This window comes from Salmonella sp. SG203, assembly GCF_013350575.1.
GTDB lineage: Bacteria > Pseudomonadota > Gammaproteobacteria > Enterobacterales > Enterobacteriaceae > Salmonella > Salmonella enterica.
In genome coordinates, this window is the sequence record NZ_SNMT01000008.1 from 114,447 (window position 1) to 221,106 (window position 106,660).

General features: G+C 50.1%; 79 protein-coding genes, 1 tRNA gene and 7 pseudogenes. 29 read left to right on the top strand and 58 right to left on the bottom strand.

The window, feature by feature from the left end; genetic code table 11:
- Positions 1-104 precede the first annotated feature (104 nt).
- From ansB to trmB, 4 genes are all read right to left on the bottom strand, one after another.
- The gene (ansB, locus tag HV477_RS13680) at positions 105-1,151 is read right to left on the bottom strand and encodes an L-asparaginase 2 (protein ID WP_000394189.1); all 1,047 of its coding nucleotides are present in this window, start codon (positions 1,149-1,151) and stop codon (positions 105-107) included.
- Positions 1,152-1,339: 188 nt separating this feature from the next.
- Positions 1,340-2,059, bottom strand: a complete 720-nt coding sequence (locus tag HV477_RS13685) for a DUF2884 domain-containing protein (protein ID WP_000984827.1) — start codon at positions 2,057-2,059, stop codon at positions 1,340-1,342.
- Positions 2,060-2,108: 49 nt separating this feature from the next.
- Entirely contained in the window at positions 2,109-2,435 is a 327-nt protein-coding gene (locus HV477_RS13690; RefSeq protein WP_001107574.1) for a YggL family protein, read from the bottom strand.
- Positions 2,435-3,154: a tRNA (guanosine(46)-N7)-methyltransferase TrmB gene (gene trmB / locus HV477_RS13695; protein WP_000786893.1), complete on the bottom strand. Its 720-nt coding sequence runs from the start codon at positions 3,152-3,154 to the stop codon at positions 2,435-2,437. The genes HV477_RS13690 and trmB overlap by 1 nt, the downstream gene beginning before the upstream one ends.
- A 154-nt stretch (positions 3,155-3,308) precedes the next feature.
- Here trmB and mutY point away from each other — a divergent pair, with 154 nt between their 5' ends.
- From mutY to HV477_RS13715, 4 genes are all read left to right on the top strand, one after another.
- Positions 3,309-4,361 carry an A/G-specific adenine glycosylase gene (mutY, locus tag HV477_RS13700; protein WP_001148950.1) on the top strand — a complete coding sequence of 351 codons (1,053 nt, stop codon included), beginning with the start codon at positions 3,309-3,311 and terminating at the stop codon, positions 4,359-4,361.
- A 27-nt stretch (positions 4,362-4,388) separates the two neighbouring features.
- On the top strand, positions 4,389-4,664 hold the full coding sequence (locus HV477_RS13705; RefSeq protein WP_000091706.1) for an oxidative damage protection protein: 276 nt from the start codon (positions 4,389-4,391) through the stop codon (positions 4,662-4,664).
- Between the two features lie 112 nt (positions 4,665-4,776).
- A complete protein-coding gene (mltC, locus tag HV477_RS13710) occupies positions 4,777-5,862 on the top strand; it encodes a membrane-bound lytic murein transglycosylase MltC (RefSeq protein WP_000976289.1) in 1,086 nt (361 codons plus the stop codon).
- 216 nt (positions 5,863-6,078) lie between these two features.
- Entirely contained in the window at positions 6,079-7,335 is a 1,257-nt protein-coding gene (locus tag HV477_RS13715) for a nucleoside permease (RefSeq protein WP_001049804.1), read from the top strand.
- 61 nt (positions 7,336-7,396) lie between these two features.
- Here the strand turns inward: HV477_RS13715 and HV477_RS13720 are convergent, their stop codons facing one another.
- Positions 7,397-9,532, bottom strand: coding sequence for an ornithine decarboxylase (locus HV477_RS13720; RefSeq protein ID WP_000839728.1), 2,136 nt, complete (start codon positions 9,530-9,532; stop codon positions 7,397-7,399).
- Positions 9,533-9,956: 424 nt separating this feature from the next.
- Between HV477_RS13720 and HV477_RS13725 the strand changes: the two genes are divergently transcribed.
- Both HV477_RS13725 and HV477_RS13730 read left to right on the top strand, forming a co-directional pair.
- Positions 9,957-10,664: a DUF554 domain-containing protein gene (locus HV477_RS13725; protein WP_000234466.1), complete on the top strand. Its 708-nt coding sequence runs from the start codon at positions 9,957-9,959 to the stop codon at positions 10,662-10,664.
- Positions 10,665-10,769: 105 nt separating this feature from the next.
- Positions 10,770-10,845 (top strand) — tRNA-Phe (locus HV477_RS13730).
- Between the two features lie 192 nt (positions 10,846-11,037).
- Here the strand turns inward: HV477_RS13730 and HV477_RS13735 are convergent.
- The 4 genes from HV477_RS13735 to HV477_RS13750 all read right to left on the bottom strand — a co-directional run bounded on the left by HV477_RS13735 (position 11,038) and on the right by HV477_RS13750 (position 16,011).
- Complete coding sequence (locus HV477_RS13735) at positions 11,038-12,039, bottom strand: site-specific integrase (RefSeq protein WP_175065077.1); 1,002 nt, start codon at positions 12,037-12,039, stop codon at positions 11,038-11,040.
- A gap of 157 nt (positions 12,040-12,196) precedes the next feature.
- Positions 12,197-13,774 carry a TraI domain-containing protein gene (locus HV477_RS13740; RefSeq protein WP_175065078.1) on the bottom strand — a complete coding sequence of 526 codons (1,578 nt, stop codon included), beginning with the start codon at positions 13,772-13,774 and terminating at the stop codon, positions 12,197-12,199.
- Entirely contained in the window at positions 13,701-15,227 is a 1,527-nt protein-coding gene (locus HV477_RS13745) for a UvrD-helicase domain-containing protein (RefSeq protein WP_175065079.1), read from the bottom strand. The genes HV477_RS13740 and HV477_RS13745 overlap by 74 nt, the downstream gene beginning before the upstream one ends.
- Before the next feature lie 265 nt (positions 15,228-15,492).
- Entirely contained in the window at positions 15,493-16,011 is a 519-nt protein-coding gene (locus HV477_RS13750; protein ID WP_175065080.1) for a hypothetical protein, read from the bottom strand.
- Between the two features lie 567 nt (positions 16,012-16,578).
- Between HV477_RS13750 and HV477_RS28420 the strand changes: the two are divergent.
- The 5 genes and pseudogenes from HV477_RS28420 (at position 16,579) to HV477_RS13780 (ending at position 21,972) form a co-directional block, all read left to right on the top strand.
- Positions 16,579-17,052, top strand: a pseudogene (locus tag HV477_RS28420) (CaiF/GrlA family transcriptional regulator).
- Between the two features lie 345 nt (positions 17,053-17,397).
- A complete protein-coding gene (locus HV477_RS13765; RefSeq protein WP_175065082.1) occupies positions 17,398-19,548 on the top strand; it encodes a TonB-dependent siderophore receptor in 2,151 nt (716 codons plus the stop codon).
- 56 nt (positions 19,549-19,604) lie between these two features.
- Positions 19,605-20,405 (top strand): class I SAM-dependent methyltransferase, encoded by an 801-nt coding sequence (locus HV477_RS13770; RefSeq protein WP_175065083.1) that lies wholly within the window; start codon positions 19,605-19,607, stop codon positions 20,403-20,405.
- A 35-nt stretch (positions 20,406-20,440) separates the two neighbouring features.
- On the top strand, positions 20,441-21,121 hold the full coding sequence (locus HV477_RS13775) for an isoprenylcysteine carboxylmethyltransferase family protein (protein WP_175065084.1): 681 nt from the start codon (positions 20,441-20,443) through the stop codon (positions 21,119-21,121).
- Between the two features lie 20 nt (positions 21,122-21,141).
- Positions 21,142-21,972: a methyltransferase domain-containing protein gene (locus HV477_RS13780; protein WP_175065085.1), complete on the top strand. Its 831-nt coding sequence runs from the start codon at positions 21,142-21,144 to the stop codon at positions 21,970-21,972.
- Positions 21,973-22,391: 419 nt separating this feature from the next.
- Here HV477_RS13780 and HV477_RS13785 read toward each other — a convergent pair whose 3' ends face one another.
- The 15 genes from HV477_RS13785 to HV477_RS13855 form a co-directional block, all read right to left on the bottom strand.
- Positions 22,392-23,216, bottom strand: a complete 825-nt coding sequence (locus HV477_RS13785) for a helix-turn-helix transcriptional regulator (protein WP_175065086.1) — start codon at positions 23,214-23,216, stop codon at positions 22,392-22,394.
- A gap of 19 nt (positions 23,217-23,235) precedes the next feature.
- Positions 23,236-23,985, bottom strand: a complete 750-nt coding sequence (locus HV477_RS13790) for a thioesterase II family protein (RefSeq protein WP_175065087.1) — start codon at positions 23,983-23,985, stop codon at positions 23,236-23,238.
- Positions 23,986-24,067: 82 nt separating this feature from the next.
- The gene (locus tag HV477_RS13795; RefSeq protein WP_175065088.1) at positions 24,068-25,786 is read right to left on the bottom strand and encodes an ABC transporter ATP-binding protein; all 1,719 of its coding nucleotides are present in this window, start codon (positions 25,784-25,786) and stop codon (positions 24,068-24,070) included.
- Positions 25,773-27,560 (bottom strand): ABC transporter ATP-binding protein, encoded by a 1,788-nt coding sequence (locus HV477_RS13800; protein WP_175065089.1) that lies wholly within the window; start codon positions 27,558-27,560, stop codon positions 25,773-25,775. The genes HV477_RS13795 and HV477_RS13800 overlap by 14 nt, the downstream gene beginning before the upstream one ends.
- Positions 27,547-27,741, bottom strand: coding sequence for a hypothetical protein (locus tag HV477_RS13805; protein WP_175065090.1), 195 nt, complete (start codon positions 27,739-27,741; stop codon positions 27,547-27,549). The genes HV477_RS13800 and HV477_RS13805 overlap by 14 nt, the downstream gene beginning before the upstream one ends.
- A gap of 54 nt (positions 27,742-27,795) precedes the next feature.
- Positions 27,796-28,548, bottom strand: coding sequence for a thioesterase II family protein (locus tag HV477_RS13810; RefSeq protein WP_175065091.1), 753 nt, complete (start codon positions 28,546-28,548; stop codon positions 27,796-27,798).
- Positions 28,549-28,756: 208 nt separating this feature from the next.
- Positions 28,757-32,596, bottom strand: a complete 3,840-nt coding sequence (locus HV477_RS13815; protein WP_175065092.1) for a non-ribosomal peptide synthetase — start codon at positions 32,594-32,596, stop codon at positions 28,757-28,759.
- A gap of 10 nt (positions 32,597-32,606) precedes the next feature.
- Positions 32,607-34,856: a bifunctional Gfo/Idh/MocA family oxidoreductase/class I SAM-dependent methyltransferase gene (locus HV477_RS28900; RefSeq protein WP_175065093.1), complete on the bottom strand. Its 2,250-nt coding sequence runs from the start codon at positions 34,854-34,856 to the stop codon at positions 32,607-32,609.
- The gene (locus tag HV477_RS13825) at positions 34,853-35,899 is read right to left on the bottom strand and encodes a hypothetical protein (RefSeq protein ID WP_175065094.1); all 1,047 of its coding nucleotides are present in this window, start codon (positions 35,897-35,899) and stop codon (positions 34,853-34,855) included. The genes HV477_RS28900 and HV477_RS13825 overlap by 4 nt, the downstream gene beginning before the upstream one ends.
- Positions 35,896-43,437: a non-ribosomal peptide synthetase gene (locus tag HV477_RS13830; protein ID WP_175065095.1), complete on the bottom strand. Its 7,542-nt coding sequence runs from the start codon at positions 43,435-43,437 to the stop codon at positions 35,896-35,898. Before HV477_RS13830 ends, HV477_RS13825 begins: the two co-directional genes overlap by 4 nt.
- A 24-nt stretch (positions 43,438-43,461) precedes the next feature.
- A complete protein-coding gene (locus HV477_RS13835; protein ID WP_175065096.1) occupies positions 43,462-44,202 on the bottom strand; it encodes a thioesterase II family protein in 741 nt (246 codons plus the stop codon).
- A gap of 212 nt (positions 44,203-44,414) precedes the next feature.
- Positions 44,415-44,792 carry a hypothetical protein gene (locus tag HV477_RS13840; RefSeq protein WP_175065097.1) on the bottom strand — a complete coding sequence of 126 codons (378 nt, stop codon included), beginning with the start codon at positions 44,790-44,792 and terminating at the stop codon, positions 44,415-44,417.
- On the bottom strand, positions 44,789-47,149 hold the full coding sequence (locus HV477_RS13845) for an ATP-binding cassette domain-containing protein (RefSeq protein WP_175065098.1): 2,361 nt from the start codon (positions 47,147-47,149) through the stop codon (positions 44,789-44,791). The genes HV477_RS13840 and HV477_RS13845 overlap by 4 nt, the downstream gene beginning before the upstream one ends.
- Complete coding sequence (locus HV477_RS13850; RefSeq protein ID WP_175065099.1) at positions 47,146-48,090, bottom strand: ABC transporter permease; 945 nt, start codon at positions 48,088-48,090, stop codon at positions 47,146-47,148. The genes HV477_RS13845 and HV477_RS13850 overlap by 4 nt, the downstream gene beginning before the upstream one ends.
- A 1-nt stretch (position 48,091) precedes the next feature.
- Positions 48,092-49,618 (bottom strand): ABC transporter substrate-binding protein, encoded by a 1,527-nt coding sequence (locus HV477_RS13855; protein ID WP_175065100.1) that lies wholly within the window; start codon positions 49,616-49,618, stop codon positions 48,092-48,094.
- A gap of 224 nt (positions 49,619-49,842) precedes the next feature.
- Here HV477_RS13855 and HV477_RS13860 point away from each other — a divergent pair, with 224 nt between their 5' ends.
- Together HV477_RS13860 and HV477_RS13865 are read left to right on the top strand one after the other, a co-directional pair.
- Positions 49,843-52,818 carry a salicylate synthase gene (locus HV477_RS13860; protein ID WP_175065101.1) on the top strand — a complete coding sequence of 992 codons (2,976 nt, stop codon included), beginning with the start codon at positions 49,843-49,845 and terminating at the stop codon, positions 52,816-52,818.
- 4 nt (positions 52,819-52,822) lie between these two features.
- The gene (locus HV477_RS13865) at positions 52,823-53,278 is read left to right on the top strand and encodes a methyl-accepting chemotaxis protein (protein ID WP_175065102.1); all 456 of its coding nucleotides are present in this window, start codon (positions 52,823-52,825) and stop codon (positions 53,276-53,278) included.
- Between the two features lie 63 nt (positions 53,279-53,341).
- Here the strand turns inward: HV477_RS13865 and HV477_RS13870 are convergent, their stop codons facing one another.
- The gene (locus HV477_RS13870; protein ID WP_175065103.1) at positions 53,342-53,698 is read right to left on the bottom strand and encodes a hypothetical protein; all 357 of its coding nucleotides are present in this window, start codon (positions 53,696-53,698) and stop codon (positions 53,342-53,344) included.
- Between the two features lie 121 nt (positions 53,699-53,819).
- Here HV477_RS13870 and HV477_RS13875 point away from each other — a divergent pair, with 121 nt between their 5' ends.
- The 4 genes and pseudogenes from HV477_RS13875 (at position 53,820) to HV477_RS13890 (ending at position 55,895) form a co-directional block, all read left to right on the top strand.
- Positions 53,820-54,230 carry a transposase gene (locus HV477_RS13875; RefSeq protein ID WP_175065141.1) on the top strand — a complete coding sequence of 137 codons (411 nt, stop codon included), beginning with the start codon at positions 53,820-53,822 and terminating at the stop codon, positions 54,228-54,230.
- Positions 54,227-54,578, top strand: a pseudogene (gene tnpB / locus HV477_RS13880) (IS66 family insertion sequence element accessory protein TnpB). The gene HV477_RS13875 and the pseudogene tnpB overlap by 4 nt, the downstream one beginning before the upstream one ends.
- A 30-nt stretch (positions 54,579-54,608) precedes the next feature.
- Positions 54,609-55,148, top strand: a pseudogene (locus HV477_RS13885) (IS66 family transposase zinc-finger binding domain-containing protein); the annotation flags it as partial.
- Between the two features lie 120 nt (positions 55,149-55,268).
- The gene (locus tag HV477_RS13890) at positions 55,269-55,895 is read left to right on the top strand and encodes a LysE family translocator (protein WP_175065104.1); all 627 of its coding nucleotides are present in this window, start codon (positions 55,269-55,271) and stop codon (positions 55,893-55,895) included.
- Positions 55,896-55,912: 17 nt separating this feature from the next.
- On the opposite strand, the pseudogene HV477_RS13895 reads toward HV477_RS13890, so the two are convergent.
- The 5 genes and pseudogenes from HV477_RS13895 to HV477_RS13915 form a co-directional block, all read right to left on the bottom strand.
- Positions 55,913-57,141, bottom strand: a pseudogene (locus HV477_RS13895) (IS3 family transposase).
- Positions 57,142-57,185: 44 nt separating this feature from the next.
- A complete protein-coding gene (locus HV477_RS13900; RefSeq protein WP_175065105.1) occupies positions 57,186-57,545 on the bottom strand; it encodes a hypothetical protein in 360 nt (119 codons plus the stop codon).
- Entirely contained in the window at positions 57,542-58,072 is a 531-nt protein-coding gene (locus HV477_RS13905) for a hypothetical protein (protein ID WP_175065106.1), read from the bottom strand. The genes HV477_RS13900 and HV477_RS13905 overlap by 4 nt, the downstream gene beginning before the upstream one ends.
- The gene (locus HV477_RS13910; RefSeq protein ID WP_175065107.1) at positions 58,065-58,250 is read right to left on the bottom strand and encodes a hypothetical protein; all 186 of its coding nucleotides are present in this window, start codon (positions 58,248-58,250) and stop codon (positions 58,065-58,067) included. The genes HV477_RS13905 and HV477_RS13910 overlap by 8 nt, the downstream gene beginning before the upstream one ends.
- Positions 58,247-58,606, bottom strand: coding sequence for a hypothetical protein (locus HV477_RS13915; RefSeq protein ID WP_175065108.1), 360 nt, complete (start codon positions 58,604-58,606; stop codon positions 58,247-58,249). The genes HV477_RS13910 and HV477_RS13915 overlap by 4 nt, the downstream gene beginning before the upstream one ends.
- A 135-nt stretch (positions 58,607-58,741) precedes the next feature.
- Between HV477_RS13915 and HV477_RS13920 the strand changes: the two genes are divergently transcribed.
- The 3 genes and pseudogenes from HV477_RS13920 (at position 58,742) to HV477_RS28430 (ending at position 60,638) form a co-directional block, all read left to right on the top strand.
- The gene (locus HV477_RS13920) at positions 58,742-59,095 is read left to right on the top strand and encodes a hypothetical protein (protein WP_175065109.1); all 354 of its coding nucleotides are present in this window, start codon (positions 58,742-58,744) and stop codon (positions 59,093-59,095) included.
- Positions 59,096-59,396: 301 nt separating this feature from the next.
- Positions 59,397-59,887, top strand: a pseudogene (locus HV477_RS29015) (ISAs1 family transposase).
- A pseudogene (locus HV477_RS28430) lies at positions 59,871-60,638 on the top strand (ISAs1 family transposase). The pseudogenes HV477_RS29015 and HV477_RS28430 overlap by 17 nt, the downstream one beginning before the upstream one ends.
- Before the next feature lie 61 nt (positions 60,639-60,699).
- On the opposite strand, the gene HV477_RS13930 reads toward HV477_RS28430, so the two are convergent.
- The 23 genes from HV477_RS13930 to HV477_RS14035 all read right to left on the bottom strand — a co-directional run bounded on the left by HV477_RS13930 (position 60,700) and on the right by HV477_RS14035 (position 77,727).
- Complete coding sequence (locus tag HV477_RS13930; RefSeq protein WP_175065110.1) at positions 60,700-61,095, bottom strand: hypothetical protein; 396 nt, start codon at positions 61,093-61,095, stop codon at positions 60,700-60,702.
- 369 nt (positions 61,096-61,464) lie between these two features.
- The gene (gene ompC, locus HV477_RS13935) at positions 61,465-62,580 is read right to left on the bottom strand and encodes a porin OmpC (protein WP_175065111.1); all 1,116 of its coding nucleotides are present in this window, start codon (positions 62,578-62,580) and stop codon (positions 61,465-61,467) included.
- A 153-nt stretch (positions 62,581-62,733) separates the two neighbouring features.
- Positions 62,734-62,895, bottom strand: a complete 162-nt coding sequence (locus tag HV477_RS13940; protein ID WP_175065112.1) for a hypothetical protein — start codon at positions 62,893-62,895, stop codon at positions 62,734-62,736.
- A 35-nt stretch (positions 62,896-62,930) separates the two neighbouring features.
- Positions 62,931-63,113, bottom strand: a complete 183-nt coding sequence (locus HV477_RS13945) for an ANR family transcriptional regulator (RefSeq protein WP_254621669.1) — start codon at positions 63,111-63,113, stop codon at positions 62,931-62,933.
- A gap of 297 nt (positions 63,114-63,410) precedes the next feature.
- Positions 63,411-64,310, bottom strand: a complete 900-nt coding sequence (locus HV477_RS13950; RefSeq protein WP_175065114.1) for a hypothetical protein — start codon at positions 64,308-64,310, stop codon at positions 63,411-63,413.
- A 115-nt stretch (positions 64,311-64,425) separates the two neighbouring features.
- Complete coding sequence (locus HV477_RS13955; RefSeq protein ID WP_175065115.1) at positions 64,426-65,337, bottom strand: hypothetical protein; 912 nt, start codon at positions 65,335-65,337, stop codon at positions 64,426-64,428.
- A gap of 85 nt (positions 65,338-65,422) precedes the next feature.
- Positions 65,423-67,393: an ArdC-like ssDNA-binding domain-containing protein gene (locus HV477_RS13960; protein ID WP_175065116.1), complete on the bottom strand. Its 1,971-nt coding sequence runs from the start codon at positions 67,391-67,393 to the stop codon at positions 65,423-65,425.
- Positions 67,394-67,492: 99 nt separating this feature from the next.
- The gene (locus HV477_RS13965) at positions 67,493-67,978 is read right to left on the bottom strand and encodes a hypothetical protein (protein ID WP_217487789.1); all 486 of its coding nucleotides are present in this window, start codon (positions 67,976-67,978) and stop codon (positions 67,493-67,495) included.
- A 78-nt stretch (positions 67,979-68,056) separates the two neighbouring features.
- The gene (locus HV477_RS13970) at positions 68,057-68,344 is read right to left on the bottom strand and encodes a hypothetical protein (RefSeq protein WP_175065143.1); all 288 of its coding nucleotides are present in this window, start codon (positions 68,342-68,344) and stop codon (positions 68,057-68,059) included.
- A complete protein-coding gene (locus HV477_RS13975) occupies positions 68,344-68,796 on the bottom strand; it encodes a hypothetical protein (RefSeq protein ID WP_254621661.1) in 453 nt (150 codons plus the stop codon). Before HV477_RS13975 ends, HV477_RS13970 begins: the two co-directional genes overlap by 1 nt.
- A 21-nt stretch (positions 68,797-68,817) precedes the next feature.
- Complete coding sequence (locus HV477_RS13980) at positions 68,818-69,174, bottom strand: hypothetical protein (RefSeq protein WP_254621662.1); 357 nt, start codon at positions 69,172-69,174, stop codon at positions 68,818-68,820.
- Positions 69,175-69,235: 61 nt separating this feature from the next.
- Positions 69,236-70,153, bottom strand: a complete 918-nt coding sequence (locus tag HV477_RS13985; protein WP_217487792.1) for an ArdC family protein — start codon at positions 70,151-70,153, stop codon at positions 69,236-69,238.
- Positions 70,154-70,352: 199 nt separating this feature from the next.
- Positions 70,353-70,670 carry a hypothetical protein gene (locus HV477_RS13990; RefSeq protein WP_175065118.1) on the bottom strand — a complete coding sequence of 106 codons (318 nt, stop codon included), beginning with the start codon at positions 70,668-70,670 and terminating at the stop codon, positions 70,353-70,355.
- A 68-nt stretch (positions 70,671-70,738) separates the two neighbouring features.
- Positions 70,739-70,861 (bottom strand): hypothetical protein, encoded by a 123-nt coding sequence (locus tag HV477_RS28820; protein ID WP_302675411.1) that lies wholly within the window; start codon positions 70,859-70,861, stop codon positions 70,739-70,741.
- Positions 70,862-70,975: 114 nt separating this feature from the next.
- Complete coding sequence (locus tag HV477_RS13995; protein ID WP_175065119.1) at positions 70,976-71,113, bottom strand: hypothetical protein; 138 nt, start codon at positions 71,111-71,113, stop codon at positions 70,976-70,978.
- Between the two features lie 44 nt (positions 71,114-71,157).
- A complete protein-coding gene (locus HV477_RS14000; RefSeq protein ID WP_175065120.1) occupies positions 71,158-71,472 on the bottom strand; it encodes a hypothetical protein in 315 nt (104 codons plus the stop codon).
- A gap of 143 nt (positions 71,473-71,615) precedes the next feature.
- Positions 71,616-71,993 (bottom strand): hypothetical protein, encoded by a 378-nt coding sequence (locus HV477_RS14005; RefSeq protein WP_254621663.1) that lies wholly within the window; start codon positions 71,991-71,993, stop codon positions 71,616-71,618.
- 136 nt (positions 71,994-72,129) lie between these two features.
- Positions 72,130-72,522, bottom strand: a complete 393-nt coding sequence (locus HV477_RS14010; protein ID WP_175065121.1) for a hypothetical protein — start codon at positions 72,520-72,522, stop codon at positions 72,130-72,132.
- A gap of 91 nt (positions 72,523-72,613) precedes the next feature.
- Complete coding sequence (locus HV477_RS14015) at positions 72,614-72,916, bottom strand: hypothetical protein (protein ID WP_175065122.1); 303 nt, start codon at positions 72,914-72,916, stop codon at positions 72,614-72,616.
- An 805-nt stretch (positions 72,917-73,721) separates the two neighbouring features.
- Complete coding sequence (locus tag HV477_RS14020) at positions 73,722-74,150, bottom strand: hypothetical protein (protein ID WP_175065123.1); 429 nt, start codon at positions 74,148-74,150, stop codon at positions 73,722-73,724.
- A gap of 25 nt (positions 74,151-74,175) precedes the next feature.
- Positions 74,176-75,099, bottom strand: a complete 924-nt coding sequence (locus HV477_RS14025) for an integrase domain-containing protein (protein WP_175065124.1) — start codon at positions 75,097-75,099, stop codon at positions 74,176-74,178.
- Between the two features lie 1,260 nt (positions 75,100-76,359).
- Positions 76,360-76,974, bottom strand: coding sequence for a DUF2913 family protein (locus HV477_RS14030; RefSeq protein WP_175065125.1), 615 nt, complete (start codon positions 76,972-76,974; stop codon positions 76,360-76,362).
- Positions 76,975-77,433: 459 nt separating this feature from the next.
- Entirely contained in the window at positions 77,434-77,727 is a 294-nt protein-coding gene (locus tag HV477_RS14035) for a hypothetical protein (RefSeq protein ID WP_175065126.1), read from the bottom strand.
- Positions 77,728-77,983: 256 nt separating this feature from the next.
- On the opposite strand from HV477_RS14035, the gene HV477_RS14040 reads away from it, so the two are divergent.
- From HV477_RS14040 to HV477_RS14050, 3 genes are all read left to right on the top strand, one after another.
- On the top strand, positions 77,984-78,265 hold the full coding sequence (locus HV477_RS14040; RefSeq protein WP_175065127.1) for a PerC family transcriptional regulator: 282 nt from the start codon (positions 77,984-77,986) through the stop codon (positions 78,263-78,265).
- 411 nt (positions 78,266-78,676) lie between these two features.
- A complete protein-coding gene (locus HV477_RS14045) occupies positions 78,677-81,514 on the top strand; it encodes a UvrD-helicase domain-containing protein (RefSeq protein ID WP_175065128.1) in 2,838 nt (945 codons plus the stop codon).
- Positions 81,515-81,744: 230 nt separating this feature from the next.
- Positions 81,745-82,317, top strand: coding sequence for a DNA-binding protein (locus HV477_RS14050; protein WP_175065129.1), 573 nt, complete (start codon positions 81,745-81,747; stop codon positions 82,315-82,317).
- A 32-nt stretch (positions 82,318-82,349) separates the two neighbouring features.
- On the opposite strand, the gene HV477_RS14055 is transcribed toward HV477_RS14050, so the two are convergent.
- Positions 82,350-82,670, bottom strand: coding sequence for a hypothetical protein (locus HV477_RS14055; RefSeq protein WP_175065130.1), 321 nt, complete (start codon positions 82,668-82,670; stop codon positions 82,350-82,352).
- Positions 82,671-82,981: 311 nt separating this feature from the next.
- Here HV477_RS14055 and HV477_RS14060 point away from each other — a divergent pair, with 311 nt between their 5' ends.
- Both HV477_RS14060 and HV477_RS14065 read left to right on the top strand, forming a co-directional pair.
- Positions 82,982-84,004: a TQO small subunit DoxD gene (locus HV477_RS14060; protein ID WP_254621664.1), complete on the top strand. Its 1,023-nt coding sequence runs from the start codon at positions 82,982-82,984 to the stop codon at positions 84,002-84,004.
- A gap of 409 nt (positions 84,005-84,413) precedes the next feature.
- A complete protein-coding gene (locus tag HV477_RS14065) occupies positions 84,414-84,563 on the top strand; it encodes a hypothetical protein (protein WP_175065131.1) in 150 nt (49 codons plus the stop codon).
- 297 nt (positions 84,564-84,860) lie between these two features.
- Here the strand turns inward: HV477_RS14065 and malI are convergent, their stop codons facing one another.
- Positions 84,861-85,877, bottom strand: a complete 1,017-nt coding sequence (gene malI / locus HV477_RS14070; protein WP_175065132.1) for a Mal regulon transcriptional regulator MalI — start codon at positions 85,875-85,877, stop codon at positions 84,861-84,863.
- 80 nt (positions 85,878-85,957) lie between these two features.
- Positions 85,958-87,457: a PTS transporter subunit EIIC gene (locus HV477_RS14075; protein ID WP_175065133.1), complete on the bottom strand. Its 1,500-nt coding sequence runs from the start codon at positions 87,455-87,457 to the stop codon at positions 85,958-85,960.
- Between the two features lie 573 nt (positions 87,458-88,030).
- Between HV477_RS14075 and HV477_RS14080 the strand changes: the two genes are divergently transcribed.
- The gene (locus HV477_RS14080) at positions 88,031-90,346 is read left to right on the top strand and encodes an FAD/NAD(P)-binding protein (protein WP_175065134.1); all 2,316 of its coding nucleotides are present in this window, start codon (positions 88,031-88,033) and stop codon (positions 90,344-90,346) included.
- Positions 90,347-90,554: 208 nt separating this feature from the next.
- Here the strand turns inward: HV477_RS14080 and mutL are convergent, their stop codons facing one another.
- Together mutL and HV477_RS14090 are read right to left on the bottom strand one after the other, a co-directional pair.
- Positions 90,555-92,405 (bottom strand): DNA mismatch repair endonuclease MutL, encoded by a 1,851-nt coding sequence (mutL, locus tag HV477_RS14085; RefSeq protein ID WP_175065135.1) that lies wholly within the window; start codon positions 92,403-92,405, stop codon positions 90,555-90,557.
- Between the two features lie 181 nt (positions 92,406-92,586).
- Positions 92,587-92,834 (bottom strand): annotated as a pseudogene (locus tag HV477_RS14090) (ATP-binding protein); the annotation flags it as partial.
- 226 nt (positions 92,835-93,060) lie between these two features.
- Here HV477_RS14090 and HV477_RS14095 point away from each other — a divergent pair.
- The 3 genes from HV477_RS14095 (at position 93,061) to HV477_RS14105 (ending at position 106,509) form a co-directional block, all read left to right on the top strand.
- On the top strand, positions 93,061-94,707 hold the full coding sequence (locus HV477_RS14095) for a ShlB/FhaC/HecB family hemolysin secretion/activation protein (protein WP_175065136.1): 1,647 nt from the start codon (positions 93,061-93,063) through the stop codon (positions 94,705-94,707).
- Between the two features lie 62 nt (positions 94,708-94,769).
- Positions 94,770-94,931 (top strand): hypothetical protein, encoded by a 162-nt coding sequence (locus HV477_RS29020; protein ID WP_375372875.1) that lies wholly within the window; start codon positions 94,770-94,772, stop codon positions 94,929-94,931.
- Positions 94,879-106,509, top strand: a complete 11,631-nt coding sequence (locus tag HV477_RS14105; protein ID WP_175065138.1) for a hemagglutinin repeat-containing protein — start codon at positions 94,879-94,881, stop codon at positions 106,507-106,509. The genes HV477_RS29020 and HV477_RS14105 overlap by 53 nt, the downstream gene beginning before the upstream one ends.
- The last annotated feature ends 151 nt before the right edge of the window (positions 106,510-106,660 follow it).

Sequence of the window (106,660 nt, forward strand, 5' to 3'; positions counted from 1 at the left end):
GCCCACAATTATCATAACCAGGATGATAATTAGCAAGATAATAGTTTTGGTTGTGCGAGAGGTCTTCCAAAGATGGCCCCGGCCTTCCGACCGGGGCATTATCTTTAATACTGATTGAACATCGTCTGGATCTGTTTTGGATCTTTAGTCTGGGTTAACGCCAGTTGCAGTAAGACACGCGCTTTTTGCGGGTTCAGCGTGCCGGAAGCGACAAAGCCGTATTTTGCATCGTCAACTTCCGCATCCTGCGTGGTTGCGCCAGTCGGCACACGTGAAGAACGCACCACTACCGTACCGTTGTGCGCGGCGGTCGCCAGGGTATCAAAGACCGTTTTATACAGGTTGCCGTTACCCACGCCTGCGCTCACGATCCCGTCATAACCCGCGTCTACCAGCGCTTTTGCCGGCAGATCGGACGCATTCGCATAGTTATAAACGATACCGACTTTCGGCAACGCGGTCAGCTTCGACACGTCGAACGGGGTGGAGGTGGTATGTTTACGCTCTGGCGTACGCTGGTAGTCAATTTTACCGTTGTGGATATAACCCAGCGGGCCGTAGTTAACCGCTTTAAACGTCGCCACGTCAGTCGTATTGGTCTTAGTGACGTCGCGTCCGTCCATGACGGTATCATTCATTACCACCAGCACGCCGCGGTTGGCAGACTGTTTATCAGCCGCTGTTACTACCGCATTATAGAGGTTGAACGGGCCATCTGCGCTCATTGACGTGGAGGGACGCATCGCGCCGACCAGTACCACCGGTTTATTGCATTTCACGGTCAGATCGAGGAAATAAGCGGTCTCTTCCATCGTATCAGTACCGTGGGTGATCACGAAACCGTCGGTGCTGTCGCACTCGGTATTGATTTTTTTCGCCAGCGTGAGCCAGACTTCATCGTTCATATCCTGCGAGCCAATGTTAACGACCTGCTCGCCTTTCACTACCGCAATGTCCTTCAATTGAGGAACGGCATCCACCAGATTTTCGACGCCGACTTTACCTGCCGTATAATTTGATTTTGTTGCTGAATCACCACCGCCAGCGATCGTTCCGCCGGTCGCTAAGATGGTGATATTCGGTAAAGCGAACGCTGCGCCGCTGAAACCCATTACCAGAGCAGCTAATGCCGTTTTCCTGAAAAACTCCATGTTATATCTCCAGTTATGTCAACTGGTCGCATTATCTCTATATTGCAGACGAATAATGTGACGCCATACGATTAACCAGCGATATATATCCGACAGAGAGTATTTTTTAGAGATGGATAACAAAATGCAGGAAAAAACAGAATAAAAAGGCGCAGATACGATCTGCGCCATTGTTTAAAAAGGAAAGATTACTTCAGGCTGCCAACCAGCGCTTTGCGGCTATCTTCTAAGGTCACTACGCGGCTACAGACATCTTTGCCAAACTGCTGGAAATCTTTCTCCTGGTTTTTCCATTCGTTCTGGATAGCGGTTTGCAAACCACCGAGACTGCCCATCACGCCCTGTAAAGGATTGCCGCCGCCTTTAAGCACCGCTTTGGCGCCCATTTCGTTAATGCTGTCCTGCAAAATACCGCCCATCGCCTGATTCACCAACTGCTGACCGTCGGCACGCACCTGGTCGATAGCCTTATAGTGGAACGTCAGGCCGTCCGTACGATGTTCGATAATGCGGTTCATTTGCGCTTTTAATTGCGCATCAAGCTTCGTCAGGCGGCTGCGCATGTTGCTGCTTTCGCCCACCTCTTTAGCGATGATTTTATCCAGCGCCACGCGGCCTTTTTCGACGCGCGATCGGGCGCCCTCATCAATCCACGGCAGCGCGCTTCGCAGTTCCGCCTGGTAATCTTTCGCCTGCTCGCGCTGCGCGGCGCTAAGGGTGTACTGCTTACCGTTGTACATCACATTGCCGTCCGGCGTGATCACCAGGTTGCCGTTTTCACCTTTCACCTGCACCGTCTGTGGACTCAGGATCACATCGTCACGCGGCGTGACGCTGCATTTGTAATCTGCATGAGCGGCCATCGCCGTAAACGTTAGCACTGCCGCCAGCAGCGTTTTGCGCATCATAACTTTCCCTCAAGACAAAGCGGGCCGGCATTTGCCGACCCTGTACTTATTAGTCCCACCAAACGTCGAAAAGTTCGCTGGTTCGGACTTCTTCAAGGTTGCGCGCTTCCAGCCACTTACGCACAATCGCCTGATGTTCTTCGGTACATTTACCGATTTCCTGCATACAAATCAGCCCTTCCCAGGCCAGGTAGCCGCTGCCGTCAAACGCCAGTTTATTAGGCTCAATAACGTCATTAATAAAGTCATCGACAGTCTTATCGACCTGCTCTTCAGATGTACCTTCCGGAAAACGCCATGCCACCGAAAATCCTAATTCCTGGAATTCGTCAATGTGCATTTTTTTACGCAGACGACGACTACGGTTCTTTGCCATTATTTCACCCTCTCGAACATTAAGTCCCATACGCCATGACCAAGACGATGGCCACGTTGTTCAAATTTCGTTACCGGGCGCGATTCCGGGCGCGGTACATAATCATTGCTCTCTGACAGATTTTTGTACCCGTCGATAGAAGACATGACTTCAAGCATGTGTTCCGCATACGCTTCCCAGTCGGTCGCCATATGGAAAACGCCGCCCAATTTCAGCTTGCTCAATACCAGTTCAGCAAACGGCACCTGAACGATACGGCGTTTATTATGACGCGCTTTATGCCACGGGTCAGGGAAAAAGAGCTGAACCATCGATAAAGAATTGTCAGGAATCATTGTATGCAACACTTCTACCGCGTCGTGGCACATGACGCGCAGGTTTTCAACGCCCTCTTCATGAGCGGACGCCAGACACGCGCCGACACCGGGTGAATGCACTTCAATGCCGAGGAAATTCTGCTCCGGGCGCGCTTTCGCCATCGCCACGAGAGACGCCCCCATGCCAAAACCAATCTCCAGCGTCACCGGCGCTTCGCGACCAAACAACGTGGCGAAATCTACCGGCGCTTCGCTGAACTCGACGCCCATCACCGGCCAGTAGTTTTCCAGCGCGTGTTCTTGCCCCTTTGTCAGTCGCCCCTGGCGACGAACAAAACTACGAATACGGCGCAGCGGGCGACCGTTTTCATCAAATTCCGGTGAAATGACGTCGTTTTTCATAAAAGTGTAGTCTGCTGTGTTTGAGTTCTGAAAACGGGCATTATCCAAAGTTAGTTGCCGGATGCAAGCATGAAGCGCACTGCGGAAAGTTCCGGTTTACACCCTGCGGCCTCTGTGCTGCAATCTTGCCCCCGGCAATAATGAATGAGTTTCCATGCAAGCGTCTCAATTTTCAGCCCAGGTTCTGGACTGGTACGACAAATACGGGCGGAAAACGCTGCCCTGGCAAATTAACAAGACGCCTTACAAAGTATGGCTCTCGGAAGTCATGTTGCAACAAACGCAGGTGACGACGGTGATTCCTTACTTTGAGCGATTTATGGCGCGCTTTCCGACGGTAACGGATTTAGCGAATGCGCCGCTGGATGAAGTACTCCATTTATGGACCGGGCTCGGCTATTACGCCCGCGCACGTAATTTGCATAAAGCGGCGCAACAGGTGGCGACGCTTCACGGTGGAGAATTCCCGCAAACTTTTGCCGAAATCGCCGCGCTCCCCGGCGTCGGACGTTCAACCGCCGGCGCAATTCTCTCCCTCGCGTTAGGTAAACATTATCCGATTCTTGATGGAAACGTTAAACGTGTGCTGGCTCGCTGTTATGCTGTTAGCGGCTGGCCTGGAAAAAAAGAGGTGGAGAATACGCTGTGGACGCTGAGCGAGCAAGTGACGCCCGCACACGGCGTGGAGCGTTTTAATCAGGCGATGATGGATCTGGGCGCGATGGTTTGTACGCGTTCAAAGCCAAAGTGCACCCTGTGTCCGCTGCAAAACGGTTGTATCGCCGCTGCGCATGAAAGCTGGTCACGCTATCCGGGCAAGAAACCGAAACAGACGTTGCCGGAGCGGACGGGTTACTTTTTATTGTTACAGCATAATCAGGAGATTTTCCTGGCGCAGCGCCCTCCCAGCGGTTTATGGGGCGGACTCTACTGCTTCCCGCAGTTCGCCAGCGAAGATGAATTACGTGAATGGCTGGCGCAACGGCATGTTAACGCTGATAATTTGACCCAGCTTAACGCGTTTCGCCACACATTTAGCCATTTCCACCTGGATATTGTGCCTATGTGGCTTCCCGTGTCGTCACTGGACGCCTGCATGGATGAAGGCAGCGCGCTCTGGTATAACTTAGCGCAACCGCCGTCAGTCGGACTGGCGGCCCCCGTGGAGCGCTTGTTACAGCAGTTACGTACCGGAGCGCCAGTTTAACGCCCCGGTCGATGAAGAGGATGACTTATGAGCAGAACGATTTTTTGTACTTACCTGCAACGCGACGCTGAAGGGCAAGATTTTCAGCTCTACCCTGGCGAACTGGGAAAACGTATCTATAACGAGATCTCTAAGGACGCGTGGGCGCAGTGGCAGCATAAGCAGACCATGTTGATTAACGAGAAAAAGCTCAACATGATGAACGCCGAGCACCGTAAGCTGCTGGAACAGGAGATGGTGAGCTTCCTGTTCGAAGGCAAAGACGTTCATATCGAAGGTTATACGCCGGAAGATAAAAAATAGGCCCGTTGCTGAATGACGCTGCGCTTATTCGGCCTGTGAGTTATGCCGGATAAGCCCTTAGCGCCGCTGCCCGGCAACATGGCATAACGACAACACAACATGCACTCCCGGAATGATGAAAAAATTACTCGCGCTTGCTGTTATTGCGCCGTTGCTCATCTCCTGCTCCAGTTCGACCAAAAAAGGCGAGACGTATAATGAAGCCTGGGTCAAGGATACCAACGGCTTTGATATTTTGATGGGGCAATTTGCCAACAATATTGAAAATCTGTGGGGATATAAGGAAGTCCTGATCGCCGGGCCGAAAGACTACGTCAAATATACCGATCAGTTCCAGACCCGTAGCCACATCAACTTTGATGATGGGACCATTACCGTTGAAACCATCGCCGGGACGGAACCTACCGCACATCTGCGCCGAGCTATTATTAAAACGTTGCTCATGGGTGACGACCCAACCTCCGTCGATCTTTACTCCGATGTCGATGACATAAAAATTTCTAAAGAACCCTTCCTGTATGGTCAGGTCCTCGACAATACCGGCCAGCCTATTCGCTGGGAAGGCCGCGCCACGACATTCGCGGATTACTTGCTGAAAACGCGGCTCAAAAGCCGCAGTAACGGCCTGCGTATTATTTACAGCGTCACCATTAATCTGGTGCCGAACCACCTTGATAAACGCGCGCATAAATACATTGGCATGGTACGCCAGGCCTCCCGTAAATACGGCGTTGACGAGTCGCTGATTCTGGCGATTATGCAAACGGAGTCCTCGTTTAACCCGTATGCGGTCAGCCACGCGGATGCGCTGGGCCTGATGCAGGTAGTGCAACACAGCGCCGGGAAAGATGTTTTCCGTTCTCAGGGTAAGTCCGGCACGCCAAGCCGTAACTTCCTGTTCGACCCCGCCAGCAATATCGATACCGGCACAGCGTATCTGGCGATGTTGAATAATGTCTATCTGAGCGGTATCGAAAATCCGACGTCGCGGCGCTATGCGGTCATTACCGCCTACAATGGCGGCGCAGGCAGCGTATTACGCGTATTCTCGAACGATAAGATTCAGGCCGCGAATATGATTAACCGCATGTCGCCGGGGGATGTGTACCAGATATTAACCACCCGACATCCATCTGCGGAGTCGCGCCGCTATCTGTATAAGGTGAATTCCGCCCAGCGATCGTATCGCCGCCGATAAACCATCGCATCCCGCCTCTGGTTGGCAAATGACAGAGGCGGGAAAGGTAAAAGTGTTAACTCCGTCACCCTTTTGCTTTGCAATCAGAAATTGTTTGCAAATATTTGTCACAGGTAACAAAAAAAGCCCGCCTCTCATTGATAGAATCACACCAAATCACAACGGCAAATGTGCCTTTTAAAACATTCATCCGCTCTCAGGTGTGAGGAAATTAACATGAATCTTAAGCTGCAGCTTAAAATACTCTCTTTTCTGCAGTTCTGTCTGTGGGGAAGCTGGCTCACTACCCTGGGCTCGTATATGTTCGTCACCTTAAAATTTGACGGCGCATCTATTGGCGCAGTTTATAGTTCACTGGGGATTGCCGCCGTCTTTATGCCGACCTTGCTAGGCATTGTGGCTGACAAATGGCTGAGCGCGAAATGGGTCTATGCCCTGTGTCATGTTGTCGGCGCCATCACGCTATTCATGGCCGCGGAAGTCACTACGCCTGGGGCGATGTTCTTTGTGATCCTGCTTAACTCGTTGGCCTATATGCCGACGTTGGGCTTGATCAATACCATATCGTATTACCGCCTGCAGTCTGCCGGCATGGATATTGTGACTGACTTTCCGCCTATCCGTATCTGGGGCACCATTGGCTTTATTCTGGCGATGTGGGGCGTGAGTTTCTCCGGTTTCGAGCTGAGCCATATGCAGCTTTATATCGGCGCGACGCTTTCCGTTCTGCTGGTACTGTTTACCTTTACCCTGCCGCACATTCCGGTGGCGAACCAACAGAAAAACCAGAGCTGGACATCAATGCTGGGCCTTGACGCTTTTGCGCTGTTTAAAAATAAGCGGATGGCGATTTTCTTCATCTTCTCCATGATGCTGGGCGCGGAACTGCAGATCACTAACATGTTTGGCAACACCTTCCTGCATAGCTTTGATAAAGATCCGCTATTCGCCAGTAGCTTTATCGTGCAGCACGCCTCGGTGATGATGTCGATTTCGCAGATTTCTGAAACGTTATTCATCCTGACCATTCCGTTCTTCCTGAGCCGCTATGGTATTAAGAACGTTATGCTTATCAGTATTGTGGCGTGGATGCTGCGTTTCGGCCTGTTCGCTTATGGCGACCCGACGCCGTTCGGTACCGTTCTGCTGGTATTGTCGATGATTGTGTACGGCTGCGCCTTCGACTTCTTCAACATTTCTGGCTCGGTGTTTGTCGAAAAAGAAGTACGCCCGGAAATCCGCGCCAGCGCGCAGGGGATGTTCCTGATGATGACCAATGGCTTCGGCTGTATCCTGGGCGGCATTGTGAGCGGTAAAGTGGTGGAGTATTACACTCAAAACGGCATTACCGACTGGCAGACCGTGTGGCTCATCTTCGCAGGCTACTCGCTGGTGCTGGCCTTCGCGTTCGTAGCCTTGTTCAAATACAAACACGTTCGCGTTCCGGCAAGTTCGCAACCCGTTGCACATTAATCCTTGCCCTGTTTCGCAGGCCGGATAAGGTGTAAATGCCTTATCCGGCCTGCAGGCAACGTTACTTTAAAACATATCCGTACAAACGTTGAATTCCATCGGCATCGGTCTCGCTATATACCCCCTGCAATTCCGGCGAAAAACCAGGCAACAGATTGATGCCCTCTTCCAGCGCCAAAAAATAACGCTGCGCCGCGCCGCCCCAAATCTCCCCCGGCACCACGCACAGTACGCCCGGCGGGTATGGCAATGCCCCCTCGGCAGCAATACGCCCGCCCGCCTCGCTGATACGCACCAGCTCTACATCGCCGCGAATAAAGGCGCTGTTGGCATCCTGTGGGTTCATCGCCACATGCGGCAGGCTTTCTTTGCGGAACATCGCTTTTTGCAGATCCTTAACGTCAAAGCTAACGTACAGATTGTGCATCTCCTGACATAGCTCACGCAGGGTGTAGTCGCGGTAGCGCACCGGGTATTTCTGAAAAACCGTCGGCAATACATCCGCAAGCGGCGTATCGTCTTCAATGTGCCGTTCAAATTGCGCCAGCATCGCGACCAGTCGCGCCAGCTTCTCTTCGCTCTCGGCGGGTGTCAGCAAGAACAGAATCGAGTTGAGATCGCACTTCTCAGGCACAATACCGTTCTCACGCAGATAGTGGGCGAGAATGGTCGCCGGGATGCCGAATTCGGTGTATCGCCCACTATCGGCATCAATACCTGGCGTGGTCAGTAACAGTTTACAGGGGTCGACAAAATACTGGTCATCCGCATAGCCCTCAAAGCCATGCCATTTCGCCCCGGGTTCAAAACTGAAGAAACGACGATTGCTGGCAATGGTCTCCGTCGGATATGTCTGCCACGGCTTGCCGTCAACCACCAGTGGGATAAAGGGCTGAAGCAGTTTGCAGCGGGCGAGAATGGCTTTACGCGCGTCAATGCCCAGCGCAACGCACTCCGCCCACAGGCGGCGACCGCTCTCCCCTTCGTGGATTTTGGCATTGATATCCAGCGCCGCAAACAGCGGGTAGAACGGGCTGGTCGAGGCGTGCAACATGAAGGCGTTGTTCAGGCGTTTGTGCGGACAAAAACGCGCCTGGCCGCGAATATGGTTATCTTTTTTGTGGATCTGCGAGGTTTGTGAGAACCCCGCCTGTTGCTTATGTACCGATTGGGTCACAAAGATCCCTGGGTCGTTTTCATTAAGCTCCAGCCGCAACGGCGAGGTATCCGCCATCATATTGATAAACTGCTCATAGCCTACCCACGCGGAGTCAAACAGAATGTAATCGCAGAGATGTCCGATTTTATCCACCACCTGACGGGCGTTGTAAATAGTGCCGTCATAGGTACCCAGCTGAATGATCGCCAGACGGAACGGACGCAGCGCATCGGCGCTTTCCGGCATCACGTCACGAATCTGGTCGCGCAGGTACGTTTCATCAAAACAGTGCGCATCAATGCCACCGATAAAACCAAACGGGTTACGCGCCGCTTCAAGATAGACTGGCGTCGCCCCGGCCTGAATCAGGGCGCCGTGGTGGTTGGATTTGTGATTATTACGATCAAACAGCACCAGATCGCCGCGCGTCAGCAGGGCGTTGGTGACCACTTTATTCGCCGCCGAAGTTCCATTCAGCACAAAATAGGTTTTATCCGCATTAAACACTTTTGCCGCAAATTTCTGCGCGTGTTTGGCAGAACCTTCATGTATTAGCAGATCGCCAAGTTTCACATCGGCGTTACACATATCCGCACGAAACAGGTTTTCACCAAAAAAGTCATAAAAATGGCGGCCTGCGGGATGTTTTCTAAAAAACTCGCCATGCTGGTGCCCCGGGCAAGCAAAGGTACTATTCCCCATGTCGACATACTGGGTCAGGGTGCCATAAAAGGGCGGCAGAAGCTCCGCTTCGTAGCGACAGGCAGCGTTTTCCAGCTCCAGCCATTCCTGCGCGTTCCCGCCTATTACCGCCGTAACGCCGACAGGCGCGCTGACGGGTTCATCCGCAAGCATAAACACCGGCAGGTGAAAACCGGTGCGTTTAAGCAACGCCAGAATACCGCTACGGCTGTCGGCAGTGGTAATGACGACTGCGGCCACATCGGTAAAGTCGGTACTGTCCAGCGCCACTACGTTTCGGTGGGTGGAGAGACGGGGGATGAGTTCACCGCTGGCGGCAATATTCATTGATTTCATAAGCGCAAATACCCGTTTCGGGAGTAGAGTAACCCCGGACAAGGCCCGATGCCTTGCCCAACGAGATGCCGGGTCAAACTGGATACCAGCTCCGACCGCCAGACATCAGTAAAAACAGACTGTTTCTGATTTTACTGTTGTCCTGCAGTGAGCGTGCGCTGCCCTCACCGCATAGCGGGGATGACAAAAAAAGGAAAGAAAGGGGCAAACCTCGCGCAGTCAGGCGACAGTGAAGACAATATAAAGGCGCTATGTTCATCCCGGCGAGCCCCATGCTGGCAGGAGAAATTTCGCGCAATCATGGCACCTTTCACCAGGCGGCGCAAGGTAAAATCAGCGCTCTATACGTCACAGATAATCAAGCTATTAACAGCTTAATCGCGTGATAATAAGGCAATTTGAAAGACAAATAACAGGAGTCATTGTGGTAATTGGACCTTTTATTAACGCTGGCGCAATTTTATTCGGCGGCGTTATTGGCGCGCTGTTAAGTCAGCGTCTGCCAGAACGGATTCGCGTCTCAATGACGTCTATTTTTGGTCTGTGCTCTCTAGGAATTGGTATTCTGCTGGTGATGAAGTGCGCTAATCTTCCGGTGATGGTGCTGGCGACGCTGGTCGGCGCGCTCATCGGCGAGTTTTGTTTGCTGGAAAAAGGCATTAATGGCGCAGTCGCGAAAATCCAACAATTATTTATGGCATCGGGTAAGAAACCGACACACGACTCATTTATTCAAAGTTACGTCGCTATCATTGTACTTTTTTGCGCCAGCGGCACCGGTATTTTCGGCGCGATGCATGAAGGGATGACCGGCGATCCAAACATTTTGATCGCTAAATCTTTTCTGGATTTTTTCACTGCCATAATTTTCGCCTGTTCGCTTGGCATCGCCGTTTCGGCGATTTGCGCACCGATGTTGATTATCCAGTTAACGCTTGCCGCCTGCGCCACCCTCATTCTTCCACTGACTACGCCGGCAATGATGGGCGACTTTAGCGCCGTGGGCGGACTGCTGCTGGTGGCGACCGGCTTGCGTGTATGTGGAATCAAAATGTTTCCGGTAGTGAATATGCTCCCGGCGCTGTTGCTGGCGATGCCGATCTCCGCCGCATGGGCGATGTTTTTTGCCTGATTCTGCGTGCAATAACAACAAAGTGGTGATAGATTGTGCAGTCTACGTTGATTTGAAGAAATTTCGTTGACGAAGCGAGGCGATTACGGTTTAATGCGCCTCGTTGCCCGGATAGCTCAGTCGGTAGAGCAGGGGATTGAAAATCCCCGTGTCGGTGGTTCGATTCCGCCTCCGGGCACCATCTCTTATCAAAGTACGTCGGTCAGGGCTTGAGATCCCTCACGGGCGTCAGATGGAACCCGGAATTGTAATCGGTGTAGCCTGTTCAGATATAACATCGATATGGATTTCAGGTTTCTCAAGTGAGGGAACCTGTTCCAGCAGGTTCCCTCTTCTCGATCGTCAAACATCGTTACAGATGGTAAATCTTTTGTCAACCATCCTCATTCTCGTGCTCAATAACCTTGTGTTTTTTCAGCACCGCAAACTGTTTCTCCAGTACCCTCCTTTCAGCATCAAGATCCCGTTCAACATATTCCAGCGTCGATTTCATGCTCGAATGCCCCAGCACATTCCGTGTTATATACAGGTTCTGCTCCGGGAGCTTCATCATCTCCGTCGCCAGCGTATGTCTGAACCGGTGTGACGTCATCGTAAAACCACATTCCCGCGATAAACGCCGGAAAAAGGAACGGACCGGAGGCGATCCCATATCTTCCGTGATATTTTCATCCTTACCCGTGAATACCGGAATATTAAACAGCAGATCATTTTTCTTCAGTCCCCTCTCAGCGGCTTTTTGCAGAATAAACGCCAGACGGGGTTTCAGATAACTGACAACAGACAGAAAATGTTCCTGATGATTTTTACTGCCTTTATTCCTCAGTCTGATAATATTCTCATCCAGAAATATGTCCCCGACCCGTAAATGTAAAAGCTGGTTCTGCCGCATTCCCGTATAATAAAGTGTGTCCATCATTGTCAGCCAGAACCAGGCCGGAAATAACGCATTCCGGGAAGCCAGGATCCCCAGGCGACGTTCTTCCTCCTCATGAGCCTCCATCACCCGGTAGGCATGTGAGATCTGGGCCTGCCGCATTGTCTTCTTTTTCTTTTTACCGGCCTTTACCTTTGTTTCAGCAAAAGGGTTTTCATCAATTTCAAACAGTCTCCTCTTGATGGCATAATTAAATAACGCATTCATATGCGACGCTTTATTATTCCATGTTGTTTCCTGTCTCTTCTCCACTTTCAGCACCCGTCTGCGCCATAATAATGCATGCCTGCGGGTTACGTCCTCAGGAAAAACAAAAGGGCCAAGATGTTCAGCAAAGCAGGAACTGACTTTGCGATAACTCCATTCTGAAGCTGTGCGTAATTCGTGCTCCAGAATGTATTCTTCAACAAACTCAGTCCAGGTGATCTTTTCTTTCATATATATCCTGCATCAACGATTGATACCATATTTCATACGAAGCATTCTCGCTCAGGAATATTATTTCTGAATGCAGATGATCAGACACAAGCGCAAAAATGTTTCATAAAATGTAAAATTGACGTATTTTATTACACTTTAAATTATCATGTTGTAATCACTGCATTCCTCTGGAAAACTTCAGAAACATACTGTCTTCGGGATACTGTTCTCTGGGATAAACCAGCGACAGCTGGATAAGATATCCTGAAAATTTTTTATACCCACCTGTTCCATCCGGTTTTTCATACAGGCAACACTGCCAGCAGCGTTGGTTATTAACATTTTTGTGCATGCCGAGACGTTCGAAAGCGGCCTGTATCTGTTCCCGGGGTTTCTCTTCCACGCCAGGCACTGATTTAATGAACTGGTAAAAAATTGCAGGAACGCTGATAAAAACAAATCCGCAGATAATATGAACAGCAGAACCTGGAGAGTTCACGGATATTTCACCGTTAATCAGACCTTCGCGTAGCCACTGCCAGAACTGTCTGCCACTGTTGTCTTCAGGTTTCGGCAGATTATCCGGCTGACCAGAAATTACTGTTTCCGCTGGTACTTCGTCATGTTCAGTTTCCCTCTCAACTGTCTCTCTGTTCAGGATCACATCCCCCGAAACCGTGCAGGGAACTTCCTGTGGCTCCGTAGTACTGAACCCCATCAGCGCCAGTACATCACCGGTTGTCTGATCTGCCTGTTCTTCAGGTACCGGAGCGGGCTGCAGAGAAGCGGATACAACCGTATTTTCGGCTCCGGCAACCAGGGCCGACCCCAGAACCATCCCTGCCCCCGGTGCCACAACAACAGTATGTTCCTGTCCCGTCGACGGCGTCGCCGTTCCCTGCGGTGCGACTGACGCGACCGTGACCGGGGCTGGTACCACAGGAGCAGAAACAATCGGCTGAGGCGTCTTCCGGGCTTCAGCCGGCTGACCACCTGCCAGTTCAGCCGCCTCGCTGATTATTTTTGACACCACACATCCGGGGCTGTCCTCCCCCCTGATAATACGCAGCAGCGTGTCCAGCGCCGCCGGCGTCCTGCCCAGCCAGACAACCACGTTCTCCGGCAGCAACCGCATCCCCAGCAATACCGCCAGTGCCTTCGCCCTCTCCTCCCGGTCCTTACAGAAACGCAGCCGGTAGGGCTGTGACGGCACAACCAGCCCCGGGCGCCAGAGAGTGCTGTCAGCCAGTTCCCCTTCCAGCAGGCCAAACACCGTCAGCGACCGGCACAGCGCGGCATAAAAAATCACCGCGTTCCAGGTCGCCGCCTGCGCTGACTGCTCCTCAGCCCCGGCACCCTGCGGCAGCATGTATCCCCGGGATAAACGCAGCGCGTAAGCCACCGTCGTCAGCGTGAAATCCACCAGGCCGCCCACCACCGCATGATGGTCCTTCTCCGTGACCGGCAACAGCTGCATCAGATTCACGCAGTGGCGCAGCGGCTGCAGGTAATACTGCTCTGTCCCTTCCTTTGTCATCAGGCTGTTATCGCGTATCTGTTTCAGCAGCCCCTGACGGTTTTCCGTGTCAAGTATCTCCTCCGCCGTCAGAGGCCGCAGATATCCGCGCGCTTCCGGCGTCGATTCCTTTCCCTTATCAACAGCACTGAGCCCGAAAAGTTTACGCCACATCCCTCGCCTCCCCTTCAGCATCGTCACCGGCGATGCCACCATCGTTATCAGAAGCGCTGTCACTGTCTTCCCCGCTATCCGGACGGGACAGAATGTCTTCTGCCGGGGGCTGCACCAGCACCTCGAGTATCACCGGGTCGGGGACCAGCGTCCGCCGGGCGCGCGTGGCGGCGACATACAGCAGGTTAAGTTCATCGTCCCGTTTGTCCGACGGCATCTCCGGGTCCAGAATATCGGCAAAGTCGTCATACAGTTTCACCGTGTCCCATTCCAGCCCCTTACTGCGGTGCGCCGTACACACCGTCACATCCGCTTCCCGCTCATCTTCCACCCGCTGCTGCCACAGCGTTTTCAGCCTCTCCGGCAGCGGGAAAAACTGGTCGAGGATATTCATCGACTGCTTCATTTCCGGGTCCCCCGTCTCTTCCGCCACTTCGCAGTATTCCGCGTAGTCCCGGTAATTCTGCGTCAGGGTGTCCTTCTTCATCCGTTCCGGTAAGTCCACCGACAGCCAGTACAGGTCCAGCAGGTCCTCCACCCTGTAGCTTTCCATTCCTCCCACCCAGTACACCTTCTTTCCGGCCAGAGAGTAATGCAGCGCCGTACCGATGACGCCACACACCGTCCTGTGCAGCACGGCACGGTGACCGCATGTCCGGGGGAGCGTTTCCACCACCCTGTCCGGCCCACCTTTCCCGGTAACCTTACGCGTCTCCCCCTTCAGCGCCAGCAGCCGGTTGGCCACGTTCGCCACCTCCGGACCAAAGCGAAAGCTGTGCGTCAGCCACAGACGGTCAGCCCCGTCAAGAGCCGGGGCATTCATCGCGTTATCCGCACCACGAAAACGGTAAATCTGCTGATGCGGGTCGCCAACCAGTACCACCCGGCAGGACTGGTTCAGCACAATGGCGCTGGTCACCGGGTTAGCATCCTGGGCTTCGTCAAAGAGAATGGTGGAATAACGGGATGACAGATTCGGCCTGCTGAGCTGATAAAGCTTGAGGTAGGTGTCATGGGTGACGGGGAAATCGCCCCGGCGGGCGGTCATCATCAGCCAGACCTTTTGCGCGGCGGCCAGCGTCTGCGCCAGCTCCGCGCCGGACAACTCCTCCTCATCCGGCGTATGCATCGCCATGATTTGCTCATCCGCGCTGCTCATAAAATGGTTCAGCGTGACCAGCACATTACCGGCCAGACGCCAGTTTTTGCTGTTCAGGGCGCGGGCTATATCGGTCACCTTCAGGTTGCCGGCAATCCGTGTGGTGAAATATTTTCCCGTCGCGGCAAACGCCAGCTGATGCGATGTCCTGCAGGTCACATTGTACGGAAACTTCTGCTGAGCCTCATCGCGTATGGCGCGGTTGTAGGCCACATACAGCATCCGTTCATCAGGGTTCTGCTCTGCAAAACGCCGCAGGGTGGTGGTCTTGCCTGTGCCGGCAAAGGCGCCAACCACCAGACGCGTTCCCTGCCAGTCAATGACGGCAGACTGTTCGGGTGTATCAGAATAAGACATAACCGGGACCTCCTCATTAACAGTAACCCGGCCATAGTGGGAACAATACGCGCACGCCGCCAGCGTAAATTGTATTCCCGGAAATGAAATTTTATTGTTGGCAAAGAAGCCACTTCAGGGGCTGAAGCCGGGCCCGTTTTATCAACGTGCGAGGAGTGAATACGACATAACAGGTCATACCGATGTTCGCTATCGGGGGAAAGGACAAACCCCGACGTAAATTAACGTTAATCACAGGTCACTGGTACGCATATTTGCTATTCTGTCATGCCCTGTGACGTCTGTCGTCCCCGGACATTATCCGCTCAGCGAAAGAAACGTTTTTCCCCTTATAATGCGTACCATCCAGAAGCCAGATATCATGCGGCCCCTGTCCGCCAGTCAGCGATTCTGTACGGGTACGGTGAGCATCCACCAGTTCAGCCTGAACGAAGAGCCTCACGCCTTCTTCCGTTTCAAACTCAATGAATCTCACCCGGTGGTACTGCGGCCGGGTTTTCCGGTTAGAAGCGTACAGAATGTAACTGACGACACCGTGCGCCAGCCCCGTCAGTCTGCTGATTTCCCGGATGGAAATATCGCCCTGTGACGCATACAGTTCGCGTACCGCTTCCACCTGTTCGTGGGTATATCCGGGTACCCGGAGGCTCAGTTTAAGCCTGACCGCCATGTTGCGTACCGCTGTAATATCTGTACCCAGAGCATCCGCAATTTCCCGGGCTTTCAGTTTCCCGGCATTCTCCCGCAGGTAATTAATCCGCTCTTCCGTCCAGGAAAAGGCCATCGGTATTTCCCTATCAAATAAACATAATAATAATGGTTAAGTTATGCTTAACACCTGCTGGCGGTAATGTTCAAATGATTACGTAAATTAAATAAAGTAACCACGAGTTAAATATCAAATAGCAATCATTCAATACTCATTTTAAATAACGTTTCAAAATAGTAGGTCACTTTTCCGGAAGCCTTGTACATCAAGGGGTATGCCCAGAATGTAGCCACCTAGCCAGAACACCCGATAGGCACAGCACCTATGCTTTAATGAACCATTCCGCTCAAAAATCGAGCTAAAAACTCAAGTGGAGCACTAATTTGAAACGTTATTTAATAAACAAACACTAAACAAGATGATGATTCGCTCATCATAAACGCCGTATTTTACTTTTTTACGGAACTTCTCAGTTAAAATCATTAACAGATGCCCGACAAACTATAACAGGCATCCCTTATGACAAATCATTATGCCTTTGTGTATTTTTTCTTATTAGTAATAAAAGGGTGAATTTATATCGCTCATTATTATAAATAAAAGCATGTGAGTTTTATTTCTACTTGTTCAGGAATAAACATTATGGAAACCACACCGCAAAATTACGTACCGGAACTAGCCTGTGGCAGGAAAAAAACCGCCCAGAGTAACCATGACACGTTCGTTATCTCCCCTTCGTTACAGCAGTATGCTGACGAACCACTCTACATTCTGATTGCCCTGTGGGCGCAGCAACAGAACGACTGAGTCAGTCGTACAGACATTTCCGAAACCTTTGGTATCAATGACCGTCGCGCGTCTTTCCAGGTCTCCTATATCTCCCGGCGGAACCAGCGCGTCACCTGCGAAGTTCGTGCTGTCCGTAACGAAGGTTCATCAGCCCCCCACAATCAAATCAGGATGACCGCCGTGGTACTGACCCGGGACACGGAAAAAGCTGTACCGGTTGCACCAAAAAACAGACCGCTGAAACGCAGTCATGTTGGCAATGCCTCACCAGAACTGCGCAGCCTGTTTCACTCCCTGATGGGTTCGCGAAGAATCTGTGGTAACTGACCCCTTTATACGGCCCCGGAGACGGGGTCGTATGTATCATTATGGGAGACTGTTGTCTTACTCTCCCGGCGTGTAAGAGCGAAGAATACGATGCATTTCATCCTTCAGATGTAATTTATTCATCAGACGGATACTGCCCATCGCTGATGGGCTTCTTCCCTAGATACTTCATGGTCCAGTTCATTATGTCACGGAAACGACTTCGAAAAGTTGAGTCTTCATTTTTGAATCAATATGTCCGGCAATCGATACAAAAAGACTCAATAACGGAAGACATTTCCACCCGCAATGAATGATACTGATTCTCATTTCATAATTTTAATCATTAGGGAATTGCAAAAAACTATGAATAAATATTCAAACTCTTTTAGTATTGCATTGATTACTATGTTTATTTTAGGGGCATCTTCAAACGCACTGGCTAGTGATGTAGTTCATAAAAATAAAAGCGTTAAAGAACCGAAAACCAAAGATAACTCAGATGTAATTATAGTAACTGCAACACCATACTCTGCGGAAAATGCGGAGTGGAATCAAACAACACTATCTAAATTACCATTAACTCTCAGAGAAATTCCTCAGTCTGTCAGCATGGTAGATAAAGATCGCATCGAACAGCAAAATTTTCAGTCACTGGACGATGCCCTTGCTAATTCAACAGGTTTTACAATTGTACCTGCAATGCAATACACAAATGCATGGTATGTTCGCGGCGTGCGTGTCAACTCTGTTGAACTAGATGGAGTTCCTCAGCTACTTGGTGCTGCAGCAGGAATGCCAGAAGATTTAGCGGCATATGATAAAATTGAATTGTTGAGAGGATCTAATGGACTTTTACACGGTACAGGTAACCCCTCAGCAACTATCAACCTAATACGAAAACGGGCACCAAAAGACCCTTTATTAAACGTTAAATTACAGGCTGGTAGCTGGCAATATTACCGGGAGCAAGTGGATGTTGGGGGACCTCTAAACGATGATGGTACTTTAAGAGGTCTGGCGGTACTTGCATGGTCAGATAAACACCAATTTTACGATCGTGCGAAAGAACATTCTCGCCTAGCTTATGGGACTGTTGAAAGTGATTTAACACCCTCAACATTATTACGTTTAGGTGCCGAATATCAGCAAAATACAGGCAATCCAAGAATTGGTGGATTACCAATGGCCAGTAACGGTGATGACCTCCAATTGTCTCGTAACACTAATCTTGATGCACCATGGTCTTCCTACAATTTTTATACCACCAGATTGTTTATGGAAGTAAATCAAAAAATAAATGATTTATGGCAAGGTAAGTTTAATATCGATTATCAACATGCGACAAGTAATGTTCACTATGGTGTTTTCTATGGAAGTGTAAATAAAAACACAGGAGATGGCGGAGGTATCCTCTTTGGAGGAGCAGATTATTTTAACAATAATCAACTAAGTTTTGATACTAACTTAACAGGAAAAATAGATGCTTTTGGTTTGGAACATCAATTAGTTTTTGGAGCAAGTTATACTAATGCACATATTGATAGGCGGGGGGCAGGGTATAAAGAAAAATATTATGTTCCAATAAATGTTTATCATTTTGATATATCTCATCTCAGCGAACCATCTTTAAGTGAGCCTTCAACTATAGTACACACCAGAGAAATCAATAAAGGGTTATATGGATTAGCCAGAATTAAATTAGCAACACCTCTCTCATTGATTATTGGCGGAAGAGAGAACTGGTATCAACAAAGTTCGTTAAAATCCGCATCTGAAACAAGTGGTCATTTTACACCTTATGGTGGCTTAATATGGGATTTTGCTCCCAACTGGTCATGGTATGCGAGTTATGCTGACGTCTATCAACCTCAAAACTATCAAACTTATGATGGGAAATTAGTTGATCCATTACTTGGGAAAACTTATGAAACTGGATTTAAAAATTCAATTTTAAATGACACATTGAATACATCAATAGCTATTTTCAGAATGGACATGGAAAATACTGCGCTTATAGATCCACTGCATAGCAAGGGAAGAATGTCATATTATATGAATGGTGGACAGGCAACTACTAAGGGTATCGAGTTAGAAGCCAATGGATATTTAACACCGTACTGGACATTATATGCTGGTTATACTTATAGTAAAACAACGACAGGTAAAACTACAGGAGGTGGTAATGTTTCCACATATAATAGCGCTGCTCCAAGAAATATTTTCAGACTTTGGACAAACTACGATTTACCATGGGATCAACGTCGCTGGAGTATAGGAGGTGGTATTCAAGCTCAGAGTCATTACACTAGTGTCTATGGTAAAAATGTACGTCAGGGAGGATTCACTTTGTTTAATGCTCGTTTGAGCTATATGATTTCTGATAATTGGAAGGCTTCACTTAATATTGATAATATATTTGATCGTCACTATTATAGTGCATTATTCTCGCCTGAATGGAGTAACTATTATGGTACTCCACGAAATGTTGCATTGACAATAGAAGGCAGTTTGTAAAAACTTTTATTTATATATATTGCAGGGTTTCCCTGCAATATAAAAAGGAGAGTAAAATGAATTTTAAAAATGAACTAGCAAACACTCTTTTTATACCATTAACCATGAAAGCTCTTGAAAACCGCAAGAAAAATGGTTTATTTAAAGATCAACAAGCAGATGATATAGTAACTAAATTAGGAATCCCTTTTCCAGATATGGAATTGATACAAAAGGGGACACAAATCGGTACCGCAGTAAGAGTTAAAACACTAGATCAGCAAGTGGATAATTTTTTACAAAAAAATCCTAATGGAGTTCTTATCACACTAGGTTGTGGTTTAGATAACAGACTACTAAGATTGAAAAAAACGTTAATTCACGCACTAAATATCGATCTGCCAGAAGTAATAGAGATTCGAAAGAAATATGTAAAAGAAACTAGCGATACAGTTATAAATAAAGGCTTTTCGATTCTTGAATCACAATGCTTCGAATACATAAAGGAAGCATATTATGATAGGCCAAAAATATATATAGCAGAAGGTATACTTCTGTATTTTAATGAAGACCAAGTATTCAAAATCTTCAATTCAATTTTGAATGTAAGTAATAAAAATATTTCTAACAACGAAATTTGGTTCGACTCTCATACCAAAGAAGTAAATGATTTTATGAATACCAGAGAAGATTTTAAAAAAATAGGTGTGACTTTTAATTGGTGGTTAAATAGCCCAACGGACCTTAAAATAAAAAATATGAAATTAATTAAAAGAATGTCATTTATGGAACAATATCCCGAAGCATGGGGAGATCTAATCGACTCGGCTCCCGATATATTTCGTAATGGAGTACATGTAAATGGTTATAAATTTTAAAATCCATCATGTTTAATCTAATTAAAGGATACAGAATGGAATTCTTCAACTTCATAAAATTAAATAATGAAATGTTATACCAAACTATATTCATCATTTTGTCGATTGTCGGATTAATTAGCTATTATATAGGTTACGTCTTGGCAATTAAACATAAAGATGAAAAAACTTTCACTAAAGCTGGATATTTTTGTTTTGTGGGAGGTTTTACATCTTTATTTTGGATTATTATGCCTTTCTTTCCTCAACCCAGAATAGGTTTTTGGACTGATAATAATATAACAACTCCAGCTATATTTATGCATACGTATGGATTAATATTATTTATATGGTTTCTTAATTTTACAGTACGAGCCACAAAATCCAATCTGACAGCAACTTCCAAATATTTTTTCTCTCCTACACACTTGATTACAGACGGACAATATCGTGTTTTAAGACATCCAATGTTAATGGGCGATTTTTTTGCTCATTTAGGTTTAAGTCTGATGTTGGGAGCTATTTATACGACTTTACTCCTTCCTTTATACTATATAATAAATGAAACCTTCATTGAAATTCAAGAGCGTAAAGTACTTAGAGTTAAATTCAAAGAAGAATACATTTTATATGCTAAAAATACGCCAAGATCCTGGAACCTAAAATTTTTCATTCTATTTATTTTATCTGTTTTGTTTTTTTTATGGGCAATGATGACAAACAACGTCAATTTATAATCTTATCATAGGAGTTTAAAATGAAAAGTGGGAATATAGATAAAACAAATGATAATAATTTAAATAAAGAATCTGTAGATGAATTAATTACCGCCCTACCAGGTAATTGGCGCTTTGACCATGAAGTTGTGCAAGCATTTGACGAACACGTCCGTCGTAGTGTACCTTTCTATGATCAAGTCCAGACAATGATTTCTGATATAAGCGAATGGTTTGTACGTGATGGTACAACTATTTATGATTTAGGCACATCAACAGGTGAAACCATATATCGACTTAAAGATAAACACAAATCAAAGAAAAATATAAGATATATTGGAATCGATAATAGTCTTCCTATGCTTGAAAAAGCACGAATTAAATGTGGCGATGAAAATATACAATTCCTACATCAAAATATAATTTCAGTAACTGAATTCCCTGCAGCTGGTTTAATAACTGCAATTTACTCACTACAATTTTTACCTCTTTCTGAACGCAGAATTGTAGTAGAACGTGTATCGCGAGATTTATATGAAGGTGGCGCATTTATCATCGTAGAAAAAGTACGAGCTGAATCTTCGTACTTTGAAGATATATGGCTTGAGCTTTATTGGGATATGAAACAATCATCTGGATTAAACTCTGAACAAGTTTTATCAAAAGCCAAAAGTCTCAGAGGTATTTTGATGCCTTTGACGTTATCAGAAAACATAAAGATACTTGAAGATTCGGGTTTCGTTGTAATCGATATATTTATGAAATGGTATAATTTTGTAGGAATAGTTGCAGTTAAAACTAAAATAATGCAATCCATATTACCCATCGATGATAAAATGTCATTTCAAAACCATCCTGACCTTATTGTTTAACTAGTATTTAAAAAATTCAAATCTTCCTTTAGAGAAGGAGGTATTAATTATACAAAAACCTTGGGAGTGTGAAAAAATATCAATGTAAATATCCGTCTGTTCTTGGGTACTAAAATTATGATACTAAGGCAGGGAGCCAAACCATGTTGATGGCCACATCCGCAGAATGTGGCCATCATTTCGCAAAAAATATTTATGCCCGCATTTCGTGTAAATGTGCAAAGAGCAGATACTCAGGATATTTTCAGTTCTAAGAATGAAAACTTAGTGTTAATTTTCAGAATTGAATTCACTGTGTATTCTGCCAAAGATGAACAGTGAGAATAACTGGTCACGCCACGTAAGAATACACATTTGTTATATTATATAGCAGCAAAAAACTCTAAGCTATAGATTAAATCCATATATTAAATATAATTTCAACCAGTATTTTTTAAGTCACCAGGAGATATACCATACTTCCTCTTGAATACTGAACAAAAATGCGAAGTTGTATAACCTATCTCAGATGCAACTTTAGATATATTCCCAAAGTTACAACAGATTAAGCAATATGCCATCTGTAGCCTGTACTCCTGTAGCCACTCATAGATGCTTTTCCCATTCTGCTCTCTGAATTTCTTCGTTAGTTTTTTTGTGTTAATGCCAATTCGATTAGCAAGTTCATTCAGGTCAGGAGGATCCTGATATTCCTCCATCAGAATTTCCTTCACTTTTTTTATTTTATTATCATGTCTAAACGCATTTTCCTCAAAGTAGTCATTAAAGCCGCAAATTTGATAAGTTATTAAAGATATTATTTCCATCGCTTTCCCCAGAATAAATAGTTCCCTTGAAATACTTTTACATGGCAAATAGAGACTCTGTAAAATCAACACCCTTAAAAGCTTCCCAATTTTTAGAATCATATATTCACCTCCACTCACTTTTAATCTGACATTTTTATTCATTATTTCTTCACAAAAACCATAGTAAACAAATTCTAGATGATCTTTTACTGGTTTAATTTCTAAGCTCTTATCACATAATTGATTAAACCATACCAAATTATCCTTAGAGTATTTGATGTTACGATCATCATAGGAAATATACCCTTCGCCTTCTAATATCATAATGATATTTATACCTTTATATAATTTCATAGTCAGTCCAGAACTACATTTATTACTATATCTTTTTATTTTAAAATCACCCATTAAAGAAAAACTAAATTGATTATATTCTGATAATAGATTGTTTTTCATAATTAACTCCGCAATTGCATTAATTTTTTTCCGAAATATATTTTAGAAGTATGTTATTTATAATATCTAAAATTCCTTCCTTATTCTTGTTTAAATAAAAATGACCACCATCAAACCAATAAAATGTCGCATCTGACGTTGTACCTATCCGCCACTCATCAACATGTTCACTAGCGATCAATTTATCATCTTTAGCACCAAATACATAAACGGGTATATTAATTTTCACATCATAAGAACATGATACATGTGATTCGCATAACATAATATCCTTACGAATCATATTAATAAATGACTCTTTGATTTCTGAATCTAGATAATCAATATTGTCCATACCTCCTGAATCTTTTAAAAAAGTATATAATTCCTTATTATCTACTTTAGATACATCAGCATATGGATAAATTGAATAGGGAGACTGCTGGCCACTAACAATCAAACATAATGGTGGATTTCCATTGCATTCTCCCTCAAGAGCTAAAGACCAGCTTAACCATGCTCCAAGGCTATGTCCAAATATGGCATAAACACAACCTTCCAGTTGAGGAAGGATATCCTTTATCATTCTGGTTACCATAACGTCATAATTAAGTTCCCTTAGAGTATCATGGCCTATATCCCTACCTGATAAAGCGACCGGACAAACCCTTACCTTTTCAGATAGTAATTTCTGCCATTGCATATATGTTGAACTATAACCACCTGCATAAGGAAAGCAAATCAAATTAATTCGTTCATCAGGTTCCGGTTTGATAATAAATTTATTCATGTGCAACTCCCTTTATTCAAAGTCATTTTTATTGAAAAATGAACTATAAAAAATAATGAATTAGCTTTTATTTTAAAATTAGCTATACCACATTGTCCCTCATCTGTGATTCCCACATTTCATAGTAACGACCTCGGGCATCCAATAATTGCAGATGGGTACCTTGTTCAGAAATAATTCCATTTTCAATGAGAATAATTTTGTCAGCCCCAATCAAAGTATGCAATCTATGCGCTACCATTATGACTGTATTTCCTTCAACCAGAGTCTCCAGAGCGCGCTGAACTTCATATTCTGACTCGGAGTCAAGTGATGCTGTCGGTTCATCAAGAATAATAATCGGGGCGTTTTTCAGAATTGCTCTTGCAATTGAGATTCGCTGCCGTTCTCCTCCCGATAGAGCTCCCCCGAGTTCTCCGACTTTAGTTTCAAAACCTGATGGTAAGTTATTTATAAAGTCATAAATATTCGCTGCTTTAGCTGATGCGATAAGTTCTGCTTCACTGGCACCAGGATACCCCATCAGGATGTTCTCACGAATTGTATCGTTAAAAAGCCAGACATCCTGATAAACAACTGAAATCTGTGCTATAAGATCCTGCGATGTCATAGTACGAATATCAACATCTCCTAACATGATTCTACCTTCATCAGGATCTGCCATACGGGTAATTAATTGAGTTAATGTTGTTTTCCCCCCTCCGGATGGCCCCACTATCCCGGTGAACGTACCCGGTTCTAGAATCAATGATACATCCTGTATTGTGTTATCCCCCTTGCTATAACAGAAACTAACGTTTTCAAATTTAATACCGTTATCCTTGGGCAAATGTCTCGTTGGAAGTTGTACTAATGGCTCCACCTCCATCAAAGTATCAATTCGTTCAATTGCTGATTCTGACATCTCAAAAACTTTACTCAAAATAGCAATAATACCTAATGGTTCAATTATATGTGTTGCTATCACAACCAGACTACATAGTATAATTGCTGACATCTGATTGTTCGTTACCAGAATACCTCCAACAGCAATAAATAATACCAGAGTCATTTGTGAAATAAGCTGCCCCAAAAAAATAACACTTGAGACAGATCGCTTTCCTTCATGCTGTGCAGATTGTTGTGCTATAAACGCTTTATTTAACCTTGAAGAATATCTTCCTGCCTGGCCAGTAGCTCGGAATACAGATAATCCTTGTACATACTCGACTATCCTTGCGGCGCTTGTCGCATCACTCTGATCCACATGACGAGTATCCTTTTGATATTGGTGTGTGATGTACTTCAATAATGGCAACAGAATAGCTAATGCAATCAGAAAAACAAGTCCACTACGCCAGTCAATTATCAGCATTGTAGCGATTAACATTAAAGGTAGCGTTACCATTTGAATGAAAAGTGTTCCCAGTGATGACAGCGATCTGGCCGCCACATTAACACCGCCGCCAATAACCTCCGCTAAATCTCCTGCCTCCCATTGTCTTAACTTCAACAAAGGCATTCTATATAGTGCCTCCCCCAAACGTAGCCGGATTTCACCAATAACTTTATGCCAATTATTCCATGTGAAATTCATCGCTTTAAGACTAAAAATGACTTCCGCAACAACCAGACAAGAATATAATCCAGTCCAAAACCATACCCCCCCCATTTCCGGCTGGTTTAATGTTATAAAAAAAGGAACCAGAACAGCCCATGAAGCCGTTTGTAAAATCACTGCAATCAAAGTCAAAATAATTGTTCGTTTAAACGCAGAGGAATGATCCCCTGCTATTTTCATCATCAGATTATATATTCTCATTATTATCCACCTTTCGAGCCTGCATTAAATGCCAGTTATGTGTCGCCTGATAACTTTGCCAAAGTTTTGTATAACGATCACAAGAAATCATCAACTCTTCATGTCGTCCAGTTCCAATTACTTCTCCCTTCTCAAGTACCACTATCTGATCAGCATGCGTAATTGTCGTTAATCGATGTGCAATAATTATAATTGTTCTTTCCTGAGAAAGTTCATCAATTGCCTTTTGAATTGCTTCCTCACTTTCTGGATCAACCCATGCCGTGGGTTCATCTAAAATAACAACTTTTGCGTGGGATATCAGCGCTCGCGCGAGAGTAATACGCTGCCTCTGTCCTCCAGAAAGACGAGACCCGCGTTCTCCCACCTCTGTTTCATAACCCTGCTCAAGAGCGCTTATGAAATCATGAGCACACGCACGATGGGCTGCTTCTATAATTTCATCATCGGTAGCATCCGGACGTGCAAGGCGAATATTCTCTGCAATAGTCCCTGAGATAAGGAAAGGTTCCTGAAACACGAAAGCCACTTGTTGAAGCAAAGCGCGACTGTCAATATTACGTATATCTATCCCACCAAGCCGTATCATCCCAGCAGAAACGTCCCAGAAACGAGGAATCAATCGAGCCAAAGTTGATTTCCCGGAACCTGAAGCCCCCACTACCGCACAAAAATTTTTAGATGGTATCTTTAGATTAATTAACTTTAGTGCCTGAGTTGTATTACTATCTGTAACATATGAAAATGAAACGTTTTCAAACTCAATATCTCCATCAACTGGATTCTGTGGATACACAGGCTCAGCTAATGGTGTCATGGCGAGGATATCGCATATCCGATGAGCTGCTGCTCTTGCATCATTGAGCATATTAGAGAGATACATTAGTGGCCTTATCGCCTGAACAGGCATAGTACCAACCATTAATCCTAATACCAGATCCCGGAGTGAAATCCAACCAACACTCAACATAGCGGGAGAACACAATATAATAATCAAAAGTGTTGGTAATGGACTAATCACTATACTGTTAGCTTTGCTGGCATTCTTAGTCGAACCAATCCATTTTTCTAATGCCTCAGTAAATGCATCTACTTTCTGAGTAAAGCGACGAAAGGCAACTCGTTCACTGTCAAATGTTCTTACAACCGGCATACCTTGAACGAATTCTATAACCGCTGCATTTATTTGTTCATTTGCCTGATTGTATCGTTGTCTTTGCTCTTTATGATCTCGAGTCATCCATGCCATACATAACCAAATAAATGGAAACATCAAACACACCAATAAAAAAAGTTTCCACTGAACGAATAATAATATCAATAATGCTGCCAGAGGCTGGCTCACCCCCACTCCAACGAAAGGAGAAGCATCTGCAACTGCTGCATGTAATCCTTTTACGTCATCATGCATTATTTTTTTTATACGCCCAGCGCCTAAAATTTGAACGTCACCTAACGGTAATTTAGCCAGTACATCAGCAAGATGCTGACGTAAAGTAACCTCCAAATCAAAAGATGCTTCATGCGTAATAAGGTCAGCCCTGTTTCTCGCTAAATATCCGAAAATAAGACCAATCCCTCCAACTATTAACCATATCCAAAAAGCAGTATTTATCGATGAATTTATTATCTCAGTAACAGCGAACGCACAGCAACTTAACCCCATAACAGTTAAAACGCCAGCAACTGCTCCAAGGTACATCCCAAAACGGATTTGATATTTTACTTTAGGAGACAGTGAAACTAATTCTTCAATTTTTTCAAACCCTTTCATGAAAGTCTCCCTGAGCATCTGTGAAATTAATAACAATTTGTTTTAAAAAAAGCTTATGCCTTAGTAGTGATATATATGCTCCGCCGCGCCCTAAATATCTTTCACTTAAATATGAAAAGACTTCATCATCATCTACAGATAACAGAAGGTTAAGACTTCCCGTATGTACAATTGAATCCATTGTGTCTTTACCTTTTAACAGGTCAATTTGTGAGATAGCAATGATAGTTCTCCTTTATAGCACTCGATTAATTTTAGAAAGTAGCAATTCACATAATGTACTTACAACAGCTTCACGATGATGATTAAGGTAAAAATGCCCGCCACTGAAACTTCGTTGATGGACCTCCCCCTTACTCCAGACTTTCCACCCACTCACAGCTTCCTCAGTTAACTCCCAGTCTTCCGTTCCCCAAAATACAGCCAGTGGGCAACTTAAAATATCAGTTGGTATCGAACGATAATTTTCAATCAAACGATAATCTGCACGTATTGCAGGCAATATAAGCTTACGAATCTCAGGGTGGGAAAGAATATTCGCATTACTTTCATCAAGCCGAATGAGTTCCTGGCATAGTTCTTCATCACTCAGCTGATGTAACGTACCCATCTTATGAAATTGAGGTGCCCCGCACCCAGATATAGCAAGTAAACTAGGCTGAGGTACTCCCCTTCGAAATAGTTCCAGTACTAATTCATGTGCAACAGCCCCCCCCATACTGTGACCAAAAATAGCCCACGGACGGTTAATGACTGCCCCCATTTCATCTGCCAGTTCGTGGATAATTGAGGAAAAATTCTTCGGAATAATTTGTTGAAAGCGGTCCAACCGTTTATTAAAACAGCAAAAATAAATAGAAATATCAGATGGCATAAATTCAACCCAGGGATGAAAAAGAGATGCATCCCCTCCAGCATGCGGAAAACAAAACAGCTGCATTTTTGATTCCGTCATCCCTGGAAAGAATTGAAACCAAGAATAATCCATATACTTTTTCTCCTAAAATTTTTAGTCCGAAAAAATGTGATTTACGATAAGGTTCCATCTAATTGAATAAATCATTACTTTTTGGTATTAAACTCGGTCATGACCTCGCATCGACAGAATAGTCTGAAAACAACAGACGAAGACACGGACAGGGTAACGACCATACAAACCAATGCCACCCAACGCCCAATGAGAAAGCGATATTTGCTCAACGTCTTTCATTTAATGCCACCGATAAACTCCGCAATTGCCTGGCAAAAGATGAGTTGAACTCTGGACTGTTACAGGCTGGCAGAGAAATTGACTCAATTTTCCCCAGGCATCGATCGCGCCAGCCTGAATCCCCTTCTTCTTCTCCCTCCGGTATCAGTAACTGGACATCCCCCATAAAAATCCCTTCCATATCAGCACCAACCGTCACTGGGGCGATAATTAGCATTGACACACTGGCTTGTCCTGCCAGTTCCAGAACCTGAGCCAGAGCCAGTAAAGGAGCCACGTTCCGAAAACCAACAAGCTGAATGGCTGTCGAGCTCCTGCCCAGCAACACCTCACACTGTGCTGTATAGTCCTCGGGCTCAATGATGTCACTCAGCACCAGTACAGTGGATGAAGGAACCGCCTCCAACGTTTCTTTCAGTACAGACGGAAACTCACCCACAAGTACCCACAATGCACCGTTAGTCTGGCTGTTGGTCGGTGTTGGCTCCGCGTTTAATATTTCAGGAGGTGGTACCGGAGAAGCATGAGCCGCTTCGTGAAGGAGGAACTCCTCCAGCGCAGCGATTTCCGGCTGGTTTAATAACTGTCGCAGCAGTCGATCAAACGGCACTGATTTGGCTTCCGCTACCTGCTCACGCAACTTGCCTGCCATCGAAGCCATAATCAACGAGTCCACACCCATCTGGTAGAAGTTATCCGTGGGAGAGAGCGTTTCAACACCAAGCGCCTGACACCACAACGCACTGAGCTGTTGCCGTAACGCACTATCCGATGACGAGACCGACTGGTTTTCAGACTGACAGCGCATATCCAGCGCCTGGATATCAACTTTACCGTTTGTAGTCAGGGGTAACGCAGCCAACGTCAGCAGCATTGCAGGCACCATATAACCAGGAAGCCGTTCACTCAGCCAATGACGCAATTGATGACCGGTAACCTGCAAATCTGATTTCAGCACGACAGCCGCCAACAACGTACTTCCCCCTGCCCGCTGACGAATAAAAACGGTCGCCTCTGTTACCGCAGGATGTTGACGTAGGGTATATTCAATTTCACCCGTTTCGATACGGTGACCGTTTACTTTCACCTGATTATCGGTACGGCCAAGAAACTCCATTTCCCCCTCTGCACGCCAGCGCCCTTTATCGCCAGTTCGGTAGAGACGTTCTCCACTATCGGCATGAATGATAAAACGTTCCGCGGTTGTAGCTTTATCATTCAGATACCCCTCAGCCAATCCTGCGCCACCTATGTACAGTTCGCCGGGAACATCAATCGGGCAGGGCCGCAGGTGACGATCCAATACATAAAAATGCTGATTACTGAGCGGGAGCCCATAAGGCACTGAGCGCCACTCCGGTTTGCGCTGACGACAGATATGAAAATTCGACCAGATCGCTGCTTCAGTAGCACCGCCCAATGCCACCACCTGTAACTCCGGCCTTTTTACCCGCAAGGCATCAGGCAATGTAAGTGGCACCCAGTCACCTGATAGTAATGCGAGTCTCAAGGAAGCTGTCAGTGGCTGTCTTTCAACTGTAAGGTAGCATTCCAGCATTTGCATCAATGCAGGGGCGCTATTCCAGATCGTTATTTGATGTACAGAGAGAAGTTCAGCCCAATGCGAGGGATCGGTCTGGCGTGGAAGTTCGGGAAAAACCAGACTTCCCCCCACAGAGAGCAGACCAAAAATATCGTATACCGACAGATCAAAACTAAGTTGAGACAGCGCCAGCACACGATCCTGGCATCCCACGCAGAACCGCCTATTAATGTCCTGAATCGTATTGCTTGCTGCACGGTGAGATACCATCACGCCTTTAGGCGTTCCGGTAGACCCGGAAGTAAAGATAACGTATGCAGCTTCTTGTACCGAACGTATCACTGGTGTGAAACTGGCCGGGACAACCGTATTGATATTGATTGTTGTAACACTAGCAGGTAGTCCCTCCGGCGATTCACAACATAATAACCAGCGAACTTCTGCAGCATGAAGCAAAGTATTACGGCGTGTTGCTGGCAGGGTGGTTGCTACAGGCAAATAGACCGCACCACAGAGCAGTATGCCCAGTACAGCTTCCACTTGTCCGCGCCCTTTTTCCAGTATAACCGCCACTTTTTCGCCTGGTTCACACCCCCGACGAAGTAACGTTGCCGCGACAGAACATGCCCGTTGCCATAATTCACCGTAAGACTGTTCACCCAGGGCATCAATGATAGCAACTGTCTCTGGTTGTTCTACGACTCGTGCCGCGACAGGTTGCCACAATAGTGTTGGTTCAATATCTGCCGATGTACGGTTGACCCGATCCAACAGAACTATTTGTTCTGGCGGTAACGCCAGGGACTGGGCCCGTTGCCAGCTATCTGCATCAGTTGCCAGTTCGGTGAGTTGCTGTGTAAAACACTCCATCATCGCAGGAATCATCCCTGGGGGAAAAATCCCTTCCCGTACGTCCCAGTTCACTCGCAGACCATGTGCATCATCCATCGCCTGGCAGTCAATAAATACCTGTGGTGTTTGAGTTATACCATCAGGAACGATCTCACCACGTAATGATGCACTACCGAGGTTACTTTCCACGCCTATTGCGCTGGTAAATACATATGGCATCAACGCACCTTCACGCCCCCGCTCACGTGCCAGATCCCGTATTACCTCAACACCAGAGTAGAGACGGTGGTCCAAATCACTGAACAGTTGTTGGCTCAATTCCTCGGCCTGACGAATAAAACTCTTTGTATCCGTAAGACTGACTGCCAGCAAACTGACCGAGGTAAAATCACCTACAATTTTGTTGATCTCAGGATGAAGCGGCAATCGGTTCAGAATGGTGAGATTGAGAGTAAAGTCACTTTGTTGACTCCAGCGTTCCAGTGTACGTGCCCAGACAGTCATAACAACAACGGTTGGGGTCAAATTATGACGCGCTGCCGTTTGCTTGAGCGATCGCCATTGGGCGACATTCAGTTGCATTTCTGTCCGACTGAATTTTACCGATGCGGTAGCCTTTGACACCATTAAGACTGGTAAATCTGGTGCTGAAGGAAGATTCGCCAGACGATCGCGCCACCAATTCCGATCTCGTAACCATTCGGCCCGTTCCCGCAGACGGTACTCAGCCAGTACATAGTCGCGGAACGAGATTGTTACTGAAGGTAGCACTTGCTCCGGCGTAAAATATTGTTGCTCAAATTCGCTCAGCAACAACCGCACGCTGGCCCAGTCAGCAATCAGGAAATCAAGCGATAAATGGAGATACGCGCCCTGCGTGTTCTGCGATACCGCGAGGTCGAAAAGCGGCCAACGGTCAGTCTGATATACCCGATGCCCCATGATTTCTTTGACATCAATGTCTGGCGAATAGCACGTCACCACCACATCTGGTACTTCCGCCAATACACGCTGTTTTCCACCATTGTCGATAATCATACGCAACATATCATGCCGCGTGATCAGTGTTTTCCACACCTCCGCCACTCGATATACATCCAGATCCGGATAACGAAGCACAAGGTAAAGATGACAAGCCACCCCTCCATAACCAAACCCGTCGTGTCGTCCCAACAGATAAGCAGACTGAACATCGGTAAGTGGAAACGGTTCGTAGCGCTCATTGGGACAAGACTGAAACAGCGGCTCTGCTTGTTGATCCTGAAGCAGCGCAATTAACGCGATCTTATGCTCTTTCATCTCACTTAATAATTCTGGAGTGACGACGCCTCTTGGTGCGCTGTAATTTAGCCTTCCCTGTTCCTGCCATATTTGTACACCCAGGGTGGAAAGCTTCTCAAACAATGCAGCGGCAACTTTTTGATCGATCATACTATTTTCCTTAATCCTGGGGAGAATGAGACGAATCAGGGATAGCAGCAACAAACAGTCGTTGCCCAAGCGGTGTCAACGGATGGTCTTCCTCTGGCAAAACCCATACAGATCCGAAACCGGCGCGCCACAGAGCATCCCGCCATTGGACGATCGAGAAGAAACGCTCACGCGTACGCTGTCGATCATCACGAGGCTCAGGCATAATGAAAGCTTGTGATGTGAGGAACTCGTAGTGCTCACGCGTCGCTCCACTAAACAACAACCAGCCGCCGGGAACCAATAACCCACGCAGTTCACGCAACACTCTCAGGGTTTCCTTTACACTGTTCAGCACTCCTGAACAAATCACCACGTCATGACTCGCCGCAGGTATACCCTGTTCCGCAAATGAACAATTGATGTCCACAAGAGAGAATTGCATCGCGTGATGACAATAACGCTCACGAGCTTTCTCAATGAAGAATGTAGACAAATCGCTAAAATGGTAATTCACCTGTACATCCTCAGCGTGGCACTGAGCGAGTACAACGTCCGTCGTTACACCGTTGCCGGCACCTACTTCCAGCACACGAAGCCCTTGCTGGTTATGAGCCCGCTGGCATACCAGGCTGGCAATCAGCGTATTCATGTAACGGGAAATAATATTTTCACAATATATGGTATCTGTGATTGCCATACTTCCCTTTGGGAGCAGCGAGCTAATCGCTTGCTGTTCATCGCGCATCAACGGTAACAACCGTTCCGCATTACTACGCAGGTAATGAATGAAACTCTCCGCTCCCAGACCCAGCCAGCTTTCCGAAGCAAGCCTCCAGCATTCCTGCCAGTCAGCTTCCTGTACTCGAGTCAGGCAACGCCATCGCCCACCTTCTACACTGAGGTAACGCCGTTGATAGAGAATTTCCACCCAGCGGGCGATTAGTTCCTGATGCCGGGACGCAACTCCCAGACCAGCCAACAACGCGGGCGTATCCAGCGACCGCCTAGTCCCGTCCAGTCCTCCAGCGGATTGCAACGCACGCAACATAGAAAGCAGCACTGCATGATCAAGTTGACGCACGAATTGTTGCGTTTGCGACAACGTAATTGCCTGGGTAATAGGACGGGCGACCTCTACTGCAACAAGTAATTCAGCGGGTAACGACTGCGGGGTTACAGTTAGTGTCGGTTCAATATTCACGCTTTCCACAGCCGTTTTCAGTACGGTCAGCGGTAGATAGTGATAATGCTGTCCGGATTTAATCATGGGATAACCTAGCGCCGTGGTGGCCTGTTGCCAACGTTGACAGCTCAGCAACAATTGCTGACTGCGCTGTCTGGAGACCGTTTCATCGTCGGCCAACATCAGAAAATGCCCGACTTCACGGGCTATAGCCGCTGGCCAGTGCTGCATTAGCTGATCGCGAATAGAGATTGTCGGTGCCGAAAGGTTGAGCACCGAGTCCTCTATCAGAGACATTGCGGCAGGAGCACCAAAATCAAACGCCTGTCGTACCTCTTTTGGGATGTACAATCGTGGTAACCATCCCAGTTCGCCATGCGTGTCCTGCAACATTAATGTCCCCCCCGCAACACCTAAAGTGAGTTGTTGCAAAAGTGGCAAATGATTATCCGGGTCATCAGGATCCACCTGATTCCAGACGCGCAACGTTAGAGGAACATTACCCAGATACCCCTGAAGGATTTGTAGTGGCTGGGCAGGATCCTTGCTGATACAGCTAACCCGCCAGGCCGCAGAAGGAGGAGAGATTTCGCCAAGCATATGCAACAACGGAAACAGCACCTGATTGGCACATGCAGCATCAATCCACTGTCCCGGTTGTTCATTCAGGACGCTACGGGCAGCGCTAACAAAACGGCGTACGTTATCGAGTTGCAAATAGTGATCCACTACATGAAAACGCACACCATGCTGCCGCGCACAGCGCAGACATTCTGTCACTTCCTGTTGATGTAATGGTTGCTCCTGAAGCACGGAGATACCAAGTGCAAGCAATTGTTTTGTCAGCGTAGTTCCATTACCACCTAAAACTCCGGCCCGTAGTACCACGCAGGCAAGGTCAATATCAGAAGGAATATCTGCCACTGCGCGGAATAATGGTAGTTGGTGACGCTTTGCTAACTGCTTTGAGCGATCACTGCCGCGAGCCAAAATGCCCACCAGTTGGTAGCGTGTTGGCTGTGCCAGTAACGCTGTAATATAGAACTGGGCAAATGTAGATCCGCAAATTAAAACCCTGACAGGTTGACAGATCACAGACTACCTCCTTCCGTTTCCATCAGTTGCGCCACACTGACAGGGAAGCGCTGATAACGTACACCACTGTCAGGCGAAAACAGATGCCTGATCAATTGCGGTAACAGGGGAACTTGTGCAGCATGGAAGTTGTGGCGGCAGAAACTGTCGGGACTGGTTATCACCCCAGCAGCCAACGTCGCAATAAATGTGCCGCAAACCTGTGCAACACCTTCCCCCTGAATTAGCGCGCTTTCTGTCTGATTCCCCCCAGCTTGCTCACCAGTCACTTCCAATAGATACCGCACGTAAGGTCTGAAACTCTGGACGTCCTGCGCGGAAGCGTTAACCAGAGCCGTGCAGGCCTGCGAAGATGTCATAAAGGCTAATTCTCTCATCACAGCAGGTAAGGCCTGGCCATCACTCACACTGAACCATCTGCTATTACCCACACCCAGAGAATTTGAAACCCACTGTGTCTCATTATCTTGCCAGGGCATCACCTGTACCGGGCGGGGGAAAAATGGCAAGCTCTGCTGTGCCAAAGGGTCTGCGGATCGCTGGTACCTACCGATTGGCACACCCGCGAGAAAATCTTCCGCGCCTGAAGGTGTGAAACGATCCAGGATACCCTGCCAGACTTGCAGGCTATCTACACGGGAAAAGTCCTGCGCCAGCCAGCGAGGCAACCAGCCTGACAACCCAGGCACAGCACCAGCATCCAACAACACAATGTTCTCTCTCCACTGAGGCATATTCAGGTTCTTACAGGATGCCCCTCCGGCATCAATCAGGTGCGCAGATGCACGCAACGCCGCTGACAAAACACGTGGCGTAGTTATATGTGAAGGCCCAGCACAGTTGATGACCAGTTCACAACCCGCAACAAATCGTTGTAACGAATCAGGATCGGCAATATCTACCGTTTGCCAGCTCACACAGGAAGGCAGGTCGGCGGGGGGCATCCTGCGGCTGCCACCACGAACAGGGGAGCCCCCCCACTGAGTTAGCAACCTGACAACCTGTCGCCCCATACTGCTTTGCATTCCAAGGATACCAATCACAGCGCTCCCTCCTCGCGTTGTGCCTGGTCCGCGATCAATTGATCGATACGTTGTGCCAGTAAATACAATTGAGACGTGCTGAACAACTCGCGCATGGGCAAAGTAACTCCCAGAGTCTGCGTAATCCATGCCAGGAAACGAGTTGCCATAAGGCTGTCTCCACCTAACTCAAAGAAACCCTGTTCACGATGGATATTTTCCAGAGACAGCAGTTCGCGCCAGACAGCCGCGATGGCATTCTCCGTTTTACCTTGAGGCTCCTCGCCGCCTATGTGGTGTTCTGGTCGTAAAAATAACCGTGTCAAAAACCACTTTTTCCTTCCGTCTTTCTTATTCGCAGGTAATTGTGGTACCACTTCAATCTGTTCCGGGATCATATACGCAGGGAGCTTAGTGGATAGCTGTCTACGTATCTGTGTACTGTCGGGCTCAAAAGCCTGATCTAAACGACGCCCCTCCAGCAAGAACAACGGACTACCGGTCAACTGCTGAGCCCGAATGATTTCAAGCCCTGCCTGTTGTAACAGGTGGCACCAGCCTGGCATCGACAGTAGTGGAGAACCGCATTGTGCATCATGCCTGGTATAACCACGTTCGAGTACGACCGCCGTCATTAACGCCAGCGGCGTTAATTCACTACTTTCAACCAGCCAGAGACATCCACCGCGTACAGCCAGTTGGCAGGCCAGCGCAATTCCCTGAACATGATCATCAAAGCGATGCAGTGAATTAGCGCAAAGCACTACATCAAACTGATAACGCAACGTTTCAGGCAGCCAGTCATTACTGCAAGTCTCTGCAGAAAATCTGGCGTCACCCGCCAGGCGCTGTTGCGCTATGTTAACCAAAGTGGGAGATGTATCCAGCATCGTATAGCGGACATCTGGGGAAAGCAGGGGTAGCAAAAATGACGCCAGTTGACCACTACGTCCCCCCAGTTCGACTACTCGTAGTGGATGATCAAGACTACCGGCATGGGCGTTCAATGAGGATGCCCATTGCGTCACCAGCGTCCGGAAATGGCCGTCCTGTATCAACAGGCTCTCAGGCGAGAGCACAGGATGTTCCAGTAACAAAAGCGGCTCTTGCTGATCTTGCAATATGGCTCGATAAACGTCGTACTGTTGACGTAGTGCCGTGAACACCTGCGTCAACGCCTGTTGGTAGCTGTTCATCGCCGGATTACACGCATCCACTAGTGCCGACACGACGTCAAAACGATTGCCTGCCAAGAGATAGTCCTGGTGTTGCACGACCAGTTGACGCACCTGAAGAATATCTAGCCAACGCGCGAATAATGGTTGCCATGCTGCCGCGACCGGAGTGGCGCAGTGTAACATCTGACCGCCATCACTCCGGCTCAATCGCAATATCGCCAGCATAGCGCGCTCAACCCCCTGAGCTTCAAACTCATCATCCTCAATATCACGGCGCACTATCGGAATGTCATGGTAGGAAACAGGATGGTTTACGACGATATTATTCGGTGATACTGCTGCAACCAGACGGGCTCTTTCCCCTTCATCAATCACCGTCACCCAGGCTTTGCCAATACCCGGCAAAGTCTGCAGTACTGTTTCAATTTCACCTGTATCAATGTTCCTGCCATGGAGTAAAACATACTGTTTAATACGTCCGGACGAGATCAACACGCCATCAGGCTGGTAGTAAACACTGTCGCCCGTGCGATACCAGCGTATCCCCCGGTACCATACGAAAGCCTCTGATGTCGTATTTGGCTCCCCTTGGTAACCAATGGCCAGGCTCATTCCGGCAACCCACAATTCACCGCTTACATAGTCAGGACAGTCACGACCAAAAGCATCAACGACACGACAATACTGATTAACCAGCGGGTAGCCCGCAGGAAAAATATTCCCATCATAATTTGTGTCGTTCGCGATAAAGATGTTTGACCAGATAGCAGTACCGGTTGACTCTCGCAGCACCAGCAACGAGCTATCCGGTACCACTGTATGCAATTTTTCGAACAATAAGAGTGGAACATTATCGCCTGATACAAGCACTTTGCGCAGACTGGGTAAGGTTATTCCCTCAGGTACAGCGCTTAACATTCTCTCAAGATAAAGCCAGTCAGAATTCCACAACGAGACACGGTGTTGCTGAACCTGTAACCAACTGTTTTCAGCATCACTCTGTTCTGTACGTGTCAGTAATACCAGTGACGCGCCTGATGAAAGCGCCGAAAAGAGATCATAGAGCCTCAGTGCAGTACCTGCCGACGAGAGCGCCAACAGACAATCATTAGGGGTCATTTCTGCATACTGATTGACCCCATGTAAGGTATTCACAATTGCACCGTGGCTGAGCACCACTCCTTTTTGGTCTCCATCAGCACTGGAGGTCAGGATAACGCAGGCCGGGTACTTATCCTCAATAGGTACGAGTTCGGACAATGGCGCATAATCTGTAGCATCCTCAATGTGCAAAATTTGCAATTCAGGATCCACAATCTGTAACGATCCGTTATCCATCAGCAGCCAACGGATGCTCATATTACGGTACATTCCAGCCTGTTGAGCTGCGGGGTATTCACGGTCTGCCCAGATCCAACAGGCCCCCGCGGCTAACACGCCCAATACGGCGGTAATCTGTTCGGGCCCTTCCGGTATAGTTATTGCCACCAGATCTTGTGGTTGTACGCCGTGCGCCAACAACAGTGCGGCAATCTGCTTAGCCTGTTGCGCCAGTACGCCATAGCCAATGCTTTTCCCCTGCCACCACAACGCCGTGCGTTCGGGTTGCTCTGATGCCTGAAGGAAGAAGGCATCGTGCAACAACACGGGCTCAATGGTAGCTGATGTAGCATTAACCCGATCTCGACAGAGTTGCTGCATAACCGGCAACGGATCTTGCAGAGACTTTTCACCATCGTATTGCGGCAGGTCTGTCAGTAACTGACAAAATTCTTCAAACATATTATCCAGTACACCTGAGGGGAAAAGCGCTTCCACGGCATCCCAGGTCAGATTGACCTCGTTGTCATTCCCTGTTATCTGAAAATCCAGCCATACTTGTGGTGTTTGTGAAATTCCCCAACAGAAGTTGTCAAACAGATTGTTGTCTCTACTGGTCTCCACATTTAATCCCAGAGCGCTGGTGAAAACTATCGGCATGGTCATATCGGGCTGATGGTTAAGCCGCGCGAGTTCGCGTAATACCTTGATGCCACTAACTTCCTTATGATCCAACGCCTGCCAAAGCGCTTGCTGGGTGCGTTTCACACTAGCGTGCCAACCTTCTTGTTCTTCCGGTAACCACGGCACCAGAACCAGTGACGTAAAGTCACCGACCAGATGCGGAATATCCTCATGAAGGTTTTCACGATCAAATAAGGTAAGATTGAGTGTAAATGCCTGGTTGTCGCACCAACGACCCAGCGTATGGCTAAATGCTGCCAGCAACAGCGCTGATGGGGTATAGCCGTGTTGTTGGCATTGTGCTAAAAGCGGCTGCCACACTGCGCTATCCAACATCTTCTGTCGTCGCGTAAATTTCACCTCCTTTAAGGTAGCCGGATCGACAGCAATTGGAAGGTTAGGAGGAGGAGGCAATGTCGGCATTATTTCCTGCCACCACTGCCAGGCTCGCTCATAAGCGCCATCATTGATATTGTGGTTATGCAGATAGTCTCGGAATGTCGCCGTCAGCGGCGGAAGACCACGCGAAGGATGGTTATACAACGCATTCAGCTCATCGTAAATGATCATAACGCTAAGTGCATCCGCCACCAGATTGTCTATTCCCACCCCCAGTCGCCACACACCGCTCTCTTGTGCCAGCGACAGGTTTAAAAGCGGCCATTGTCGGGGATCAAACACCTGATGTGAGCAGCAGGCTCGCAATTTCGCAAACGCCCCCGGCCCTTCGGCCAGCACCGGAATTTTCAACCATGGTACTTCTGTCAGAACCCGCTGCTGATTGTCATCATCAAAGACCGCACGCAACATATCATGACGTCCGATCAACTGGTTCAACGCCTGCTCAAGACGTTCATGGTTCAGATCTTCCAGTGTATATTCGCGGTAAAAGTGGCAACCGATTCCGCCGAGTGTGAATTGCGGTCGTCGGCCGATACAATATGCCTGCTGTACATCCGTCATCGCGAAGGGCTCGTACCTCTTTTCAGGAGCGGCCTGCCATGCCTGAATATCAACAGCATTGCCTGTTGATGCAGCTAAGCCCGAACAGAAGGCGTCAAACTGTGGTGAGGCGAACAGCAATGCCAGTGAGGCATCTTTAAAACCCGCCTGATGTAATTCAGCTATGACCCGGGTGGCCTGAAGCGAATCACCGCCAAGATTGAAGAAGTTATCCTGCATGTTGAGCGTTTCCAGACTCAACACTTTGCGCCATACATCGGCAATTTGTGTTTGATGAGCACCCAAACGCTCTGGCTCATTGGCCTGTTGGGGTTTCAGCCGTTCTTCTGCCCACTGCAGTAATACCTTGCGATCAACTTTTCCATTGCTACTGAGAGGTAATGTATCTAACCAGATGATTTGCTCCGGCAACATCTCGCGAGCCAGTAATTTAGCAAGACGGCCTTTCCACTCATCTTCAGTCAGAGGTTCTCCCACAGCAGCCGCCAGCAACTTGCCACTTTGCGAAACCAGCGCGACACTCTGCTGTATACCCGGCAACTGTTTTATCGCGGTTTCCACTTCACCGAGTTCGATGCGGTGACCACGTACCTTGACTTGATAATCCATACGCCCCAGAAATTCAAGAGTCCCATCAGGCCAGTAACGCCCGGCATCACCTGTGCGATACCAACGTTCACCCTGCGCATACACAAATCTGGCTGCCGTTTTTTCTTCATCCTGCCGGTAACCCAATGCCACACCCTGTCCACCTATCCACAGTTCACCTGCGACCCAGTCAGGACAGTCGCGCCCGAGGGCATCAACAACCCGATAGCGTTGGTTAGTTAATGGCCTGCCATAGGGGATGGAGCGCCAATCAGGATCTACTTCCTCTACTTCAAAAAGATTCGACCAGATAGCTGCTTCCGTTGCCCCCCCCATCGCCAGTAAACGACTTGTGGGGGCGGCGGAACGAAGTCGCACAGGAAGTTCGAGGGGGATCCAGTCTCCGGAAAGCATGACGCAACGCAGAGGTAACGGAGTGGTGTCAATTCTTCCGGCAAGCAACATTTCCAACAGAACAGGAACTGAGTTCCAAAAGGTGATATGGTGCTGCCGAATATTATCAAGCCAACACGCTGCATCTCGACGTTCATCTTCATCAATCAACACCAGCGCTGCACCGACAGAAAGTGGGCCGAATATGTCATAGACCGACAGATCGAAATCGAGTGCCGACACCGCCAGCAAACGGTCATCTGCACAAATTCCACTTCGCTGATTAATATCTGCGATGGTATTATGAGCAGCTCCATGAGCTATCTCGACGCCCTTCGGTTCACCAGTGGAACCAGAGGTATAAATGATGTATGCGAGATCGCCTGGAGACTGAGTAACACATGGATGTATTGGTAAGAAATTATCCGCTTCGTCTGGAAACATCACGGTAACAGCCTGGTTACCCTCAAACGGTTGCTGTGCGATGGCCCAACGGACGCAACCACTGCGCATGATCCGATCTCGACGAGCTACAGGTTGATGCACTCCCACAGGGAGCCATACCGCGCCTGCGGCCAGTACGGCAAGTACAGCGATGATCTGTTGTGGTCCCTTCTCTAAAGTAATCGCCACTGGTTCGCCATGCCTGACACCATTCTCAACCAGCAGCGCCGCCAGTTTCAGCGACCGTTCTGCCAATTCACCATAAGTAATGATCTGTTGATGATAAAGCAGTGCTGTCGCATCAGGCTGTGTTACCGCCTGTCTGAAAAAATCATGATGCAGAGGTTGCGGTATTATCTCATGACCAGTAGAGTTAACCTGTTGTCTGATAGCTTCACTGGTAACGCTGAGCATAGCTGGCACTGGCTGATCCCAGAGTTTTCCTCCGACGAGGTCTGTGAGATAACGAATACAAGCGTCGAACATGGCATCAAGCATCCCCGCCGGGAATGCCGCTTCGCGCGCATCCCAGTTAAGCATGTAACCGCCATTAAATTCGGTTAATTGCACATCCAGCCAAACCTGTGGCCCTTGTGACACAATCCACACAGGTTCACCGAAAGTATCCCGCACAGCTTCACTGAACAGTTCGCCCAGTCCTAACGCACTGGTGAACACGACCGGAGCATAGACGGGATGACCGCGATCACGGGAAAGGTCTCGCAAAACCTCCACGCCGGAATAGTCTGCCGCTGCTACATCCTGGTGAAAACGTGTTTGTAAACGGTGGGCACGCTCCACGAAAGATCCCGCTTTACTTCCCTCCCATGTCAGTAAAATTGAGGACGTGAAATCACCTACCAGCAAATCAACCTGATTGTGCAACGGCTGGCGGTTGAACAGAGGCATATTTAACAAAAAATCAGGAGCTGTACTCCATGCCGTTAACACTTCAGCATATGTTGCTGCAAACACCATTGCTGGTGTAAGCATGTGCTGCCGCGCCTGTCGATCAAACGCCTTTCGTGCCTCACGACTAAAGATATAATGGCGACGGGAAACTGAACTATTATCCATGCCGACATTAATCTGTATCGGCAATTGTGGGGACTCTGGTAGAAACGGTAACCGTTTTTGCCAATAGTCACGTGCTATCAGGGGAGGATTTTGCGCGACTTGCTTCTTACGGGCATGGATATAATCAGCAAATCGCCAACTGAGAGAAGGCAACGCTTTTTCGCGTGCATGGTAAATATTAGCCAAATCATCCAGTAAAATTCGGAGACTCATAGCATCGGCTGCAATCATATCGAGATTCAGGTGCAGCCGGCTACGGTTATTGGGAAGCAAGGTAAGTTGCACATCAAACACTTCACCATTGCTGACGTCCATACGGCGACAGGAAAACTGCTCACGCCGCGCAGCCAATATGCGTTTCCGCTCAGTCTCATCAGTTGTACGCAAATCTAAGCAAACAATTCCCGGCCAGTTCAATTCCTCTATGCACTGCACCCCCTCCTCATCAACACGTACACGCAGCATCGGGTGGCGGATCATCAGATGACGTACTGCCTGTTCAAGCCGGACTGGATCCAATGCCTTACCATCAAATTCATGATAAAAATGGGCATTCACTCCTCCCAGTGGTTGATCTGGACGTCGGCCAATCCAGTAAGCATGTTGCATCAAAGCAAGATCAAACGGCGCATTATCCGGGAGAATCTCCGGTGTGTTTACAGGTGCTGGTACAACTTTTTGTTGGCTGGAGATCAGCGCTCGCCAGCAGCCCAGTTGTGGTGCTGATATCAACTGAGCGAAACTGATTGGCAACCCTTGCTTTCTCAAGCGTGCGGCCATTCGCATCATGCTAAGTGAATCAATCCCAAGGGCAATTAAATTGTCATCGTCTGTCACAGCAGAGAGTGATACCTGGGTGCAGGTGCGAAATAATTCCTCAATTACCTGTTCAATATCGATAGGCGTTGTCATCGTGGTTCTCCTGCTGCCATCGTGTCAATATGTAGAGGGCAATAAGTCGCATAATGCGCGAACCACTGCCTGGCGATGATGATTAAGATAGAAATGCCCGCCTCGAAAACAACGTTGATGAAAAGCACCTTCGCTCCAGATCCTCCAACCGGATGTTGTCATCTCGCTCAGTTCTTCATCGTCTGTTCCCCAGAAAATCGCCAGAGGGCAACCCAGTACACCACATGGGGTAGCACGATAGGTTTCAATCAGACGATAATCCGCGCGAATAGCGGGCAGGATAAATTCACGCATTTCAGCGTGTTCTAATGCGCGGACGTTATCACTGTCGAGCCGGATCAACTCACGGCATAACGCCTCATCGCTCTGTTGGTGAAGGGTACCCGCCTGATGGAACTGCGGTGCCTCCCGCCCCGAGATAGCCAACAATTCGGGTTCGGGTACGCCACGGCGAGACAATTCCAGCACCAACTCATGTGCCACCGCACCACCCATACTATGACCGAAAATAGCCCAGGGACCGTCGATGACAGGCTGAATCTCATCCGCCAGAATCCTGATCAACGCCGGGAAACTATCCGGCATCGGTTGCCCAAAACGTTCGAGACGGGCGGGAAGGCAGACCTGGCATAAAGTCACCGTGGAGGGTAACAACGGTAGCCAGGACTGATATAAGGACGCATTTCCCCCCGCGTGAGGTAGGCAAAATAGTTTGATTCGTGCCGTCGATAAGACAGGTGCATGCCGCAACCAGGCGGAATTCATTATAATTCTCCTGAAGTCACCATATTTTTAGCGGTTAATCACTAACCCGATTAATTGCCATATATAAAATGAAAGCAAACTGCCATTTTCATATGAGTATTACCACAACCTCGTCAGCATTCTTACTCACGAAATAAGTAAAAAATTAATGCATTGCTTTTCTTTATCTTTTGCATCAAGAAATGAAAAGGGCCAGGAAAACAATAATAACCTTATTCTTCATAAGAGTATAAAAATCGGGGAATAGCATTACTCCACACATTTATATTTAATTTTTCTCTAAGAAATTGAGGATGAATATATTCATCCTTTTGTTCATACTTCAGAAATGTTCGCTGAGATAACAGATTCGCGTTCCAGACGTTACCAGTACAACCATCCAGATATCGAATTAACGTAGAGATCGGTAATATCTGAAAACGATCTCCCTCAGGCAAACCAATGTAACTCAAGACAGGTACTAAAATGAGGATAAACGATAGCCATAACCAACTGACGAAGACAGCACCACAGCTGATAACCAATACGATAACTGCAAACATTGTAAAAGCCAGGCGTCGAGTTCTATTTTGACAGAGTGTTTTACTCACTTCTGACTCCTTAAAGCCAACATTGGCATCTGAAATCCGGCAGGAATGATCTGCGCTAATGCGCTGCCCAATTGTAAAATGTCGCCCCCCAACTCAGCAGGCATCGCACGGTCATGCGTGACCATAATCAACGTCATTTGCTCGCGCTCACGCAATGTATTCAACAGCCGTAGCAAAGCTTGACGATTTTCACTGTCCAGCGCGCTGGTAACTTCATCGCAAATCAGCAACTGTGGGCGAGCCAGCAACGCGCGGGCAAGCGCAACTCGCTGGCGCTGGCCACCGGATAGCTGACGCACTCGCCGGGATAACAGATCCGGAGAAAGTCCAACCTTGTTCATCATCGCCAGCAGCACTTCTTCACACTCCAAACCTCGCAGGTTCGGCTGAAATATTATCAATTGCCGTAATAACAAATGCCGAACCAACCAGAAAGGATTCAATGAATCATAAGGATTCTGCGGGACATACTGCATGAGCTGTCGTTGACCGCGTGACCGATCTTTAAGCCGTAGTGAAAGAGATTGCTGCTGCCAGTAAATCGTGCCCTCCGCTGCAGGCTGAAGACCTAATATTCCACGGAGAAGCGTGGTTTTACCACATCCGGAAGGGCCGACAATACTTAAACAACCGCCGACCGGAAGTGAGAAAGTAATATCACGATGCAATACCTGACGCGAAGGTAACTGCAACTGTAACCCCCGAACTTGCAGACCAGACTGAGTATCTTTTGTATTCTGTATAGGTGGCTGGCACGGCACACTAGCGGCAAGAAGGCGTTTACCCGCTTCGCTACGCGGCTGACGGAAGAAACTCTGACAATCGGTCGACTCCTGACATTCCCCATGTGCCATAACTACCACACGGTCAGCGGTTTGACGAATGGCATCCAGCCCGTGCGCAACCATCAAGACAGCGATTTTTTTTTCCTGGGCCAGCAGCCTAATCAGTCTATAAAGTAAAGCCGTATTCTCTGCGTCAAGGGCACTGGTTGGCTCATCCAACAACAGTAATTGTGGATCACCGCAGAGCGCAAGTGCCAGCAACACTCGCTGCCTTTGTCCACCCGAAAGTTGATGCGGATAACGCAATAAAAATGCACGATGACTTGGCAAGCCAACACGAGTTAACTGACCGGGAAGACTGCGGGAGATTTCTGTGCTGGAAAAACCCAGCGACCGGGCCCGATGGGTAAGGGTACGCCCAATCCGCTGATGTGCAGGCAATGCCACACGCGGATCCTGTGCCATGTATCCAATGTAGCGGCGACGCATTTTACGGCTGTCGAGAGTAGAAAGCCCCAACATGGTCTGTCCGGCAATCCAGACTTGTCCGCTCACCCGGTGGCAGCCACGGGGTAAATCGTTCAGCAGACTATGTAACAGTGTAGTTTTACCACTGCCTGAGGCTCCTGAAAGAGTTACGATCTCTCCAATTTTTACTGTCAGATTCACAGCGTGTAATAACGTCATTGTGCCGATACTGAGGCTCAAATCTTGTACTATTAACAGCGCATGATCTGTAGGCGGTGTATTACCCATTACCGTCGGCCGATTTTTGTTTTTTTGCAAGGAGGGGGTTAACAGACTGTCAAGCAGGATATTTACCGGTAGCAAGAGCAGCAACAGTGCGATAACGGGGGCTATAACCGCCAACGGCTGCAATGTCAGCCCCTGACGATTCTCCATGATCATTAATCCCCAGTCAGCCTGTGGAGACTGGGCACCCAATCCAAGAAAACTGGCGGTCGCCACAATAAACAAAGCATTAACAAAACGAACCCCGAGATCGGCAGTAACCAACGGTACAAGTGCAGGAGAGGCCTCATAACGCACCATCCATGCCAGCGATTCCCCACGCAACCTGGCTATATCTATATAATCATGCTGCATCACCTGTAAAGTGGCTGCGCGTGCAAGTCGCAGAATATCAATGCCCGATATAAGCACCGCGGCAATTGCCGCGCTTGCATAACCGGGACCAAGTACCACAACAACCAACATTAGTAAAAGCATGCCGGGAAGGCTTTGTAACATATCAGCCATCTGACGCAATATGCGATCCCAGACACCGCCACGCAGTGTCGCGAACATCGCCAGTGAACCAGCAATCAGCCAACTCCCCACCACCACCAAAGAGGCAACCAGTACCAGCATGGCCCCCCCCTGCAACAAGCGCTTTAATACATCTTCACCCAAATAATCGGTACCGAGCCAGTGCTGTCCCGAAACTGGCTCAAATGGCAAACCCGGTTCATTGTTTGCGTTCAATGTCGCCAAAAGCGGCCCGGCAAGTGTCAGCAACAGCATAATGCCGATCATCACTCCCCCCACCCGCTGTAAAGGAGAAAAAATCATGCCTCCTCCCTATTCATGCTCAGATAATCGACCGCCAAATCAGCCAGCATATTCAGGCTAACGGTCAACAGGCAAACCAGCATGGCAATAGCCATGACCACCGGAGTATCACGATTCTGCGTTGCGTCTAGCAATGCGCTGGCCAAGCCGGGCCATGCAAATAATGTTTCGGCGATTAGCGCACCACTCAGTAAGGTTGCAATATATCGGGCTAACAGAGGCAAAAAGTTAATCAGTGCGACTGGCATGATCCAGAACAGAACAATTCGCCACTCCTGGATGCCGTTGAGACGAGCCATTTGCGTCGCTTCACTCTCTGAGGCACTAATCACACCAGCACGAAGCACACGCACCATTTGCGCCAGACATACACTAAGCAAAGTCAACGTCGGCAAAATCATGGCCTGCGCCCATTGAGATATGCCAGCATTTTCTGACAACAGCGACAACGCGGGTAACCAGTGCAACATAAAAGAAAAGATCAGTACCAGCAGTGTCCCTGTGACAAAAGAGGGAACGGTCAGCAATGTCAACGTAAGCGTTCCTATTAAACGGTCGCTACGTTTGCCAGCATGTAGTCCGCTCCAGCCCCCCAGGAACAGCGTCAGTGGAACCATCAGTACCAATGTCCCCCCCCCCAGCAGTAACGAAGCCGCACCTTTTTCGCCAATAATCTGACTGACAGCCAGATTGCTCACCCGGCTGTGGCCGAAATCTCCGTGTATAGCCGCCATTACCCAACTGACATACCGGATAACAAAAGGGCGATCCAGCCCCATCTCATGGCGCAAAGTTGAGATCTGCGAAGCACTACCCTGTCCTGCTAGCCGCATACTGGCAGCATCGCCTTTGACCAGTTCAAGAGTAGCGAACACCAACAGTGAAAGCGCTAACAACGAGAACAACATCCACCCCAGTTTGCCTATGATTTTCCAGCCCATTTTATGACTCCAGCCAGGCGCCTCGCAGTAACGGATATTCAAACGCGCCGCCGCTACGAATACCTCGGACATCCTTTGTAGCCAGTGCAACCGACGGCAGACGAGCAAAAATGGCATCGCCGCCATGCTGATACAGGTAATGCTGTACATCGTGAATCGCCTGCGTCATAGCGTCCCCACGTGCCGCCTGAAGAACCTGCATTAACACATCCAGCTGTGGCGATGCCGGCCCTGTAAACGAATACGGCGCATTACTGCCATAATAGAAAGGCAGTACAACTGGCAGTGGCATGGCCGGAAATGTGCTGGTTTTTAGCGGTGCGTTTATCAACTCAGCAATATCACTGTAAAAATCGGCAACGGGTAGTTTATTTACAGTCAAAGAAAAGCCTGCTGACACAGACTGGCGCAATAGCAGAGTGGCACTCTCCGCAAACCCCCAAGTAAAATTGCTGGTTCGAATACTGGTGCGAGGAACGATCCCTGCTTTTTGCAACAAGCCCTTTGCTTTTTCAGGATCGTAATGGCGCTTTGGCAAATCAGGCGCGTACCAGTACTGTCCAGTGCCTAATGCATCGTTTGCGCTTTGTCCAAAGCCGAAACCCAGTATGCGAGCCATCTCCTCTCTGTTAATTGCCAGTTTTAGCGCTTCAACTACCTCAGGATGGTTGAACGGCTCAGCGCTAAGATTCATTGAAAACGCCAAACATCTCCACTCATCTTCAGGAGCAACGAGCACTTGTACTTGTGAATTACGTTGTTCACTATGTGCATTGACGAGGCCAATCTCTGCTACATAATTGAATTGTCCTGCTTTCAAACCATTCATCCGGGCATTCATATCATCAACTGCATACAGTTCGATACGATCCAACCATGGACCACTTGCAGCGTCCCAATAATCATGGCGTGGCAACAGTTTAGTCACCGTCGAATTCTGTTCTCCCAGTATCCAGGCACCACTACCAGGTGCCTGCCGCCCGGACTTACTGTCCTCTGGAAAAACCATCATTCCCTGCGCCAGTCTCCAGTCAAACGCCCCCACAGGCTGCTTCAGTTGTAGCGTCAGGGTCTGCGCATCCTGTACACGCGAAGCTGACACGTCCAGAGGAGCCAGCCAACCACTCTGGGCTCCTGGGGTATTCGCAAGTTGTCGCAGGCTGTACAGCACATCTCTGGCGGACAGCGTTCTGCCATCACTAAAAGTGATGCCCGAACGAATTTTCAGCGTCCAGCGCATTGCAGATGAATCTGGCTCGGCTGATTCCATTAATCGGTATTCAATTTTTCCGTTCTGAGTGTCAGCTAATGTGTCCCAAAGCAGTCGGGCCCGGACGTATCCCAAAGGTGTATGCGTTGCGGTAAGCATATTCGCCGGGCCACTATTACTACCTGTAAAGGCTGCACGTAACACTCCTCCCTTACTTGGAGTTTTATCCATTGAATACAAGCCATTAGAAAATAAGGCACTGCCAGCCAGCAGTCCCATATTTTTGATTAATGAACGTCGACTTATCCCCTGAAACATCGTTTTCCTCTCCACCTGCATGAGATAGTCAAAATATGTTGCGCTTTGGTTTAGTTATGTTGTTTTATAGCATGGCATCAATGATAGTAATAATCATTATCATTTTTAGCGTAGAACTAGCAACCCTGACGGCATTTATATTTCTCTTAAATCGTTTTTGGAGTTAAATTCTGACAGCACAATAAAAACCAGTATATTTCTCTATTGAAAACAGGAAAATTCATATGAATAAGTTGCTAAAAAAAGCCATTGCACGCGAAAAGCCCGTTAACTGGCCTGATATAACCCTTGGCTCTTTACTCTCCCACCTCGCAGAGCAATTTACAGGACGACCTGCGGTATGCTGTGGCCCGGACCAAATGACCTATCTCGAATTGGCGGATAAGTCTGATCGTTTCGCCAATTACCTTCATCAGGCAGGAGTGCGTAAAGGTGACAATGTCCTACTTCAACTCCCCAATTCCATCGGATTTCTGGTGGCGTTATTCGCTCTGTTCAGACTGGGTGTGAGACCAGTACTGGCCATGCCAACACAAGGGGAAAACGATTTAGAAACATTGTGCCAGATCGCACATCCACGCATGTGGATACATCCAGATCACTATCTGGCACATGATTTTCAACCACTGGCCACACGCATTGCTGAATGCCTCCCCACCCTACAACAGGTGGTCGTATATCAAGCGGATGATCCTGACTGTACGTTAAGATCTTTCTGTCAGTGTGCTCCACTCAATCAACAAGATGCCCCCACTGTGGATATGGAGGATATCGCCCTGCTACTGCTTTCAGGAGGGAGTACGGGAACACCTAAGCTGATCCCTCGTACGCATGCTGATTATCTGTACAATGTAAGCATAATGGCTGAGATATGCAGAACGAACACCGACACGGTATATCTTGTTACACTCTCCGCCGCTCATAACTTCACACTTTCCTGTCCGGGTATTCTTGGTGTACTTCAATCGGGAGGAAAAATTGTGATGGCGAGAACCCCCTCCTGCGATGAAGTTTTCCCGCTTGTTGAACAGCACCGGGTTACCATGACATCACTTGTTCCACCGTTATTAGCACTCTGGCTGGAGTACCGGACGTGGGATGAAAGCGATTTAAGTTCTTTAAGGTTATTACAAGTGGGTGGGGCCAAACTGGAAAGCACGCTGGCAGCTCGCGTAAAACCAGAATTAGGGTGCCAACTTCAGCAAGTATTTGGTATGGCAGAAGGTCTTATCTGCTGTACCCGCCTGGATGATGCTCCAGAAGTGATAATGCATACACAAGGACGTCCAGCTTCTCAATGGGATCGGTTGCGCGTTGTCAACGCAGATAACCATGAAGTGGGTATAGGTGAAACAGGTGAGTTATTAACACAAGGTCCCTATACCATCACAGGCTACTACTGTGCACCGCAGCAAAATCTCACTAGCTTTACCCAAACGGGCGAATACCGATCCGGAGATTTAGTCCGACTGACTGCGGAGGGGAATGTCATTGTTGAAGGCCGTATCAAAGAACTAATTAATCGCGCAGGTGAAAAAGTAAGTTGTACGGAACTAGAACAATGTATAGCCCGACATCCAGATATTGAAGACTGTGTTGTCGTGGGTGTGAAGGACTCAGACCTGGTAGAACGAATCTGCGTCTGCCTTTCTGAGCGTCATCGTATTTCACTGGCTGAGTTACGCATTTTCCTACAGCAACAAGGATTGAGTAATTTTAAACTCCCAGATCAGTTATTGTCCGTCGCCAACTGGCCTGTTACTCCAGTGGGTAAAATTGATCGCCGTCAATTGGCCGTGATGGCTCGACAGCAAACCGATAATGCTGACCTGCACCTGTTTCAATCGATGAGTGACTACAGACCTCTCCCTGTATTAGCTGAGGAAATGCCGTTGCATGCCTCTCCCCTTGATGTTGTCTGTAATTTTCTGGCTCTTCGTCCGGAAAAATGTCTGGCATATGAAAAAGATGCATGTTGGCACATTGGATTCGATGCTTTAGCGGAGATACACCTCTACAAAGACCGCTGTGAATTGCTAATGCCGGGGAAATGTCAGCGCTTTAGCCATCAACATGATTATCTGCACAGCTTGCAACAGGCACTGAATGCGCTGCCTTTTTCACGCTGGCGTGCCCTGGGTGTCGGTGATTTCGAATTGTCATATCTGTTTCATGATTTACCAGCGCAAGTTCCTACCAAACGACCACTGCTTCAACTATTAATACCGCGTTTTGAACTGATGTTGACCGAAGGCAAGGCACATTTAAAAGCCACAAATAGCACAGAGATCGCACTGCTTCGTGAGCAGTTGATGGCAGCCGATCACATCTATACACCGGTTGAATTAGAGCCGGGACGTCATCTTGATGTGCGTGAAAGGTTGAGTCAGGATGATTCTGAGACCTATAAGCAGCAGGTAAAAGAGGCCATTGAAGATATACAGCACGGAAAGTACCAAAAAGTGATCCTCTCACGTCGGATATTCCTTGATGAATCGCTGGATCTGGTCGCCAGCTACCACTTCGGCCGGCGCCATAACACCCCGGCCCGTTCGTTCCTGGTCAATTATAACCAACATCAATTCATGGGATTTAGTCCAGAGACCATTGTAGAAAGCACTGCGCAAGGGATTCTTTCCACACAACCACTAGCAGGAACTCGCGCGCTTAAAGCAGACGAGCAAGAGAATACCCGACTGCGTGAAGAATTGATTAGCGATACGAAAGAAATCGCTGAACATGCTGTCTCTGTAAAGTTAGCTTTTGACGAATTACGACAGGTTTGTGTTCCGAACAGCGTGAGTGTACAAAAATTTATGCAGGTTTTGCCTCGTGGAACAGTACAGCATCTGGCATCACAACTCCAGGGCACACTGGCCGAAGGACGCAGTTGTTGGGATGGACTGAAAGCACTGTTCCCGGCAGTGACTGCATCTGGCATTCCGAAACGTGCAGCACTGGAAGCCATCGCGACTCGAGAAGTTGAACCTCGAGGGGCTTACAGTGGTACCGTATTAATGCTGGATAGTGACGGCGCACTGGATGCCGCGTTGGTATTGCGCTCACTCTATCATTTAGAAGACGGTTTCGCTCTTCAGGCCGGAGCAGGTATTGTCGAACAATCTCAGCCAGTAAGGGAGTATACGGAAACGCTGGAGAAGTTACAGAGTATTGGTCTATATCTGATTACAGAACGATAAAGAGATGCGCGCCGCTGTCGGAGATAACGCCTCAGTGGAAGCCGCCAGAGCCGGAGAGCAGGGACGCGGCCTTGCCGTGGTGGCCAGCGAAGTCAGGATCCTTGCCCTGCGTTGTGCGGAGTCCGCAAAAGATATCGCCGCGCTCATCACCTCCGCCACCACCCTGATACAGGAGGGGGTGGCTCTGGCGGAGAATGCTGAAGTATCCATGAGTACAATGAATGATTCCATCAGCAACGTCTCGCACGTTATCGGGGAAATCGCCATCAGTTCTGAAGAACAGAACAGGGGAATACAGCAGGCCCGCATGGCCGAGAATGAAGTTGACCGGATAACTCAGCAGAATAACCGGATGGCAGAACAGTCCACCTCCCTGGTGAGCGCTCTGCAGCAACTGACTGAACAGTTAAACCACGAAGTTGATTTATTCAGGCTGCCGGACAACACACTGCTGCACTGATACCTGCTGCGGGGAACGGGCATTCCGCTTCCCCGCCAGACGTTATGGTCAGACATTCCGCAGTTAACCCGGAGCGGTAACGTTCTGCCACCCTCTCCGGTTTCTGGCGTCCGCTGACGTTATCCGTTCGGTAAAATAAATATTCCTTGCCGTAAAATGCGTACCGTCCAGCAGCCAGATATCCTGCGTACACGGCTCGCTGGTCAGCCTTTCCAGGCAGGTACGGCGGGCGTCAACCAGTTCCGCCTGTATACCAAACCTTACGCGCTCCTCTGTCTCAAACTCAATAAATCTTACCCAGGTGTACAGTTGCCTTGTTTTCCGGCTGGCGGCGTACAGGATGTAACTGACGGCACCGTACGAAGGTCCCGTTTTCCCCGCAATCTCCTGGACCGAAATATCTCCTCGGGATGCATACAACTCATGTATTAGGCGACAATAACTCAGTCCGGGTAAGCGTAAACTGACCGCCGTATGTAGCCTTTAAGCCAGTGCTGGTAACTTAGACGTCCACCTGTACAGACGGACATCTAAGTATGGAATCTCAATCCTGGCGAAAGAACCCCGTAAAATTTACTCGAACGACTTCAAACTTCGTATAGTTGAACTTGCTTCCCGCCCTGATGCCTGCATTGCGCAGATTGCCCGTGAAAACGGCATCAACGACAACGTTATCTTCAAATGGCTACGACTCTGGCAGAAGGAAGGTCGCGTATCACGTCGTCTTCCCGCAACCATAAACACTTCAACATCACCGACGTTGCTTCCTGTTGAGGTGATATCTGACACGACACCATCAGGCGAATTAAAAACAGAGCCGGAGCTGTTACCTGTGCTGAATGCAGCTTCCTGCTGCGTGGAGTTCCGTTACGGTAAAATGACGCTGGAAAAACCGTCATCAGAACTACTGGCAGTACTGCTCCGCGAACTGACCGGGAGGACAGAAAAGTGATGAATCTGCCATCAGAATGTCGTATCTGGCTGGTTGCCGGTGTGACGGATATGCGTAAATCCTTCAACGGACTGGGGGAGCAGGTACAGTCTGTACTGAATGACCCCCCCCCACTCCGGCCATATCTTTATCTTCCGGGGCCGGAAAGGCGATATGGTAAAGGTGCTCTGGGCCGATAACGACGGCATGAACCTGTATGTAAAACGACTTGAGGAAGGGCACTTCATCTGGCCTGCTGCCAGAGATGGAAAGATCGTCCTGACCCGCTCACAACTCACCCTGCTGCTTGACAAGCTGGACTGGCGTCAGCCAAAAACTTCCCGCCGCAATATCCTGAAAATGTTGTAATTTACAGGCTGAAAATATTATAAGGCGGGAATGAATAAACCACTTCCCGCCCGTCTTGCTGAACTTGAGAGACTGCTCATCCAGCAGGCTGAGGAGCTACGTCAGAAAGATACTCAGCTCCGTCTTATCGAAGAGACGGAGGCCTTCCTGCGCACAGCGCTCGCCCGTGCCGAAGAAAAAGTTGAAGAAGGTGAACGCGAAATCGAGCGTCTTCGTGCCCAGTTGGAAAAACTGCGCCGGATGTTGTTCGGTACCCGTTCAGAAAAACTTCGCCGACAGGTTGAAAAAGCCGAAGCCCTGCTTAAACAACAGGAGAGCGAAAGCGACCGTAAGAGCGGGCGGGAAACAGATCCACAGGTTCCCCGCCAGCTAAGGCAATCACGGCATCGTCGCCCGTTCCCGGAACACCTTCCCCGCGAGATAAACCGGCTGGAGCCTGCCGAAACCTGCTGCCCGGAGTGCGGTGGAGAGCTGGACTTCCTGGGTGAGGTCAGCGCGGAACAACTGGAGCTGGTCACCAGCGCCCTGAAGGTTATCCGCACAGTGCGGGTAAAAAAGGTCTGTACAAAATGGATAACGGGCAGTAACTGCCGTACCAGACGGAGGTAAATAATGGTATAACGGGTTTTTTAACAATGATCAGACCTGTATTTCTGCTGGTATATTGTAATTTTTGGCGAGGTTCACTCTATGTCCCTGACTGCACTTATGGCTTTTGCTCTAATTATGTCAGCCGGTATCGTAACACCGGGCCCGACTGTTCTGTTGTCCCTCAATAATGCTGCCCGCTTTGGTATCAAACGGGCTGTATGGGGAATATCTGGCGCGGTAGTTGCAGATATACTTCTGGTTGCCCTTGTCTGGCTGGGGCTTGGTGTGGTACTCACTGCATCAGAAACGCTTTTTGTGACTCTGAAATGGATCGGGACTCTATGGCTTGCCTTTATTGGCTTACAAATGTTGCTTTCTTCCGATTCTTCTCTACCTGGTAACAGGGGAGATGTAGCTCCTGCACCACAGGCGCTTTTCCTGAAAAGCTTTTTTGTTGCCATGAGTAACCCCAAATATTATATATTCATGACAGCATTACTCCCGCAGTTCGTAAATATGACACAACCTGCTTTACCACAGTATGCCAGTCTGGCGGCCGTTATTGTTTCAATCGACGTGACGGTGATGCTGAGCTATGCCACATTGGGTAAAAAGTCTGTCAGGATCTGGAAAGCTAATGGCATCAAATGGATGAACCGTATCAGTGGGACATTTCTGCTTATCCTCGCGGGTTCCGTCGCCCTGTACCGGAAAAGCAGTACATAATATCAGTGGATTGGCCCCTATATTTCCATACACTTTTTATCACTTAACCCATTACTGGTTCGCCGCCGCAGATATTCCCGTGGCGAACGATATCCCAGTGCACTATGCGGATGCCATTCGTTGTAATGTTCGAAGGCCTCCGCAAGGTTCTTTACCGCTGTTAACCCGTCGGGCTTCGGCATGATGCTGATGTAATCGCGCTTCATCGTTTTCACGAAGCTCTCCGCCATCCCGTTGCTTTCCGGACTGCGTACCGCCGTATGTTTAGGCTCCAGTCCTACCATTCTGGCGAACTGACGCGTCTGATGAGAACGGTAGGCTGAACCGTTGTCTGTCAGCCACTCAACGGGGGATGCTGGCAGACTGTTACCGAAGCGACGCTACACTGCATCCAGCATGACGTCCTGCACGGTTTCACTGTCATATCCACCGGTACTGGCTGCCCAGTGCAGTGCCTCGCGATCGCAACAGTCCAGCGCGAACGTGACCCACAGTTTTTCACCGTTATCACAGCTGAACTCGAAGCCGTCAGAGCACCACCGATGGTTACTTTCTCCAACGGCTACTTTCCCTCTATGCGCCCGCTTCGAGGCCGGTATTGCTGGTTTACGCTCAAGCAACAGCGCATTCTGACGCATGATTCGGTATACGCGTTTGGCATTCAGCACCGCCATGTCGTCAGTTTCTGATTGTCTGCGCAGCAGTGCCCATACCCGACGATAACCATAGGTGGGCAGATCGCCGATAACGGTATGGATACAGGCCAGCGCTTCAGTATCATCAGGTTTGCGCTTGCACCGACAATCCTGCCAGTCCTTTGACCGTCGGGCCATGGCATGCAGTTGCGCACGTGATACCCGGAGGCAACGACTGACAAGACTTATTCGCCATCCTCCGGCAACAAGGGCACATGCGCTATCCACTTTTTTTGTCGGCCATATTCAACGGCTTCTTTCAGCAGCTCGTTTTCCATGGTTTTTTTGCCCAACAGGCGCTGCAGCTCTTTAATTTGCTTCATCTCAGATACCAGTTCCGACGCGGGCACAACCTGTTCTCCTGCGGCAACGGCTGTGAGGCTACCTTCCTGATACTACTTACGCCACAGGAACAGCTGACTGGCAGCAACGCCATGCTGACGGGCGACCAGCGATACGGTCATTCCGGGCTCAAAGCTCTGCTGAACAATGGCGATTTTTTCCTGAACACTGCGCCGTCTGCGTTTCTCTGGGCCTAAAACATTAATCATCCGGACTCCAACGACTAGTCTAAAAACTAGTATTAAAACTATCACTAATTTAAGTGATACCAACTGTCTGGAGATTCAGGGGGCCAGTCTAGGCGGTCTCGGATTAGTTGCGCTGTATTTTCTATCAGTATCCGAATATTAAAAAGATACACGGCCATCTCCTGAAAACTTTTAGCCTCGCCTATCTGCATTAGCCTTGTCTGTATCTGAATTTCAAGTAACGCATGAATGATTTTATTTTCATCTAAATAAGGATGTTTAAGATTACTGCGTATGTTTTTTACATCTTCGTTTAATAGATTTACATATTCAATAAGTGAAGTTATTTTATCGCTCTTACTTTTTCCTGGTCTGGTTCTGTTGATATCCATAAGTAAGAAATGAATTTTATTCAGTCTTGTCATTTGAAATATTTCCCATGCTTCCCGCCCGCTGGTGATGTGATTATTCTTTGCAGTGGTCTTGATAGTTCTGATATGGAATAACTGAAAGGCTCCACGTCTTCCAGTTCGTCTATATAGATGGCTGTAGACTCGCGAACATAAACCGCAAAAAACTCTTTCCCTCTGTCTGACAGTATACCCTTGTGCTTGTAGTCAAAATAGAAACTAGCACACGCGCCAACTATGAAGCGAAAGCGATCGCGATTCACGTCGGGAAGTAATAACGAAAGGTCTACAGGTTCGTATCTGTTTTTTTCTGGCAGTAAATCCGATCGGTAATCCCACCAGACACTAACCCTGAATTCATCATGTCCGGTATCACACCAGTTTATTACTGTAGGCTTGCCGCATACGGTTATATTTGCGTACCCCTCGGCTGTCATTCTCCTGTATCTGAACATCAAAGGAAGAACGCCAGCTCTTATCGCTTCATTGATGGCGTGGATCATTAGCTTTCTTATTCGTTTTTTGTGTTCTGCCTTACTCATTACCTGATAGCTCCTTACCACTTTCAGCCTCCGCAATTCGTAGAAGGATATTTAACGATCTGGCTGCTTCTTCAATCCATGTTCTGCCCACATCAACCCGTCCCGTTTTGATATGTTCAATCCCTTTTTTCAGTTGCGCCGATACGCTATACAGCCTTTCCAGTTCATCCGGTTTCATCGGCTCACCCTCCCTGCGTCGCGGTTCTCTATATGGAGTATCCACCAGCCAACAAGTCCGATAAGATCCGTTAGCTTGTCGCTTAGTCGCTCGTCGGGTTTTTCTCCCTTACTCAATTTTTCGCTCATCAATGTATTAATCTCATCAAGCGCCGGAAGAATATAACCAGCCTCAATATCTGTTAGTTTGTGTCGCCGCTGGCGCTCCTTCATCACGGCGGTTACGTGCTCCACATAGCCAATAAGTGCCGTTATCTGGTCGCTGATAATCTGCCCGTGATGAAAATACGGTTTTTGTAATTCGATAAGGTCATCTATTACATCAAGGCGATTGTATATGTCAGTGAGTATTGTCATGTTGCTGCCCTGCATCGTGTTTAGTGTTAAATGAGAAGCATTAACAAAACATCACACTTTCAGCACCACAATTGCAACACTTCAGAAAATTCTTATTGTAGGATGGTACTGTCATACAATAAGGAATCCCCCACCATGAGACTGACCAACAACAAGAAAACGATACTGAGTTACTTTGAACCGGATAACCACGAATGGGTGACACTTGAGATTGGCTCGCCTCCATTTGATGTGTCCGGTGTGACGTTCCTGCTTTATGGTTCATATCACAACCGTCACAACCTCGAATCCGCAAGACGAACACTTGAAGCAATGGTAAAAGACGGGCTGCTGGAAAGAATCAGGATAAGGGAAACGCGGAATACTCTTCACGGTGAAACTACAGCAACCGTAATCCGCTACGGCCTGCCCGGTCAGTGTGCTGTAGTTCGTGATAGTGACGGGGAAAAAGACGCTATTGATGGTGAGTGTATTCGGCTGCCTGAGTAGCGGTATTGGTTGCGCCGTTCGTAGCCATACAGCCAGTTAGTTCCCCTTGACAACTACGCACTGCCAGCACGATTTTTTAACTATCCGGGTTGTTTAGCACTGTGTGTTTCGTTGACGAGGGGGGGTCATGATAAAAGTACCTAAATGGTTAACACATTACTCAAGCGTTGAAATATTTATAGTTTGTTTTACATCTGCGGCTTTATCTCCTCACCTGTGTCAGTGGCTGAATGTTTGCCAGTACTCGTGGATTGTATGGCAGGGCAATCGCACCTAAATCAGCTTGACTGAATGAGTCTGCATGTGTTCTGTTGTAATTTTTACTGGGTCACCAACTCAGCCATTATTGCAGCATTTTTCTCACCTTAAAGACCCCAGATTTAAACGAACACAGCTTCATCCGCTGGAAAACATCCTCACTATAGCTATATGTGCGGTCATGTGTGGTGCGGAAAACTGGACTGAAATTGAAGATTTTGCTTATGCCAAAGAAGATTCTTTAGCCAGATAATCGATCTGAGTAATGGTATTCCTTCACATGATACTTTTGGCAGAGTTTTCGCTGCTCTTGACCCTCGTGCTTTTGCGGAAGGATTTACGGCATGGGTACAGACACTGGTTTCTGACTGGAGCGACGACATTGTTGCCATTGATGGTAAAACGATGCGTCGTTCTCTCGATAAAGCGAATGGTAAAGCTGCATACGCGCATCGATGCCGATCACGATTTCGCACCGTTGCCGATCGGAGTTGGATGCGAATCAGTGATCGATCTCATGCGAATATGCAGTAAAGCCGCAGTCCATCTTGTCAGTGCATTTTCTGCCCACAACCGCCTGGTACTCGGCCAGGTTAAAGTCGGTACCAAATCAAATGAAATAACCGCTATTCCTGAGTTGTTGAAACGCCTCACATTATCCGGCTGTCTGGTGACACTGGATGCTATGGGCTGCCAAAAGAAAATCACATCGAATATCAGGGAAGCCGGAGCAGATTAAGTGCTGAGTCTGAAAGGTAATCAGCGGGAACTGTTTGATGATACCCAACGTTATTTTGACTGGTGCGAGAGTCATCCTGAGAAAAAATATCGGCATGATGATACCGATGCAGGCCATGGTCGGATTGAACGTCGCGTGGTTGAAACTGTTGATGTCGAATGGCTTACCAGTCGCGCGTTATGGACTGACCTGCAAAGTCTGGTACGAGTACAAAGTGAACGACATACGGGTGAGAAAATCAGCTACGAAACGCGCTATTTTCTCAGCTCATTACCAGCCAGTGAGGTGGAACGCATCGCTCATGCCGTCCGGGCGCACTGGCAGGTTGAGAACGGACTGCACTGGTGTCTCGACATAGCCTTCTCAGAAGATCAACAACGTATGCGGGAAGGTAATGCCACTTCAAATATGGCGTTGTTGAGTAAAATCGCCCTCAATCTGCTCAAACACACAAAATCTAAAGTAGGAGTCAAAAGCCGCCGGAAGCGTGCTGGCTGGGATAATGCCTTCCTGCTTCATGCGCTGGGGAAAGCTTCATCTATTTAGATGCGATTGCCCTGAGTACACATAAGCAATCGGTGCTGATTTCTCTATGATGCCCGGAATATCATAATTTTCTTGTTTCCTTAAGACTGTTACGTCTGTGGGGATGTTCAATCCATCTGATGGTGATATCAGGGTGTTTTTGATATAAAACGTCAGCGATTTTATTTGCACAGTAAGCCAGAGAGTCAAAAGCATCTTCGCCGCCTGAATGCATGTATAAAGAAACAGCATTTTCATTAATCGTGTAATGAAGCCATACTCCACCACAGTACCAGCATGTGACGTTTTTTCCATCAACACAGGTGCATCCTTTCTCCTGTTCATCCAGCCATCGAAGAAGGGTATTTTCTGTCTGTATAGTTATAGCTGAAGTAATAACCGCTTCCAGAAGAACATCATCACATGGTTTCCGTTTTTTACATTCCCATCTGTAATTTATTTTATAAAATCTTTGCATGGTTACCTCCGGAGTAACAAATCTCTCCACAACTGTACCAGATCCGGGAAGTCACTGTCAGCATCACGACTGCGCTGGCGTCTTACACCAGTAATCCCCGTAATAACGGGTAGTGCATATCTTTCCTGTTGCATATTATACCGCTTATACATACTGCAACGTATAAAACAGCAGAACATTATAAGTACTCTGAAGCTAATTTTATTCCCCAACGCGGGGATCACAGGAAAACGGTTAACCTGTTGATATACCAGGTATTAAAAAAGGGACACCATGCAGTGTCCCTGAGTGTCCGAAAAATGAACAAAATAACAGCAGGCATACAGATCGAGGGTTAATGATCTGCGTCCTTCCCCCGGGTATCAGTTCTCAGAACTCATACACCAGACCGGTCGCCACCAGGTTATCAGTACCCAGACCCGCCGGGTTATTGTCTTTCAGCAGGTTGATTTTATAGTCAATATAGGCGGACATGTTTTTGTTGAAGTTATAGGTGGCACCTACATCAACATATTTCACAAGATCGAAGTCACCATAACTCGTATCTTTTGCCTTAGACTGAAGGTAAGCAATGGACGGCTGAAGCCCGAAATCAAGCATATACTGTGCGACAATTTCGTAGCTGTCAGTTTTATGAGCAAAGAGATCCGTCGCTCCAAAATCCATGGCCATCTGGCTGTTCTTGTCAGCTTCAAACCACTGTGTATTGACGGCATGAGCATAGGTGGCTGCCAGATAAATATTATTGGCGTCGTATTTCAGACCCGCAGTCCAGACTTCTGCCCGTTTAGCAACAGCGCTATTTTGTTCATATGTGCGACGGGAATTACTGTATGCCGTCCCCACGCCAAATCCGGCATCGCCTTCCCAGGTCACGGACATACCGTAACCGTCACCATTCTGGTGTTTTGCTTCACGGTCCTTGCCGTTATTACTTTCTCCCTCTCCCCCGTTTTTACCCTGGTACTGCAGACTGAAATTCAGCCCGTCAACCAGACCAAAGAAATCCGTGTTATGGTACGTCAGGAGACCGTTTGCACGCCCGGTCATAAACCTGTCTGCCTCTTCATAGGTGTCATTACCAAATTCAGGCAGCACGTCGGTCCAGGCACCAATGTCATAAATAACACCATTATTACGGCCATAATCAATGGAGCCAAAATTAGCAAATTTCAGACCGGCAAACGCCAGGCGGGTGGCATTTCCTTCTGTGCTGCCTTCATCATGATTAGCCTGAATATTATATTCCCACTGACCGTACCCCGTCAGTTGGTCATTAATCTGCGTTTCGCCCTTAAAACCAAAACGGGCATAGGACTGGTCGCCATCGTCGCCTTTATCTTTGGAAAAATAGTGCAGACCATCAACTTTTCCGTAAAGGTCAAGTTTATTTCCGTCTTTGTTGTAAACCTCTGCCGCATCGGCCATTCCTGCCATCATGACCGTCACTGCCACTGCTGATAATGCCACTGTTAACTTTTTCATTATTTTTTCCTCTTCAGAGTGAACTGTCAGAAGATTTTGTTGTCTGCTGACACGATGAAGCTACGTATTGCAGGCAGAATGCGTACAGGGCATATTTGTAAGTTTTTATTTCATAAACAGAATGAAGGCAGCGTAATAACAGACCAGAGAGCCTTATATATCTCCGTCTGTCTGTATTTTATCTTTCGTCCGCACTCCGTAGAGCAGACTCCAGAACTGGCGGGCCAGCTTACAGCTCGCATAATCCCTGGCATAAATGTCCCCCGCCGTCATCATGCTTTTATTTTTAACCGGACGTTCCTCTTTTACTGTCATAATATCCCCTCACTGAGTGTTGTTTATTACTGACGTTAATACTGAGCATGCCGTGTAAACATACTGCTCAGGCAGAAGTCAGCCCTGAGACGACAATATTCCGCGTTAGTGTCATTTCTTGCCACGAACAGTGCCTGTTTCCATAACTCACCGGCCTGTTTAAACGCTCTCTGACGCTCCATATCTGCTGCCTGCCGGGTCATCTCCATAAATTTCATATTCACGTGGGGTTATCTCCTGTCATATTGTATTATCAGCATCGTTAACCGTCACAGCCCGGAAAATGACGCAATTAATGATTCTTAAATAAAATCATAATGAATAATGCTACCCGTGTTATTATCCCTTCCCGGTAACGCTGACGTTAAATACCCGTGCATTCAGTACACCGGATACCACTGAAAATGCTACTGCCTGCAGAAGCGAAAAATCAATTCCCTCTGGTGCCTGTGGCCGGGAAATAAAAAACCTGGCAGGGCAGCCCACCAGGTTTTGTTTTACACTGTCATACCGGATTATGCGGCCAGACGCGGTAGTTGTGCTACGGGTCGGCTGGCTGCAACGGGTTCATCAAACTGCTCACGCACCCACTCAACCGCCTGCCCCACCACGTCAACGTAGTCTTTTGCCGTCAGGTGGTCGATATCCTCCACCTCCGTGTCTCCCCGGAACGACGCCATCTGCACGCCGTTCCTGTAGAACACATTCGCCACAAACTGCACCGGCGTGAACGCGCCGTCCGCCACTTTATCCACCCAGGACACAATGTAATCCGGATCGAACTCCAGCACATCTATGGCCCCGATATCCTGTGGCATGACGCCAACTTTGATGACCCCATATTCTCCCCTGTACTCCCGGAGTACACGCGGTTCGAAGTTACAGTTCTCCACAAACCGGCTCAGCTGCCGGAAGCAGCGTTCCGTTGTCTCCCGCAACTGGCGTCCCAGCCAGGCCTCAAACCGCTGCCAGTATTTCTCCGTGGCATTAAAGGTCTTCTGCGGTATTCGCTGGTTTTCCGGTAAATCCGTCTGGCCGGTCAGGCGAAGATAGTCCTCCTCGCTGCACTGCTGTAGCGGCCGGATATCACCGTTCAGCAACTGGTCAGCCTGCCCGCTGCTGTGGGGGTGAACCCGCGGCAGCATCTCTGTAGTATTTCGCTCACGGGCCAGCGTATCCAGTCCGGTTATCCACAGCGTCAGTACCTGCCGGCAGCGTGTCACCGTGGCCTCGTCACTTTCCAGTGAACCCAGCATGGCTTCCATCACCGTCAGCATCTTCTCACGCTCAAACAGCATATACGTGTTAACGTGGTCGGACGCGACGCCCCTGAACTGCCAGGTGAAATCTTCATCCTCCAGCTCAATACCTGTCGCAGCCTGCATCTGCTGCTGTATATACCAGTCATAAATCATCGGGAAACTCCTCCTGTTCAGGAATAAAAAAAGAGGAGACTCCCGCAGGGGAAGGCTCCCCTGGTCGGGTTTACTGCTGTTTCAGTGCCTGCGTACCGGTACGGTTTACCGGCTGTCAGGCCGCCAGTTTCAGTACCGGTCTGCGCGGCACGCTCTGAACCAGCGATGTGCGCTCCCGGCGTATCCAGTCAAGCGCCTCAGTGACAGGCTCCCGCCAGTCACTGACGTGCGGATGGTCAGTATCAATAACGTCAGCATTCCGTCTGAAGACACATACCTCCGCGTCATTGCGGTAAATCACCCTGGCCTCCATACGAACCGGCGTCAGTCTGCCGGCCATAACCTCCTCCAGGTAATCCGCCACCGAAACATCGTCATACTCCATAAGATGTCCGCAGTCGCTCATATCCCGCGGCTGCATATGCAGCTCCAGCCGGCCAAACGGCAGCGTAAAGCACCGCAGTAGTCCGGGCTCCGTGTTCAGATTCCGGTACAGTCTGCTCAGTTGCAGCAGGCTGTAATCACACGCAGCAGCAAGCCGGGCGGATATCCGCATCACGAAACGGTCCCAGTACGGCAGGGTCGCCTCCAGATTCTGCCGGCTCATCTGCTCACCGGACATCAGATGCCCCTGTGCAGTCAGGCGTAAAAACGCCTCATCCGGCAGGGACAGCAGCGCCTGAGGGTCACCGGGTAATAACCGGTCCACCCGCCCGCTGAACTCTGATACCGTCCGGGGCAGAATGGTCATATCGCTCATTGACTGCGCCAGCGCGTCCAGCCCCCGTATCCACAGTGTCAGAACCTGTTCGGCATGGCGGCACTTCTCCCGCTGCTGCGGGTTCTGTGCCGTCACCTCATCAAGTAAAAACTGCATCACCGCCAGCAGGCGGTCACGGTGCAGCACCATGTCAGTGTTAACGTAATCGGTGTCCCGGTCGTCCACGCGGAAGAAGATTTCCTCCGCCTGTACATCCAGTCCCAGAAACGTCATAAACTGCCGCTGAATATAAATACTTTCCGGCATGTTCATTACTCCTGGTTAAGGACAGGAGTTCCCCGCAGGGAAAACCCCTGTCGGGTGAGTGAAAAAATAACGTTACCCTGCGCTGTCACGCCGCATGCTGTCTGCTTTCGCGTTCAGTCTGCTGCCGGTGCAGCTTCAGGTCCCACAGGCCCAGCCGGTATGCCGGCGTCGCCATCTCCCGCGTAATCTCCATTGTCAGGCTGTTACCGATGGAGACCACTGCGGGAATATGCATCAGCGTGAGCTGGATGTAACACAGCATCGCCGCCAGCGGGTCAATATCCGTACAGTAAGCAAGCATCTGCTTCTGCGGGTTATAACCTGCCTCCAGCATGGCTTCCGCTGTCGCCACAATCATGCCTCCCGCGCCGCAGGCCGGGTCGCAGACCGTAATATATTCCCTGCTGCCGTTCTTCAGCTCCGGCAGCCTGTCCGCCATGTTCAGTCTGGCCATCGTGTAGCTCAGGCTGTAAGGCGTGAAATACTGTCCGAGATACTGATTTCCCAGTTCCAGCGTCATCAGCAACTGACCCAGAAAATCCGTCGGGCTGAATTCCAGCCCGTCAGTAACGGCAGCCAGCAGACCGGACATCCGGACCGCGTCCTCTTTCGAATAGCGTTTAACCCGGCGCAGGTAGTCCGCCTCAACCGTGGGGTCACGGTGGACAGCGTTATACAACGCAGCCGCCGCCATGTGCGCAAAATCACTGAACACCTGCCAGCGGTTTTCATGCGGAGCAATACTGTTAAACAGACTGACAAACTCCTGTATATGCGGGTTTGTCTTCCCCCGGCGGGCAGCCCAGGGCAGCGCCACCACATTGTCATCCGGTTCGTCCGGACCGTCATCGTTGGCTGCTTCCCCGCCCTCTTCCGCCACCGGTGGTGGCAGAAGAGGCAGTGCGGCCGTTGACGACCTGCTGGTTGTTTCTGCATCACTGTTTTCCCCGTACCGGCGAAGGCAGCACAGCAGCTCAGGCCGGGTCTCCGCCAGCGCCAGCAGTTCACTGTCCGGACTGAGTTCTTCCGCAAACAGCGCCCGCTGGGCCAGGTCAGTCCGTTCCCACCGGTATATTCTGGCCAGCGCGTTGACCGCCATCAGCGGCGTGATGCCGCTGTCGATATGCCGTTGCGCCAGCACCCGGCTGGTCAGCAAAGTCTCTTCCGGCGCCAGGCCGTAGTGATGTGAGAGAAGAAACGCGGCCATCTTCAGCCAGGTGTCCACCTCACTCATCACGGGTCTTCGCGCCAGAAGCCATTCTGCTGCCCTGCGGGCATCATCCGCGGCACGGAACAGCTGCCAGGGGTCAGCCTGCAGAGCGTCACCGTCAGGTTGTCCGCAATGCGATGTTTCCCGGTTGTCCGGCAGTCCCAGACGGGCAGCAAGGAACGCCGTCCCGATATCCGTGACCAGTGCTTCATACACACTGTCGGTACGTTCGTCGACCGTCAGTCCGTACCGGCTCAGCCGTTGCGGGTGACCGGATGCCTGCACCAGAAGACGAAGCATCTCATTCCCGTATGTCATGCTGCTTTCTGTACCATATGACCTGCCGTCATACTGCACCGGAGCCAGCTCAATACGGTCATGCAGCGGCCGGTACACCGGCTCAGCGCCCTCACGGAACACCACCGGTACGCCGCTGGCGGTCACCAGTCGCGAAATGACGCCATGGTTCGCCGCCGGTTGTGGAGGTAAGGGCCAGCCCGCCTGCAGTGCGTCGGGGAGTCCCTCGCACTGAGCCAGGTTAATCACCTTCATCAGGGACAGTGCCGGCCGGTAACGCACCAGCGTCACGGGCTTCTGCCCCGGCATCACCGTCCCGCCCGTCAGGCGGAGGTCATCACCGGTGAGCCACCGGTTACAGTTCAGCGAATACCGCTGCATCGCCTGCCATAACAGCAGGACATTAATCCCCGTGAACGGTTGTCCGGTAACGGCATGTTCCGGGACAGTTGCCGGATGCCCCTGCCAGGGCAGACCAGCGGTATCATGGTTATTCAGAAGCCGTCCGGTAATAAACCGGGCGATATCATCAGGGGTGTGTTTCTGCATCGCACTCTCCTTAAGGTAATAAAAAGGGAGAGCGCCCCCGCAGGGAAGACTCTCCCTGCGGGAACTGAACGGCCGGATATCAGCCGCCAGTCAGTATTGTCAGTTCATCAGTCTGCCGGCCAGTGCCGCCAGTTTTCCCGGCAGCGCCAGCAGTTCATGGCCGGCCTGCAGCGCCTGTTCCGGATGAAAATACCCGTACAGCACCACGCCCGTCACCACACCGGTCACGGCCATCGCGGCCAGCAACCGGTTACGTACCCGGCGGAAATACGCCTCCTTCTGCTGTACCTGCAGATGCAGGTACAGCCCCAGGGTCTGCAGCTCCGCGAAACGGTTAAACTCTTCCCGGCGCATGGCCTCACAGGCAATGTCGTAACGCTCCAGCTCTGCCGGATGGTTACGGGCAAGGAAGCTCCGGTAACCGCCGTTACGCATGGTGTGATAGTGGTTATCAAACTGCTCCTGCAGCCAGCGGTTAAACTCGCTGCGGGTACGCTGAAACACTTCCGGCTCGCTCACCTGTTTCGTTACCGGCACAGGGACAACAGAAGCCACAGTTTTTGTTTCAGGGCGTGTGTTACTCATTCAGAACTCCTTGCAGTAAAAAAGTGGCGGAGTTCCCCTGCGGGTTTCCCCGCCAGGGTGAGTGAAAAAAGTTAAGGGTTAACGCGCCATTGATACCGTTATCCGGTCCGGTTCGCGCGTCACCTGCAGGTCACGCCACAGCGGCGTGTCCGGACTGCCGTCCGGTGGCAGACAGAAGTAACCGAAGGTCACCACGCTGTCGCACTTACGGGCCTGTGTCAGGGCTTTCGCCGCATGGTAAACCAGCCGCTGCAGCCGCTCCGTCTCGCAGACCGGCGCCGGTGAATAACGCACCATCTGTTGCCAGACATCGTCGCCAATCACCACCGCAGGCAGCGGGTTCGTCAGCAGCGCTTCGGCGTTCATCACGCCGCCTCCCGGCCTGAGCCGGAAGCCTGCGCGCCGTTCACCACGACCGGCAGCGGCACTGCCGGCGACGGGTTACGGTTGTGACGCCGGCGGTAACGCCCGCCCAGAAAGCGCAGCAGCATCTGCTCCGCCGACCGGGAGGCCTCGCTGTGGTCAGTAAAGTAACGCTCTCCGTAATACGGGTCAGCGCTTTCCTCGCCGAAGTACAGCAGTTCCACGCCGGGGCGAAGGTTCTCCCCCTGTTTCACCACCACGGCCCGCCCGCAGAACTGCGGGTCGTCCGCCAGCAGCCAGCGCCCGGCATACACCGTTCGCGGCCGCAGTACGGTCATCTTCGTCTGTCTTCGCCGGTACAGCGCCGACAGTCCGTGGTACATCGCCAGCCCCAGCCAGCGAACCAGATACCACAGGTTCCTCAGTATGAACTTCAGGACTTTCAGGTACATCATTCTCTCCTCAGTCAGTTCCGCCTACAGAAACCGGAACGCCAGCAGCAGAAGGCCCAGCATGACGGTGCCGGCCAGTTTCAGCAGCAGCGTCATGGCGGTCAGCTTTATCAGCGCTTCACGGTCACGGAAGTAACATTCCTCCCGGACCAGCTGGCGGATACGGTCTTCCTGTTGCGGGGTTAGTGGATCACCGACACGGACGTCCTCGCAGATATCCGTACGGGTGGCGTGACGGCCACGGTGTCGTCCCCGGGCCGGAAAAGGGTGAATACCGGACATGGTTCTCCTGTCTGAAAAAACGGGAGCCTGCCCCTGACGGGGCATCGCCCCGTGAAGTGAATAACAGCCCGGCAGGATACCGGGCAGACGTGTATACAATCCTCCCTGCAGATAATGTGCGGGAGCCCCGGCGGGCTTCCCCGCACGGGTTAACGTTACATCATGCCGCCGAACGGATGTTCAGCGGCGCCAGCAGATATTCCGCAGCCTCTCTTGCCTTACTGCAGGCACGGAACAGCGCTTTTTTGTCGGCCTTCAGCACCCGCAGCCAGCCATCAATATAGCTGTCATGCTGCACCTCACCGTATATACCCAGTTGCGCGCACAGAAATGCGCTGCCGGTCTCGGCAATCAGCTCTTCCAGGGCATACGCATCATCCCCTTTCTTATGGGGAGCGCTGATACCCTCCCGGTCAAGCCGTTTACGGTGCCCGGTACTGTGTACCATTTCGTGTAACAGCGTGGACCAGTAGTCCGCCTCTGAGTCAAACTGCGACGTCAGGGGCATGACTATCCGGTCCGCCGCCGGGGTGTAGTACGCCCGGTCCTGGAAACGGGGCTCCAGTTGTACACCGGTCGCCTCCAGCATCGTCTGAACATCCGCCAGACGTTCGGGGGAAACCACGGCGTAATCTTCACCCGGTCGTCCGGTACCGTCATCCGGCTGCATATGTGCAGGCAGACCGTCACACTGCGCCACGTTAAAAAGATTAAGCTGGCGCAGCATGGGGACGGTCTCCCTCAGCGGATTACCACCGGCATCGTACAGCCTGTTACCGTGTTCATCCTCTGCCGGTTTTGTCCAGTCCTTATAGATAACCGCGAGACTGCCGGTTTCACCCTTACGGACCTGACCTCCGGCTTCCTGCGCCTGACGGTACGTCAGCCAGAGGTTGCCGGCATAACCGCCGTCAACGGCGGCCATCCACAGCAGCAGCACATTCACTCCGCTGTAGCAGCGCCCCGTCAGGGCATTCGACGGTAAGCCCCCCGTACAGACCTGTCCCGTACTCTGCCACGGCCTGCGCCAGGGTGCAGTCCCCTGCTCAAGCGCGGCAACAATACGGTCAGTCACCATCTGATAAACATCAGCATGCGCCGTCTTTCCGGATGAACCTTTTTTATGTTTTTTCACGGGGAACTCCTCATACTAAAGGCGCACCCCGGCTGTGACGCGGCAGGGTAACGCCACGTCACGATGGTTCCGGTACCGCCGCCAGGCGACAGTCCGGAATATAAGGTTAAAATTCACCGGCAATCACTTACCGGAACCAGGGTCAGTCTGCCGTTACCGGCGCTTCAACACTGAGGCGACGGTAAATCAGCTCACCCTCCGGAGTTCTCGTCACAGACAGGTCCGGTTTATATGTGCCGGGCGTGTTATCTTCCGGCGCGATCCGTTCAATATACTGACCACCAGGCTCCATAAGCTCTGCGGCGGTCACCACTTTGTTCCGGTCGGTGATATTCCAGAAATCACTGACCAGACGGGTGGTCTCGTCCTGACTGAAGTCAGCGGGAACTGCCACCACTTCTGAAAATTCAACCCGCACAATCTGATGCACAATAATCAGTCTGGTATTATGTTCACTCATCCTGGTCTCTCCGTATGGTTCAACCGGGATACCCTGCCGGGGCTTATCCCGGTCAGGGTATGGTTATGTTATGCAGCCCGGCGCGCAGCATTGCGCAACGCCTGGCGTAACGGACGGTACTGCCATCCGCGGTTCGTATGGTATTTCACCATCCAGCAACTGCCGTCATACAGGTAGTCATACCCGATCATTCTGTCAGACTCCCCCTCCGAAGCCTCCGCGTCCGGATACACCCGCGCAGCGGTCTCATCAGCAGGGCAGCCGGCATCACGCGTCAGTACACCGTCACGCCCTCAAAACCGGCATCAGACTTCCAGCCGGTTCTCATGGTAAATCTGTCTGCGCTCGCCCGGAGAGTGCCGGGCTTCAGCAAACAGTTCCTTCAGCTCATGGCGGATGCCGGAGAACGCACGTCTCAGCGTCTCCGCTGAGCGGAAGAACATGTCACAGTAACATGCGTCGTTCTCTGTCAGCGTCACGCTGATTTTTATACGCCACAGGTAAAACCCGTTGTCAGCGTTGCTGAATCAAACCCCTGGCTGGCAGGGAGTCTGATGCTGTAGTTAACGCCCCCGGTCGGATGCATACGATGCCTGAAGAAATGGAAATACCCTTTCCGGAACCCGAACATCCGGACTTCGCGTGTCTCCATGTACTGCCATGCCTCGCCAAAATGCTCAGCGACGGTTGGCTGTGATAATGTCCGGTTCGCTTTATGCTCCCCGAGCGCATTCCACATCAGATGCCATTCATTGCAGTCCCGGTGGACAAGTGTGATGGCGTTAAATGAGTTTGTAGTCATACGAGGGTTCCTCTCCTGAAAAAATATAAAGAAGGAGATAACCATCCCCTGTGAGGGAGGTTTCTCCCGTCACGGGTTGTTAAACAGCAACGTGCGATACACGCGCATGTAAAACCAGGTTCAGGCTGCCAGCCGGATGTCGGTCAGTTGTATATCCAGCCATCCGCGCCGGCTTCATAAATGGTCCGGTCAGCCCGCGAATCATACAGCCCCTGCTTCACTGCCTGCTCCCAGACCGGGGCGCATAACGCTCGTCCCATCCGGTTCAGCGTGTCCAGCAGTTCCTCTCCGGCTGCTGTCAGGGGCGCGATGGTGCCCGCCTCCAGACCGTCCAGAAATTCACCGCAGGCCATGCCACTGTTGTAAACTGAGCATTCAAAAACCGGTTCTTCATCAGCCCCATCGTACGGCGGATAAAGACCGGCGCTCTGAAACGCCCGGATACTCAGCAGCTCACTCTCAAGCAGACATAACCAGCAAAAGGCGTCTGTCGCGGTATTCAGTGTCGTCATCATCAGCATGTTATCTCTCTGAAAATGTGGAGAGATAACACCCCCGGGGAGTGTTATCCCTCCGGGATGGTTAAAAAGTGTAATGCCTGTCCTGCCAGGAAGAAATTCTCCCCAGGGTTCATTCATCGCCGACGGTTACGCCAGCTCATATGTCATAATCGCAGGCATCCCGGTAACCGTTGCCACGGCTTTCGCACCAGAATCCTTCCCCAGTACAGGAGCCCCGACGCTCCAGTTCGTGAGTCATCCACGCCGGCCAGCGGGACGGCAGACCATGGGAAATCGCGCATCCCAGACGGTACGCAGCATTACGCAGGATACGTTCTGCTGTCTGTTCCGCTGCGGAAATACCGTCACCGGTATAACGCGATTTAAGCCTGAAAAGTTCACCTGCCAGCCGGATATCGGCGGCAACATGCTCCATCAGAAGCGCATCTTCCGCCATCTGACGCAGCCAGATTTTGAATGCACTCTGCGATGGCAGAAGCACCATCAACATATGTAAAATCCGAAAAATCACATTAAACAGAAAAGTCATGGGTTTTCTCCTTCATCTGAAATCAAACGGAGAAAACCTTCTCCCGTGACGGAAGCGTTTTCTCCCGCAGGGACAATAGTGATGTGAACAGTCAGGCCATTTCCCAGGCATAGCGCAGATGCGCCAGCTGGCAGGCCTGATGGTGCGCCACGCTCATGGCGTGACGGAAGGTGTCGTACGTACCGCAGTTCATCGCCTTTTCATAAGAAAAGGTCAGAACGGTGTATCCCGTACGTTTACAAACGTGTGCACGGAATCTGCCATTTTCATCTTCGCGCACCACAGCCCGGAAGCTGAGGTAACCCGTATGATTGGCAATCCAGTCACCCGATGTACAGGTATCATGAGGCAGCAGCCGATATAAGACTCTGCTCAGTACAGTGATGAGTCGCATGGTTTTCTCCGAAAAAAAGACGGAGAAAACCTTCACCGGTTGCGGGGGAAGTTTTCCCCGCAAGGGCTGGTATATAAAGATTACAGTCTGAAAACACCGGAACCGTAACACGGCAACGCTGTGCCGGATGTAAGAAGATATCTTAATCGCAGTAAACTTCACTGCGACAGCCGTTTCCAAAGATTAAAGGGCTGTACCGTCCGAAGACGCCACCTCTCAGGCTACGGTGGCATTGGTGTGCGGTTACCCGAAGGCGTCTCTCTCAAACCGCTGAAACATTGGTGTGCGATCACCCGAAGGCGTTTCTCTCAGACCGCTAAAACATTGGTGTGCGATCACCCGAAGGCGTTCCTCTCAGATCACAGGAACATTGGTGCGTTGCATAAGCAACGTAGTAACATTCTGATGATAACCAGACAGCAGGCAAAAATTCAAGACGTACAGTGATGTTTTTTTGTGCGATCCAGAAATCGCCGCAGCCCCGTATCATTACCGTAAACTATCGTCACCGTTTTCTGCTTTACCGGATACGGGGCTGCGGGGACGAACGGGAATAAAACAACCGCGCCCCGGACTGCCGGATCCAGACTATCAACCCCAAAATCGCTGCAGCGTCGTATGCCCGTTTCCTGACAGATCGTTATTTTATAACCCCGTGGCATACGACGCTGCAGGGTCATCCGGATTATTTACCCGCCACTGACTGTCCCTATTTTATAAACAAAAAACCGCTGCTGTACTCCTGATATGAGTACAGCAGCGGGTGTAATACGTACCATCAATTTTTCAACAGTCCGGTAAATCATTATTTATGTACAATCAGTTCCCCTTTCCCGTCAAATAAATCACCGAACTGTCTTTCCACTATTTTCTTAACATTAGCTGAACCATAATCCGGATCATATTCACCGGTATCAAGTTCACTGACCAGTTCCGGAATCACCGGTATTATACACTCTCCTGTTTTCAGTTCAGGAACATTAACGGGTGGTATCACGCTTATAATACCGCCCATTTCCGACACTTTGCCTTTACGGATAAAGAAATCGTCGTTATTCTCATTAAAAAACACATCACCAAAATAACGATATATCATTTCACACGTATCCAGTTCAGTCAGCGGCGTTTCACAGACGAATTTTAAAAGAACCTCATCGTATCCGTTTTCAGGTAAATCAGCGCTCTCACGGATGTATTCCAGTGATTCAATATTCATTAAAATGCAATGCGCCATATAACACTCCTTATTTTAAATAAAATCATTCATCATCAGTATCTGTATTTCTGAAATAAACCTGTTTCACATATCGTCCCCTCCCGTCACCATGACCTAAATCCATTGACACCTGCGCATATATTTCACGCTCCGTATATCCTTTATTTTCATAAAAACTTCTGGCTTCCTGTGAAAAATGATAGCGCATACTGTGAGGGGCTTTTTCTCCCGTCAGGCCGGCACGACGTAAGTAATAACGGTACGTGTCGATCGCCTTTCTGATATCCGGACGGTCAATCAGTTTCCCGTTATTTTTCTTCATGACGTTTTCAGCATAGCTGATTGCCCGCCCTACGGCATCCCTGTCCACAATAACGGTATTACGGGGCCGGCCGCCTTTCGTACCGAAAACAACCCGTAAAGAATTCTGACCTGTTTCTATTGCACGTTTCCACGTTATTACGGATTTACATGACTCCACCGCTTCCTTATTTCTTAATCCCAGCGTATAAGAAAGCAGCATGGCTGCCGCCACGCCCCGATTATTTTTTTCAACTTCCTTAAATGCTTTATGAAACTCTTCCGGACTTAACGGTAATTTTGTCCCCGCCCTGCTGCTTTCTTCCAGTCCGAGCGCTTTATTACTCAGCAACGGATTATCCGGGTCAGCCAGTTTATAACGACCTGCCTTATTTAAAGCGCCCCGGATGGCCGAACGTTCATTCTGGATCGTCCGCACGGAAATACCCTGTTCTTTCCTGAATTGAAGATACCCGACGATATGACGGGTTTTTATACTGTCCGTATGACGCAGTTTAATCCCGTTTTCACGAAGGTAATTCAGAAAGTATCCGGCAATACGCATACTGTCAGCTGCCGTGGCGTAGCTTCTGCCCGCATCCCGGGCCAGTGTGATAAAATCCCGCCTGAACTGTTCAACTTTTGAACGTGCTGATTTATTCTTCATACTCCATCCTGCCTGAGTTCTGCTGAAAAAAAGACACACCTGCCCGTCAGCGCATTCCGTCCGGTCTGAACACCTTTTCGTGCTCCTGATGGAATGAACTGTCATAACGCATTAAAAATGTTAGTTTTTCGTCGTCACAGACGTTCCCTGCGTGTCGGTGCGTTCGCCTTCCTGGCTCGTCTGATATTGTGTAGCAGGGTAACGCTATGTTGAGTTTTTACAGGAGTTCAACCAGTACGCAGTACGGTGAATTTAACTCCCCGTCAGTTATGACCGACGCCTCAATATCATGACGAAATAAATCCTCCATTAATCATTACGTTAAGTTTCATTTCCGGAACCTTAACTGGCGGTTAAATAATGGCCCTGAGCGGCCGTCCGTGATAAACGGACGCGACGGGCGTGGTAAAAGACGTTCCTGCAAAGTATTTCGCTGACTGCTCTCCACGAGTTAATGTCCGTTTTTGACAGGCCGTGAAATCAGGAAATACGTATTACAGACGTTTGCCGCTTCGCGGCGTCACTTGGTACTCGTTTCACTCGTACGCAAGTGACGCCGCGCATGCTCAGACTGGTCGTTGCATGGTCCGGAAGATGCCCCAAATGTTGTGACGCTCGTCAACGTTTTCAGACGTTGAACGAAGCTCACGCCAGATGTGGCATACCCGTACATGCAGGAGTTTGTCTGAGCAGGCAGCTCAAAAAGTAAAAAGTCAGGAAACACGGACGTAATCCGTTCCTGATTAAGAATGGACACTAACCTTCGGTAAAACAGTATGTTAACCATTCGCCGAAAAGACAGTGCTCTGTCGTGTATCTGAAGCTGAAAACCTCAGTACAGCATCCCCGTTGCGCCCGGGGAAAGATTCGTTCTCTTCTCCCGTACATCGTAACAGGAGACTGGCGTAACACCCGCAGGTGATTCTTTACGCAAAAGTTTAAGATATCTTAACCGCAGTAAATCTCACTGCGACAGCCGTTTCCAAAGATTAAAGGGCTGTACCGTCCGAAGACGCCACCTCTCAGGCTACGGTGGCATTGGTGTGCGGTTACCCGAAGGCGTCTCTCTCAAACCGCTGAAACATTGGTGCGCAGTCACCCGAAGGCGTCTCTCTCAGACTGCTGAAACATTGGTGTGCGATCACCCGAAGGCGTTCCTCTCAGATCACAGGAACATTGGTGAGAAGCATCAGCTTCTGTAAAACAGGGTAATGTTAGATCAACCCTTCTGTTCAGATCAACTCCGATCATCAAAAAATTTTATCGCGCTCCCGTTCCGGTAACTGGCTCCGGCTGCAGATAAAAATAATATCGCCCCTCACCCTGACATCCTGTTCTGACCGGAAGATAATTATCCTCAAATATCTTCGCCGCCATTTTTATATCGCCGCAGACCCGCATTTTCAGCGCACGAATCAGCCGGCCATTAAGGTCAAAACTGATTTTTACTGCACTCTCATCCATGAAGATTAAATTCTCATCATCACCGAAAATTTCACGCTTCAGTATCTTCCATTTCGCCGGCGTCAGCAGATATCCCTTCCAGTCCGCGTTCTTCAGTATTTCCATTACCCGGGTAAAACGAAAATAATCAGCCTGGCCGCTGATATCTTTCTGACAGGTGGAATAAATATACTCCAGCTTTATCCTCAGTCCTGAATGATGTCCTTTCAGTCTGCCGTCATTTATCAGCCAGTCCATTTCTGATGAAACCGTACGTGGGAAAATTTTCCTTTTTTTAGCCGTTGCCAGCCAGTTCATAATAAAAAGATGCTCAGACAGTTCAGACGTTATTCTTCCGTCACGCCGGGCCATTTTTATGGCAACCAGTGCGCTCCATGAAAAAGATCCTAAAATTTCAGTTCTGTCTTTCATTTTTCACCCCGGCTCATTAACCAGAATAAAACAGGTCTCAGTCATTGATAATGTAACTGGTTAAAAATTGATGTTACACATCTCAACGAGTTATTTATTTTCATCCCCGGACTGCCTCCACTTTCTTCTCACTTCTTTTCCCGGCATTCGCCCGAAACTGTATTCACTAAACGTATCTTCATCCCTGAAATATCCATACCCGCGTTTAATAAACACACCCCGATGCAATTTCAGACAGGATATCACATCACTTAAGTCAGACTCAGGAATTATCATATTAAGTCGCTTATGCACCATTCTGAGAAGCTCATGTTTAAATATTCCCGGATTTTCACATATCAGGGACCAGACCAGGTCGGATAAACCAGGAACCACTGTTCTGCTCATAAACACCTCAGTTATTTTTACCAGGTATGACTATTTCAGTGCCGGAAAACCGTATCTGATTACCGGTCATTATCATCGGTGCTTCTCAGTTTTACTGCCCTTCGGCTGATATTCCTCCGGAAGATGAATCACCGAAAAATACTTCACCTGCCTCGCCCCCTTCGCGGTATGCTCATATTTTCCGAGCAGTTCGCAGCGTATTCCGTCTGTCCTTCTCATTATTCCGTGAATAACAAGACGCGCCGTGTGAATATGCAGCCTGAAGCGTTTCGCCACTTCTTTTGCCGTCACGCCCCTGCCCTGTTCATACACCCAGCGGGCCGTCTTCCTTTCCAGTATTTCCTGTTCAGCCTGGTTTAACGCCAAATCTTATTCCCCCTTTTTTATGGCTTTCTGTCATATGCAGCCGGGAATAATCAAGCAGAGTATTGCATTTATCTTTCTGAGAGTGACAGCATTTCTCTGTTGCGGTGCCTTCCTTCTCCCGTTCATCTGACCACCGGTCGGGGTATATACGGGCAGAAGCACATTTGTTCGTGTGTGGTTCGGTACCGCAACATCTTCCTTTGTTACCGGTTATGATGCAGTACACCGCCGGGTAAACGCCCCGGGGAAAATGGCAATGATTCACGACGAAAAAGCAGAAGAACTGGAACAGGCCGGGTTATACCGTCGCGCAGCTGCACGCTGGCTCACCGTTCTGGACGGATGCCGTGACGAAGACTCCCGTGAATGGGCTGCCCGGCAACGACTGCGGTGTCTTCAGCAGGCTGAAACTCCGCGTCCCGTCACCGATACCTTCGGCGATGTCCGCCAGGCCGCCACCGCACTGCAGAAAAAAATGGGACTCTGGCAGCCTGAAGGGAATGCCTTCAGAGCCGTCAAAAAACCCCCGCCACGCTGACCGTCCGGAAAAACCTGAATGCGTGAAAAATAAACTTGCACTTTTCAGGCTGCATTGCACAGAATTTTACCGTTGCGTCTGAGTGGTCAGGCTGTTTTTCGTCCATTATATACTCCTTTGTCCGATGGTTATTGTGCCAGGTTCGTGTGTGCCGGGCTTTTTTTTGAGCCCGGTATCCTGCCTGCCGGCATCACAACCGACCTGTCGGTGAGTGCTGGTCTTATCTTTTGTAGCATGTTGTAGTGGTATTATTGACAATACTACATACAAAACCCACTGAACAGATGATGAAAGCCACCGACGCCCCTGCATCCCTGCTGCACTGAAAAAAACACGTCGCTCAATCTCTCCGGCATTCGTTGCATGATATATATAGCCGTTGCCCTGTATACTCTATCAAGAGGAGATGCCATGCGAGTCCTGATTTATCAGACACTGACCCTGTCAGACATTCCCGGGTTTGAACGCTTTTCCCGCGCCATTGAACAGGATGATTTCCGGGCCGCGGATGCCCGAAAAATTGACACTAATCTTTACCGGGCCCGCCTGGGACGAAGAGCCCGCCTGCTTTTTTCCCTGTATCGTTATCGCCAGGAAGTTTACTGTCTGGTACTGGAATACCTTCCCGACCACCGTTACGAAAAATCCCGCTTTTTGCACAAGTCCGTGACTGTCGATGAGGATAAATGTTCTCCCCTGAATGATGGCGATATCTCCGGCTCGCCGGAACTGCCTTATGTCAACCCCAGGAACCCGCGCTTCATTATTCAGGACAAGATAATCTCATTTGACGATGACCAGCAGGCCATCTGTGACACGCCGCCCCCGCTGGTGATTACCGGTCCTGCCGGTAGCGGGAAAACCGCACTTATCCTGGAGAAAATGAAACTGGCCGGCTCCTCCGCGCTCTACGTCAGCTTCTCTCCCTGGCTTGTCAGCAGCGCCCGTAACCTTTATTACGCCGGCAGAAACGAAGACGATGACCGGCTGGTGACGTTTCTTACTTTTCGTGAGTTCCTTGAAAGTCTGCATATTCCACCAGGGAGGGAGGTTACCACCGCTGAATTTGAACGCTGGTTCTCCCGCCGTTGCAGGGGAACCCCTTTTCGTAACGCACACGCCATGCTGGAAGAGTTCAGGGGGGTACTGACGGCTTCGGTGAGTACCGCTCCGGCCCTCAGCCAGGAAGAATATATGGCTCTCGGACTCCGCCAGTCCATTTTCCCGCCGGAGCAGCGGGTCGCCGTTTATGCGTTGTTTGAACGTTACTGTGCCTGGCTTAAAGAAGAAAACCTCTATGACCTGAATCTGTTAAGCCACCAGTACCTTGAGCGGGTCACCCCGGCGTATGACTTTCTGCTGATTGATGAGGTCCAGGATATGACTGCGGTGCAGATCCACCTGCTGCTGCAGAGTCTGACAACGCCGGGCGCTTTTCTGCTCTGCGGTGACGCCAATCAGATTGTGCACCCTAATTTCTTTTCCTGGTCTGCGCTCAAGACCCTGTTCTTCGAACACAGGGGGCTGATGAGCGGGGATTATCTGCGGGTACTGAATACAGGCTACCGGAATGCGCCTCAAATCACCCGTCTGGCCGGGCAGTTGCTGAAACTGAAACAGTGTCGTTTTGGCGCCATCGATCGGGAGAGTTACTGGCATCCGGAAAGTCGTTCCGTACAGCAGGGTGATATCATTCTGTTGCCCGATACTGAGGCTGTCCGACGGCAGTTCAATGAAAAAACCGGTCGTTCCGTTCGCCATGCGGTGATAGTGATGCACGCAGAACAGAAACCGGTTGCCAGACGTATTTTTTCCACCCCGCTGGTCTTTTCTGTTCAGGAAGCAAAGGGGCTGGAGTATGAAAACGTGATACTGTTCAACATGGTCAGCGATGAGAGCCGCATGTTCCGTGATATCTGTGGCAATATGACGCCGGCGGATTTACAGCAGCCCGGTAAATATTCGCGGGGGAAAGATAAACGCGATCGCTCCCTGGAGCTGTACAAGTTTTACATTAACGCCCTCTATGTGGCGATGACCCGGGCAACCCGTAACGTGTACCTGCTGGAATCAGACCCTCATCATCCACTTTTCTCCCTGCTGGAGCTTCGGGATCGTGTTCAGGAAGACATCCGGGAAGAAGTGTCTTCCCGCGAAGCCTGGCAGCAACAGGCACACCAGTTACAGATGCAGGGTAAAGAGGAGCAGGCCAGAACCATTCTTGATGAAGTCCTGCAGCAAAAGACGGTTCCCTGGGAAGTCACTTCAGTAGAAGGCTACCGGGCGCTGTGTTCTCAGGAGATAACCGATAAAAACCGGTTGCTGTTCCTGATGGAGTATTCCGTTATCTATAATTTCTTTCCCCGGCTGAACCGGCTGTGGCTGGCGGACTTTAAACCTGCCCGCCAGTCTCCGGAAAAAGCAGCCCGGCAACTGGAGCAAAAATATTATCGTGCCCACGGTATGCGTAACCCGGTGTCAGTTCTGCGGGATACTGACCAGTACGGTGTCGACCATCGTAATCCGTTTAACCTGACGCCACTGATGATGGCCGTTCGTGCCGGTAACCCGGGACTGGCTGAAATATTACTGAAAAATGGCGCAGACATCACGCTGACGGGCAGCGACGGCCTGACGGCGTGGCACACCGTACTGTGGATGACCGTCAGTGACGTCCGTTTTTCCCGCCAGAAATGCGCAGCGCTGTACCCGATGGTCTGTCCATCCGCCATGGCGGTTCAGACTGATGGCCGTCTGAAAGTTATTGACTGCCACCACCCCACCTTTTTCCTGCTGAACCTGATGACAGCGCTGTTTTACTCACGGCTCGGGGAAGAGCTGTCAGTCTGGAATGCCTATACCGCGAAATCACTTGCCGACGGATGCCGGTGCTTTCCCCCGGGTATCCTCCCTCCACACCGGCAGCAGCAGAAATATATCAGCAGTCTGTTGTCCCGCCATGAGGCCGGTCGTGATGCGCCGGACAGCTGGCATCTGTTCCTGCGGCTGCGCCACGGTAACTACATCATTAATCCCCGGCTTCATCTGCGCTGCGGGGACAAATGGGTGGCGGTATATGATTTACTGGGGCTTACTGAGCTGGGCTATGATATCCGTAAAATGTCGTATCTGACACAGGTAAACTGGAAAAGCGTTTACCACATCAATATACAGCAACTGGCGGCCCGCCGGCAGGAAAATATTGACATACAGATGACCCGTGCGCTCGAAAAAGCAAAGCTCAGTTGATAATTATCAGGACGCACTCTCCTGTGCCGGAGGTATCCCCCGTCAAGCCCCGTCACACTGCAGATATGATGTTTCTTTGCGCATACAGAACCGGCAGCCATCGTGCCGGTTTAACCGTCCCGGTATTTCGTCTCATATGCTTATGTTGCAGATTTGTTTCTATTTTTTATTGTAGCATGTTGTAATAGAATTATTGATACTACAACATACAAAAAGAAATAAATCACACTATGGCAATCACAGAAGAACAGATTATGCGGGCCGCCGACGAGCTCGACCAGGAGGGACAGAACCCCACCCTGGCCCGGGTGCGGAAAAAACTGGGCGGCGGCAGCTTCACCACCATCAGCGAGGTCATGATTGAGTGGCGGGCGCAGAAAGCACGTTCCGTTCCTGCGCATGAACCTCCCCCGCAGGCTCTCACCGACAGACTGGCCGTGTTCGGGGATGATATCTGGGCACTGGCGCTCGAAATGGCTGACGCCGGTTTTGCCGGAGAACGGGAGGCACTGGAAAAATCCCGCCTTGAAACGGAAACGGCCCGCGCTGAGGCAGCGGCTCTCGCCGACCAGCTCGCCAGTGAGCTGGAGGAGTCCCGCAGCCTCATCAGTTCACTGCAGGAAAAACTGGCCGCAGCGGAAAAAGAAACGGCAGCAGTGGCACATGAGCGAAATGAAGCGCAACGGGAAACGACAGAACTACGGGAACAGATAGCTTCACTGCGCGGAGAACTTCAGGCCGTCACGCTCTGTCATCAGGAAATCGTGGCCGCTATTAAACAAAAAACCAGCCCGGCTCAGTAAGCGGGGCTGGCGTCATCATTCCCTTATTATGGTCACACTGGCGATGAGGTGTGACTGCACGGTGAGGCCAGGTATGTCTGTTGCCCCTGCTCAGGACGTGCGCTGTTATTCAGGAACAGTTCGCCGTTCTTATAGAGAAATGGCATAAAGTGGCCGGTATCATCAAACCCTTTGACAAAACCGCAGACTACCCTGCTTCCCTCGCTGTCCGTCATCCGGTACACATTCCAGAGCGTCACGGCTTCCGTTCCCGTGTTCGCTTTTTGCATGGACATCTGTATGTCGCGGAGATAATCCGCATGTGCTGCCGTTACGGCCAGCATACCCGCCAGAACACACAGTATTTTCTTCACTCAGTCCCTCCTCTGCCACATGTCGCTGATTGATTCGCCCAAATCATACACCAGACTCCGCACTACAATGTAGTGCCGCATTAATGCCCAATGTGCGTTTGTTGACATCAGTAACCTGCATCTTATAGTTTTTTAAATTGTCAGTTTATGTAAACAGCGTAACTGACGATATAACATTTCATACCGGTTCCTGTTTCCGGCGTCTGTCACACCTGGCCGGGTATCCTGTCCCGGGCACATAACGCATATAGGCAAAGATGTCAGCATCCATTATGGTTAAACTCAGGGAGCCTGCAGACCGGTTCATGGTTATGTCCATGGGACTGCTCTCCGTCAGGGTTATTCAGGGCTTTATCTACTGGGGAGGCGGCTCAAGACGCTTTATCTACGGAACACAGAAGATTGACCCACATTCCGCACACTGGATGGCAAACAAGTTCCAGACCGCCATGCCGGGTGCCCTGCTGGGGCTGGAGCATGTGATTTCCTTCATGCTTCAGCACTTCTGGTTGCTGTATGCCGGTATCATTATTTTCAGTGCCGCCGAGTTCCTTGTTGGCGCATTTCTGATGATTGGCCTTTTCACCCGAATATCAGCTTTTATCTCAATGGTATTCTCCGTCCTGCTTATGCTGATGTTTGGCTGGCAGGGGGCGACCTGTATTGATGAATGGACCATGGCTGCCTGCAATCTGGCAATGGGGGCAACCATATTCCTCTGTGGCTCTCCGCACTATGCCGTCGATAATATCCTTCTGAGAAAGAATCCTTCATGGGAAAAAAGCTGGCTGTTCCGCTGGTGCGGCGGTTCCCTTCCGGTTCCGTTGAATGACGGTGGTTATAAAAAGCTGGCATTGTGGACATTGCTCTTTGTTGTTGTCTTTGATATTGGCACCTATCATCATTATCGCGGTTCCGTCGTCACCTGGTTCCATTCAGGTCCCGTCAGTCCGACTAAACATCATATTTCACTGGACAACGGCGTGCTTAACGCGGATGGTTCCGTTTCATTCCATGCCTATCTGGATGCCGGTACCCCGGAAGCACCTGTGAATATAATGGATGCCTGGCTCATCAACAGTCAGGGGGAGAAAGTTTTCCACTGGGATACCAGAATGTTGTCTGCCGTTCCGGCTGCAAATTTCCGTAATGACTACGACTACAATAAATTTAAGCCCGCACTGTATGGCATTGAAGGCGAAGTGGGGGCGAAGGCGACCATCGCGTTACCTGCCACAGCAGAACCACTGAAGGATGATATGCCGTTGACACTCCGACTGGTCGATTCCCGCGGCGCTGAATTCAGCATCATACTGAAAGAGAAGACGGAATAAAACTGTACAAAGGTATTCTTCCGGATGTTATGGAAGGATGCCCTTGTTACACGGTGTCAGAAAATAGCCAGGCCATTCAGCTCAAGCATCCAGGCAAACCATATTCCACCCATAACGGATACCGCTAGCCAGGAAAACACAGAAACCAGTGGATTCATGTTACTCCCTCCGTTAAAAAAGTCCCCGGCTCCGGGAAGAGACCGGGGGAACAAACTGGAATAATAAAAGTTATGTGGGCAATGCCAGCCTCACGAACCATCGCGGGAAAATGAGGCAACAGGAACGATAATCATTTTCATATGAGGTTATCAACAGGGAAAACGTGTGGGTATTGTCCTTTACCATACAGGTAGCCTGTAGAGGCTGGTACCTCCCCCTCTGAATTGCATCAGCAACTTCCTGACCGCAGATGGCGACACAACTGTGGGTACCTTTACTGGAAGAATCGCTGATGTCTGAGATTAGCCATCTGGTTCTGGAGGTAAACCGGTTACGGTATCTGGCATATCAGAAAGAACAACTGGCTTCAGCGATTTTTAAAAGAGAAATCACTGATTAATCACTGAATATTATGTTAACCGGGGCTCTTTGCCGCCCCGCACCCCGCAGGCTCCCCGCCTACCGTATGCCGGAAGTGATCATGACCGCCAGTCGCTACATAAAACGTGCCGCCATAACGGTATCGGGGAGCTCCTGTCTTTCCTCACCGCGGGGGCTAGTTTCATTCTTATAGTCCGGCCCACCTCATTGCGTACCGATACATTCTGTCAGAGATACCAGAATTCGCTGTGTCGTTGTCGCCTTCAAAAATAAAATACACGTCTGATAAAATCAGGGGCGGGTATTAGGCGGGAAACTACGCAGACTCCCGTACTAACAGACTCCCTGATAATGTGATTTTTTGCGGTTGCATCCCCGGTTCTTTCAGTTTGCGAATTATCAGTGTTGCCGCCTGACGGCCGGTTTCTTCACTGGCTGATGAAACGCAGGTAAACGACGGGGATGTCAGATTCATACAGACTATATCCTCGAAACCAACCAGCGCCACCTGCTGTGTCAGAAATACGTCTTTACCCACTGTTCGTCCTACCTGGTGAATACCTGTAGTACAACCAATCATTACATCCGGTGAATGGCAAAGAAGAGCTGTGATGGTGTTATTTTTTTCCAGCAACTGACGAGTAATAACTGCTGCTGAACTGGTGTCATCGTTACAGGAAGGCGTTAACTCTTCACGCCAGGCCATTCCGTACTGCTTCAGTACACTGTGAAATCCTGACAGTCTCTGCTGACGAATCAAGTCCTTAGCCCCACCACCAATATAGGCAATGTTACGGTGCCCTTTCTCAATCAGATAACGCACAGCAAGACTTGCCGCCTGACGGTTATCACGAATTACCAGATCCCCGCTATCATCAACCGGCGATTGCGATATAACAACCCGGGGAAGCGAACACTGACGAATCTTTTCCGGCAAACATGAAATGGTGGAGTCTGCAGCCAGATAAATCATTCCAGCAACACCATGCTGCTTAAACGACAAAAGACAACGTTCCAGATGCTCCTCCTCATTCAGAGGCTGGGTGATAAACACCATGTATCCAAGCTTTTCCAGTTCCTGAACCACACTGGCCATCACTTTAATGGAAAAGCTGTCACTGAAATCTCGCAGGATAAGACCTATCAGATTGGAAGTGCTGGAACGCAGGTTGGCGGCTGCCACGTTATGCACATAACCCAGTGTTTCAATTGCCGCGTGGACTTTACCGATAGTTGCGGCGGAAATCTTCCCTTTCTGGCGAAGAACCAAAGAAACCGTGGAAACCGAAACACCTGCCTGCTTCGCCACATCAATAATGCTGACTTTCTTCAAATCTGCTCCCTAAAACGCTCCGCTATCAGTCAGATAATTAACGTCCCCCGCCGGATCAGGAGACGTTAAGCCTATTCTGACTATTTACCGATCATTGTCGACATGGTTTGTGCGATAAATTGTGCACGCGCACCAAATATAACCTGAATTCCCCTGTCACCGACGAAGACGACGCCGCGTGCTCCAACTGCGTTCAGCCCGTCTTTATCGACCAGATCTCCCTTTGTCACCTCAAGACGCAGGCGGGTAATGCAGGAAGCAACGGAGTCAATATTCTTCGCACCGCCCAGCAGGCCAATAATTTCCGTGGCGATTTCAGTATCGGTTTTCCCTTCGGCGGTGGTGGTCACGTCGGTACGGCCCGGTGTTTTCACGTCGAAACGGCGGATCACGTAGCGGAAGGTGAAGTAGTAGAAAAGCGCCATCGGGATCCCGATAATCACCGCGCTAAGGAAATTGGTCTGATAGCCGTTGAACGACGGCAGGATCCCGAACGACAGGTAATCGATGAATCCGGCAGAGAACGACTTGGCGATATGTGCATGCAGCAGGTACATGGTCATATACGCCAGACCGGCCATGATGGCATTAAAGACGTAAAGGACAGGAGCGACAAAGATGAAGGTAAACTCCACCGGCTCGGTTATCCCGGTTAAAAAGCAGGTCAGCGCCGCGGAGAACAGAATACCGGCGGCAATCTTTTTGTTTTTGCTGTGTGCTTCGTGATACATCGCCAGACACGCAGCCGGAAGGGCGAACAGCATCAGCGGGAATTCCCCCTGCATGAACTTACCGGCGTTCTGATAAGTATCGCTGCTGAAGGATTTAACGCCTTCTTCCAGCATTTTGAACCAGATAGTCTGATCACCGTGGATAACCTGACCCGCATGGGTGGTGTAGTCGCCGAAGGAGTACCAGAACGACGGATACCAGATATGATGCAGACCGAGCGGGATGAGCGCACGTTCCACCAGGCCGAAAATAAAGGTTGAAGCCGCCTGGTTATCACCATTGACCACAACAGAAAGCGCATCGATACCGGCCTGAATATGCTGCCAGATATAAGGCAACAGCAGGCCCATGATGAACGACAACATGGCGGTAGCAATAGCGACAAAACGTTTACCGGAGAAGAAGCCGAGGAACTCCGGCAACTGCATGGCATGGAAGCGGTTATAGCACCACGCGGCGAGGATCCCACAGATAAGCCCACCAAACACGCCCATCTGCAGGGTTGGAATACCCACCACCATGGCGTATTTTCCGCCCTGAGAAGCCATCTCCGGCGTTATCCCGAGCACGGTGCTAATGGTGATATTGGTGACAAATACCGACACCGCTGCCGAAAGCGCCGCGATACCGGATTCCGACGCCAGACCCACCGCTGAACCAATGGCAAAAAGCATCGGTAAATTATCGAATATCACCCCTCCGGCATTCATCATTAATGGCAGATGAAATTTATCTCCAAAGGCCAGTAGCAGACCTGCTGCGGGCAGTAATGAGATAGGCAACATTAATGCGCGACCAATCATAGACAGTTTAGACAACGACTTAACAAGACCTGATATCAGACTCATGCTGATCCCCTGTATAAAAACCCATCCATATAAGGGTTATGTTTATAGATATAACGTTATAGTAGAACGTTATACTAACATGAAACAAAATTTTTTCGCCTGCAACTGAAATTGCATATTCATAAAAGAATAAAGGTTGAATATTTGAAGCTGATCGGTATTACCCATTATCTTTGTATGGCAAATAGATATTACAATTCTTCCATAACAAAGAGGAAGGAGATGAGGTTCCATTCGGCTCCCTGACTTATTCACTTTTTTGACGCACGTATCCTCACCTTCCGGTAACGTTCATGCTCGCTATTCGCCGGATAAAACGTACCGACATACCGAAGAGCCTCCTTCTGTCCACACTGTGAAGTCTGATTTTTATATAATTTTCTGATGTTAATTCTTCTTCAGCATCATTCTGCAAATCAGCGGCAGAAATATAATATCAGATTTATGGCTCACTCTTTATGTTGACAATTACCTGCTACAATTCATAGATTTTTCCATGTAATTTTATTAAAATAAATCTGATACAAATTTATAACCACCATTATTACAGCAGGATGGAAATGATAAAACCATATGTTTGACATCGTTATTATAGAGCCTGGTGCAACCGGGGTAAGTTTGCTAAGTCAGATTCAGGACGAAGTATATTCTTTACGGTTTAAAAAACCTGAAATAGCTGTTTTTAACCCCTTATGCACCTTCGCCAGCGGTAACGCTTTTGGCGATGCACATAATATCGATAAAGTTAATACACCTTCCAGCATGGTGTCAGTATCTGCCATGGAGCCAGGAAGGTTTGAACACTGGCTACGGGCAACATGCGGTTGCCAGGAACGCTGGCCCTCTCGTCTTCTGTACTCAGAATTTATACACCAGACATATAAAGACATCAATGAAAATGAAATATTGCAGATTACGGAGTTTCCCGGTAGCGTGATATCCGTAATCAGAAAAAACGAGTTCTTCATTATTACAGACGATAATGGAAATACAGTAAGTGCTCATAAAGTTGTTATGTGTATTGGTTCACCTCCTGCAGATTCGTTTCCGGAGTTTAACGGTACCCCTGGCTTTATAAACCATTATTCACAGTATCTGCCGTCTGTTAATGATGAAATAATAATTGCAGGAAACAGTCTCACTGCTATAGATGCCTTCCGTTATATCCACCATAAAGGAGGAAGCAGTGCTCACTTATGTTCACGCAACGGATTTATCCCAACATATCTGACCAGAGAAGAGAATTATACACCTGTCTGTTTAAGCTGGAAAAATATTTTGTCAGCCATCCAGTATCCGGAAGATACATTTGATGTTTTCATTCGTCTTTTACATAAAGAGCTTTGCCTTTTAAGAAATAACGGGGAATTCAAAATCGCAATATCACTGCTAAAAAAAGGAAATCACACTGAATATTTTTATTTCCTTCTGGAACGAGCTAAAAAAGGAAACCTGCCCTGTCAGGATACTCTTGTCTCAACCCGACCCTATATGCATAAAATATGGAGCGTCATGACAATAAAGCAAAAACAAAATTTTTTAACAAAATACGGTGTTCTCTGGGCAACCTGGCGTCCCTCTGTTCCTTATGAGGTATTTTATGAATTATCTCAGGCATCAGTTAATGAAAAATTAAAATTTCACCAAATACAAACACCTCCCGTATATCAGGACCAAAAATTCAGCATAAGAACCTCATCAGGAACCCTGAAATCGAACTATTTCTGGGATGCGACCGGCGGCAACTACAACATAAAAAAAATGAGGAATACTCTCCTTGAAAACCTTCTAATTAATAAGCTTATTGAAAACCATCCACATCCATGTGGAGGAATAAATATAGATCCGTTAATTTTACAATGTAAAGTTAACGGCAATAATATTCACGGACTTTATAATATTGGTCCCTTAAGTAAGGGATGCTTATTTTCTACAAATGCATTATGGTTCAACGTTCAATGCTGTGAGCATCTGGGTCAGACAGTGGGCATCCGAATACGTAAAAAATGTCAAGGGGATCATATGATTATTCTACTTCCGTTTGTTTATCTGTGTATTGGATGGATACTGGGCAAAACGTCATGGGATTTAAAATCTTCAGTTTCATTATTATTAACAAAAATTATCATCCCGGTTGTGATTACGTTCAATATATCCACTCAATTCAGTGACATGGGCGGTATAATTTCAGCCACGGCATTAATTATGTTAATCATGATAGCCATAGGGAAGTATACAAACCAGGACCCGGTAATGACTCTTTGTTTCGTTTATCTTAATATTGGGTGGTTAGGTTTACCAGTAGCCAGTGCATTATTCGGTAATGACGCCGCAATTATTTTTATTGCAGCATATGTTGGCAGTTCTATTATCGGAAACTCAGCAGGAGCTGGCATGTTGTCAGGTAACAAATCCAGCCTCATAAAAATTTTAAAAACCCCTCCCGTAATGGCACTCATTATCGGAATTCTTCTTATTCCCTTAAGACAACAGATAGTTCTGTGGTTTGATTATGTTTATGACCTCGCAAAATTTCTTTTGAATTTTCTTGGAATGGGAATACTGGGACTTTGGCTGGCAAAAATAAAATTTAGCGCCAGAGATTTTCGTCTGGAGATACTTTTCTTTATCAAGAGAGCGTTCGTAATTTCACTAATAATCACACTATTACTTTTTATTGCTCATTTATGGCATCAACCACTCTTAACAGATAATCCTGCCACTCTGTATCTTTTCTGTTTTCTTCCTCCTGCAGCCAATATCATAGTGCTGGAGACTCATTATCTTGGAACCGGTCGTTCGGCACGGACAATATCATGCGGAACCTGTATAAGCATTATCGTAATTTCTGTTTATTCCATATTTATACTGGGGTTACGCAATTTTTGATTTTGATATATCCCGTCGTCAGCCAGCCTGCCCAACAGTATGTTAAGCAGGGCTCTTTGCCGCCCCGCACCCCGCAGACTCCCCGCCATCCGCATTCCGGAAGCGCTTATGCCCCTTATTCGCCGGATAAAACGCGCCTACATACCGTTGCCGGGGAGCGCCTCTTTTGTCCTCACTGCGAGAACGGTACTCATCCGGGTGATGCCAGTTAATCTGACAACTCCGGCTCCAGCATTCCTGTATATTCTTCCAGCAGTATCTGAATAAGCAGCCCGGGCTTCAGTTTTCCATCTTCAGATATCAGGGCATCCGGGGCTCCCTGCAATTGTCCGCAGAACGCCGTCAGGCCCGCCATATCCTTCACTCCGGTATATTCGCAGTTCGCCGCCAGCCACCGGCTGACGCGGGCAGATTCAGGGGCTGTTTCAGGTTCACTCTCCCGGGACAGCCATTCCGCCAGTTTCCCCAGCAGTAATGTCAGCGGCTGCTCCCGAATCATGGCTGGTACACCGCTGAACACCACGCCATAGCCATCCACTGTAAACCGGATACCAGACTGTTCAAGGTAGGGCTGCCACAGTCGCAGTAAGTCCCGCTCTTCACGGTTCAGCTTCAGTCTCACCGGCATCAGCAGAGGCTGCGATACCGGTCTGTTATCGCCTTCTGCAGACAGCCGACATTCCAGAAGGTACTGCCACGCCCTTTTCAGCGACAGGAGGTAAACTTCACTCCCGTTGGTCGCCAGAGCATATTTCTGTCTCACGGGCGCCAGAAGCCGGTAGTCCGTTCCCGGAAACATGAGGTTATCAGATACTCTGGCGACTTCCGGTAGCGGCAGTGATGGGGTAGCCCCCGGCGTCTGCAGCAACTGCTGGTATGCCCTTCCCGCCTGGCGGTTAAAGCCCTCCGGCTGATATCCACCCCGACCACCGCCACCAGATCCTCCGGACGAATGTGACCCAGGGTCTGCAAAGCTGTTCCCGCCCGCCGCCTTTCTGTTGTCGGGAAGCCAGTCCGTGACCGTCAGGGCGGCGGTTTCTTCCAGTAGCAGCCCGGTTGCTTCATTCTGGTTCAGCGCCGACAGCACGCCCTGACAGATAAAATCATGTACCAGGCGACTCTCATGGAAACGCACTTCCTGTTTGGCCGGGTGAACATTCACATCCACCTGTTCCGCTTCCAGCTCCAGGTACAGCACATAACCCAGCTGCTGACCGCCATCCGGTATATGTCCGTATGCCTGGCGCACGGCATGCATTATCACCCTGTCCCTGACCGCACGGCCGTTGACAAAGAAATACTGCACATCAAAGCTCTTACCGTCCGGCTGAGGCGGTACCACCCAGCCGCTCATCTGCATGCTGTGGTGCGGCCACTCCAGGTATACCGCCCGGTCAGCAAAGTCCTTTCCACAGACAGCAGCCAGCCGCGATGCGGCCAATGCCCCGGATTTTCCTGCGGCACAGTGCAGCAGGCGTTTACCGTTATGCGTCAGGGTGAACCCCACATCCGGTCGTGACAGCGCCATCCGGCGCACCACATCTTCCGTATGCCCGGACTCTGTTTTATCGCTTTTCAGAAAACGACGTCGCGCCGGGGTGTTGTAAAACAAATCCAGCACTTCAACGGTCGTCCCCTGCGGATGAGACGCCGGCTGTACCACCGGGGACATATCCCTTCCCTCCGTGTACACCTGCCAGCCTTCGTCCTGTTCCGCCGTTCTGGACGTCAGCGTCAGCCGCGACACGGAACTGATACTGGCCAGCGCTTCCCCGCGAAACCCCAGACTGGCTATCCCCTCCAGGTCTTCCAGGCTGGATATCTTACTGGTGGCGTGACGCATCAGCGCCAGGGCCAGTTCATCTTTACTGATGCCGCTGCCGTTATCGCTGACACGGATACATTTTGCGCCACCTTTTTCCACATCAATCCTGATGTCGTTGGCACCAGCATCGATGGCGTTCTCCAGCAGCTCTTTCACAATGGATGCCGGGCGTTCTACCACCTCCCCGGCCGCTATCTGATTGGCCAGTTGCGGCGACAGAATATGAATCGTCATGATTTCTCCTGCACTCTGCAGATACAGATGATTACTATGCCACACACCTCACCATCATGATGGCTGTAGCGGTAACATTTCCTTATTATTTTCTGTGAGTTCGGTACCCGGCCTGATACGAATATATACAGCCTGCTTCAGACTGTTCATATTTCCCGGGCATCTGTTACAAAAATTCAGGGCTGGATATCTTACTGGTGGCGTGACGCATCAGCGCCAGAATCAGTTCATCTTTACTGATGCCGCTGCCGTTATCGCTGACACGGATACATTTTTTACGCCGCCTTTTTCCACATCAATCCTGATGTCGGTGGCGCCGGCATCGATGGCGTTTTCCAGTAATTCCTTCACAATGGAGGCTGGGCGCTCCACCACCTCCCAGGCCGCTATCTGATTGGCCAGTTGCGGCGACAGTATATGAATCATCATGCTCTCACCTGAGTTCTGTATAAAGATGTCGTATGTTTTACCCTTCAACATCAGCATCGTCTACACAACAAGCCACATATGTAAAGCGGATAACGCCCCCCTTCCCCTGATCATTTTTTAGTCATTGACAATATTAATCTGCATTGAATAGCCTGTTAATAATGTAAAGGGACTGTAAATATGACATATGGAAATACGATATAAAAGCCTGGATGCAGGAGTTGTTATGTTATCAGCTCTGTTTTGTCTGTCAGCAAAAGCGACAACCAGCCAGTCAGTGATGCATCAGCAGGCTCAGCAGAAAGCGCTGCTGGAAAAACTTGTCCCTGCCACACCTGATGTCCGTCTCGCTCCCGGGAAAACAAATGAGAACACGTCGTTAACATTTCCGGCTGAATCCCCCTGTTTTCCTCTCACACATATTGATATACAGGGCCGTGACAATTTTCCTCACTGGGTTCCTTTCTCTTCATTCACCCGGCAGATCCGTGGTAACTGCCTGGGAATAAGGGGGATTACACAACTTGCTGGCAGGATGCAGGACAGGCTGAGCTCATATGGCTGGGTCACCAGCCGGGTACTGGTTCCCGGCCAGGATCTCAGGCAGGGTACCCTGCATCTGCAGATTGTTCCGGGCCGGATCGGCGATGTTCGTCTGGCGCCCGGCAGCAGCGATTACATTCATCTTTGGAACGCCATGCCTGCACGTCACGGTCATTTGCTTGATTTACGTGATATTGAGCAGGGTATGGAAAACCTGCAGCGCCCACCGTCCGTTGAGGCTGAACTGGCAATTGTACCGGGTAATATGCCCGGAGAAAGCGATATTGTGATCACGCGTCACCAGTCCCGTATCTGGCGTATTGGCCTGGATATAGATGACGCAGGACAACAGGAAACCGGACGGTACCAGGGTACCGCCACGCTGTGGCTGGATAATCCTCTGTCTCTCAGCGATACCTTCTTTATTTCCGGTACCCACGACCTGAAATTTGCTGGTCGAAAAAACTCACAAAATCTTTCAGGTTATTACGCCATTCCGTTCGGTTACTGGCTCTGGAGCTTCAGTGCCTCAGAGAGCGATTACACCCAGACTGTGGCAGGATTTGACGCTGACACCCGTTATCGGGGCACGCAGAAAAACCTCGGCATGCAGCTCAGCCGGGTGCTGTACCGTAACGAATCCTGGAAAGACACACTCAGCTATGACGTACTGACCCGGGAAAGCCGCCAGTACATTAATGACACTGAAACAGACGTACAGCGCACAACCACCAGTGCCTGGCGTATCGGATTCACCCACCGTCACTACATCGGCAGCGCCACCCTGGATGCGGGCATCAGCTGGCAACGGGGTACCCGCTGGTTTGGCGCACAGCCGGTTCCGGGAGAAGAGTATGGCGAGGCCACCGGGCTTGGCAAAATTCTCACATGGAATGCCGGCCTGACAATACCTTTCACGTTCCAGGGACAGTCCTTTAATTTCAGTACACAGTATCTGCGCCAGATAAGTTCAACGCCTCTGGCTTCACAGGATCAGTTCTCCATCGGAAACCGCTGGACGGTCCGGGGATTTGACGGTGAACGGACGCTGAGCGCGAACAATGGCGGATATTCCCGTAATGAGCTGGTCTGGCAGCTCCCCGTACCACAGCAGGCACTGTATCTGGGGCTGGATTATGGTTCCGTCAGCGGCCACGGAGCGGAATACCTGCCCGGTCGCCATCTGGCCGGTGGCGTACTGGGGCTGAGGGGTAACCCCGGGATAACCGGTTTAAGTTACGACCTGTTTATGGGGCGTCCCCTGTCCAGACCGGACGGTTTTAAAACCAGCCGGATAACCACAGGTTTTTCCGTTAGCTGGCGGTATTAAGGACAAATATAATGAACAGGCTGCGTTACCGCGTCATTTTCAGTCAGGTCAGGGCCATGATGATGGTGGTGCCTGATATTGCCCGTGCCGGGCGTGCTGCGGTCGCCGGTCGTTCTCTGAGGCGTGTTTTCCTCATTCACCGACACCGTTCCCGCCGGACTGTCACTGTCGGTGTTATCTTTTGCCATTCTGCTGGCCTCAGGCCTGGTTTCTGCGCCAGTTGACGCCCGGAGCGTGATTCACCGTGACACCTCCGCCCCGGGAAACCAGCAACCCAATATACTGACCACTGCAAACGGTCTGCCCCAGATTGATATCCAGACGCCCGGAGCCGGTGGGGTATCCGTAAATAAATATTCGCAGTTTGATGTCGATAACCGTGGTGCCATTCTCAACAATTCCCACAAACCCGTTCAGACCCAACAGGGAGGCTGGGTGACCGGAAACCCGCATCTGGCCCGCAGTGAAGCAAGCGTCATCGTCAATGAGGTGAACTCCCGTAACCCCAGTCTGCTTCACGGTTATGTGGAGGTGGCCGGAAAGCGCGCACAGGTGGTGATAGCCAACCCTTCCGGCATTACCTGCAGCGGCTGTGGATTTATCAATGCGAATAAAGCCACGCTCACCACCGGCCAGGTACAGATGCAGAATAACCGGATAGCCGGGTATGACGTCAGCCGGGGAGACGTGGTGATTCAGGGAAAAGGGCTGGATACCCGGGATGCCACCACCACCGAAATTTTCGCCCGGGCAGTGAAGCTGAACGCGGAAATCCAGGCGGGGGAACTCACCGTCGTGACAGGACCAAATACCATCCTCACCGGGGAGGATGGTTCCGTTTCTGCAGATGCCATTACAGCAAAGGCGGATGATGGGTCAGCAAAGCCAGCGTTTGCCCTGGATTCTTCCGCGCTTGGTGGAATGTATGCGAACAAAATCACCTTTATTGGCACTGAAAAAGGTATGGGTGTCAATATGGAGGGTGACACGGCCTCCATGCCCGGGGACATTATCCTTACCGCAGATGGCACCATACGAAATAAAGGCAGTATCGCGGCATCCGGGGCGGTGAATATCACCTCCGTGCACGGTGATGTGGTGAATCAGGGCCGGCTGAAAGCGCAACAAACCGTCAGCGTGAAAGCCAGTGGGCAGATACGCAATACCGCTTCAGGCTATATCACGGCAGACCATGATATACATATGGATGCCGGCAGCGGTATGGAAAGCAACGGGCAAACTTATGCCGCGGACAATGCCCGGGTGCATACCCCCGGTACGATAACTCACAATGGCAGTCTGATGACCGGAGGGGGCATGGTCCTCGCCGCCGGAACACTTGAGGCCGGGCACGACAGTCTGCTGGCTGCTGGGGCTGACCGCCACGGAAACAGGACAGGAAACAGTCAGCAGACGCTCTCCGCTACTGACGTACTGTCTGACCACGGTAACATCAGCGCCACCGGTAATGCCGTTTTGCAGGGAGCTTCCGTCGCCCTGGATAACGCCACCGCTGTGGCACGTAACACTTCAGTGAAGGCAACGACCGGAAAGCTCAGCGCTGCCGGCAGCCAGATTCAGGCGGATGATACCCTGACCCTCACCTCGCCGTCAGCCATCATCACTGATAATGCCCGTGTGCAGGCCCGGGGGCTGCAGTTTCAGACCCCGGTACTGTCTGCGACCGGCGGTACACTGATACAGACGGGGCCGGATGACCTCCGGCTTAATATCAGCAGGGAAGTGAACCTTGACGGCGGTACTCTTGCCACCCGCAGCCGGAATCTGATGTTCACAACACCGGTGCTGAATGCAACAGGCAGTACCCTGCTCCATAGCGGAAGCGGTCGTTTCCGGCTTGATGCCGGCACGTTCAGCGGCGGACACAGTGCTGTCCGCAGCGATGGTGAACTGGTGCTGAACAGTAATTATACGGGGCTTGGCGGAGCGTCCCTGACTGCGGATTCGTTGTCACTCCAGGCTGATTCGCTGGATATCTCACAGGGTGAACTACGCCAGACCGGAAAAGGCACGCTGACCATGGCTGTCAGCGGCGCGGTGGACTATACCGGCGGCAGTATTCTCTCTGCCGGAGCGCTGCGGATTCAGGCAGATTCACTCACCGGGACAGAAGGCCGGCTTGCGGCAATGACGGATATGGGTATAACCAGTCAGGCCCTTCTCAGTACACAGGGAAAAATTCAGGCCGGAAACGACCTCATACTTTCTGCGGACGGGCTGGACAACACCGGTGGTGTGGTCACGGCCGGGAAAAATATCACATTGTCTGACCGCGGTACTGTGCTCAGCAGCCAGGGGACAATAGCCGCCGGCGGGAGTCTGAACCTTTCGGTGCACGGACTGGATAACTCCGGGGGGCTTCTGCAGAGTGACCACGATATGATGCTGGATACCCGGGGCGGGACGCTGACCAACCGTGACAGCGGAAAAGCCGGCATCATCAGCCTGGGGAGCCTGACGCTCCGTACGGGCAAAATGGATAACACCGCAGGCTGGCTGAGCAGCAATGGCTGGCTGAACGCCACGACCGGTGAAATGGATAACGCCAGGGGAACGTTTGGCGCACAGCAGGCGCTCACCCTGTCGTCACACAGTCTCACCAGCGTTTCGGGACGAATATTCGGTGGTACAGGACTGACGCTGACCACGCCGGGGACGCTGGTTAACACCCACAGCGGCAGTAACGGCGGTATCATAAGCCAGGGGAACCTGTCCATCAGCAGCGGGGATGTCGATAATACCGGCGGACTCATTCAGTCTGCCGGAGATATGTCCGTTAATACCGGTACGTCGGCGTTCATCAATCAGAACAGCGGGAATGACGGTGGTATGCTCAGTGGTGGCCGCCTCACACTCACCACCGCAACGCTGAATAACCACAGCGGAGTTCTCACCGGCAGGAATGATGTCAGCATCACGGCAGGAAGTACGGATAACCGCAACGGTATTCTGGGCAGCCAGTCCGGTGGTCTGAGCCTCAGTGTGAATGACATGAACAATGGCGGCGGCCTGGTTCAGGCGCAGAATGATATTCATATTGACACCCACCGCCAGACACTGAACAACACCGGGAGCCGTATACTCAGCGGCGGAAACATCACGCTGGAAAGTGGTGAACTGGATAACACCCGGGGTCTTATCCGGTCGCTGAAAGATACTCTGATTAACACAGGTGCCACAGCCCTCATAAACCAGGACAGCGGGAGTGATGGCGGCATTCTGGGCGGAGGCCGGCTCACCCTTGACACCGGGGCACTGGACAACCGGAACGGTACCCTGGCCGGACAGGCAGAAACCACAGTCACCGCCGGTCAGACGGATAACCGGGGAGGGCTGCTTGCCAGTCATACCGGCAGCCTGATGCTGAACACTTCCGGGTTACGCAACGATGGCGGCCGGGTTCAGTCCGGCAGCAACCTGCTGGCAGACACGCAGGGCAACCCGCTCGTTAACGCCGGTGGAACCCTGTTCAGTAAAGGCATACTGACGCTCAACAGTGGCGAACTGGATAACACCGCCGGTCAAATCGTGGGCGGAGGTTCTCTCGGAATAAACACTCACGGGCAACATCTGATTAACCGGGACAGCGCGGATAACGGGGGGATTGTCAGCGGCGGAACGCTGACGCTGAACGCCGGCGAAACCGATAATCAGCACGGTCATATTGCGGGCAGGGCTGACACCAGCGTGAACATTGCAGGACTGGATAACCGGGAAGGGATGCTGTCCATACTTGCGAAGAATACCCTGAACCAGGCTGGTTTGTTGCAGGCCGGCACGAATCTCACCCTGAACACTCAGGGTGCCAGACTCGATAACACCGCCAGCGGTTCGTCAGGCGGTATCCGCAGCGGTGGCTCCCTGACGCTGGACAGCGGTCTGCTGGACAACTCGTCAGGTTTAATCTGGTCGGCGCAGGATATGGCGCTTGATACGCACGGTCAGGCTCTGACCAGCGTCAACAACGGACAGGATGACGGTATCATCAGTCAGGGTGCGCTGACGCTGAGCAGTGGTGAGATTGACAACAGCGGCGGTCGCATCCAGTCCGGCAAAAAACTGAGTATTGATACGCACGGGCAACATATCATCAATGCGGATACCGCAGACAGCGGAGGCATTCTCTCCCGGGGGGAACTGGCGCTGAATGGGGGAAGCCTGAATAACGCCAGGGGAACCATTGCGGCATCGGGGGCTGCCGGTCTCACCGTACAGGATACCGACAATTCAGACGGCAACATTCTGTCTGACCGGACGTTGTCGCTGTTATCAGATACCGTCAGCAATCTCCGGGGACTGTTGCAGTCTGCCGGTATGCTCACGCTGGATACGCATCATCATGCTTTAATCAATAAAGACAGCGGTAAGACCGGCGGGATTATTGCCGGCGGTGACATTCACATCACTGGCGGCCGGTTTGATGGTGACCACGGGGTACTGGCCGGACAGAACGTCAGCATCAGTACCGGCGAAGAAACGTTAAGCCATCAGGGTGGCAGGCTGGACGCCGCCGGTTCATTACACCTTGACACAGGAAAACTGGATAACAACGCCGGACGTATCCGGGCCGGGGGTAATCTTGAAGCCGACACACACGGACTGACGCTGATAAATTCAGACAGCGGTAGAGAAGGCGGTATCTTCAGCGCCGGGGAGCTCACCCTCACTACGGGGACACTGGACAACCACTCGGGTACGTTACTGAGCCGGCAGACAACTTCCGTTTCTTTCCACAGCCTTGACAACCGCAACGGAACGCTGGCCGGCCTTAACGGCGCGCTGACGCTGAAAGGAGGAGAAACACAGAATGCGGGCGGCCTCATCCAGTCAGCAGGTAATCTCTGGCTGGATACGCAGAATGCCTTACTGAATAACAGTGACCAGGGGAATATCCGTAGCGGAGGCGACCTGGTGCTGCAAAGTGGTGAGATGAATAACCAGGACGGGCTGGTAACCAGTCAGGGGCTGGTCAGAATGGATACCGGTAATATCTCGAATATCAGGGGCGGTATCACCAGCGGTCACTCACTGAGTCTCACTTCCCTTACGCTGACAAACTCCGGGGGACTTATCCGTGCGGATGACACGCTGACGATTGACACGCAGGGGCAGTCACTGATAAACACCGACAGCGGCACCACTGGCGGTCTGGTTTCACTGGCTTCGATGACGCTGAATGCGGGTGACCTGAATAACCAGACCGGTTTCATTGCGGCCGGCGGCGAAGCGTCCCTGACAGCGGGAACCGTCAGTAACCAGAACGGCCTGGTTGCCGGAAATGGCGGACTTACTCTCGACAGCCGGGCACTGGTAAACACGCAGGGTACCCTTCAGTCTGCAGCGGACCTGGTTGCAGACACCCACGGACAAACATTCACAAACACGAAGGGTCTTGTCAGCAGCGCCGGGGATACCCGTATCACCAGTGGTTCATTCGACAACGCCTCCGGGACTGTCCGGGGAGGAACCGGGCTGATGCTGAATACCGGTACCGGCACAATCAACAACCCGATGGGGAAACTGCTTTCAGCAGGAACACTGGCATTGCAGGGCGGCGTACTGGATAACTCATCAGGGGAGATGCAAAGTGCGGGTAATGCCACCCTCACCCTGACGCAACGTCTGGATAATACGTCCGGGCTTCTGCGCGGCGGTCAGGCACTGAATGTTACCGCTCCGCTCCTGGTCAACAGGAATACCCGGCAGTCTGACAAGGGTACTGAAGCGCAACAGGTTACAGTTCATGCCGACAGGCTTGATAACTCTCAGGGGGCACTACGGGCTGCCACTCTGCTTGAGGCCGATATTCATGCAGCACTCGACAACACCGGCGGCCTGGTGTCGTCAGTGGAAGAACTGAATGTCCATGATGACAGCCCCACCCCATCGCTTACCGTCAGTAACGAAAACGGTACCCTGATTGCCGGCACCAGGGGACAACTCCGGGCATCGTCACTGGAAGGTAAGGGACAGGTGTTGTCACAGGGCAGCCTCAGTCTGGCGCTGTCTGACTCCCTGAATAATACCGGCACACTGTCCGCAGACGGTAACCTGCAGATTGATGACGCACGGGATGTAAACAACAGCGGAAACATCACTGCCGGGCAGACACTGACGCTGCTGGCGCAGAACATCAGCAACCAGACTGATGGAATCATCAGCGCACAGAATACGGATATCACAGCCCGTGACACGCTGAACAATACCGGCCTGGTGGATGGAGGACTGACCCGTGTTACTGCCGTCACACTGAACAACACCGGTACCGGACGTATTTACGGTGACCACCTGGTACTTCAGGCAGACACGCTTAACAACCACAAAACAGCGGACAGCGCCCCGGTTATCGCCGCGCGGGAACGTCTGGACATCGGAGCCGGTACCCTCAGCAATACTGACCATGCGCTGATATACAGCGGCGGCGATATGTCCATTGGCGGTCACACCGACAGTCTGAACCACGCCACCGGCGAAGGCATACAGCTTGAAAACCACAGTGCGCAGATTGAAGCGGGCGGCAGCCTTAACCTTCATATGCAGAATGTGGACAACCGTGACATACATCTGGTGCTGAGTCCGGAGCCGGTGGAAGTCTCCCGCGAGCACCACCATGAGTTTCAGCTTAACGGTGGCACACCACGTTATGATGCAAATGACCCGCGAATCACGGCAGATACCGGTTCCCGGGAACACCACCTGACCACCCCGGAAGGAGGTTCAAAGGACTTTTATGAGTTTTACTTCGACCGGGTGACCGCAGAAACGCAGGTCATCCACAAAGACCCGGCAGAGATTCTGTCCGGTGCCGGCCTGTCCTGGCTGGGCAACACACTGACAAACCAGGACAGCCGGATTGTGGCGGGCGGCGACCTGACGGCAACAGGTGCCGTCAGTAACCTGGAAAGTCAGGGTGAACGACGTGTGACAGATACAGACCAGGGGACCCCGCAGGCGGGTTCCGGCAGCAGGCACCATAAAAAACCGGGAAAACGTACAACAGGCAAAAAGAAGCCCAGCAGAGTCAAAACCAGTGCTTACGAAACGTCTGTGACCACCACCACGCTTCCCCTGCATCTGATGCGTTATGAGGGTGATACCGTATCGGCTGAAAACCCTCCGCCAGTGGCCGGAAGGCCGTCTGCGGCAGTCAGTCTGACCGCCGCCTCCGTGGGTACTCCGGTTTCGTCCACCGGGCCTGCAGATATTCATCTGGCACCGGATGCTCACCCGTTGTTGTCATTATCCCTGCCGGCCTTAACGGAGGCTTCTCTGACATCTGCTGACCGTCATATTCCGGGTACCGGAAATGCACTGGCCATAGTGTCGCCAGCACCAGACCCGGTGCCGCCGGCTGTGGCACCGGAAATGGCATTCAGCGAACTGACACACGCACAGAACGTCAGTCCACTCATCGTGCCGGCAGGACAGCATTTCACCCTGACGCTCCCTCCGGAGAACGGACACGGCGACACAGAAATTCGCTTAATGACACCGGATATCCGCCTGCCGGACAACAGCCTGTTCACCGTTCACCCGGAAACATCCTCACACTGGCTGATCGAAACCGCCCCCCGTTTCACGCAGAAAAAACAGTGGCTGGGTACCGACTATATGCAGCAGGCGCTGTCGACCTCCCCGGACCGGATAATGAAGCGTATCGGGGATGGTTATTATGAGCAAAAGCTGGTTCGCGAGCAGGTCATTGCACTGACAGGCCAGCGTTATCTGTATGGTTACAGCAATGATGCTGAGCAGTTCAGGGCGCTGATGAACAGCGGTATCACATTTGCCCGGGAATACCATCTGACGCCGGGTATTGCACTCAGCCCGGAGCAGATGGCGCTGCTGACCAGCGATATGGTCTGGCTGGTTAATGAAACGGTCACCCTGCCGGATGGCGCACAGCAGACCGTACAGGTTCCTCAGCTTTATGTGAGAGCCCGTCCCGGGGACCTGTCGGGAGACGGTGCCCTGCTGGCGGGACGCAGCGTGACCATTAACGCTCCCGGGAACGTGACAAACAGCGGCCTGATAACCGGCCGGGACGTCACGAAGGTCACTGGGCAGACGCTGAATAACCGCGGAGATATTCAGGGTGACAGGGTGGATTTACGGGCCCGCCAGGATATCAACAATACCGGGGGGCGGGTTATCGCCGGCAGCGCCCTCTCCCTGCTCGCCGGTCATGATATCAGCAGTGAAACCACTCTTCGCGGTGATGGCATCAACACCTGGACAGACCGTACCGCCGGTATCTATGTGCAACAACCTGGCGGCAGCATGGCTCTGCAGGCGCTGGGGAACATCACCCTGACCGCCAGTGAACTGGAAAATACAGGAGCAGGCGGTACCACCCGCCTGCTGGCCGGTCAGGACCTGAAGCTGAACACGCTGACCACTGCCCGGACAGAAAACCACGACTGGGGCCGGCATGAGTACCTGCATCAGTCCGGGCAGACCGATACCGGCAGCAGGCTGACCACGTCGGGTGACCTGACGCTGGCAGCCGGACGCGATATCCGGGCCACAGCGGCAGACATTATTACCGGAGAAGCACTGTCTGTCGGTGCGGGCAGGGACATCCACCTCGGTACGGGAACAGCGACCCGGGACATCACGGAAAACAGCAGGCAGTCCAGTGGTGGCGTCCTGTCAAAATCCACCTCGGAAACCCATGATGAAATACATGACCGCCAGGCCATCAGTACCACGCTAAGTGGTGACTCAGTCAACCTGCAGGCCGGTAATAATATCAGCGTCCACGGCAGTAATGTTGCCGGGACACAGGATGTCAGTCTGGTCGCGGGAAATAATCTCGATATCACTACCGCCGGGGAGTCACACCAGGAATCTCACCTGAAGAAAGAGAAAAAATCCGGCCTGATGAGTTCAGGCGGTATCGGCTTTACCATTGGCAGCAGCTCGCAGAAATCCACCATGGAGGGACGGGGAGAAACGCAACTGGGGGGTACCCTGGGCAGTCAGTATGGTAATCTCACCCTCAGCGCCGGGCATGATACCACCATTCACGGCAGCGACCTGGTGGCGGGAGGCGATATTTCCCTCAGCGGCCAGAACGTGAACATCAATGCCGCAGAAAACAGCCAGACCACCCTGCAAAAATTTGAGAGTCATCAGAGCGGACTCACAGTTGCACTCAGTGGTGCCGTGGGGGCTGCCCTGAATACCACGGTACAGAACGTGCAGCAGGCCCGGCAGACTCAGGACGGACGTCTGCAGGCACTGGGTGGTGTGAAAGCCGCGCTCAGCGGCATCCAGGCCGCACAGGCACTTGAGCTGAATAATGCACAGCAGGCGGCACAACAGGCCGGAAGCGGAGAATCAGCGCCGGCGGCCTTTGGCGTGACGGCCTCGCTGGGCAGCCAGTCATCGAAATCAGAGCAGAAGACGCAGTCGCATACGGTATCCGGCAGCAGTCTGAACGCGGGTTATGATATTCACATCGCCGCCACCGGGGACGGGCAGGGTCACGGCGGGGATATCACGGTTCAGGGCAGCCAGGCGAAGGCTGCGCATGACATTTACCTGGACGCGCAACGGGACATTCAGTTACTCTCGGCGCTGAACACGGAAACGCTGAGTGGCAAAAACAGCAGCCACGGCGGTAGCGTGGGTGTCGGCATTAACGTCGGGCAGAACACCGGCATTACCGTCTCCGCCAGTGTCAACACAGCGAAGGGCCATGAAAACGGCACCACCCTCACCCGGACAAACACCACGCTTGATGCCGGTAATCACGTCACGCTGAACGCGGGACGGGACGCCACGCTGAAAGGCGCACAGGTCAGCGGCGAGAAGATTACGGCGGATGTGAAACGTAACCTTACCCTGCAGAGCGAGCAGGACAGCGACCACTACGATTCGAAACAGCAGAGTGCCAGTGCCGGAGCCAGTTTTACATACGGCAGTATGAGTGGTTCAGCCAGCGTCAGCCTCAGCCAGGATAAAATCCACAGTAACTTCGACAGTGTTAAGGATCAGACGGGGCTGTTTGCCGGGAAGGAAGGCTTTGATGTCAGCACCGGGCAGCACACGCAACTGGACGGAGCGGTTATCGCCAGTACGGCCGATAAATCGAAAAACCGGCTGGATACCGGTACGCTGGGCTTCAGTGATATCCACAACCAGGCAGACTTTACCGCGCAGCACCAGGGCGTGTCTGTCGGTACAGGCGGTTCCGTCGGCAGCCAGTTACTGACCAACATGGCAACGAACACGCTGTCCGGGGTAAACAAGTCAGGGCATGAGAACAGTACCACACATGCCGCTGTCAGTGATGGCAGTCTCATCATCCGCAATACTGCAGACCAGAAGCAGGATATCAGCACCCTCAGCCGGGATACGGAGCATGCTGCAAACGGCCTGTCGCCAATATTTGACAAAGAAAAGGTACAGCGTCAGCTGCAGCAGGCGCAGATGGTGAGCGATATCAGCAGCCAGGTGCTGGATATTTACAATACGAATGAAGCCATCAACGCCACCCGAAAAGCCACGGAGGACATGCAGAATGCCGCCACGCGTCAGGATGCGAGAACGCTGGCAGAAAAGGAGCTGAAAGCAGAGAAAAAACCGTCTGATGAGGAAGCGATAACGGCGCGGGCTTACCAGAATCTTTATAACAGGGCCCTGAAGGACAACGATGCCCGGGTGGGCGACCCGATGCGTCAGGCAGTGACGGCGTCGGTGGCTGTACTCAGCGGACTTGCCGGAGGCGATATTAAGGCCGCACTGGCAAACGGGGCAGCACCGTACCTGGCAACAGGGCTGAAGTTGCTGACCGGCGGGGAGACGCCGTCAGACGAACAGATGGCAGTCCGTCTGCTGGGTCATGCGATTATTGGTGGTGTGGTGGCGGAGCTGAACGGGGCTCCGGTTGCAGGTGGCGCTGTCGGGGCGGTGACCGGTGAAGTGGCGGCGATAACCATCTCAAAACTGTATTTTGGTAAACCACCTTCTGAGCTTAACGAGTCGGAACGTGAGCAACTGAGCGGGATGTCGACAATAGCAGCAGCCCTTGCGGGTTCGCTGGCGTCAGATTCAGCGGCGGGAACCATTGCGGGAGCGCAGGCAGGAAAGAACGCGGTTGAGAATAACCTTCTCGGCGGTAGTGAGTGGCTTCAGACCGATAAAGCCAGGGAGCATGGTGCGGATGTTCTCTCCTGTAATGATAATCCTTCCGGAGAAGCCTGCAAGCGGGGACTGGCCGAGAACAAAGCTTATGCAACTGCATTAGCTACCAGCAGCGTAGCCCTGCTCCCAGGAAGCGCACAGGCAATGTGGGTACTTGGTGCAGGAATAAATGCAGGAGCGCAACTTGCTAGCGGTAGTGAAATAAATCCTCTTAACTCTGTTGCGGCCGGATGGATTAATGTGATAACCATGGGGCAAGGCGTGAGAGGAACAATAGCCTGGAATGCCGCAGGTGGAGCATTAACCAATGCCATAAACGGAGATGATCCTTTGACCGGTGCTATAGTAAATGGTGCTGGTGCCGGACTTGGGTATGGAGTTGGTAATTATGTCGTGAAGCCTGTTACGAACAAAATTGGTAAGTGGATAACTGGTGGCTGGAATCCGAAATTTGATCCTGACTTACTGAAATATACAGAAAAGAAAGGACAACTTGGTATTTCTAAGGAAATGTTGCCGAGTAAGATTCCTGAAGCAACAGGTAACATGGGATCTACTGTCTCATCAGAAACGGTAGGGGCTGGATTTCAAAAGGTCATCAATGATAAAACTAAAGATGGGAAAGGATAATGAAATTATTAATTTTATTCCTTTCCATTATAGTTATATCGTAAGCGTCGTCTCTGCACCGTCTGGCTAACTTTTGACATACTGGACAAAATATCCACCACTAAATAATAGTGGGTGATAAAAATGTCAGATATACAGAAAAATGCCACAC

Bases quoted from the DNA above. Each gene is read 5' to 3' on its own strand.
- ansB (WP_000394189.1), bottom strand. From the start codon at position 1,151: ATGGAGTTTTTCAGGAAAACGGCATTAGCTGCTCTGGTAATGGGTTTC.
- HV477_RS13685 (WP_000984827.1), bottom strand. From the start codon at position 2,059: ATGATGCGCAAAACGCTGCTGGCGGCAGTGCTAACGTTTACGGCGATG.
- HV477_RS13690 (WP_001107574.1), bottom strand. From the start codon at position 2,435: ATGGCAAAGAACCGTAGTCGTCGTCTGCGTAAAAAAATGCACATTGAC.
- trmB (WP_000786893.1), bottom strand. From the start codon at position 3,154: ATGAAAAACGACGTCATTTCACCGGAATTTGATGAAAACGGTCGCCCG.
- mutY (WP_001148950.1), top strand. From the start codon at position 3,309: ATGCAAGCGTCTCAATTTTCAGCCCAGGTTCTGGACTGGTACGACAAA.
- HV477_RS13705 (WP_000091706.1), top strand. From the start codon at position 4,389: ATGAGCAGAACGATTTTTTGTACTTACCTGCAACGCGACGCTGAAGGG.
- mltC (WP_000976289.1), top strand. From the start codon at position 4,777: ATGATGAAAAAATTACTCGCGCTTGCTGTTATTGCGCCGTTGCTCATC.
- HV477_RS13715 (WP_001049804.1), top strand. From the start codon at position 6,079: ATGAATCTTAAGCTGCAGCTTAAAATACTCTCTTTTCTGCAGTTCTGT.
- HV477_RS13720 (WP_000839728.1), bottom strand. From the start codon at position 9,532: ATGAAATCAATGAATATTGCCGCCAGCGGTGAACTCATCCCCCGTCTC.
- HV477_RS13735 (WP_175065077.1), bottom strand. From the start codon at position 12,039: ATGAAAGAAAAGATCACCTGGACTGAGTTTGTTGAAGAATACATTCTG.
- HV477_RS13745 (WP_175065079.1), bottom strand. From the start codon at position 15,227: ATGTCTTATTCTGATACACCCGAACAGTCTGCCGTCATTGACTGGCAG.
- HV477_RS13750 (WP_175065080.1), bottom strand. From the start codon at position 16,011: ATGGCCTTTTCCTGGACGGAAGAGCGGATTAATTACCTGCGGGAGAAT.
- HV477_RS13765 (WP_175065082.1), top strand. From the start codon at position 17,398: ATGAATAAATATTCAAACTCTTTTAGTATTGCATTGATTACTATGTTT.
- HV477_RS13770 (WP_175065083.1), top strand. From the start codon at position 19,605: ATGAATTTTAAAAATGAACTAGCAAACACTCTTTTTATACCATTAACC.
- HV477_RS13775 (WP_175065084.1), top strand. From the start codon at position 20,441: ATGGAATTCTTCAACTTCATAAAATTAAATAATGAAATGTTATACCAA.
- HV477_RS13780 (WP_175065085.1), top strand. From the start codon at position 21,142: ATGAAAAGTGGGAATATAGATAAAACAAATGATAATAATTTAAATAAA.
- HV477_RS13785 (WP_175065086.1), bottom strand. From the start codon at position 23,216: ATGAAAAACAATCTATTATCAGAATATAATCAATTTAGTTTTTCTTTA.
- HV477_RS13790 (WP_175065087.1), bottom strand. From the start codon at position 23,985: ATGAATAAATTTATTATCAAACCGGAACCTGATGAACGAATTAATTTG.
- HV477_RS13795 (WP_175065088.1), bottom strand. From the start codon at position 25,786: ATGAGAATATATAATCTGATGATGAAAATAGCAGGGGATCATTCCTCT.
- HV477_RS13800 (WP_175065089.1), bottom strand. From the start codon at position 27,560: ATGAAAGGGTTTGAAAAAATTGAAGAATTAGTTTCACTGTCTCCTAAA.
- HV477_RS13805 (WP_175065090.1), bottom strand. From the start codon at position 27,741: ATGGATTCAATTGTACATACGGGAAGTCTTAACCTTCTGTTATCTGTA.
- HV477_RS13810 (WP_175065091.1), bottom strand. From the start codon at position 28,548: ATGGATTATTCTTGGTTTCAATTCTTTCCAGGGATGACGGAATCAAAA.
- HV477_RS13815 (WP_175065092.1), bottom strand. From the start codon at position 32,596: ATGATCGATCAAAAAGTTGCCGCTGCATTGTTTGAGAAGCTTTCCACC.
- HV477_RS13830 (WP_175065095.1), bottom strand. From the start codon at position 43,437: ATGACAACGCCTATCGATATTGAACAGGTAATTGAGGAATTATTTCGC.
- HV477_RS13835 (WP_175065096.1), bottom strand. From the start codon at position 44,202: ATGAATTCCGCCTGGTTGCGGCATGCACCTGTCTTATCGACGGCACGA.
- HV477_RS13845 (WP_175065098.1), bottom strand. From the start codon at position 47,149: ATGATTTTTTCTCCTTTACAGCGGGTGGGGGGAGTGATGATCGGCATT.
- HV477_RS13850 (WP_175065099.1), bottom strand. From the start codon at position 48,090: ATGGGCTGGAAAATCATAGGCAAACTGGGGTGGATGTTGTTCTCGTTG.
- HV477_RS13855 (WP_175065100.1), bottom strand. From the start codon at position 49,618: ATGTTTCAGGGGATAAGTCGACGTTCATTAATCAAAAATATGGGACTG.
- HV477_RS13860 (WP_175065101.1), top strand. From the start codon at position 49,843: ATGAATAAGTTGCTAAAAAAAGCCATTGCACGCGAAAAGCCCGTTAAC.
- HV477_RS13865 (WP_175065102.1), top strand. From the start codon at position 52,823: ATGCGCGCCGCTGTCGGAGATAACGCCTCAGTGGAAGCCGCCAGAGCC.
- HV477_RS13890 (WP_175065104.1), top strand. From the start codon at position 55,269: ATGTCCCTGACTGCACTTATGGCTTTTGCTCTAATTATGTCAGCCGGT.
- HV477_RS13900 (WP_175065105.1), bottom strand. From the start codon at position 57,545: ATGACAAGACTGAATAAAATTCATTTCTTACTTATGGATATCAACAGA.
- HV477_RS13905 (WP_175065106.1), bottom strand. From the start codon at position 58,072: ATGAGTAAGGCAGAACACAAAAAACGAATAAGAAAGCTAATGATCCAC.
- HV477_RS13910 (WP_175065107.1), bottom strand. From the start codon at position 58,250: ATGAAACCGGATGAACTGGAAAGGCTGTATAGCGTATCGGCGCAACTG.
- HV477_RS13915 (WP_175065108.1), bottom strand. From the start codon at position 58,606: ATGACAATACTCACTGACATATACAATCGCCTTGATGTAATAGATGAC.
- HV477_RS13920 (WP_175065109.1), top strand. From the start codon at position 58,742: ATGAGACTGACCAACAACAAGAAAACGATACTGAGTTACTTTGAACCG.
- HV477_RS13930 (WP_175065110.1), bottom strand. From the start codon at position 61,095: ATGCAAAGATTTTATAAAATAAATTACAGATGGGAATGTAAAAAACGG.
- ompC (WP_175065111.1), bottom strand. From the start codon at position 62,580: ATGAAAAAGTTAACAGTGGCATTATCAGCAGTGGCAGTGACGGTCATG.
- HV477_RS13940 (WP_175065112.1), bottom strand. From the start codon at position 62,895: ATGACAGTAAAAGAGGAACGTCCGGTTAAAAATAAAAGCATGATGACG.
- HV477_RS13945 (WP_254621669.1), bottom strand. From the start codon at position 63,113: ATGAAATTTATGGAGATGACCCGGCAGGCAGCAGATATGGAGCGTCAG.
- HV477_RS13950 (WP_175065114.1), bottom strand. From the start codon at position 64,310: ATGATTTATGACTGGTATATACAGCAGCAGATGCAGGCTGCGACAGGT.
- HV477_RS13955 (WP_175065115.1), bottom strand. From the start codon at position 65,337: ATGCCGGAAAGTATTTATATTCAGCGGCAGTTTATGACGTTTCTGGGA.
- HV477_RS13960 (WP_175065116.1), bottom strand. From the start codon at position 67,393: ATGCAGAAACACACCCCTGATGATATCGCCCGGTTTATTACCGGACGG.
- HV477_RS13965 (WP_217487789.1), bottom strand. From the start codon at position 67,978: ATGAGTAACACACGCCCTGAAACAAAAACTGTGGCTTCTGTTGTCCCT.
- HV477_RS13970 (WP_175065143.1), bottom strand. From the start codon at position 68,344: ATGAACGCCGAAGCGCTGCTGACGAACCCGCTGCCTGCGGTGGTGATT.
- HV477_RS13975 (WP_254621661.1), bottom strand. From the start codon at position 68,796: ATGATGTACCTGAAAGTCCTGAAGTTCATACTGAGGAACCTGTGGTAT.
- HV477_RS13985 (WP_217487792.1), bottom strand. From the start codon at position 70,153: ATGGTGACTGACCGTATTGTTGCCGCGCTTGAGCAGGGGACTGCACCC.
- HV477_RS13990 (WP_175065118.1), bottom strand. From the start codon at position 70,670: ATGAGTGAACATAATACCAGACTGATTATTGTGCATCAGATTGTGCGG.
- HV477_RS28820 (WP_302675411.1), bottom strand. From the start codon at position 70,861: ATGATCGGGTATGACTACCTGTATGACGGCAGTTGCTGGATGGTGAAA.
- HV477_RS13995 (WP_175065119.1), bottom strand. From the start codon at position 71,113: ATGTTCTTCCGCTCAGCGGAGACGCTGAGACGTGCGTTCTCCGGCATC.
- HV477_RS14000 (WP_175065120.1), bottom strand. From the start codon at position 71,472: ATGACTACAAACTCATTTAACGCCATCACACTTGTCCACCGGGACTGC.
- HV477_RS14005 (WP_254621663.1), bottom strand. From the start codon at position 71,993: ATGCTGATGATGACGACACTGAATACCGCGACAGACGCCTTTTGCTGG.
- HV477_RS14010 (WP_175065121.1), bottom strand. From the start codon at position 72,522: ATGACTTTTCTGTTTAATGTGATTTTTCGGATTTTACATATGTTGATG.
- HV477_RS14015 (WP_175065122.1), bottom strand. From the start codon at position 72,916: ATGCGACTCATCACTGTACTGAGCAGAGTCTTATATCGGCTGCTGCCT.
- HV477_RS14020 (WP_175065123.1), bottom strand. From the start codon at position 74,150: ATGGCGCATTGCATTTTAATGAATATTGAATCACTGGAATACATCCGT.
- HV477_RS14025 (WP_175065124.1), bottom strand. From the start codon at position 75,099: ATGAAGAATAAATCAGCACGTTCAAAAGTTGAACAGTTCAGGCGGGAT.
- HV477_RS14030 (WP_175065125.1), bottom strand. From the start codon at position 76,974: ATGAAAGACAGAACTGAAATTTTAGGATCTTTTTCATGGAGCGCACTG.
- HV477_RS14040 (WP_175065127.1), top strand. From the start codon at position 77,984: ATGATTCACGACGAAAAAGCAGAAGAACTGGAACAGGCCGGGTTATAC.
- HV477_RS14045 (WP_175065128.1), top strand. From the start codon at position 78,677: ATGCGAGTCCTGATTTATCAGACACTGACCCTGTCAGACATTCCCGGG.
- HV477_RS14050 (WP_175065129.1), top strand. From the start codon at position 81,745: ATGGCAATCACAGAAGAACAGATTATGCGGGCCGCCGACGAGCTCGAC.
- HV477_RS14060 (WP_254621664.1), top strand. From the start codon at position 82,982: ATGTCCATGGGACTGCTCTCCGTCAGGGTTATTCAGGGCTTTATCTAC.
- HV477_RS14065 (WP_175065131.1), top strand. From the start codon at position 84,414: ATGGCGACACAACTGTGGGTACCTTTACTGGAAGAATCGCTGATGTCT.
- HV477_RS14075 (WP_175065133.1), bottom strand. From the start codon at position 87,457: ATGAGTCTGATATCAGGTCTTGTTAAGTCGTTGTCTAAACTGTCTATG.
- HV477_RS14080 (WP_175065134.1), top strand. From the start codon at position 88,031: ATGTTTGACATCGTTATTATAGAGCCTGGTGCAACCGGGGTAAGTTTG.
- mutL (WP_175065135.1), bottom strand. From the start codon at position 92,405: ATGACGATTCATATTCTGTCGCCGCAACTGGCCAATCAGATAGCGGCC.
- HV477_RS14095 (WP_175065136.1), top strand. From the start codon at position 93,061: ATGTTATCAGCTCTGTTTTGTCTGTCAGCAAAAGCGACAACCAGCCAG.
- HV477_RS29020 (WP_375372875.1), top strand. From the start codon at position 94,770: ATGGTGGTGCCTGATATTGCCCGTGCCGGGCGTGCTGCGGTCGCCGGT.